Here is a 114,181-nt window from a genome sequence, read left to right as displayed (position 1 = left end):
CTGGCGTGACCTGGTGTTCCTGCACTGGCCGGCGGACCCCTTCCAGGTGGCCGGATTGCTGCCGCCCGGCACCGTCCCCGACCTGCGCAACGGCCGCACGTACGTCGGCCTGGTCTTCTTCAGGCTGCGCGACCTCACCTTCGGCGGCACCCCTCCCGTCCCGTACTTCGGCTCCTTCGACGAGGTCAACGTCCGGCTCTACAGCCGGGACGCCCAGGGCCGACGGGGTGTGGTGTTCCGCTCGCTGGAGTGCGACCGGCTGCTGCCCGTACTGGCGGCCGACGCGTCCTTCCGCCTCCCGTACCGGTGGTCGCGCATCCGCAGTCAGTGGTTCGACACCCGGCTGCTCTACCGCACCAGTCGTCGCGGGACCCCGGAGGCGCAGGCGCGGGTATGGCTCGACGTCGGCACCGACCCCGTCCTGCCGGACCCCGTCGAGCAGTTCCTCACCAACCGCTGGGGACTGCACGGACGGGCCCACGGGCGGTCGTACTACCTGCCGAACACCCACCCGGCGTGGACCTTCCGCCGCTGCTCCCTGCTCGACTGGGACGACTCCCTCATCGCGGCCGCGGGTCTCCCCGAGCCCCGGGACGAGCCGTTCAGCGTGCTCTACGCCCCCGGTGTGCCGGTGCGGTTCGGTACTCCGGTGACGCTGCCCGGGACGTGAGGGCGGCGCCGGGGCGGCCTGGTGACGCCGCCGCCTGGCGGGTGCGGGCGGCTCGGCAGGCCGGTGACCTTGCCGGGGGTGCGAGCGTGACCTTGCCGGGGGTGCGAGCGCGACCCGGCCCAATGCGATGCAAAGTCGATGCAAGTTGCCGCCGTGCATCGGTGTTGCGGATGGTGGCAGAGCCGGAACGCGGATGCGTACCGCGCCCGGCATGCCCGACGCCTTCGGGACGGTACGGCCCCACGAGTGGCCGCCCGCCCCGGGGCAGGACGCAACCGCACGGTCCGAGGAGCAGTCGCCATGACCGCACAGCAGACCACCCAGGAGCCGCCGCACGCCGCTCCGTGGACGGCTCCGGTACGGGAGCCGCTCGACGACGGGGAACTCGCCACCGCCTTCGTCCGGGGCGACGAACAGGCCCTCGCCGCCGCCTACCACCGCTGGGGACGTCTGGTGTACACGCTGGCCCGGCGCTCCCTCGGGGACGCGGCCGAGGCGGAGGACGTCACCCAGGTCGTTTTCCTCGCCGCCTGGCGCGGGAGGACCGGATACGCCCCCGAGCGCGGGGCCCTCGCGGCCTGGTTCGTCGGAATCACCCGGCGCAAGATCGCCGACGCCCTGTCCGCCCGGACCCGCCGGGCCGATCTCGTGGCGGCGGCCGGAGCCGTGATGGCGCTCCGCACGCAGGACCGGGCCGGGGAGCCGGACGCGGTCCTGGACCGGGTACTCGTCGGGCACGAACTGTCGAAACTCCCGCCCGCCCAGCGGCGCGTGCTCAGCCTCGCCTTTTACGACGACCTCACCCAGACCCAGATCGCCCAGGTCACCGGCCTGCCCCTGGGAACGGTCAAGAGCCACGCCCGCCGCGGGCTGCACGGACTGAGCCGCTGCCTCCAGGACGCCCGCGGGGACGGGCTGCGCGCGTGAGGTGAACGGGGGAGGGCGCGGCCACGGGCGCGTCCGCGAGGTTCGTGCATCCGTCGGGTCGGCCGACGCTGAAGCACGGGCGAGGGGCGGATGCCCGGGAGGTGTCCACGTGGCGGCTCGGTAGCTGAAGAGGTGGGCCATGACCGATGCTCGGTCGACCGAGACCGAAGCCTGGTCGACGGGCAGCGGCGCCCGGTTGGCCGCAACCGCGGCCCGGTTGCCGGGGACCGGCGCCCGCCCGGCGGGGACCGACAGCCGGCTGGAGGCGGCAAACGCCCGGCTGGCGGCGACAAACGCCAGGCTGGCGGCGAGGGACGCCCGGCTGGAGGCGACGAACGCCCGGCTGGCGGCGACCGATGCCGGGCCGGCGGCGATGGACGACCGGCTGACGTGGACCGATGCCGGAGCGACGGGTCATCTCTCGGCCGACGACCTCGCCCGGCACGTCCTCGACGGGCCGCGTTCCCCCTGGCAGCCGCCGGCCCGGTCGCACCCGGCGACCCTGTCGCACCTGCCGACCCCGTCACGCCCGCCGACCCCGTCGAACCCGCCGACCCCGTCGCACCCCTCGAATCGCTCGTACCCCGAGGGACTGGCTCACCTCCGGCACTGCGTCCCCTGCCGCGAACGGCTCCAGGCTTTCGATCGCGTCGGCGCGGCGATCCGCGCCGGATACCCCGGTGAACCTCTCGTGAGTCCGCCCGCCCGGGTGTGGGAGGCGATTCTCGCCGAGGTCCGCGCCGAGCGGCCCGCCGGATCCGACGCCCCTGTGTGAAGGCCTACAGCGAGAGGCGGGTGCCCCAGCCCTCCGCGACGGCCACGGCGTGGGCGACCTGGGCGGCGGCGACATCGAGCGCCGCGTGACCGGTCGACTTGAACAGGGTGAGTTCGTCCTCGTCGCGGCGGCCGGGCAGCTCGCCGGAGAGGACCGCGCCCAGCGGGGTCACCGACCGCTCGGGCGGCAGGCCCTGCAACTCGTGGGCGCCGGACGGCGGCGGGGTCGTGGCGGCGCCCGGCCATTCGGCGAAGAGAGTGGCGTCACGGACGGTCGCCGCGTCCAGTTCGGGTCCGTGGGAACCGCCCACCGAGCTGATGTGCGCGCCGGGGGCGAGCCAGTCACGGTCGATGACAGGGCGTACGGCTCCAGTGCAGCAGAACACCGTCCCGGCCGCGCGTACGGCGTCCTCGATGCCGAGCGCGGCCCGGCCCGACGGGTGCGCTGCCGCCACGCTCGCCGCGCGCCCAGGGTCGCGGCCCGCCACCCGGACCGGGGTCTTCGGGGCAAGCGCCGCGAGCAGGGACACCTGGGCGCGTGCCTGGGCGCCGGTCCCGACCACGGCGACAGGTCCGCCGTCCGTACGGGCCAGGGCTCGGGCACTGAGAGTGGCGCTCGCGGCGGTGCGGACCTCGGTGAGCGGTCCGGCGTCCATCAGGGCCAGCGGGTGCCCGTCCGCCTCGTCGAAGAGCGCGACGATGCCCAGGTGACTGCTGCGGCCGGGTCGTTCGGGGTCGGCGAACACGGAGACGAGTTTGGCGGCGAGCCCGAGGCCGGGCACGTGACCGGGCATCGCGCCGAGCAGGCCGCCCGGAGCGTGCGCCGCGATGCGCGGAGGCGCGGAGACCTGGTCCCGGGCGACCGCGACCAGCGCCGTGGCCACGGCGTCCATCACCCGGGCCGGGTCGAGCGCGGCCCGGGTCTGCCCGCCGTCGAGAAAACGGATCTCGCTCATGCCGGGCCCTCCGATCGCGGAGAAGCGGCCGATGCCGGTGGGGGTGGGGATGTCGATGGGGATGGGGATCGCGAAGTCGACGCAGCTGCGGCGGCTGCTGTGGACGGTGGTGCCGAGGGTGGTTGTTCCGACGCGGATGCCGGTTCCGAAGCCGCGGCGGTTGACGGAGGGCCGGCGAGGAGCCCGGTCAGCTCGTCCGTCGCCTCACGCACCGCCTCCTGGAGCGCGGCGAGGCGGTGGTCGTCGAACTCCGCGCTCAGACCGACCACGGTCACCGCACACACCGGCGCGCCCGGACGCGGGACGACTGCCCGGCCCAGCGATGCGACGGGCTGTTCGTTGCGTCCGTACTCGACGGCGAAACCGGTGCGGCGAGTGCGCTCGATGTCGGCGAGGAGTCCCTCGGGGCCGTCCAGCGGGTGGCCCTCCGCCTCGGCGACGCGCAGATAGGCGGCCCGCTCGGCCGGTTCGAGGGCGGCTACCAGCGCGAGCGGGCCGGCGAACCGGTGGACGGGCAGGGCCTCGCCCAGAAGCCGGCTGATCATCGCGAGGCGGTCGGGCCGTACGACCTCGATCACCCGGGAGCGGTCGGCCTCCGGCACCTGGAGATTGACCATCATGCCGGTGCGCTCGGACAGCGCGTCGAGCACCGGCCGGGCGAGCGCGCCGAGCGAGTTCCTGGCGGCCGAGGACGACAGGCGCAGCACGGCCGTGCCGGGCAGATAACGGTCGCCGGCGCGCAGCACCCAGCCGCGCCGCACCAGGTCGACGAGGACCCGGTAGGCGGTCGCCCGGTGCAGGCCGACCTCCTCGGCCAGGTCGGTCAGACGCGGCGGCCGGTCCGCGCCCGCCACCGCTTCGACCAGGTCGAGGGCCTTGTCCACCGCACTCCGTGATTCCGCGGGCAACTCCGGCCCCTCCTTGTGATGTCGTCGGACGCGAGCGTACGGTAGCGCATGTTTCAAGAGTCGATACGTCTGTTACATACAGCGTAACAAGTGCGCAAGTGTAGTAGCCGGTAGCGACCGGTAGCGGCGGAGCGGGACGAGCCGAGGCAATGTCGAGGCGAGGCGCGGTCAGGATGAGGTGGAGATGACGGACGAGGTTTCGGGCGCACCGGCGCCGCACGCGCCCGCGGCGGCGGGGACCGTCGCGGTGTACCGCGGCGCGACACTGTTCGACGGGACCGGTCGGCCCGTACGGCCCGGTACGTCGATCGTGGTGGACGGCCCGGTCGTCCGAGCGGTCGGCGACGACGCGACGATCACCGCCCAACTGCCCGCCGACACGCAGGTCTTCGACCTCGACGGCCGTTTCGTCGTGCCCGGACTGATCGACGCGCACCAGCACATCGCGACACCGCCCGACCGGCCCGCGGCCGAGGCCGTGCTGCGCCGGCTCGTGTACAGCGGCGTCACCGCCATCCGCGACATGGCGGACGACCTGCGTCAGGTGGGAGACCTGGCACGCGCCACGCTCGTCGGCGAGATCCCCGGCCCCGACATCCGGTACGCCGCGCTCATGGCCGGTCCCGGCTTCTTCGACGACCCGCGCACCCACCTGGTGTCGCAGGGCGAGACGCCCGGCGCCGTGCCGTGGATGCAGGCGATCACGAAGGACACCGACCTGCCGCTGGCGGTCGCGCTGGCCCGCGGAACCCACGCCAGTGCCATCAAGGTGTACGCGGACCTCGACCACACCACCGTCGCCGCGATCACCGCCGAGGCGCATCGGCAGGGCGTGCCCGTCTGGGCTCACGCGACCGTTTTCCCCGCCGCCCCCGGCCAGATCGTCGCGGCCGGCGCCGACACCATCTCGCACGTCACCCTGCTCGCCTTCGAGGGCACGGACGAACCCCTGACGAGCTACAAGCGCAAACCCCGTGTCGCCTACGAGAGGTTCACCGCCGGAGACGATCCGCACGTCGAGGAGCTGTTCGCGCTGATGCGCCGGCGCGGGACCGTCCTCGACGCCACCGCCGGAATGTGGGCGAGCGAAGCCCTGGCCGGCGACGGGCCCGACGACGCGGCGCGGGCGGCGGCCAACACCGAACTCGCCGCCGTCCTCACCGCGCAGGCCCACCGGGCCGGCGTGGACATCGCGACCGGCACGGACTACGAGACCGACCCCGGGGAGCCCTTCCCCGCGCTCTTCGAGGAGTTGGCCTTCCTCGTGCGGCGCTGCGGAATGTCGCCCGCGCAAGTCCTGCGCTCCGCCACGCTGATCGGGGCCCGCGGCGCGGGGGCCGAGGACACCATGGGCAGCGTCGAAGCGGGCAAGCTCGCCAACTTCGTCGTCCTGGACGACGATCCGCTGCGGGACATCGAGAACCTGCGGAGCGTCACGCTGACCGTGAAGCGGGGACGCTGCTTCGAGCGCCGGGCATTCGACACCCCCGCCCGCGCGGAAGGGGCCGCCACTGCCCGCGCGGAGGGGCCGATCCCCGCCCACGCGGAGGGGCCGACCACCGTCCGCGTGGAGGGGCCCACCCCCGACCTGTCCGCCGAGGCCGACGCGCCCGGAGCGACCCACCGTGCCGAGGAGACCCGATGACCGCCCTCCCCCTGATCGTCAACGCCCTCGGGCAGCTCGACAACCCGAACGCCGCCCAGTCGGCCGAGGCCGCCGCCGAGTTGAACCCCACCAGCGAACAACTCACCATCGACGCGCGCACGTTGGCCGACGCCCACGCCTCCGGCCTCACCGCCGTCAACATCACGCTCGGCTACACCATGGGGGAGCTGCCCCCGTACGAGCACACGCTGCACGAGATCGACGTGTGGGACGGCATCATCCGCGACAACGCGGCCGACCTCCTCAAGGTGCGTACGGTCGCCGACGTCCACCGCGCCAGGCGGGAGGGGCGGATCGGCGTCATCTACGGCTTCCAGAACGCGGTCGCCGTCGGGGACGACACCAGCCGGGTCGCCACCTTCGCCGCGCGCGGAGTGCGGGTCGTCCAGCTCACCTACAACCAGGCCAACCACATCGGCGACGGCTCGATGGCGCCCGAGAACCGGGGGCTGACCGACGTCGGCCGGAGCGTTGTCGAGGCCCTGGACGAGCACCATCTCATGGTCGACCTCTCCCACAGCGGCGAACGCACCTGCCTGGACGCCGCCCGGACGGCCAAGCTCCCCGTCTCCATCAACCACACCGGCTGCCGTGCCCTCGCCGACCTCCCTCGCAACAAGACGGACGAGGAACTGCGCCTGGTGGCCTCGCGCGGCGGATTCGTCGGCATCTACTTCATGCCGTTCCTCAACCCGTCCGGGCACGCGAGCGCCGCCGACGTGGTCGAGCACATCGTCCACGCGGTCAACGTGTGCGGCGAGGACCACGTCGGCATCGGCACCGACGGGACGATCACCTCCATCGACGACCTCGACGCCTACCGGGCCCGGCTCGCCGAACACGTGGCGCTGCGGCGCGACGCCGGTGTCGGCGCGGCGGGGGAGCGGGACGACACCCTTCCCTTCGTCCTCGACCTGCGCGGCGTCGACCAGTTCCGGGACCTGATCCGCCTTCTGGAACAGCGGGGTTACCGCTCCGGCCGTATCGAGAAGATCCTCGGCACGAACTTCCTCGACTACGCGGACCGGGTATGGGCGCCGGAGACCTCCCTCTAGGCCGGCCCGCTTCCTCCGCGCAAGTCCGTTCCAGAGGTGCCCTGTTGCCGCTGCCTCGGGCGTGATGGGGGTGGCGGGCGTGAAGATCCCGTTCGTGCCCGCCGCCGCCGTCGGCAGGTCACGGAGCGTGTCTGTCCGTAAGCCGGCTCGGCGCCCGCGATGATTACCGGTTCGCCGATCCGGAACGTCGGCTGACGCCCCCTGCTCCTCCGGAACGTCGGCTGACGCCCCCTACCCCTCCGGAACGTCGGCTGGCGCCCCCTGCTCCCCTACTCCTCCGGAAGGTCGGCTGAACGCGCGCCGCCCGTCACGGCTACGGAGCGACACTCCGCGGCGACGTCTTCTCGGGTGTCGCGACCCGGACGCCGAGCGGACGCGCCAGACCGATCACCCCTTCGTCCAGCCGCTGGAGATGGCGCAGGACCCGGCCCGTCACACGGTCGTGGCGCGGCGAACCCGGCGCGTCCGGCTCCAGCATCGAGGCGAGACTCGCACCCGTCTCCGCGACCCCGCCGGCGTCGTCGTCCTCCACCCGCGCCACGAGGACGTCGATGTTGTGGCTGATGCGCCGGCCCGCCAGCTTGAGACGGGGATCGGCGGCCACCGACCGGCTGTAGGGCAGGAGTTCGGCCGTCGCCGCCAGCGACCGCGCGTGATAGGCGCAGGTCTCCAGCAGCGCCACGAGATAGCGGGCGGTCTGACGTCGCGCCCGGAGAGGGGTGATCGGATGGGTCAACGGCTGGGTGGAGGACCGCAGATCCTCCAGTGCCGTGTCGAGATCACGCGCCTTGTCCAGCAGGTCGAGCGCCACGCCTCCGCTCAACTGGTCGACCGCCGCGCTGCTGACCTCGCCGAGCCGGGTCAGCACGGTGGCGAGGAGTTCGTCGGTCCGCCGGTCGGTGGGCACCGGCAGGACCAGGGCCGCCGCGACCACCCCGCAGACCGCGCCGAGCGCCGTCTCCTCGATCCGCAGGACGAGCACGGCGGGACTGTAGGTGTTGAGCAGTGTGTAGAGCAGGCCCAGCATGGCCGTCACGAAGAACGACATCAGGGCGTACGACAGCGGGGCGGTGAAGAACATCGCGAAGATGAACAGCAGCACCAGCACGAACGCGAGCCATGTGTGGTTGCCGACCACGCCGGCCAGCGCGACACCCGCGACCACGCCGAGCACGGTCCCGAGCAGCCGCCGGTAGCCCTTGACGAGGATCTCCCCGGTCGAGGACGTGTTGAGGAAGACGACCCAGCAGGTCAGCACCGCCCAGTACCAGCGCTGGCTGGACAGGAACTCCCCGCCGACGATGGCCAGCGCCGAGCCGACCGAGACCTGCACCGCCGCCCGGGTGGTCGGCCGCTGGAGCCCCTTGCGCGCCGACTCGTCCGGCTCGGCCTCCTCCGCGCCCGCGATGGCGACGTCCTCGGCGTCCAGCTCCTCGCGGGAACGGGTCGTCTCCGGGGAGTCGTCCGACTCGTCCTGGGGCCCGTCGAGCGCCAGCCGCAGACCGAGGACCGAGCGGGCCGCCTCGCCGATGCCACGGAACACGTCCTGCACGGCGGCCGAGGCACGCGGCAGGTTCTCCTCGTCCCGGTAGCCGAGCAGCCGGTTGCGCACCCGGGCCACCCCGGTACCGCTCTCGCCCGAGACGGGGCGCGCCACGAGCAGCCGCAGCGCTTCGAGATCCCGCCGCAGCACCACGGTCGTGTCGGCCTGCGCCCGCAGCCGGTCCCCGGGGGCGGGCAGCGGCGCGTCCGGCAGATGCAGGGTGAGGGTGTCGGCTCGCTCGGCGCTGCGCGCGGTGAGGATGAGGACCCCGAGCCGCTCCGCGGAGATCTCGGCGTCGGCCACCCGGCGCTGGACCAGCGAGGCCACCGTGCTGTCGCTGGTGCCCTCCTCCAGCCGGCCCTGGATCATCATCGCGCTCTCGTGCAGCCGCGCGGTGTGCAGCCGCACGTCCTCCAGAGCCTTCTCGGCCCGGTCCGGCGGGGCGTCGAGCAGGTCGATCTGCGCGGACACGAGCTGGGCCAGCCGCGCCCGGAACGCCTCGCGCAGCCGCAGCAGGACCCGTTCGGGAGTCTCGACGACCAGCCCGAACCGGACCACCGCGCTGCACACGAAGGCCACGGCGAGCGTCCCGCACAGTCCGGGCAGGGTGGAGAACGTCGCCCCGACGAACAGCGAGACGAAGTAGACCTGGAACCCGATGAGCCCGAGCGCCCAGCCGCGGTCCCCGAACCGGCGGCTGTAGACCGCCGTGAAGATGAGCGCGATGAAGAAGAGGTCGCCCGCGACCACATGGCGGTTCAGCCACGCGCCCAGCGTCATCGCGACGATCGCCACGGGCAGCCCGAGCAGGAGCGTGCGCGCTTGATCGCCGCGCTGCTTCTCCTTGATCGCGAACGTGCCGACCATGGCGGCCATCGCACCGGCCACCATGTGCGTGACATCCGCGCCGATCAGGCTCAGGACGGCGAGCGTCAGCGCGATGGCACCGACGGTACGGAGCCCGGCCATCAGCCGCAGCAGTCCGGGATCGGAGGCCGCGTACCGGTCCCAGATCCCCGCCCGGCTCGGCTTGGTCACTGTCCTCACGCTGCGCTTTTTTCCCCTCCCGCGTCATGATCCGGAACACCAGCATGGCACGAGCGGCTGACACTCCCCGCGCTGCCCCACCGGCCGACAGCCGTGCCGCCCCACCGGCCGACAGCCGTGCCGCCCCACCGGCCGACAGCCGCGGAGCCGCCCCCTCCGCCGGCGACCGAGGAGCGGCCCCACCGGCCGGCGACCGTGAAGCCGCCGCATACGCCGGCGACCGAACAACTGGGCCAGGCGCAGGCGGCCGAAGAGCTGTCCCGCCCGCCGGCGACCGACGAGCCGGCCCACGCGCCGGTGAGGACGGAGCGGCCCCGCCGGCCGGCGTCCGAGGGTTCGGCGGCCACGGACCGGAGGTGACCGGGTTCCGGCCGGGGGCGAGTGCTCGTACGCCGACGGGAACCGGGAGCCGGTCCGGGCGGGAGCGGCCGGGGGCTCAGCACGGCTCGGGCCGGAGGAAGACCTCGTCCTCGTAACACCACGCCCAGCTCTCGCCGGGCTCGACGGACCGGGCCAGTGGATGCCCCGTCCGCTCGTGGTGGGCGGTGGCGTGCTGCCCCCGTGAGCTGTCGCAACAGCCGACATGGCCGCAGGTCAGACAGGCACGCAGACGCACCCAGACCGCGCCCCGGGCACGGCACTCCGCGCAGCCGTTCCCGCCGGTCAGGCCGGTCCCGGGGACCGCCTGATCCAGGTGGGAGCAGTCCCGCCCCTCGGGACGTCCGCCGTCGGACGCTACCACCCAGCCGTGTGCCGTTGCCTTCTCGCCTGCCATACGTCGAGTCTCCCCGCCCGGCACCGGCCCCGCAGTCCGTCCCGGTCCACGAAACGCGGGATAACGCGGGATGAGGCCGGTCAGAAGATCACGGTGCACCAGCGGTTGACGCAGGCCGGACGGTCCGGAACGGGCAGGTTGCCGGAGCCGCCAACCTGCCGGGCGGGCGGCGCGGTGGAGCGCTCGGGGCGGTGCGCGGGCCGGCTCGCGGGCGCCACCGTGTGCCGGGGACCGACGGCTTCCGGCTCGTTGATCGGATGAGCTGCTGACATGGCCGGTGAACGAGCGAGCGCGCGGCGAGGACACGGCACCGGGACCCGGACGGGCCCGGAGACCGAGTGATGAAGATCATCGTCGCCGTGAATCAGTTTGCGAATGCCACGAGCGAGTAAGCGCACCCCTGGACGTCCCGTGGACCCGAGAGCACGGGACGGGACACGCCGAAGGCAGAGAGGACGACGCTCCATGGCAGTCACCGAGACGGACCCGGTCGATCCGGCGGCGGTCAGGCGTCACCGCACGCTGTTCAGGGCCGCACGGCGGCGCAGGAACCCCCCGCTGCGCCGGACCGACATCACCGTCACCGACGAGGCGGCGGTCAGGCGCGCCGTGAAGGCGGCCTCGCTCGGCAACGCCATGGAGTGGTTCGACTTCGGCATCTACAGCTACCTCGCCGTCACCATCGGGCACGTCTTCTTCCCCTCCGGGAACGGCACGGTCCAGCTCCTGTCCTCCTTCGCGACCTTCGCCGTCTCCTTCCTGGTCCGTCCGCTCGGCGGCATGGTCTTCGGGCCCATGGGCGACCGGATCGGCCGCAAGAAGGTCCTCGCCGTCACGATGATCATGATGGCGGCCGGCACTTTCGCCATCGGACTGATCCCCTCCTACGCCGCCATCGGCTTCTGGGCCCCGGCCCTGCTGATCCTGTTCCGGCTCGTGCAGGGCTTCTCCACGGGCGGCGAGTACGGCGGGGCCTCCACCTTCATCGCCGAGTACGCCCCCGACCGGCGCCGCGGCTTCTTCGGCAGCTTCCTGGAAGTGGGCACCCTCGCCGGATACGTGGGCGCGGCGAGCCTCGTCACGGTGCTGACCTCCGTGCTGGGCGGCGACGGCATGGAGTCCTGGGGCTGGCGCGTACCGTTCCTGGTCGCGGGCCCGATCGGACTCGTCGGCCTCTACCTGCGGATGAGGCTGGACGAGACACCGGCCTTCCGGAAACTGGAGGACGAGTCCGCGTACAAGGCCTCCGACGCCGCCTCCGCCGTGGAGACGACCACCAAGGGCGACCTCGCGAAGATCTTCCGCGACCACTGGCCGACCCTCATCCTGTGCGTCTGCCTGGTCGGCGCCTACAACATCACCGACTACATGCTGCTGTCGTACATGCCGACCTACCTGTCGGACGAGATGGGCTACAGCGACACGCACGGGCTGCTGATCCTGATCGCCACGATGGTGATCCTGATGCTGGTCATCAGCCAGGTCGGCAGGCTCTCCGACCGCTTCGGCCGCAAGCCGTTGCTCATGACCGGCATGCTCGGCTTCCTGTTCCTGTCCGTTCCGGCCTTCCTGCTGGTCCGGCAGGGCAGCCTGGCGGCCGTGGCGGCGGGCATGCTGATGCTGGGCCTCTCCCTGGTCTGCATGCTGGGCACGATGTCGGCGGCGCTGCCCGCCCTGTTCCCGACCGGGGTCCGCTACGGCTCCCTCTCGGTCGGCTACAACCTCTCCACCTCCCTCTTCGGTGGTACGACGCCCCTGGTGATCACCGCCTTGATCTCGGTGACCGGCAGCGCGCTGATGCCCGCCTACTACGCCATGGCCGCCGCCCTCGTCGGCGTGCTCGCCGTGGCCTGCATGAAGGAGACAGCCCGGCAGCCGCTGGCCGGATCGCCGCCCGCCGTCGGCACGCCGGAGGAGGCCGCCGCCCTGGTCGAGAGCCAGGCACCGGTCCCCCGCTTTTGAGAGCGGGGGACCGGACGGGCGGCGCTCACCTGTCGGAGTCCGGCCCGGTCATCTCGGGTCCGGCCCGGTCGTCCCGGGTCCGGCCCGGTCGTCCCGGGGCCGGCCCGGTCCCTCAGGCTCCGCCCGGTCCCTCAGGTTCCACCCGGCCCCCGGGCCATTGTGGGAGCGCTCCCAAGGCGCCAGAATGCCGCCTGTGAACGCATCGCCGAACCCGCCGAACCCGCCGACCATCCGCCCCTACCGGCCCGCCGACCGTGCGGCCGTAGCCGATGTCTGTGTGAGCACCGCGGACGAGGGAGGTGACTCGCGTGCCCGGTTTCCCGACGAGGAGCTGATGCCGGCGATCTTCGCGGAGCCCTACTGTCACCTCGAGCCCGAACTGGCCTTCGTGCTCGACGACGGCACCGGGCGCGCCGTCGGCTATGTCGTCGGCACCGGCGACACCGCCTCCTTCGCGGCGCGGTTCCGCGAGTCCTGGATCCCCCGGGTGGCGCACCGCTACCCGGCGCTCACGGATGCGCCGCGCACGCCCACGGAGGAGATGATCGGGCTGCTGCACACCCCCGAGCGCATGATCCTTCCCGAACTCGCCGCCTACCCTGCCCACTTGCACATCGATCTGCTGCCGGGGTATCAACGGCGCGGTCACGGGCGGGCGTTGATGTACACCTTCCTGACCGCCCTGCACGAGCGCGGGACACCCGCCGTGCATCTCGGCATGGTCACCGCGAACAAGGCGGCCCGGGCGTTCTACGACCGGCTCGGCTTCCACGAGATCCCGGTCGCCGGCCCCGGGCCGCTCACGTATCTCGGCAGGTCGACCAAGGTCGCCTAGAGGTGTGCGCGGAGGGGGAGTTGGCGGCGTAAGGCCGAGAGGGTGCGAAGGGAACTGGGGGAAGGCGAGATGGGCCGCACCGGGTCCGGCGCTTGTCCGTGGACCGCCGGACCCGGTGTGAACGCCTTGTTCGCCGTCGGTCTCAGCGCGCGGCGGCGGCCGTCTCGGGCGCGGCCGTCGGGCCCGCCTTGTCGCCGCCGGCCACGGCACGGACCGCCGGGATGACCGCCGCGATCGCGGCGGCGACCAGGGCGACGCAGCCGCCGACGACGAGCCCGGTGCGGAACCCGCTCTCCGAGGTGAACGTGAATCCGGCCGCGCTGGTCGTCATCTGCGCGAGGATCACACCGACCACCGCCGAGCCGACCGAGGTGCCGAGCGAGCGCATCAGGGTGTTGAAGCCGTTGGCCGCCGCGGTCTCCGAGAGCGGCACGGAACTCATGATGAGCGCGGGCATCGAGCCGTAGGCGAGTCCGACACCGCTGTTGATGACCATGCCGACGAGCATGAGACCCCATGCCGAGCCCATCAGGGCCAGCGACAGGCCGTAGCCCAGGGCGATGACCAGGACTCCGCAGATCAGCGTGAACTTGGGGCCGCGGGCGTCGGTCAGCTTTCCGCCGAGCGGGGAGACGATCATCATCATGATGCCGCCGGGCGCCATCCACAGGCCGGACGCGAGCATCGACTGCCCCAGCCCGTAGCCGGTGGCGTCGGGGAACTGGAGGAGTTGCGGGATGATCAGCATGCTGGCGTACATGCCGAACCCGACGAAGACCGAGGCCAGGTTGGTCAGCAGGACGCGGGGGCGGGCCGTCGTGCGCAGGTCGATCAGCGGGTCCTGGGTGCGCAGTTCCCAGGCGCCCCACGCGAGCAGGACCACGACGGCGGCGACGAACAGGCCGAGCGTCGTGACGGAGCCCCAGCCCCAGTCGGCGCCCTTGGAGACGCCGAGGAGCAGGCAGACCAGGCCGATGCCGAGCCCGAGCGCGCCGGGGGCGTCGAACCGCTGACCCTTGGCGCCGGCCGGCACGTCGGGGATGAGGAACCAGATCAGCGCGCCGATCACCACGGCGAGGACCGCCGAACCCCAGAACAGCACCCGCCAGTTCGCGTACTGCGCGACCGCCGCGGAGATGGGGAGGCCGAGGCCGCCGCCGATCCCCATGGAGGCGCTGACCAGCGCGATGGACGAACTCAGCTTCTCGGCGGGCACCACGTCGCGCAGCAGGGCGATGCCCAGCGGCACCATGCCCATGCCCATGCCCTGGAGTCCGCGCCCCACGATCATCGGCGTGACCGACGAGGACAGCGCGCACACGACGGAGCCGGCCACCAGCGGGACCGAGCAGGCGAGCAGCATCCGCCGCTTGCCCACCAGGTCGCCCAGCCGCCCGGAGACCGGGACGCAGACGGCCGCGACGAGCAGCGTCACGGTGATCACCCAGGCGGAGTTCGCGGGGGTGGTGTGCAGGATCTGCGGCAGCTCGGCGATGAGCGGAGTGACCAGCGTCTGCATGATCGCCGCCACGGTGCCGGCGAAGGCGAGTGTGGCGACCACACCGCCCGCGCGGGCGGTGGGCTGGGGGGCGTCCATCAGGGACTCCTCGGGTGTCTCGGGATGTCTCGGTGTGTCTCCGGGCGATCCCTTGCGAGGCAAGGGATGTGCATCGTACACGTCATGTGCATAGCGCATGTGATGTGGCTCATGCACGTGCGTGTGGGAGCATGGCCACGGACCGCGCCGATATCGGCGCGACGCGCGGTCCGGGTGACAGCGGGAGGCGGCAGGCGCGATGGTCAGGCCCACGGACGAGGTCGAGTACGAGCAGATGCTGCTGAGCCGTCACGGCCTCATGCGGCAGAAGGGGGCCCGCACCAAGGACAGCGTCCTGGAGCGCAGCGCCTACGTTCTGCTCAGCCGCATCCGGGTCCAGGGGCCGATGTCGATCGGTGAGCTGAGCGACGCGTTCGGGCTCGACGCCTCCACCCTCAACCGGCAGACCGCCGCCGCGATGCGCGCCGGACTCGTCGACCGCATCCCCGACCCCGACGGGGGCATGGCCCGCAAGTTCCGTATCACTGACGAGGGTGCACGCCTCCTGGACCAGGAACGGCAGGGGCTCATCAGCGCCCTGGACCAGGTGATGGCCGACTGGTCGGAGTCGGACATCGCCGCCTTCGCCTCCTACCTGAGGCGCTTCAACACCGACATCGAGCGCATCGGCGGACGCCCCTGGCCGCGCCCCTGACGCGCCCCGTCCTCCGGTTCACCCCCACGGGTTGTTTCCCCGGCAGGTCCCCGCGAACGGAGTGCGGGGCAGGGGGCTGGGGCGAGAACCTGGGCGGCACGTGAGCAGGAACGTGAACGCCGTCGCCGAGGAGCCCCGCGTGTCCGATGTCGTCTTCACCGCGGATTTCGCCTCAACTCGCCAGTGGATCGCGGGCCGTTCGTGGGCCTATCCCGACGGCGGCCCGGTCAACCCGGGCGACGACAAGCTCGACCACCTGGTGGCCGACCCCGCCTACAGCCGTACGGGCGTCTTCCGCGCCACCCGCCGGTCCGACGGCGCCTGGGACGCGGGGCTGCTCACCACCGAGGGCAGCGAGGACGCGTTCATGGTCCGCACGGGGGACGTACTGGAGGCGCGGGTCAGACTGCCCACCGCCCTCGGCGCCTGGCCGGCCATCTGGACCTGGCGGGACGGCGGCCAGGAGATCGACGTCTTCGAGTACCACCCCGACAACCCCGACCTGCTCGAACTCTCCAACCACGTCCGCGGCGCGCACCACTACTACCGGGACGGGACGGTCCGGCCCGGCGCCTGGGTGGACCTCGTCGTCGAGTTCGGCGCCCACCGCGTCGTGTGGTGGGTCAACGGCGTCCGCGCCTTCGCCGACCGGCGCGGGGTCGGCCGGCACTGGGAGGCGTATCTCATCGTCAACCTGTCGGTGTGCGCCGGGCGTTACCACCCGCCGCCCGCCCCCGACGTCTCCGAGATGGACTTCGCGGTGGAAGGCCTGCTCGTCCGCAGACCCGGCAGCCACGACGACCCGGACAGCCTCGCGGAGGACGCCGGCGTGCTCGACTGAACCGGCCCGGCGGAGCGCGCGGCCTCGCCGACCGCGCCGCGAAAACCCCGCCCCGGCCGCATCCGCCGCGTGCCCCGGCACGGAAGTACGGCATCAGAAGCGACGTCGCGTACGGGCGCGTCGCACCGACCGGTGCCGAGGGCCATGACGAATCCACAACCGGGTCGAGAGACCCCCGAGGCCGCCTACATCGGCCACGTGGGCGACTGCCGCACGTGCCGGCGCGAGTCGGGCCGCTGCCCGCGCGCCGAGCGGCTGTGGCGGCTCTACCAGGAGTGGCGCGGCGGCCACGGTACGCGTCCCGGGGGCGCCGAGTGATACACCGCGCACCGGTCATGGCGTCCCCACAGCCGACAGGTCAACTGGCCGCCTGGGCACCACACTTGGCGACCGGGATCCTAGGCTCGGAGGTGTCACCAAGCCGCTGCCGTGTCGGCTACGGATACCGAGGGGGGCGGCGGCAAGGATTGCTGGCGGCCCAGGGTGGTGGGCGTCGACGGCGCTTTGATGGTTTTCGACGGTGAAGAGGTGTCATGCGAGGCTCGGCGCGGATGTCCGACCGCGAGGGGCAGCGGCCCGGAGCGGCCAGGCCGCTCACAGCGCTGGTGCCGCACCGGCCAGCCGGCGGGGCCAAGGGCCCGACGCGGGCCGCGGTGCTCGTCCTGCACGGCGGACGCGCGGACAGCCTGGCCCCGTCGCGTCCCTGGCACGTCTCCCGCCTGCGCATGCGGCCCTTCGTGCGCGCCGTGCTGCGCGCCGTGCCCGACCGGGACGTCTTCGTGGGCGAGGTCCGCTACCGCGTACGGGGCTGGAACGGCGCCGCGACCGATCCGGTCGCCGACGTGCGCCGGGCCCTCGCCGAACTCACCAACCTGGTCGGGGAGGTGCCGGTGGTGCTCGTCGGCCACTCGATGGGCGGCCGTGCCGCGCTGCGCGCCGCCGCGGCGCCGCAGGTCCGGGCCGTGGTGGCCCTCGCGCCCTGGTGCCCGGCCGGCGAGCCGGTGGCCCAGCTGCGGGACAAGCGGGTGATCGTACTGCACGGCGACCAGGACCGGATCACCGAGCCGGCGGCCTCCTTCGCGCTGGTGCGCCGGGCCGCGCGGGAAGGCTCCTCGGCGACTGCGGTGCGGGTCGCGGGCGGTGACCATGCGATGCTGCGGCGCGCGCGGACCTGGCACGAGGTGACCGGTTCGGCGGTCGCCGCTCTGCTGTCCGGCGCCGACGGCCCGGTCGAGGCGCTGCCCGCCGAGGGACCGAACGGCGAACCCGGCGTCCTCTGAGGCGGGCCCGCACGCGCCGGGCCACGGCTGCCCGGCCATCGACGCTGTTCGACCACCGTTCCGAGGCGTCTGCTCGACCTCCGACCCCATGCGTCTGTTCGACCACCGTTCCTACGCGGAGTCGAGCCGGTCCGCGGGGTCGGGGGAGAAGGGACGGCGTGAGCCGGTCGTCCCGCGTGCACGGGTGCCGGGGCGTGCGGCGCTTCCGGGGAGCGGGCCGCCCGTGGACGGATCCCAGCTGAGGATCCACTCGAAGTCGCGCTGCAGCCGCCGGGCTTCGCTCCGCACGAGGGTCGGTATGTCACCGCGTTCGGAGATCAGTTGGGCATAGATCGGTGCATCGTGCACGGGGGAATCCTCGACTCGCTCTCAGGGCCGTCCGCGGGCCTTCCGTGTCTCGACGTTAGGGCCGTGAGGCGCCCACGGTGGTCATCCGGCCGGTTCGGCCAGAACCGGTCACGGCGCGAGCATCGACGGTTCGCCGATGTCGAACGAGCCGTCAGGGGCCGTCAGTTCCGTTCGCCGCCGCCGAACGTCCGCGCGCGAGCGGCCGCAAGCCCCGAGCGAGGTGCGGACCCGGCTGTACGGAGACCTCCTCGCGGAGGACTTCCGCGCCGAACGGGACTGCCCCGTAAGCCGATTCGCGTACGGCGTGTGCTTCCGTCGTCGCACAACGGCGCCGATGCGATGAAGGTCACGAAAATGTATCGGACATCTGGGACGTGGATCTTCACATGGGGCTCACAACTTGGCTAAGTTGACGACCAGGCCGCCCGACTCCCTCCGGCGAACTCGCCGGGCGGTGCGGCCTCCGCCGAGTCCGGCCCTGCCCTCGTGCAGCCGGAGCCGGGGACCCACCGAACCTGGGGTGAATCGGCCAACTGCCTTACGGGGCACAGGTCGTAGGGCATACCTTCCGGAACCGTCCGCCCGAACCCGACAGCTAACCCGGTAGGCGGACGACGGAAGGAGTGCCACCTTCATGGCGCCGGAACGCACCCAGCCCAGTGGCGAAGAAGTCCGCCGACGGCTCGCCTCCCTCTACGACCGGGCCGAGGACGACACCGGCAACTTCAACGCGACCCGCGCTCTCGCGAGCCTCTCCCGCCAGGGCGACCGGCGTGCCGTGGCCCGACGGCTCACCGGCAGGCCGCCGGCCGTGGAGGAGCGCCGAGCCGTCGATCCGGCCCAGGACGATCTGATGCGGCAGTGGTTCGACGGGGCGCGTTCCCGGCTCGGGCCCACCGTCGCGGCGGTCCTCCCGGCCGACCGGCGCCCGGACCGCGGACGAGAGGCCACGCGCCGGGCGGGGGAGCGCTCCGCGGAACTTCCCGCCGCCCAGCAGCTTTCCCAAGGCGCCCTCCCCGCCGCCGAGTCGACCGCCGCGGCCGGACGGGAGCTGACGGCGGGCCCGGCCGCGGCTCCCGTCGCGGAGCTGACGGCACGCCCCGTTCTCGAACTGACCGCGGGCCCGGTGTCCGAGCCGACGACCTGGCCCACCCCCGCGATCCCCGACCAGCGCTCCGCGGCCACGGGCTCCGCGGCCATCGGCTCCGCGGCCACGGGTTCCGCGGCCACCGGCTCCCTCCCGGCGGTGCCAGGACCGGCGCTCCCTCCCGAGACCTCCTCCCCGCGCTTCCGCAAGGACCGCGCCCGCCGCAAACTGGCCGCCGCGCAGGAGATGCTGGCCCGGCACACCGCGCGGCGGACCGAGCTGGACGCGTCGACACCGGCCGCATACCCGCCCGTGGAGCAGCCGTTCGGCGAAACCGCCCTCCCGTCGCTCACGTACCCGGCGGCGGAGTACCTGTCGGCGCCGGCCGGGCCGGGCACGTACCCGACGACGGAGCACCTGTCCCTGCCGGTCGCGGCAGCCGCGTATCAGCCGATGGAAAGTGCCCCGTGGCAGCCCACGGGAGCCGGGAACCAGCCCGCGACACGCGTGCCGGACCCGGTCGGGGCCGTCGCCTATCAGCCGCTGCCGGACGCCTGGTCGGCCTCGCCCGCCCCGGTGGCCCAGGCCGCCGACGACACCGGGCGCACGGTGTGGCCGGCGCCCGTCGAGCAGCCCGCCCCCGGCGCCCCCTGGTCCGCCGATCCGAACGCCGGGTTCGACACCGGAAGCATCGCCGCCGTCATGGCCCCGCCGGTCACCGGGTACGACACACGGGCCGCCGAGGCCGTCGCCTTCGCCCGCGCCCAGGTCGGCAGGCCGTGCGTGTGGGGTGCCTCCGGACCCGGCTCGTTCGACCCCTCCGGGCTCACCCAGGCCGCCTGGCGGAGCGCCGGTGTGCTGCTGCCCCGGACGGCGGGCGACCAGGCACGGATCGGACCGGCCGTACCGCTGGACGCGGTCCAGCCCGGCGACCTGCTCTTCTTCCACGAGGACCACAGCCACGTGGGCCTCTACGTCGGCGACGGCCTGATGGTCCACGCGCCCAGGCCGGGAGGGCGGATCACGGAGGAGCCCGTCCACCCCGCCGGGCAGGCGACGATCCACACCGCCGTACGCCCGGTCTGAGAACCGGCCTGTCACCGCTGCGAGGTCCGGCCCCCGGGGACCGGCCCTCGCAGCGGCCCCGAGACCCGGCTCTGAGGCGCCGCCCCGAGACCCGGCTCTGAGGCGCCGCCCCGAGGCCCGGCTCTGAGCACCCGAGCGGTCGGCCACGGATACGCCGTGACCGACCGCTCCGGTGCTCTCCCGGGCTCCCGGCGGCTCAGAACTCGCTGTCGATCCCCGTGACCGCGGCCGGCCCCAGCGGGGCGTCGTCCTCGGAGATGCCGCTGTCGCGCAGCGCGCCGGAGACGAGCCGTACGGCCTCCTCCTCGGCGGCGCGCCGGTCCGCGGCCTCGACCTCCAGCCGCACCGAGAAGGTGTGGTTCTCGTCGACGGTCAGCAGGCTCAGCTCCTCGGTCTCGCCCAGCTCCGTGTTCTGCGGATCCTGTGGGCGCAGCCTGCGTTCGACATCTGCGCGGGAGGCGTCCGAGACGCCGTGGACGAACGTCCCGGGAACGGTGATGACGTAGGTGGTCACAGGAACTCCTAGCGTGCGTGCCCCGCGGGCCTGAAGTGCGGTCGGCTGTGTGATCGCCCGTATACCCCGCATTGTGACGGTCACCCGCCGCTTCTTCGCGTCGGGAGCCCGGAACGGCCTGACGACGGGCGTGCCACGCGGTGATCCGGTGGCGATACGGTCGGTCCCATGGCAGACGCACGGTTGACCACCGCCTCCTTCCTCGTGCTCGGCGTCATCGACAAGCTCGGCGAGGCCAGCGCGTACGACGTCAAGGGGGAGGCGGCGCGCACGGTGGCGCCCTTCTGGTCCGTCCCGCACGCCCAGGTGTACGCCCAGTGCGACCGCCTGCTGGAGGCCGGGCTGCTGGCGCAGGTGCGTCAGGAAAGCGGCCGCAACCGCCGGGTGCTCACGCTGACCGACGAGGGCAGGGCCGCGCTGCGGGACTGGCTGGACGACACGGCGTTCGTGCCGGTCGAGGCGCGCGAGCGCGGAATCCTTAAACTGTGGTTCGGCGGCCGGCCCGAACTGCTCGGCCCGGTACAGCTCGACGAGCACCGGCGCACCCTCGGCGACTACGAGCAACTGGCCGAGAGCGTGGGGGAGTTTCTGACCCGCGGGCAGCGTGACGCGCTGGAGTTCGGTATCCGGTACGAGCGGATGATGGTCGATTTCTGGCAGTGGGTGCAGCGCCGGGACGAGGACGCGTCAGACCGTTGACCCCGGTGGCCGCCCGGCCCTACCGTCTCGATAGTCCAAACCAGACTATCGATGGTCGGATCGCGGCCAGGAGCGGGGAGTCGCCGTGCGTCGTCTGACGGGCACCACCTGGCGCCGTGTGGCCGTCATCGCGGTCTCGGCCGTGTGCGTGGGCTACGCGCCCATCGCGATGACCGAGCTGTGGCCGTACGCGCGTCCCGGCGCGCCGGCGTTCGGCGAGTGGATCCTCGGGCACATGGTCTCGCCCCGCTATGTGGCGGACGCGCTGGCCACCCGGATCGAGCCGTACCGCCACAGCCTCGTCCCGCTGATCGCGCACTCCGTCCTGGGCGGCCTGCTCATGCTGCTCGGTCCCGCGCAGGTGCTCACCGCCGTACGCCGCCGGGCCCGGCTGCACCGGGCCCTCGGCGTCGTCTTCGCGGTCACGGTCTACGCCTCGATGGCCGGGGCGGCGGTGTACCTGGCGCGGACCGCGCCCGAGGACGCGTTCAGCGGGGCCGCCTTCTGGATCGTGCTCGCCACCATCCTGGTGGGCACCGTGCTCAGCGTGACCTTCGGCGTGCTCTCCGCCGTCGGCGGCCATCCCGACCTCCACCAGCGCTGGATGCTGCTCTGCTACGCCTTCCTGCTGACGGCGCCGCTGCTCCGGTTCGAGTGGGGCGGCCTGCCCCTGATCCTGCCCGGCCTCCCCATGACGGAGATCAACCGGGTGGCCACCATGCACCTGGGGTCGGTGGTCGCCTTCGGCGCGCTGATCGCCTCGCGCTCCCTGGACCGGCGCCGGACGATCGCGGGCGTCACCCGTTCGTGGGCCCCGCCGCCCGTCCTGGCCGTCGCCCATCTCGCCGGAGCGGCGGCCCTGTTCTGGATCGTCCGCTCCTGCCTGGACTTCGGCGCCCCCGGACGCCGGCTCCTGCTCGCCTATCTCCTGCCGTACGCCGCCACCTACGCGGTGATGGCCTTCAGCGCCCTGCGCACCGGCCGCGAGGGGCGTCTGTGGGCCCGCGAGGAGTGGCGGCTGCACTGGGCGGCCCTGTGCCTGGCGCCCGTGCTGTCGGCCGGCGCCGCCCCGCTCTTCGAACGGACCCTGCGCCTCGACCGGCTCACGGCCGTGTCGGCGGGCGCGGCGATCGGCTGCGGCGCCCTGGCGACGGCCGCGACCCTCGTCGTCAGCCTGCGCGTCATGTACGCCCGGGAGGTCCGCAAGCGGGCCGCACTCACCGGCGTCACGACCGCCGCCCGCCTCTCGACGCCGGTCTCCTGACACCCCGTCGTACGCGCCCGGAGCCGGCCTCGCTCACCGGTGGCGGCTCGGTCCGGCCCGACCGCGAGGCGCGCACCGGCCCTTCCGAAGCCGGCCCGAACGCGCCCCCTTGACCGTCCCAGACCCTGACCCCGCCCCAGACCCAGACCCTGTCCGTCCCAGCCCCTCGACCCGTCCGGAAACGGAAACCCATGGCCAACGCATCCGACCCGCCTCGCCCCGACGCCACCGAGCGGCAGTCCCGCACCGCGCACCCCGTGCCGGAGCCGTCCGCCCTGCCGGACGCGACGGCTGAGCCCGAGCCGGCCCCCGCGACCGGAACGCCGACCCCGCCCGAGCGCGGCGGGCCGCCCGCGTCCCCGGCCGCCGAAGGCGGGCGGCCGCTCACCGCCGGGGTGGTGATGCTGGCCACCACGGTGGCCGTGGTGAGCGTTCTCGTCGGCGGGCTCCTCATGGCCGTCGGCCTCACGGGCCACGTCTTCGGCGCCTGGCGCTCGCCCGAGTCGCTGACACCCGGACTGATCGGCGCGAGCATGCTCGGCACCGCGCCCGGTCTGTTCGCCGTGAGCCGGGCCCGCGCGTGGCACGAGGTCCGCACGCTCGTCCTCCCGCTGGCGATCGTCCTCGTCGGCCTGTTCGCGGTGAGCCTGCTCAACGCCGGGCGCCTCTACATCGCTCGCGGCGGTTCGGTCGTCCCCGTCCTGTTCAGCCTCGGCTGGCTGTTCGTGCTCGGCGTGCTCTGCGTGTTCGCCCTCGTGGCGCTGGCCTGGCAGTACGTCGTCCCCGCCCGGCCGCTCGGCCCGCGCGGCGCGCCGCTGCCCGCCTGGTCCAAACCGGCGCTGGCGGTGCTCGGTTCGGCGTGGCTCGGCATCGGTGCGGGTCTGCTGACCCGGCCGGGCTTCTGGTCCGGCTTCGTGCCCTGGGGCACCGGCCGGGTGGACGCCCAGGCACTCGGGGTGTGGGCCCTCGCCCTCGGCGTCGGGGTCCTCGGGGCCCTCGCCGAGGACGACCTCACCCGCACCGGCCCGGCGCTGATCGCCCTGCCGTGCACCGCCCTCACCGTGACCGTCGTCCTCGCCTGCCGGGCCTCGGCCGTCCACTGGCACTCCGGTCCGGCGCTCTCGCTCGTCTGCATGGTCGCGGGGCTGCTGTTCGCCGGCGCGAGCGGGCGGGTCCTGCTCACCAGAACCGCGCCGGCGGGGCCGTGGCCGCGGAGCTGAAGGGAGCGGGCCGCGGGCACTTCCGGCGGTGCGCGGGGACGCCTCGGACCTTTGCTTCCAAGGAGGTTGCTGTGAATTCGGGGGACGGCTGAACACACCGCGGCCCCCGTCCGTATAGGGCGGGGGGATTTTCAGGCGGGGCCGACCACGACGCGGTAGGAGCATTTCCTTGGGACGCAACAGGCGCAGACGCCCCACGGGCGCACGACGCGCGACCTCTGCGGCAGTCGCGCTGATTCTGGGCGGAGGCGGCCTCGTCGCCGTCAACGTCTACGCATCGGCGTCCGAGAGCGGTGCCGGCACGGACGCGGGCAACCATGTCCTGTCCGCCGGGGCGGCCACCATCGACTGCCCGGACGTCGGCGACAAGTTGACGACCGTGCCGGACGAGGCGAAGGGCGACGTCGACAAGGAACTCGCCTCCCTGGACCAGCAGATCGCCGAGGCCTATCAGCAACTCCGTTCCCACGGAGTGCAGATGGAGCAGAACGGCGACAACGGCGCCGACGCCGTGATGAAGCCGTTGAAGGAGAGGCGGACCGAGTCGATCGGCCGTATCGTCACCGCCGTCGACCAGGCGGGCGACCCGCCCCAGGGGCTCGACGACCTCGCGGACTGCACCCTCCGCTCCAACGGCGACCAGAGCGGCGCCGACGAGAGCGGTGAACAGGGCGGCGACCAGCAGCAGAACGAGCAAGGCCAGAACGGCCAGGGAGAGAACGGCCAGGGCCAGGGCGACCAGGGTCCGAACGGCCAGGGCCAGGACGGGCAGCAGGGCGCCGGAGACGCGCCGGCCGGGAACGGACCCGAGGCCGCCGACTACGCGGACATCAACTCCGTCCAGCCCGCCGCGCAGACCCCGCGCCCCCAAGACGGCGCCTCCACCGGCGAGTTCGTCACAAGCTGCGGAGTCAACGCGAACGGCCTGTTCAACTCTGACAACGTCATCGTGGCTCCCGGCGTCACCAACGGCGCCCACCACTTCCACGACTACGTCGGCAACCAGTCCAACAACGCCTTCGCCAGCGACGACGACCTCGCGAACGCCGACACCACCTGCCAGAACAAGGGCGACAAGTCCACGTACTACTGGCCCGTGCTGCGCCTCCAGGACGGCACCCGGGAACGGGACGCCGACGCCGCGGGCGGCGGCACCGAGGGCAACGCGGGCAAGATCGTCACACCCAAGCAGGTCACGCTGACCTTCGTGGGCAACGCGCGCGGCAAGGTCACCGCCATGCCGCGCCTCCTGCGCGTCATCACCGGCGACGCCAAGGCGTTCGTCAACGGCACCGCCAACGCCAACGCGTCCTGGAGCTGCACCGGCTTCGAGGACCGGCAGTTGAAGGACAAGTACCCGCTCTGCCCGCAGGGCAGCGACGTCGTCCGCACGTTCCGGTTCCAGAGCTGCTGGGACGGCGCGAACATCGACAGCGCCAACCACCGCACCCACGTGGCGTTCCAGGACGCCGAGGGCAACTGCCCCGGCGGCTTCAAGCCCATCCCGCAGCTCGTGCAGCGCATCGTCTACGACGTCGACGCGCCGAGCCTGAAGGACGGCGGCCGTACGTCGCCGCTGTTCGCGGTGGACTCCTTCCCGGAGCAGCTGCACAAGCCGGTCACCGACCACGGCGACTTCATCAACGTCTTCGACGAGGGCCTGATGACGGACATGGTCGGCTGCATCAACGAGGGCCGGAAGTGCGGTGCGGGCGCCGGCGACGACGAACCTTCGGAGCCCACCAAGAGCGCCGAGCCGCCGAAACCCACCAAGAGCGCCGAGCCCCCGAACCCGTCCGAGAGCGCGGAGCCCCCGAACCCCTCCGAGGAGCCCACCGAGAAGCCGGCGCCCACCGCCGACGATCCCTCCGACGACAAGGGCGGACAGGCGCCCGGCGGCCACGGCCGGCCCGACAAGCCGACGGCCGACACGCCGGGCAACGAGCAGGGTGGGGACAAGGACGCGCCGCCCGCCGACGTGGAGCCCAAGGCCGACGTCTCGTCCTCGGCCCACCACACCGCCGGTTCGCACGCCTCGCACGAGGCGTCCGGGAGCGATGACGGCGCGGCCGTCGGAACTCCCGCCTCCACCGCCCCGGCCGCCGCCGCCTACCAGCCCCAGACCCAGCCGCAGGCCGTCGGAGGCGGCGGGCTCGCCGACACCGGTGCCGACCTGTGGCCGGCCGCCATCGGCGGGATCCTCGTGATCGCCGGCTTCGTCCTGCTCCGCCGGATCAGGCGAGGCGCCCGGTGACCGCGTAACCCGGAACGAGGAGGGGACGACATCGGACGGCCGAGTCGTCCGGACGAGTCCTGAGGGGGCTTGTGCCCAGTCCACACGGGGCACAAGCCCCCTCGGCGGTCGCCGGGGCGGCGATCTCGACCAGCGGTGTGCGCCGATTCACAGCATCCTGGGGTGAGACGCGATCATGTCGTCCACATTGGGGAAGGCGAAGCTCCATGGACGCATCAGAGCAGGCACCGGATGACCGGCCCCTCGACCTGTACCTCGAAATGCTCCGCCTGCGCATGGCTCCGGCGGACTACGCGCTCTTGCTGCGCATGGTCGAGCCCGTACTCGAAGCGATCAGGGAGGAGAGGGTCGGAGCGATCGAACTGAATCTGGACGGCGAGGAACCCGACGACGTCCCGCAGGAGGTACGTGACGAGGCCTCCCTCGTGGTCGCGGTGGCCGTGACGGGCCGCCTGGACAACCGGATCGTCGAGCTGGAGACCGAGGAGATCGGTGTCGTCCGGGTCGTGACGGACTCGGGGACGGCGGACGATCCCGAGCGGTGCAAGGAGATCGCCGACTTCATCGGCGAGCGCCACCGCCAGGACGAGGAACTGCGCGGCATCGCCGAGGTGAGCGGTCTGCCCACCGATGTGTGAGACACACCGGGGCGCACGGCCCGCACCGGCCCGCCGAGGACACGGGCGGGTGAAGCGGGCCGAGGCGCCGCCGCCGTGAATCCCGCCTCCGGCCTTCCGGGGGCTTGCCGGGCGCAGAACCGGCCCGTCCGGACCCTCCCCGGGGGCTTGCCCGGCGCCGATCCGGCCGGTCAAGATCGGGTATGCGAAGAATCCTGGTCGCGGGAAGCACCGGCGCCGGAAAGACGACCTTGGCGCGGGCTCTCTCCGGGCGGCTGGGGATTCCCTTCCACGAGATGGACGCGCTCGCCATCACCGGGCCCGGCTGGCAGGAGAACCCGAGCCTCGTCGACGACGTGGCGCGCCTGACCGACGGCCCCGGCTGGGTGATCGACTCCTTCGGCCACGCGAGCGTGCGCGACCTGCTGTGGGCACGCGCCGACACGGTCGTCTGGCTCGACTACTCCCGAACCGTTGTCATGCGCCGGGTGCTGCGCAGGTCCGCCGCTCGCACCCTGCTGCGGCGCCGGATCTTCGGCGGGAACGTCGAGACGTTCGGCTCCTGGTTCACCGCCGACCACCCCGCGTGGTGGGCCTGGTCGCAGTACGAGACCCGCAGGGCCGACATCGCGGCCCGCTGCGACGCCCCGCGCCCGGCCCCGCTGACGGTCGTCCACCTCCGTACCCCGGGCGCCACGAAGTCCTTCTTCGACCGCCTGCCCGCACCGCCGGCCGCGATGCCTCCCGGCCGGTCCCGCCCGGCCACCCCGCACCCCCGAGACTGATCATGGTCTTCGGCCCCCGAAACATGGCGTAGGGTTGGGTTCACCGACGCGGGGTGGAGCAGCTCGGTAGCTCGCTGGGCTCATAACCCAGAGGTCGCAGGTTCAAATCCTGTCCCCGCTACGAGAAGACAAGGGTCCGGCACATGGTGCCGGGCCCTTCGTCGTGCCCCGGGCCCGTCGTGTGCCCTTGCCCTGCGCGCTGTCCGGCCGCCCGTGGCACAGTGCCGGTGTGGCTACCTTGCTGATCGTCCATCACACGCCCTCGCCCAACTGCCAGGCCCTGTTCGAGGCCGTCGTCTCCGGGGCGACCGCTCCCGAGATCGAGGGCGTACGGGTGGTGCGGCGCGCCGCGCTGAGTGCGACCGCTTCCGACGTGCTCGACGCCGACGGCTTCCTGCTCGGCACACCGGCGAACCTCGGCTACATGTCGGGCGCGCTGAAGCATTTCTTCGACCAGGTCTACTACCCGTGCCTGGACGCGACGGCCGGGCGGCCCTTCGGCTCCTACGTGCACGGCGGCAACGACGTCACGGGGGCGGTGCGCGGCATCGAGTCGATCACCACGGGCCTCGGCTGGCGGCGCGCCGCCGACCCCGTGACGGTGACCGGGGAGCCGGGCAAGGCCGACATCGAGGCCTGCTGGGAACTCGGAGCCACCCTCGCCGCCCAGTTGATGTCCTGACCGAACGGCTTGGCCAACTCGCCTTCACCGGCTGGCCGTTAAGCGTATGGCCGCTGGGTGGAGGGGTGAGGCCGGGCTGCCGTCAGGTCTTCGTGCCGGGCCGCGGCGGGGGGCCCTCGGTGGGCCGGCCGTCAGGGTCGTCGGCGGTGTGGGCGGTGGCCAGGTGGGGGAGCCGGAGGTGGTGGGCGGGGGTGCGTTCGATGACGAGGAGCGCGGCGTCGTCGGCGGGCTCCGCGCCGATGTGCCGGACCAGGTCGTCGTGGATGTGCCGCAGGAGGGCGTCGGGACCGGCGGCCGGAAAGGTCGCGATCCGCTCGGCCAGCGGATAGAAGGCGCCGTCCGGCGAGCGGGCCTCGATCACGCCGTCCGTGTACAGCAGCAGGAAGTCGCCGGGTTCGAAGGTGAACGGATCGGTGGGATGGCTCGCGGCCGGCAGTTCGCACATGCCGAGCGGCGGGTTCTGGTGGCGGGCGTGCAGGGTGGTGACCCGCTGGTCGCGCAGGAGCAGCGGCGGGGGATGACCGCAGTTGATCATCGAGGCCTCGGCACCGTCGTCGGGAATGTCGAGGACGAGCGCGGTGACGAAGTGCTCGCCGGGGTCCTTCGCGGTGTCGGCGACCTCGTCCAGGTCACGGCAGACGCTCACCTCCAGGGCGGCCGTCAGTTCCGGCAGGGTCGCGTACCGGTGGGCGCCCTCGCGGAAGGCGCCCAGCACCACCGAGGCCTCTCCGATGGCGGCCAGTCCCTTGCCCCGTACGTCGCCGATGAGCACGCGGGTGGACGAGGAGGCGGCGCGGGTGACCGCGAACAGGTCGCCGCCGATCTGTGTGTCGTCCTCGGCGGCGAGGTACAGCCACGCCGTGCGCAGCGGCCCGATCCGGCGCGGCGGCGGACGCAGCAGGACACGCTGGGCGGTCTCGGCCACCGACCGGGCCCGCACCAGCTCGCGGGCCCGCCGCTCCCGCACATGGCACACGAACACCACCAGGGCGGAGAGCACGATCAGGGCGATGATCTGCGCCACGTGGTTGGTGGTGCTCAGACCGCCGTTCAGGACGCCGATGACCACCTGGGCGGCCACCGCGAGCACCCCGACCAGCGCCGTGCGCAGGGGACCGGCGAACGAGGCCGTCAGGGTGGGCGCGATGACCAGCAACGGGCCGAGATGCACGCTGGTGGGGGTGCGGATGTCCACGACGGTGATCACGACGATCAACGCCAGTGGGATCGCCACCAGGCCACGGCCCGACGGTTGCTCCACGAGGCTGCCCACTGACCTGTGCCGGTTGCCCACGTGAACCAGTTTGCCCTGGTTTGCGCGACCGTGTGCTCCGCGGGGAGGCCGAGGGGCGCGTCTGGGGTCAGTTCCAGAGCGGATAGCCGACCGTGCGCTGGTACCCCTCGGGCCGGTCGTGGGGGTAGGCCAGCGTCATCCGCGTGTAGTGCTGCTGGGCCGGCTTCTTCTTCCAGGACTGCGGGTGGTCCAGCTTCACGATGACCGGGTACGAGTGGAACGTGCCCGCCGCGCAGTACGGCTTGCAGTCGTTGACCGCGTTGACGCCCTCGGCCACCGCCCCCTTCTGGTCCCAGCGCGACCAGTGCAGCGAGACGAGCCTGCTGTTCCCGTCGCCGCAGGCCAGGATGAAGTCGGCGGGGCGGACGTCCGGATGCCAGAGGCAGTCCACGAGGACGGGTACCGGCTGCTTCGGCCGCGGAGCCTGTGCCGTCGCGGCGGTCCGCGGGGCCGCGGAGGCGGTGCCCATCACGGCGGCGAGCGACGCGGCCGCGCAGAGGGTGAGGGCTGTTCTGGCTGTGCTGCTGCGCATAGGGGTGCTCCGTGCGGGACGACGGCCGTTCGGAAGCCGACGGGTGATCACCGGCCTCCGTCTCTACCACGACGCTACGGCCCCGATGTGTGATGCACCACTCATATGGATGAACGACATCATTTCGTGAGAATCGTTCCGCAGGACTTCACACCGGACAATCACCTGTTTGGCCGCCTTAACCGGGCAGATCGGCGGTGAGGCCGGCCGGTCCTAGAATTCGTCCGTGACGATTGAACCCGGTGAACCCGGTGCCTCCGGTGCCTCCGGTGCCTCCGATGGGCGGCGTGGGCGCAGGCCGGGCGGTCCGGACACCCGGGCCGCGATCCTGGACGTCGCGCGGCGCCGCTTCCTGGAGCACGGCTACCACGCGGTGACCCTGCGCTCCGTCGCCGGTGAGGCCGGTGTCGATCTCGCCCTGATCAGTTACTACTTCGGCTCCAAGAAGGGCCTTTTCGGCGCGGCCCTGGCGCTCGGCGCGAACCCCGCCGAACTCCTCGCCCAGGTCGCGGAGGACGGCGACCTGAGGACGTTTCCCGAACGGGTCCTCCGCCAGGTCCTCTCCGTCTGGGACGACCCGGTGTCGGGCCCGCCCCTGGTCGCCATGCTGAAGAGCGCCATCGCCGACGACGACGTCGGCGAACTGGTCAAGGAAGCGGTCGAACGGGAGATCGTCGCGCGGATCGCTGGCCTCGTCCCCGGGCGCGGCGCCCGGCAGCGCGCCGCCGCGTTCACCACCGTGATCGGCGGGCTCATCACCACCCGCTATCTGCTGCGCCTGGAGCCGATCGTGTCCATGCACGCCGACGACGTGGTCCGGGTCGTCAGCCCCCAACTGCGACAGGCCCTGCGCGGCCCGGCCCCCCGTACCCGGGCCGTCCGGCCACCGGCGGCGCGTCCTTGACCGGCCGGGCCGGGGCTCCGGCATACGCCCCGGCCCGCCGGGCTCAGCGGTAGGCGGGCCGCCCCCGCTCCTCCTCGGCGACCGGACCCCCCACCTCGGCCGAGGTCTCGTCCCCGGAGTGCTTCGGCGGCGGGGCGGAGTGCAGCAGCAGGGCGACGGCCACGGCGGCCAGTGCCGCGGCGGACGCGGCGCCCAGGAGAGCCACGTGCATGCCGTGCACGAAGGCGGCCGTGGCGCGGCCCGAGACCGGGCCGCCGATGGCGTGGGCCGCCGCGAGGGAGGACCGGGCCGCCTCCGCCACCCGCTCCGGCAGCCCCGGCAGGCTCAGACGGTCGCGGTAGGCGGCGCTGAGCAGGCTGCCGAGGACGGCGATCCCGAGCGCGCCGCCCAGCTCACGTGCCAGGTCGTTCATCGCGGAACCGACGTTCTGGAGAGAGCGCGGCAGGGCGTCCGTGATGGACGTCGTGGCCGGCGTCATGGACAGGCCCATTCCGGCGCCCAGCGGGACGAGACCGGCCGCGATGAGCCAGTACGGGCTGGACGCGTCGAGCCGGGACAGCACGCCCATCCCCGCGGCGACCCCCACCAGTCCCGCCACCCACGGCGCGCGGAACCCGAACCGGGCCACCAGGACCGGCGTCGCCCGCGAGAGCGGAACCATCGTCAGGGCCATCGGCAGCATCGAGGTCGCCGCCATCAACGCGCTGTCCCCGCGCACCAGTTGGAGATACTGCATCATCACGAAGATGAACCCGAAGAAGACGAAGAACTGAAGCGTGACCGACAGCGAACCGGCGGCGAAGTGACGGTCGCGGAACAGCCGGGGGTCCAGCAGCGGGTGGGTGCGGCGCAGCTCGAAGACCACGAACCCGGCCAGCACCGCGAGGCCCAGGCCGATGCCGCCGAGCGTGACCGGGTCGGCCCAGCCACGGGTCGGCGCCTCGATGACGGAGTAGACGAGCGCGACCAGGCCGAGCACGGCGAGGAGCGCGCCGCCGACGTCGAGCCGGGGCCGCGCCGGTTCCGCCGACTCGGGCACGAACAGCAGGGTCCCGACCAGCGCGACCAGGGCCAGGGTCACGTTCAGCAGGAACACCGAGCGCCACGACCAGCCCTCCAGCAGGGCGCCGGTGGCGAACAGGCCGACGAGTGCGCTCGCGCCCGCGACCGCAGCCCAGACGCTGACCGCCCGTGCCCGCTGGGCCCGCGGGAACGTGCTGGTGATGGTGGACAGCGTGGCCGGCATGACCAGCGCCGCCCCCACGCCCAGCACTCCGCGCAGGGCGATCAGCGTCGAGGGGTCGGTCGTCAGGGACGCGGCGGCCGACCCGGCGCCGAAGAGCGTCAGCCCCACGAGCAGCGCCCTCCGGCGGCCGAAACGGTCGCCGAGCGCACCGGCCGGGAGCAGCAGCGAGGCGAAGACGAGGCTGTAGGAGTCGATGATCCAGGAGAGCTGTGTCTGGGTCGCGTGCGTCTCGCGGGCGAGGTCGGGCAGCGCCACGTTCAGCGAGGCCATGGCGGCGACCACCGTGCCCAGGGCCAGACAGGTGACCACCAGGATCAGATTGTGACGTACGGCCGGCGGGGAACCGGCGGCCGGGGCGCGCAGGGAGGGCATGGGCTCTGTCCTTCGTCCGAGCGGTCCGGGTGGATCCCGGTGCCTGGAACCAGACTCGGCAGCCCGCCCGCCATCTTCCACGCCGATGAATTCTGACCTGGTGATTCGTGCGAGTATCCGGTCTTTGTTGAATTTCCCCGTCGACCGTGCGGCCGGTGTCTCAGGACCCGTCGGGGAAGGCGACCGCGCGCGGCAGGAACGCCAGCCGGGCCCGCTTCTCGGGGAGGCGCACCTCCGGCAGGTCGACCTCGGGGAGGACGACCTCGGGTCCGGCGGTGAAGCCCTGTCTGAGCAGTCTGCCGATCGCCTTGTGGTTGCGGATGTCGGGATCGGTCACGACGCGCTGCCGGTCGAGTCCGCGCAGCACGTACGAGGCGATGACCCCGGACAGGGACGCCGTCCAGCCCGGCCGGCTCCCGTCGGGACCGGCCGGCGCGAGGAGCAGGTGGATGCCGATGTCGCCGGGGCGGACCTCGTAGCACTCGCCGACCCGGTCGGCCTCCGGGTCGTAGGTCTGGAGCAGGGCGACCGGCTCGCCGTCCTTCTCCACCAGGAAGGCGTGGTGAGTGGTGAGCTTGTCCAACTCGCTGTAGATCTCGGTGATCTGATCCGGGGTCAGTTCGTTCATGCCCCAGAAGGCGGCGCGTTCCTCGCTCGCCCAGGCGTGGACGGTAGCGCAGTCCGCGGCGGGGTCGAGGGGCCGGATGCGGACGGTGCCGGTGCCGGGGATGTGCTCTTCGTGCACGAACGGCCGGGTGGGGGCGCACATTTCAGACATGGATCTCCTTGGGGCGGACGGTCCGGCGTGACCGGGGGTGAATCATATTAGGTTAGGCTTGCCTAATATCACCAAGAGATCATTTCGGAGGGGAGCGGGTAGATGGGGCAGCGACGTGGTTGGGAGGGTGCGGTCCTCAAACTGCTGAGGGCCAGGGACTTCGTCCTCACCGTGACGGAGGTCGAGGACGTGGCGCCGCTGTACCGGCGGCTGCGGGTCACCGACGGTGGTCTGCTCGCCGCGACCGGCGTCCACCCGACCATGTGGGTCCGCCTGTGGTTCGCCAACGCGGGCCGGCCCCACCAGCGGGCGTACACACTGGTCGACCCGGACCCGGAGACGGGCACCTTCGCCCTGGAGTTCGCGCTGCACGACGGGTGCGCCAGCGACTGGGCGCGCGCGGCGGCGCCCGGTGACACGATCGAGGCCACGGTGCAGGGCACCGACTTCGAGGAGCCCGCGCCCGCCCCGTCCCACCTCTACGCGGTGGTGGACCCGGCGGCCCTGCCCGCCCTCAACTCGCTGATCGGGGCGCTGGGTTCGGCGCCCGCGACGATCTGGTTCGAGGGCGACCTCGACGGGCTGCCGTGCGCCGTCGACCCGGCACGGCACGAACTGCGTCCGGTGCCCCGCCGCGACAACGGCGGGCACCTCGTCGAGCGGGTACGGGCCGAGCTTCCCGATCTGCTGAAGGGTGAAGCCGACCCCTACGTCTGGATCACCTGCGACACGGCGACCACGCGGACGCTCTCCGCGTACGTCCGCAAGGAGCTGGACGTGCCGCGCCAGCGGGTACACGCCCTCGGCTACTGGCGTGCGACTCCGGCACCCGTCACGGCCGGCGCCCCGGCGGGGGAGTAGCCCGGCAGGCGAGGGGACCGGCCGGGACGGCGTCCTCGGACGCGACTCCGGCCGGGCCCTCCGTGTGAGGCGGGTCCTCAGCGTGAGCCGGGTCCTCCGTGTGAGGCGGGTCCTCAGCGTGAGCCGGGTCCTCCGTGTGAGGCGGGTCCTCAGCGTGAGCCGGGCCCTCCGTGTCGGGATGGCCCTTGCTGTCGGCCCGTCCGTGGTGGTGGGCCGGTCACTCCCCGGGGCGGGCCAGGAGTTCGGTGACCTGCCGGCTCGTGATCTCCCAGGCCTCGGGCGGCAGTTGGCCGAGGTCCCCGTTGCGCAGCGCGCCGAGGAGCGAGTCCGGTTCCGTGTCGCACACGATGCTGTCGGCGAGCACCTCGTAACCGTCGCGGACCGCTACCCGCAGCAGGCGCCGGCCGTCGGCGGCGGGACGCAGGGCGGCGGCCACGACCAGGGGCGGCGCTCCGCCCGCCTCGCCCTCCGACTTGTGGTAGCTGCTGGCCGTCGGCGCGCTCCAGCGCAGGCCGAGCAGCAGATGCCGCTTGGCCAGGACCTCCGCCAGATCGGTCTCGCGGACCCCCTCCGGCTCCAGGATGACCGCGCGCGCGTCGAGCACGATCGCCCCGGGCAGCAGACAGCGCAGGGTGCTGCCGACGAGATTGCCGCCGACGGTGGCCGTCCGCCGGACCGCCCCGGTCCCCACGGTGGCCGCGGCGCGGCGCAGTACCTCCGGTACGCGGTCGTCGATCCGGTGCAGGAGCACGGCCGCGCCCAGCGTCCCGTCCCCGATGGTGTTGGCCTCCGGGAGGTCGCGCAGGGACATCGCCAGCTCCGGGAAGCCGTCCCGTTGCCAGCCGGCCCACACCAGCGTCGCGCCGCCTATCGGCACCGCCCCCTCGGCCAGGCACTCCTGTGCTTCGGACACGGACGTGGGCAGACGCAACAGCACGGCAGCCGACCTGCTTTCCTGGTGACATGGCGGCGGGGTGACGGTGTCCTGGCCAAAAGGCCCTCGACAGGCGCATTTTCACCGCACGACAGGGGGCGCGTACAGGGCTCACTCCGTCACCCGATGCGCCCCCGTTCGCACAGACGCGCACGCGAGTGTCCCTGGGAGCATGCCCGAACGTGCCCCCGGCACACACCGGAGGCAAGAGCGGTCGCCGCCGCCCCTTCGCCCGCGAGGTCCTGATGAGCCGTCAGCGGCCGTTCGAGCGGCCGGAGTAGGCCGCCCACCGTCCCTCGTGCCGGGCCACGGAGATGGGACGGCCGAAGCAACGGGTCAGCCAGGTGCCGGTGAGCGTCTCGTCCGCCGTGCCGCACGCCAGGACCCGGCCCTCCCGCAGCAGCAGGGCGTGACTGACCGCCGGGGACAGCTCCTCCAGATGGTGGGTCACCGTCACCGTCGCGAGCCCCGGACGGCTCTCGGCCAGCCGTTGCATCGCGTCCACGAGATCCTCACGGGAGGGCAGGTCCAGTGCGTTGAACGGCTCGTCGAGAAGCAGCAGGGACGGGTCGGCCATCAGGGCCCGGGCGATCAGCACCCGGGCCCGCTGCCCGCCCGAGCAGACGCCGTACGGCCGGTCCGTCAGCTCCTTGATGTCCAGCTCGGCCAGCAGCTCGTCGGCCCGCCGGCGCACCGCGTCGTCGTACTTCCGCCACAGCGGCTGCACGGTTCCGGTGTGACCGGTCAGGACCACCGTGTGCGCGGTGACGTCCTGCGGCACCCGCTGCGCGGTGCTCACATGACCGATACGGGCCCGCAGTTCCCGCACGTCGACGCGGCCGAGCCGGAAACCGAGCACCTCGACGGTGCCGCTCGTCGGGTGCATCAGCGCGCCCAGGAGCCGCAGCAACGTCGTCTTGCCCGCGCCGTTGGCCCCGAGGAGTGCCCAGTGCTCACCGGACCGGACCGTCCAGTCGATGTCCGAGAGGATCACCTGACCCGTCGTGTGACGGTGCACGTTCACCTCGCGGAGCGCGACCACCGCCCCTCGGAGTCCGCCTGCTTCCTCGGTCGGCACGTCACCCATCCCGGGCTCCCCTCTGCGGTCGGCGTACGCCGCACACTAGATGCCCCCGGCACGTTGTTGCTCCGCTGTCCACGAGGCGGACGGCGGAGCGGGTACGTGCCGGGGGAGAGGGCGGGGCCGGGGCCCGGGCAGCCGGAGGGAGACGTCCGGCGCGCGGACGGAGACTGTCCGGCGGCGGAAGGGACTGTCCGGCAGGCGGAGGGAGACTGTCCGGAGGGCCCGTTCCGTCACATGTTGATCATGTGTCCGGCGAGCCCGTGCACGGCCTCCTTGACCGCCTCGCCGAGCGTCGGATGCCCGTGCACATTGCGGGCCACCTCGTGGACCGTCAGGTCCCACTGCTGGGCGAGCGTCAACTCCGGCAGCAGCTCGGTGACTTCGGGGCCGATCAGATGGGCGCCGAGGAGTTCCCCGTACCGCGCGTCGGAGAGGATCTTGACGAAGCCCGCGGTCTCGCCGAGGCCGTGCGCCTTGCCGTTCGCGGTGAAGGGGAACTTCGCCACCTGGACGTCGAAGCCCTTCTCGCGGGCCTGCGCCTCGGTCCAGCCGAAGCTGGCGATCTGCGGCTGGCAGTAGGTCGCCCGCGGGATCATCACGTAGTCGAGTTCCATCGTCTCCGCGTCGGCGATCGTCTCGGCCGCCACGATGCCCATCGACTCGGCCGCGTGCGCGAGCATCAGCTTGGCCGTCACGTCCCCGATGGCGAAGATGTGCGGCACGTTCGTCCGGCCCCGGCCGTCGATGTCGATCGCCCCGCGCTCGGTGAGCTTCACCCCGGTGTTCTCCAGGCCGTAGCCCTCGACGCGCGGCTGGAACCCGATCGCCTGGAGCACCTTGCCCGCCTCCAGCGTCTGCCGCTGGCCGCCCGTGGTCACCATGACCTTGACCGCGTCCCCGGAGTCGTCGATCGCCTCGACCCGGGTGGACGTCAGCACGTTGATCCCGAGCCGCTTGTAGCGCCGGGCCAGTTCGGCGGAGACCTCCTCGTCCTCCAGCGGGACGATCCGGTCGAGGAACTCGACCAGGGTGACCTGGACCCCGTAGTTGTGCAGCACATAGGCGAACTCGACACCGATGGCGCCCGCCCCCGCGATGACGATGCTGTCGGGGAGCGTGTCCGACAGGATCTGCTCCTCGTACGTCACCACGCGCTCGCTCAGTGAGGTGCCCGGGAGCAGCCGGGTGGTGGCGCCGGCCGCGATGACGCAGTGGCCGAAGGTGACCGTCTCCGAGCCGCCGTCGGTGAGGGCGACCTGAAGGGTGTGGTCGTCGGAGAAGGTGCCGCGTCCGTCGAACTGGGTGATCTTGTTCTTCTTCATCAGGTAGTGGACGCCCTTGACGCGTCCGTCGGCCACCTTGCGGCTGCGTGTGAAGGCCTGCCCGTAGTCGAAGGTCACCTCGCCGTCCACGCGGATGCCGAAGGTCTTGGCCTCCTGCGTGAAGATGTGGGCCAGCTCCGCGTTGCGCAGCAGCGCCTTCGACGGGATGCACCCCACGTTCAGGCACACACCGCCCCAGTACTTCTCCTCGACGACCGCCGTGCTGAGTCCGAGCTGGGCCGCCCGGATCGCCGCGACATATCCACCCGGGCCGGCGCCCAGGACCACCACGTCAAAGTGTGCGCTCATACCGGCCAGCGTAGGCGCTGTCCCGCCGGGCACGCCTGGGCGGCGGGACTCGGCCCCCTCGCGTTCCGGTGTCGGGACACGCGTCAGGGCCGGACCTCGTGGGAGGGCCGGCCCTGACGTCGGTGTCAACTCAGACGAGGTCGAACCGGTCGAGGTTCATGACCTTGTCCCACGCGGAGACGAAGTCCTTGACGAACTTCTCCTTCGCGTCGTCGCTCGCGTAGACCTCGGCGAGCGCGCGCAGCTCGGAGTTCGAGCCGAAGACCAGGTCGGCCCGCGTGCCGGTCCACTTGACCTGGCCCGAGGCGTCGCGGGCCTCGAAGGTGTTCGCGTCCTCGGACGTGGCCGTCCAGGTCGTGCCCAGGTCGAGCAGGTTGACGAAGAAGTCGTTCGTCAGCTTGCCGGGGGTCTCGGTGAGGACACCGTGCGTCGACTGCCCCTGCGTGGCGCCCAGGACGCGCAGGCCGCCGACGAGGACCGTCAGCTCCGGGGCGCTCAGGGTCAGCAGGTTGGCGCGGTCCAGCAGCAGGTATTCGGCCGGGAGGCGGTTGCCCTTGCCGAGGTAGTTGCGGAAACCGTCGGCGGTCGGCTCCAGCGCGGCGAACGACTCCGCGTCGGTGTGCTCGTCCGTCGCGTCGACCCGGCCCGGCGTGAAGGGCACCTCGACGTCGTGACCGGCGTCCTTGGCGGCCTTCTCGACGGCCGCGACGCCGCCGAGCACGATCAGGTCGGCCAGCGAGACGTGCTTGCCGCCGGCGTTGAACTCCCGCTGGACGCTCTCCAGGGTGCGCAGCACCGAGGCGAGCTGGTCGGGGTCGTTGGCCTCCCAGCCGCGCTGCGGCTCCAGACGGATCCGGGCGCCGTTGGCACCGCCGCGCTTGTCGCTGCCGCGGAACGTCGAGGCCGACGCCCAGGCGGTGGAGACCAGCTCCGAAACGGTGAGGCCGGAGTCGAGGATCTTCGCCTTGAGGGCGGTGACGTCCTCGGCGCCGATGGCCGGGCCCTGCGCCTCGGGCAGCGGGTCCTGCCACAGCAGCGTCTCCTGCGGCACCTCGGGGCCGAGGTAGAGGGACTTGGGGCCCATGTCGCGGTGGGTCAGCTTGTACCAGGCGCGGGCGAAGGCGTCCGCGAACTCCGCCGGGTTCTCGTGGAAGCGGCGGGCGATCGGTTCGTAGATCGGGTCGAAGCGCAGCGACAGGTCCGTCGTGAGCATCGAGGGGGCGATCTTCTTCGACGGGTCGTGGGCGTCCGGGACGGTGCCCTCGCCCGCGCCGTCCTTCGGCTTCCACTGGTGGGCGCCGGCGGGGCTCTTGGTCAGCTCCCACTCGTAGCCGAAGAGGTTGTCGAAGAAGCCGTTGCTCCACCGGGTCGGCGTGGTGGTCCAGGTGACCTCCAGGCCGGAGGTGATCGCGTCCGCGCCCTTGCCGGTGCGGTACGTGCTCTTCCAGCCGAGGCCCTGCGCCTCGATCGGGGCGGCCTCGGGGTCGTCTCCGACGTGGTCGGCGGGGCCCGCGCCGTGGGTCTTGCCGAAGGTGTGACCGCCCGCGATCAGGGCGACCGTCTCCTCGTCGTTCATCGCCATGCGGCGGAACGTCTCACGGATGTCGCGGGCCGCGGCGATCGGGTCCGGGTTGCCGTTGGGGCCCTCGGGGTTGACGTAGATGAGGCCCATCTGCACGGCGCCCAGCGGGTTCTCCAGCTCGCGGTCGCCGGTGTAGCGCTCGTCGCCGAGCCAGGTGGTCTCCGGGCCCCAGTACACGTCCTCCTCGGACTCCCAGACGTCCTCACGGCCGCCGGCGAAGCCGAAGGTTTCGAAGCCCATCTGCTCCAGGGCGACGTTGCCGGTGAGGATCATGAGGTCGGCCCAGGAGAGGCTCTGGCCGTACTTCTTCTTCACGGGCCACAGCAGGCGGCGGGCCTTGTCGAGGTTGGCGTTGTCCGGCCAGCTGTTCAGCGGGGCGAAACGCTGCTGGCCGGCGCCGGCGCCGCCGCGGCCGTCGCTGATGCGGTAGGTGCCCGCGCTGTGCCAGGCCATCCGGATCATGAAGGGGCCGTAGTTGCCGAAGTCGGCGGGCCACCAGTCCTGGGAGGTGGTGAGCACCTCGGCGATGTCCTGCTTCACGGCCGCCAGGTCGAGGGACTGGAACGCGGCGGCGTAGTCGAACTCCTCACCGAGCGGGTTGGCCACGGCGGGGTTCTTGGCGAGGATCTTCAGATTGAGCCGCTCCGGCCACCACTGGCGGTTGCCGCCCCCCTGGGTCGGGTGCGGGGCGCGGCCGTGCGCGACCGGGCAGCCCCCTCCGGCCTCATCCGTTTTCGGGTCGGTGACGATCGCATCGTGGTTCTCAGACATGGGAATCCTTCCGGACGGGGCGGATCTCGGTGCTCAGAAAGAAAGTGAGGGGGGTGCGGCTCGGGGGCGTACCGGGGGCGGCCGTCACGTGCCGGCCGGCGCCGCGCGGTCCCTGCGGCGGTGGTCCCGGCATGTCTGTGTCTCCTGCCCGTACTGGAGTCTTCCTGTCCCTTGGCCGGCGCCGAAACCGATCCTACAATGGACAGAGTCCAAGTCAAGAAGGACGCCAAAGCCGTATCCGATCGGACCCCGGATGTGCACCGATAAACTGCGGGCATCCCGCCGGACCTGAAAAGGTGAACAGATATGAGTGACCTGCTGGAGCGACTGCGTGAGCGTGGCTGGCGGATGACCTCCCAGCGGCGTGTCGTCGCGGAGGTCCTCGACGGCGACCACGTCCATCTCACGGCCGACGAGGTGCACGCCCGCGCGGCGGAGCGCCTGCCCGAGATCTCCCGGGCGACCGTCTACAACGCCCTGGGGGAGCTGGTCTCCCTGGGTGAGGTCGCCGAGGTCGCGACCGACGGCCGCGCCAAGCGCTACGACCCCAACGCCCACCATCCGCACCACCACCTGGTGTGCTCCGGCTGCGGAACCGTCCGCGACGTCCACCCGGCCGGGGACCCGCTGGCCGACCTCCCGGCGGCCGAGCGCTTCGGCTTCACCGTGGCCGCCGTCGAGGTCACCTACCGCGGGCTGTGCCCGGCGTGCGCCTGACGGCCGCCGCGCACGACAGCGCGCACGGCCTGCGGATCCGGCCCGGTGGCCCGGGTGACGCGCCGGCCGTCCTCGGCCTGCTCGACACCGCGGTGGCCTGGATGAACAGCCGCGGGAACACCGAGCAGTGGGGCACGGTCCCGTACTCGCGCACGGAGGGCGGCGTCGAGAGGGTTCGGCGGTACGTCACCGAGTGCGCCCCCCACATCGCGGAGCCGGCCGGCACGCCGGTCGGCGCCCTGGTGCTGGACTCCGGGCCCAGCCCCCGGATGCCGATGATCAAGCCCGCCGACGAGCCCGAGCGGTACGTACGGCTGCTGGTCTCCGACCGCCGCCACGCCGGCCGGGGCATCGGCTCCGCGCTCCTGGCCCACGCCGCCGAGGAGACCCGCCGGGCCGGCCTCACGCTGCTCCGCGTCGACTGCTGGGCGGGCGGCGGCGGTGACCTCGTCGCCTACTACGCGCGCAACGGGTTCACCCCCACCGACGCCTTCGTCTCCGGGACCTGGCCGGGGCAGGTGCTGGCCAGACGGGTCGGCTGACAGACGGGCCGGACGGCCGGCGCGGCACCTTCGCCGAGGCTCCCGCGCCCCGCCCCTCGCCCTTCAGGCACCTACTAGGTACCATCGGCTCATGCCGTCACTGAATGTGTCCTTCACCGAGGCCGAACTCGAAGGCGTGCGGGCGGCCGCCGCGGCCGAGGGCAAGAGCCTCAAGCAGTACCTGCACGACCTCGGGGTGCGCGAGATGCAGCGCCGCCAGTTCGTCTCCGGCGCCGTCGCGTGGGCCGACCGGCTGCGCGAGGAGTTCGACGAGGCGTTCCCCGACGAGGTGCCGCCGGCCCGGCGCGACGGCGTCGCGGCCGCCTGATGCATCTCTACGTCGACGTCTCCTGGCTGCTCGACGTCCAGGAGGCCGCCCTCGACGACGAGGACATGTCCGTGTCGGACTACTCGGCCCTCGTCGCCGCCGTTGCGCGCCACCGGACCAAGCTGCCCACCCTCGCCGCGGCCGACCCGGACGCCGCGTGGCGCGCGGCCGCGCTGATGCACACCATCGTCCGGCTGGAACCGCTGCCGCACCGCAACAGCCTGTTCGCCGCGTTCGTCGCCGCCCAGTACATGGACCAGTCGGGCGAGGGCATCGACCCGCCGTACGGCGCGCTGTCGGATCTGGTGCGCAAGATCCGTGACACACGGCTGTCCATCGGCACGGTCGCCGATCAGCTGCGGTCCTGGAAGGTCTGAGCCTCCCGGGAGCCCGCCGATGTCTCCGGCCGCCCGAGCCGGCCGCCCGAGCCGCGGCCTTCGCCGCGCCGCCGTCCGGGTCCCGTCAGTGGCCCCGGCCGGCGGGGGCGGACCGGGGTGACGGGGTGGTCACCAGCGCCGACGGGTGCGGCCCCGCCGACAGCGCGGGGTCGAGATCGGCCTGACGCAGCTCGGCCAGCAACTCGGTCTGGCCGGAGAGCAGTTCGGTGAGGATGCGCCGGGCGGCGCGCAGCAGCTCGGCGACGTCGCCACCCGCCAGCGCGTAACTGACCGTCGAGCCCTCGCGGATGGACACCACGATCCCCGAGCGGCGCAGCACGGCCAGTTGCTGCGAGAGGTTGGACGGTTCGATCTCTATCTCGCTCAGCAGGTCCCGCACCGAGACGGGGCCACTCTGCAGCAGTTCCAGGACCCGGATACGCACGGGGTGTCCGAGCATCCGGAAGAACTCGGCCTTTGCCTGGTAGAGGGGAACCTGCCTGGTCACTCGTTCGCTCCCTGCCGCCTGGGACGGGTTGCTTCTCCCGCCGGCACGGCGGCTGTTGACGCGCCGTCACAAGCGGTGACGTACGGACCGATCCTCGCGGCTCCGCCTCCGCACACCCAGGGGAATGACCTGATCTGGATGTACCCAATTGAAGAAGTCTTCAAGTCATGGGCGTGCGGAGGCACGGAGCACACCGCCGACTAGACCTCCAGTTCCGCTTCGATCCGCGCGAGCTTGTGGCGCGCCATCGCCAGGTTGGAGGTGGCCTTGTTGAGCACCAGGTACAGGAACAGCCCGTTGCCGTCACGGCCCTTGAGCGGGCGGATCACGTGGTACTGGGTCTCCAGCGTGATCAGTACGTCCTCGATCGAGCTCTTGAGTCCGAGGTGTTCCATCGTCCGCATCTTGGCCCGGATCACGTCGGTGTTCCCGGCCGCCGCGATGTTCAGGTCGAGGTCGTTGCCGCCCCCCATGGTGCCCAGCGCCATGCCGCTCGTGTAGTCGACGAGAGCGGCACCCAGCGCGCCTTCGATCGATGTCATCGTCTCCTTGAGGGAGACCTCCACATTCGCCATCCCGATGTCCCCTCCTGGTCGCCGCGAGGCCGGCGGATCTCCGGCCCGTCGGTGCTCCGGACCCTACGGACCGCCCCCGGCGCCCAGCCGGGTTCTTTCGGGACTGGCGGAAGGAGTACTGAAACGCCCTTTCACGTATGCCTGGTTGATCGTTGTTGGTCGGCCGGTGACCGTGAATGGTCACGAGCTGGGCCGGGGCGCCGTGGTCCCGGGCGCGGCCGTTCCCACTCTCCCCTCACCCGCGGTTCGCCTTCGTGGGCGTCGCCTTGCGGCGCGGTCCCGCGAGGATCAGGCTCTCCACCCCCTCGTACACCTGGCGCTCCCGGTCAGCGGCGCGGCGGCCGGAGAGCACACTGCCGAGCCAGCCGAAGGCGAAGCCCAGCGGAATGGACACCAGACCGGTCGTGGTGAACGGGAACCAGTTGAAGTCCTCCGTGGGAAACGCCGAGGTGGGGGAGCCGGACACCAGACGCGTTCCCGGCATCAGGACCAGCACGGAGAGCGTCCCGCCGATCAGCGTGCTCAGCAGGCCGGCGCGGGTGAAGCGGCGCCAGAAGAGGCTGTAGACGAGAGCGGGGGCGATCGCCGAGGCGCCCACACAGAACGACATCGTGGCGAGCGGCTGGAGACTGCGGTGCTGCACGAGCACCGCGAGCGCGATCACGGGGGCGCCGACGACCAGCGCGGAGGCACGGGCGAAGGCCGTCTCGCGCTGCGGGGACAGGGGCGCCTCGCGGTCCGCGAAGATGTCGTGGGCCAGCGAGTTGGCACAGGCGAGGGTCATCCCGGCGACCGACGCGAGCAGGGTCAGGAAGATCGCCGTCGTGACCGAGGTGAACACCAGGGTCTCGGCCCGGGACACCACCGGGCCGAACGCGGCACGCGAGCCCAGCAGGTACGCCGTGTGCCCGCGCGGGTCGGCCGCCGCGATGTGGGAGCGGCCGATCAGGGCCGCCGCGCCGATGCCGATGACACTCGCGACCATCACGAACAGGGCGACCGACGACACCGCCCAGGACATCGAACGCCGCACCTGCCGGGCGCTGTTCGCGGTGAACATCCGCATGGTCACGTGCGGCAGACAGGCCCCGCCCATGACGATCGCGAACTGGGTGCTGATCATGTCGATCCGTGGATGCGGGCCACCGGCGAACTGGAGCCCGCCGTGCAGGAACTCGTGCGGCGCGCCGCTGCGTCTGGCCGCCGCGTCGAACAGCTCCCCGGGATTCCAGTGGAACCGGCCGAGGACCAGGACGGCGACGGCGATCCCGGAACCGAGCAGCACCACCATCTTCAGGAGTTGTATCAACGCCGTGCCGCGCATCCCGCCGATCGCCGCGTAGGTGATCATCAGGGTGCCGACGCCCACGATGCAGCCGGTCTTCATCGAACTGTCCGAGAAACCGAGGATGAAGGCCAGCAACTGCCCGGTGCTGGCGAGCTGGACGAGCATCATCGGGACGAGCGCGGCGATGGTGACCCCGCACGCCGTGACGCGCACCGCCCGGCCGGGCATGCGCCGCGCCAGGACGTCGCCCATCGTGAACTTGCCGGTGTTCCGCAGGGGTTCGGCCAGCAGGAACATCAGCACCAGCAGGGACAGCAGGGTACTGAGGGCGAGCACGACACCGTCGTAACCGCACAGGGCGATCACGCCGCCGATGGTCAGCACGGTCGCCGCCGAGATGTAGTCCCCCGCGATGGCGAGTCCGTTGCGCAGCGGGGACAGCGAGCGGTAGCCGGTGTAGAACTCGGCGAGGTCGTCGCTGTCCGGGCCGGTGAGCACACAGAGCAGCAGGGTCACCGTGACGGCGATGCTGAAGGCGACCAGGGACCAGGACTGGGTGGCTCCGGTGAACGGGCTCACCGCTCCCGCTCCTGCTCGCCGCCGGCCCAGGGGACACTGCGGTTCACCCGGCGGGCGAGCGGGTCGACATAGCGGCGCGCGGTGTGCTCGTAGAGCAGCACGGCGAGCCAGGTGGCGGGGATCTGGGAGAGGGCGAGCAGCAGGCCCACGGAGAGACCGCCGACGGCCGGCCGGTCCATGAAGTCGGGGGCGCCCGCGGAGAGACCGAGGAAGAGGCTGAAGTAGCCGAGCACCGCGAACGTGGTCACGCGCCGCTGCCGGCGGTAGGCGCGGCGCAGGATGCGCAGATCACGGTGGTGGCCCGTCCAGGCGCGCGGTAACGCCGCGTCGCGCAGGGGCCGTTCACCGTTGTCCGGGACGAGCCGGACCGGGAGGGTGGAGTCGTCGTCGTGCTGTCCGGGGAGCTGTCGCGCGGGACGGGCGGCGGAACTGTCGTACGACATGCCGGTCTCCTGGTGGGATGCGGGCCCGGCGGACATGGACCGCGGGACGGGGTGGGGCGCGGCGCGGGTCCTCGCACGCTATGCGGCCCTTCGGCCGGTGCGAAGGGCTTTCCCCCAAGTACCTGGTCGGACCGCGTATACGCCGCTGACCTCGGATGTTGTCGATGAAACCGCTGTGGTCCCAGCGCTGCGAGTGAGGGATGTGGCCTCTTGGCGAAGGCCTGCCGCGGTCGCGGGAGAACGCTGTGCGGGGAGGGCCGCGCGGGGGTCCGGAGCGGCTTCGGGACGCCCTCACGGGGGCTCGCCCAGTTCGTTCAGCGGAGTGCCGCGCGCCCACCGCGTGAGACAGGAACCGTCGATGAGACGGACATCGCCCTGCCGCCGCGCCCACTGGACGTCGCGGCGGCTGAAGGCGCCCCGGTGCACGACGAGGCGCAGCGGAGGGTCCCCGGCGTCCGCACGCCCCGGACGCGAGGGCGCGGGCGGGTCCTCGTCCGGCAGCGGCTCGGCCACCGGGCGGAACGCCACCTCGACGCGCCGGCCCCGGCCGTCCCGCGCGCGCACCCGCGGCCGGTCCAGGCCCCGCGCCGGCGGGAGCACCCGCCAGCCGTCCCGCCGCAGCATCCGCGACACGGCGAGGGCCAGCCCCTGGGTGTCCAGTTCCGCGAGTTCCCCGGCGGTGTAGAAGCCGAGCCGGCGCCGGGTCACCGGCCGCTGCCTGCGCAGCAGGGCCGGGCCCCCGACGAGGAGGAGGGCCAGCGCGCCGAGGGGTACGGCGATGCCGGCCACGCGGTATCCCACGGCCAGTGCGGCGACGAGCCCGCAGAGGACGAGGACGACTCCGGCGAGCGCCGGCAGCACCTCGCGCAGCGCGGGACCGTAGCGCCCCTCCGCCCGCAGCCGGCGGACCGCCGACCGGCGCTCCGCCCGCCCCGACAGGCCGTTCCCGGATATGCGCCCCCTCGATGTCACTCGGGCCAGCTCCCCCCAACCCTCGCGCGCCTCGGCGTCTGGCTAGGGCTACCCATCGCGAGGGGCCCGACCCTGCGGAGGGCGGGATCCGGCCACGAATCAGGCCGAACTCTTTCCTCCCGGGCGCTCGGGAGGGGGAGGGGAGAGCGGGGAGGCGGAGAAGGGGAGGTGAGGTCAGGGGCGGGGCCGGGGCGGGGAGCTACGGAGGCGGTGGTCGTGCGGCGGGGGCGGCGGACGTACGGCGGAGGTGGCGGACGTGCGGCGGAGGTGGCGGACGTGCGGCGGAGGTGGCGGACGTGCGGCGGAGGTGGCGGACGTGCGAAGGAGCCGGCGGACATACGGCGGGTGCGACGGACGTGCGACGGGGGCGGCGGTCGCACCGCCGCCCCCGTCCGCACCCGTCGTCCGGAGGCCGGGCCCGGGGCACCGGGCCGCTCAGACGCTGCCGGCCCCGGGTCGCCGGACCGCTCAGACGGTGCCGGAGTCCGAGATGACGATCTTCTTCTTGGTGTCTCCGGAACGGCTGCCGAGCGCCTCGATCGCCTTCACCACGTCCATGCCCTCGACGACCTCGCCGAAGACGACGTGCTTGTTGTCCAGCCAGTCGGTGACGATGGTCGTGATGAAGAACTGCGAGCCGTTGGTGTTCGGGCCCGCGTTGGCCATCGAGAGCAGCCCCGGCTTGGTGTGCTTCAGCGTGAAGTTCTCGTCGGCGAACTTCTCGCCGTAGATGCTCTTGCCGCCCGTGCCGTTCTGCCGGGTGAAGTCACCGCCCTGGAGCATGAAGTCCGGGATGACCCGGTGGAACGGCGAGCCCTTGTAGCCGTAGCCGTGGGCGCCGGTGGCCAGCTCACGGAAGTTCCGGGCCGTCTTCGGGACGACGTCGTCGAAGAGTTTGAACTCGATACGGCCCAGCGGCTCGCCGTCGGCCGTGACCTCGAAAAAGACGTTCTCGCTCATAGCTCTGCTCCTTTGGATACAAATGGTCGCCCCCGAGCATAGAGAGCCCGCGGCGGCGGGGGCGTGACCGGGGGTGATCGTTCGGTACGTGGCCGGCCCCGCGACCCCCGGCGGCAGCGTTCAGCCCCTGACGCGGAACGCCGTCAGGGGCTGAACCTCGCGACCCTCGGTCATGGTCCGGGACCGGCGGGCGGGTCTATTCGACCGTCGCCCAGTCGAGTGTGCGTTCCACCGCCTTCTTCCAGTTGGCGTAGCCCTGCTCGCGCTGGTCCTCCGACCACTGGGGCTCCCAGCGCTTGGACTCCTGCCAGTGGGTGCGCAGTTCGTCCGTGTCGGCCCAGAAGCCGGTGGCCAGCCCCGCCGCGTAGGCGGCGCCGAGCGCGGTGGTCTCGGCGACGACCGGCCGGCTGACCGGGACGCCGAGCACATCGGCCTGGATCTGCATGCACAGGTCGTTGGCCGTCACACCGCCGTCGACCTTCAGCACGTCGAGGTGGACTCCGGAGTCCTGCTCCATGGCCTCCACGACGTCACGGCTCTGGTAGCAGATGGACTCCAGGGTCGCCCGGGCCAGATGGCCGCTGTCGTTGTACCGGGCGAGGCCCACGATCGCTCCCCGGGCGTCGGAGCGCCAGTACGGGGCGAACAGGCCCGAGAACGCCGGGACGAAGTACACCCCGCCGTTGTCCTCGACGGTGCGGGCCAGCGTCTCGCTCTCCGCCGCGTCACTGATGATCTTCATCTGGTCGCGCAGCCACTGCACCGCCGAGCCGGTGACCGCGATCGACCCCTCCAGGGCGTAGATCGCGGGACTGTCGCCGAACTGGTAGGCGACCGTGGTCAGCAGGCCGTGTTCCGAACGGACCAGCTCCGTACCAGTGTTGAGGACCAGGAAGTTGCCCGTCCCGTAGGTGTTCTTGGCCTCGCCGGGGGCGTAGCAGACCTGCCCCACGGTCGCCGCCTGCTGGTCGCCGAGCACCCCGGTGATGGGGATCGAGGCCCGCAGCGGCCGGGAGGTGCGGGTCGTGCCGTACGCCTCGGGGGAGGAGGACGGGTTGATGGTGGGCAGCATGGCCCGGGGGATCCCGAAGAACCCCAGCAACTCGTCGTCCCAGTCCAGCGTTTCCAGGTCCATGAGCATGGTGCGGCTGGCGTTGGTCACGTCGGTGGCGTGGATGCCGCCGTCGGGGCCGCCCGTGAGGTTCCACAGGACCCAGGCGTCGGTGTTGCCGAAGATGGCGTTGCCCTGCTCCGCCGCCTCGCGGACGCCGTCGACGTTCTCCAGGATCCACTGGATCTTGCCCCCGGAGAAGTACGTCGCCGGTGGCAGGCCCGCCTTGCGCCGGATGACGTCGCCCTTGCCGGACCGGTCGAGGGCGGCGGCTATGGAGTCGGTGCGGGTGTCCTGCCAGACGATGGCGTTGTAGTAGGGACGGCCGTTGCGCGGGTCCCACACGACGGCGGTCTCCCGCTGGTTGGTGATGCCGATCGCCGCCAGGTCCTCCGCGGACAGGCCGCCGTGCCGCAGCGCGTTCTGGATCACCGAGTTGGTGCGCTCCCAGATCTCCACCGGGTCGTGTTCGACCCAGCCGGAACGCGGGAGGATCTGCGCGTGTTCGAGCTGATGCTTCGCCACCTCGTTGCCGGCGTGGTCGAAGATCATGAATCGGGTACTGGTGGTGCCTTGGTCCACCGCGCCCACGAAGTCAGCCATGGATTGCCGCCTCTGTTGTGTGTGTCAGGGCTGCTTGGAGGCCGGGATGCGTCCCGGGGGCTCGGGCTCCGCCGACGGCAGGAACCTGCCGACGAAGAGCTTGTACAGGCCCGCGCCGACCAGTCCACCGATCAGGGGGCCGAGGATCGGCACCCAGAAGTAGATGTTCCCGTACTGATCTCGCCAGGCTCCTCCGTATCCCGTGATGAAGCTCGCGAGGCGGGGGCCGAAGTCACGTGCCGGGTTGATCGCGTAACCCGCGAGGGTTCCCCAGGCCATGCCGATGCCGACGACGAGCAGGCCGGTGATGAACGGGCCCATGTTCGCGCCGGGCGGGGTGTTGAGCAGGTCCGTGATGGCCAGGATCACCAGCAGCAGGATGGCCGTGCCGATGATCTGGTCGCGGAACGCCCCCCACTCGTGGACCGGCAGGTTCGGGTTGCCGTTGGCCGGCAGGGTGGAGAACACGCCCTGGGTCTTGATGGTGTGTCCCGGGTCGGCCTTCGCCAGCGCCTCCGTGTAGTTCCAGCGCACGATCAGGGCCGCCACGAACGCGCCGACCGTCTGCGCCAGCATGTAAGGAGCCACCTTCTTCCAGGGGAATCCCTTGAAGGTGGCCAGCGCGAGAGTCACCGCGGGGTTGAGGTGCGCGCCGCTGATGCGTGCCGCGACGTAGACACCCATGGTGACGCCGATGCCCCAGGCCCAGGCGATGCTGTCGTGGTCGCCCAGACCGCCCGGTGGCGTGGTGAGCGCGCCGCCGGCGACCACCTGGGCCACCACGCCGCAACCGAAGAGGATGAGAATCATCGTGCCGAGGAACTCGGCGGACATTTCGCCGATTATCCCCAGCCTTTTAAACCGCTCAGCCATGGAAGCCCGCTTCCCGCCGGTTCAGGACCGGCCGACTACTGCCACCTGAGCCCTCCCTCACATCAGCATAGGATGATCAAGTGCTAAGCGCATCAAAAGGGAATCGGCGCGTTCTGATAGTCCGTGCGGTGGGCCTGACAGTCCGTGGAGCGGACGAAGCACGCCCAGGTCGGTAGGGTCCGGGCGGCTCGTCGCGGACGGCCGGTCCCGGAGCGGCAGCGCGGGGGAGCGGGTCAGGCGGGCACCGTGACGATGCCGAGCGGGTCGCTGGTCGGCTGCTTGGAGCCCCCCGCCGGCTCGGCGGTGATGCCGACGGCCGCGACGTCCTCCAGCGAGCCGCTGAGCACCCGCGCGTGGCCGCCGCCCGAGCCGGGGAGCAGGCCCGCCGGCCGCAGGTCGCCGGTCTTCGCCGCGAACCAGAGTTCGTAGACCTTGCCGTCGCCGAGGTGCGGAAGGCCCGCCGCGACGACCGCCGCCCGGCCCTGCGCGCGCGAGGCCACCACGCTGATGTCGCCGCCGCCGGCCAGTTTGCGCGTACTGATCGTGGCGTCCCGCGCGGTGATGATGCCGGTGACGGCCGATGCCCGCTCCCGCGCCCGCGCGGCCTGCGTCCGGGCCTCGTCGGCCCGCTGGTGCTGCCACGCGGCGACACCGCCGAGCGCCACCGCGAGCGCCAGGCACGCCGCGAGCGCCACCCGCAGGACCCGGTGGCGGCGCACCGGAACCGGGGCGGGGGCGGGGGCCGGGGCGTGTTCCTGCTCGGTGCCGGTGATCCGGTCGAGGACGCGTCCGCGCAGCTCGGGGGAGGGTGCCGCCTCGTGGCCGGAGGCGAGTTCGAGGGTGACGGCGGACAGCTCCGCCACTTCCTCCCGGCAGGCCGCGCAGCCAGCGAGGTGGTTCTCGAACGCCGCCTCCTCGGACGGCGGCAGGGCGTGCAGGAGGTACGCGCCCACGAGCTGGTGGAGGTCCTCGGCGGTCATGGCCCGCCCTCCAGACACTTCTTGAGCTGCCGCAGCCCCGAACGCATCCGGGACTTCACGGTGCCGGCCGGGGTGGCCAGACAGTCGGCCACCTCCAGATAGGTCATGCCCTGGTAGTAGGCGAGGACCAGCGGTACGCGCTGGTGCCGCTCCAGGGCGGCGAGGCAGCGCCGGACGTGCCGGCGGTCCTCGTGCCGCTCGACGGTCTCGGCGACCTCGTCGAAGGGCCGGTCCTCGGCGAGCAGGGCGCTGCGCTGCTCGCGTGCCGTGCTGGCCTGGGCGTGCCGGACCCGGTCCACGGCGCGCCGGTGGGCCAGGGCGAGCACCCACGCGCGGGCGGCGCCGAGTTCGGGGCGGTAGCGGTCCGCCGTACGCCAGATCTCCACCATCACGTCCTGCGTCACCTCCTCCGCCTGTGCCTCGTCCCGCAGGACCCGGCAGATCAGGCCCTTGACCGGCCGGGCCAGGGTGTCGTACACGTCGGCGAAGGCGTCGTGGTCGCCGGTCGCGGCCCGCTTGAGCCGCCCGTCGAGCCACGCCTCGGCCGAGGATCGCCGTGGCGAACCGTGTCCGTCCTGGCCGGTCTTGGACATCGCTTCCAGAATCCGTCCGTCGCTGCCGTCTCGTCCGGTTCGACTCTGCTGCCCCGGGGGCGTTTCCGCAGCCCGGGGAGGCAGTGTCCGCCGGTGGCCATCGGTGGCCCCGTCGCGGGGGCGGGACGGCCGATGTCCGCCGGCCGTGCGGAGCCGGGGTGCCGAGCGCGACGGCGTCACTGGGTATTCGTAGCCGCCAGGCCCCCGTATGACCACCGCGCCCGGCGGGGTCGGGCGAGTGCGGGGGGAGGGATCCGTATCGGGTGAGTGCGGAAGAGGAAGCCGTGACGGGCGAGTGCGGGGGCCGCTTCGGCCGAGTGCGGGCCACGGGGCTGTGGCCGAGTGCGGGGGAGGGGGTCGTGAAGTTCCGGAGGTCTGTCCTCATACGTACCTCCGACGGCTCCGAATACCTTCTGTCCCGCACCTCGTGAGCCTCGGGGCGTCCCGTGACAGGGGCGCGAACTCCCCCGGCACCGGCTCCCGTTGTGCACGCCGATGACACATGCGAGGGAGGTGAGTCCGATGACCGCACGCATCAGCCCCCGGCGCCTGCTGGCCGGTGCCGCCGTGACAGGCCTGCTGGCCGGTGGCGCCGCGCTCGGCACGTCCGGTGTCGCCGCCGCTGCGCCGACACCGACGTCCGCCGCCACGGCGGTGACCGGTGACCACCACGGCCACCACGACCGCTGCGAGTGGAAGAAGGGCCACTGGGAGAAGAACTGGGTTCCTGGGCACTGGGTCAAGAAGTGGGTCGACCACGACACCTGGCACCAGGGCTACCGTGACCATCACGGCGGCTGGCACCAGGGCCATCACAGCCACGACTGGAAGAACCAGTGGGTCTACGTCCCCGGCCACTGGGACCAGCACTGGGTCAAGGGTCACTGGGACTGCGACCACCGCTGACCGCTCGTGACCGCGGGTGAGGGCCGGGACGCGTCCCGGCCCTCGTTCCTGCCCGCACGCGCTCGTTACGCCGCGTGGATGACCGTACGCGTCGGGCGCTCGCCGAGCCGCCACCGGCGCCGCGCCTTGCCGCCCCGGGGACCTCGGCGCACCCTTGTCCCATGGGAGCGCGTGACGGGCCGACGCTCATCACCTCCGTGCAGCGGGCCTTCCGCCTGATGGAGGCGGTCGGCGCGCACGAGAACGGGGCGCCCGCGAAGCAGCTCGCGCGCGAGACGGAGCTACCGCTGGCCACCGCCTACCACCTGCTGCGGACCCTCGTCCACGACGGCTACGTCCGCAAGCTCGACGACGGCGGCTTCATCCTCGGCGACAAGGTGCGCACGCTGCACACCCGGGGCCGTGGTCAGGAACTGCTCGGCCGGATCCGCCCCGCCCTCGCCGCGCTCCGCGACGAACTGGCGAGCGCCGCCTACCTCACCTTCTACGAGGACGGGGAGATCCGGGTCGCCGAGATCGTGGACGGCCCCCGGGCGCCCCGGGTCGACCTCTGGGTCGGCTTCGAGGACGCGGGACACGCCACCGCCCTGGGCAAGTCCGTCCTGCGCGAGATGGACGAGGAGTCCCGCGACGACTACCTCGCCCGGCACGCCCTCGCCGACCTCACCCCGCGGACCATCACCAGCCGGACCGAGCTGCTGCGCCGGCTCGCCTCCTCACCGCTGGCCCCGGCGGTCACGGACCTGGAGGAGTACGCCCTCGGCACCGTCTGCGTCGCCGTGCCCGTGTACAGCGGGGACACCCTCGGTTCGCTCGGCGTCTCGCTGCCCGCCGACCGGCTGCCCCGGATCGAACAGGTGCTGACAAGGCTCGTCCCGACCGCGAACCGGGTGACGCGCGGACTGTCGCTCACTATCTGAAAACCCGCTCCTTGCGGCGCTTACGTCGAACGTATTTCCTAGATGAAACGGACATTTCTGAGGAATCTAGGTGAGGACTGCGCCCGAGTATGAATCAGGACCGAGAGTACGGCGGCGGACACGGACGGACAGGCAAGGACGGGAACCGGACTCTTTGTGACGCCGTGCGCGCGCTCGGCACCGCGGCGGCGTGCGCCCGGCGCACCACCCTCACCGACCTCGCCTTCGGCACCTCGACGCTTCCCCTGCTCGTCGTCGTCACCGTCGTGCTCGTCGACCTGACCGGCGGGACGGGCGTGATCTGGCTGTCGGTGCTGGCCGCCGGGCCCGCGCTGGCCGCCGCCACGAGCCGGCCCTGCGGTGTCCTGTGCGTCGGCCTGCTCGCCGGAGTTTCCAGCGCGCTGCTCGGCGTCCGGGACGGCGTCCCCGCCGAGGAGCTGGCCGCCGTGCTCTCCGCCCTGGCCGCCGTGACCCTCGCGAGCGTCCTGGCCAGCGCCCTCCGGTGGCGGCGGGAGCGGGTGCTCGCGGCGGTCCGGTCGGTGGCGGAGGCCGCGCAGCATGCCCTCCTCGCCCCGATCCCGTCGAGCGTCGGCCCGTTCCAGGTGGCCGTCCGCTACAGCGCCGCGGCGGCCGAGGCCCGGATCGGCGGAGACCTCTACGCCCTCGTGCCCACGCCCTACGGCGTCCGGATGATCGTCGGCGACGTCCGCGGCAAGGGGCTTCCCGCCGTCGGCACCGCGGCGCTCGTCCTCGGCGTCTTCCGCGAGGCCGCCTACGACGAGCCCGACCTGCTCGCCGTGGTCGGCCGCATCGAGCGGAGCCTGGCGCGCAACCTCGGGCACGACGACTTCGTCACCGCCGTGGTCGCCGGCTACCCCGAGCCGGGCCGCCTGGAGGTCGTCAACTGCGGACACGCGCCGCCGCTGCACGTCGGCACGTCCGGGCAGGTGTCGTCCGTCGACCCCACCCACCCCGCGCCGCCGCTCGGGTTGCGCGCGCTGACCGCCGAGACCCCCACCCTCCAGGTCCTCCCCTTCGCCGACGGAGAGCAGTTGCTCCTCTACACGGACGGTGTGACCGAGGCGCGCGACCACGGGCGGGCGTTCTACCCCCTCGCGGAGGGACTGGGCCGCCATGTCTGCGACGAGCCGGCGTCCACGCTCGCCGCCCTCGACGCCGAACTCCAGGCCCATGTCGGAGGGCGGCTGCACGACGACGCGGCGCTGCTCCTGCTCCGCAAGCCCGCAGTCCGGGAGCCCGCCCGCCCGGGTGATCCGGTGGACCGCACGCCCGCCGCCCTCACGGGCGGCGGCTGAGCGGGACCGCGGCCCCGCTCAGCCGCCGCACGCGGCGTCTCCCGCTCTCCGCCTCCGCACGCGGCGCTTCCAGCTCCGTGAGCGGTGCCTCGGTCCCGGCGCCCGCGCATGAGGCGCTTGCGCCTCCGTCCGCGGCTCGGCCTCCGGCTCCGCCCGCCCCGCTGTCGCCCTCCGGCGCGGATCAGGCGCTCACGCCGCCGCGCGCGTCCCCGCGTCCGCGCCCCGGAACGCGGGATGCTCGCCGAGCCGGTGGACGTACTCGCGCAGCCGGGGGCGGGCGCACAGGGCCTCGGCCGGGACGAGCCGGGTGAGGGCCACCCACGCGTCCACGTCCGCCGCCGTGAGCCGGTCGCCCAACAGGTAGGGGCCGCAGGCCAGTTGGCGGTCGAGGAGTTCCAGCGCGGCCGACCGGTCGGCGGCCGGCGCGGACGCCGTGAGGTGCCGGTCGACAAGGTCGCGCAGCGCGTCGATGTCCTGGGCGAGGGCGGCCGGGCGCAGTGTGGGCAGGCAGGCGGCCGAAGCGCCGGCGAGCAGGCCCGTGAGGTCGCGGAGAATGTCGGGGGTGTGGTTGCTGACGATGCGTCCGCTCCAGCGGTCGCACAGCGCCGGGGCCGTCACCGGTCCGTCGTAGTGGTGCACCGTCGCCTCGTAGGCGCGGCGGAGGGAGGCGAAGGCGTCGGAGGTCTCGGCGGGGTGCGTCAGGATCGTGGTGGCGACCGAGTCCCTGAGGCCGAGGAGGTCGAGCGTGATGGAGATGCGCAGCGAGCGCGGACAGCCCGCCGACAGATACAACTCGTAGCGGTGCGGCGCCGGGTAGAAGCCGCCGGCCAGGCCGACGCCGATGCGACTGTGGACGCGGTGCGGAAGGGCGGCCGGCCGGACCGTCCGGGGGTGCGGTCCCGTGCCGGGGGCCGGCGGCTCACCGGCGACGGCGAACGCGGCGGACTCGGCCGGGCGTGCCGGTGAACTCTCGTTACAGGGAAGGGGGTTGGACGTGCTGGAACCGCGCGAAGCTGTCTCGGGCATGACTCTCCCTAGGGGGAACGAGGAAGCCATCGCCGCCTTGTGGGCATGGGCGATGAGCGGCTGGATGCGGAGCGAACGCGCTGGACGCGCCGGCCCGGATCGAACGGGCCGGCAGCGGATCAGTAAGCGCTGGAGACGCGCAGAAGGTCGATGTGCAAGCGCCTCGTCAAGTCGTTCCGCGGCATTCCCACCGGTCCCAACCTCGGGGCTCGCGAAACGCGAGACCACGCTTGCCCCGCCGCACCGGCGGAACCCGGTCGTCACCCGGGGCACCCCGTCGCGGTGGAAGGGTTGCCTGTCAGCGGGCCGGGGCCGATGACCACTGGAGCGGGCGAACCCGCGCCGTGGGCGCTGACAATCGTGACCGTCCACGCCAGTTTCGGCGTGCTCCCGTGCGCCGTCAAGAAGGCGGACGACACGGTCTCATCAGGTGGTCACTCGCATTGACATTCTTTTCGGACCAGGCCTAACGTGCGGCCACAACGAGACGCCCCAGGGCCGGAGAAGTGATGGTGACAGCGATGTACGCAGTCGACGGGACGGCCGCATGGCGGCGCCTCGGCCGCGACGTGCTGTGCGCGGACCGCTCCGTCGACCTGCTGCGCGTCAACAGCGCCCTGTGTACGGGCACGTGTCGCACCCTCTGTCACGGCTGACGGTTCTCCTTCCGCATCTCTGACGACCACCGCTGTCGCGGTGTGCCCCCTCTCCGTCCAGCCCCCGTGATCCCGTGCGTCCGTGCCGCGTTCCGCGCCGAGCCGTTCCGGCCGCGCCCGCGCGTCACCGATCGCCGTGGTCCGGGGTGTCCGAATCCGCTGGAGCTCTCCATGAGTGAATCTCCGGGCATAGCTGTGTCCTCCGGATCAGCGCCGCCCGCCGAGACGACCCCCCGTCCCGACGTCCCCGCCGCGCCGAAGCCCCTGTCGGCCCAGCGCGTCGTTCCGCTCCGGCGCCCCGGTCGCTGGATCATCACGGCCGTCGTGCTCGTGCTGGTCGCCCAGATCACCCATGGCCTGGTGACCAACCCCTTCTACCAGTGGGACCGCTTCCAGTACTGGTTCCTGCGCCCGACGATCCTCGACGGCCTGCTCATCACCCTCGAAGTCGCCTTCTACAGCGCGGTCTTGGGCCTGCTGGGCGGTGTGCTGCTGGCACTGGCCCGGCTCTCCCCGAGCCCGGTGCTCCGGGCGGTGAGCTGGGTCTACACCTGGCTCTTCCGCTCCGTACCCCTCATCGTCGTCCTGCTGTTCCTCTACAACTTCAGCGCCCTGTACAAGACGCTGAGCGTCGGCGTGCCCTTCGGTCCGGCCTTCTTCTCCTTCGACGAGTCGCGCCTCGCCACCGACATGGTCGTGGCCGTCATCGGACTCAGCCTCAACGAGGCGGCGTACGCCTCCGAAGTGGTGCGCGGCGGCATCCTCTCCGTCGACCAGGGCCAGCACGAGGCGGCCTCCGCCCTCGGCCTGCCCAAGCGGTACCAGTTCGCGAAGATCGTCTTCCCGCAGGCGCTGCGCTCCATCACCCCGAACTACGTGAACCAGCTGATCGGCCTGATCAAGGGCACCTCGCTGGTCTTCTACGTCTCCCTGCTCGACCTGTTCGGCTCCGTGCAGAGCATGGGCAGCACCTACCCCGGCGACATCGTGCCGCTGCTGCTGGTCGCCACCGCCTGGTACCTGATCCTGACCAGCGTCGTGTCCGTCGTCCAGTTCTACGTCGAGCGGCACTACTCGCGGGGCGCGCTGCGCACCCTGCCGCCGACCCCGTTGCAGAAGGTACGGCACGGTCTGCGCGACGCGCGGGCCCGGCTCCGGAGGGAGACGGCGATATGAGCGGCGACGCGCGTCAGACGACGGTCGAGACGGGGACGGCCCCGCAGGACCGGACACCCGGCACGGCCTCGGCGGCCGAGGTCGTCGCGGCGCTGGAGATCCAGCCCGCCGCGGTCGAGGTGCACGACGTACACAAGTGGTACGGCGCCCACCACGTCCTGGACGGAGTGGAGTTGACCGTCCGTCCCGGAGAGGTCACCGTCATCCTCGGACCGTCGGGCTCCGGAAAGTCCACCCTGCTGCGGGTCATCAACCATCTGGAGAAGCCCGAGATCGGCCATGTCAGCCTGAACGGCGAGCTGATCGGGGTGCGCCGGCACGGTGAGCGGCTGAAGGAACTCAGCGAGCGCGTCATCCTGGGGCAGCGCAGCCGCATCGGGTTCGTCTTCCAGAACTTCAACCTCTTTCCGCACCTGACCGTGCTCGACAACGTGGCCGCGGCCCCGGTGGCGACCGGGAAGCTGTCCAAGCCCGAGGGCCGGCAACTGGCCCGCGACCTGCTCGCCCGGGTGGGACTCGCGGACAAGGCAGGCGCCTACCCACGGCAGCTGTCGGGCGGGCAGCAGCAGCGGGTGGCGATCGCCCGTGCCCTCGCCCTGCGCCCCGGCGTCATCCTCTTCGACGAGCCGACGTCCGCGCTCGACCCCGAACTGGTCGGCGAGGTACTCGCCGTCATCAAGGACCTGGCCCGAAGCGGCACCACGCTCGTCATCGTCACCCACGAGATCGGCTTCGCCCGCGAGATCGCCGACCGGGTGGTCTTCATGGACGGCGGCCGGATCGTCGAACAGGGCCCGCCCTCCCAGGTGTTGGACCACCCGCGGCAGGAACGCACCCGCGACTTCCTGAGCAAGGTCCTCTGATCCACACCCGCTGACCCCATCCCTCCGGAGCGGGCCTGGGCACCCAGGCCCTCCGACCGGGCCCCGACGCCGGGCGACCAGGCGCCGGCAGGCACGGACCCGCGTCCCACAGATGTCGCGGCCCGCCGGGACCGCGCCCCCACACCCTCACCTCATCCGACAAGGACAGTCATGCGCACCCTCCCCCTGAACAGCAGAATTCTTCGCGGCGTCACCGCGACCGCGGCCGTCGCCTCCCTCGCCGCCGGGCTCGCCGCGTGCGGGGGCGACAGCGACGCCGCGACCCGGACCGAGGGCGCCTCGGCCGGCACGGTCACCGTGGGCGCGCTCTCCAACGGCGCGGCCAGGGAAACCAAGTTGAAGGTGTCCGAGGTGAAGTCCATCAGCGCCGAACTGCCCAAGTCCGTCGCCAAGAGCGGCACCCTGCGGATCGGCGTCGGCGCCCTGCCCGCCGGCTTCGCGCCCCTGGCCTACGTGGGCGGCGACCAGAAGACGCTGACCGGCGCCGAGCCCGACCTCGGCCGGCTGGTCGCCGCCGTCCTCGGACTGAAGCCGGAGGTGAAGAACTCGACCTGGGAGAACCTGTTCGTCGGCATCGACAGCGGCAAGGTCGACGCCGCCTTCTCCAACGTCACCGACACCGAGGAGCGCAAGAAGAAGTACGAGTTCGCCTCCTACCGGCAGGACAACCTCGGCTTCGAGGTGCAGAAGAAGAGCACCTGGAGCTTCGACGACGACTACCGGAACCTGGCCGGCAAGACCGTCGCGGTGAGCGCCGGCACCAACCAGGAGAAGATCCTCCTGGAGTGGAAGGCCAAGCTCGCCAAGGAGGGCAAGAAGCTCAACGTCAAGTACTACCAGGACAACAACGCCACCGCCCTGGCCCTGGCCAGCGGAAAGATCGACATCTCCTTCGGCCCCAACCCCGGTATCGCCTACCACATCACCCAGACCGCCAAGACGCCCAACCCGACCCGGAACGCGGGCACCTTCTCCGGCGCCGGTGAGACGCTCCAGGGCCTGATCGCGGCCACCGCGAAGAAGGACAGCGGGCTCGCCAAGCCCCTGGCCGACGCGATCAACTACCTGATCAAGAACGGCCAGTACGCCAAGTGGCTGGCCGCCTGGAACCTCTCCAACGAGGCCGTCGAGACCTCCCAGGTCAACCCGCCCGGCCTGCCGCTCGACAACTCCTGAACCAGCGCCCGCCCCAAGGGACTCCGCCGTGCCCCGGCGGAGTCCCGGGGCGCGTCCGGCCGTGTTTCCAGATACGGAGAACCCGCACCACCATGTCCACCACCGTCCGTCCCGCCGCCCCCGCCCCGGTCCCGACCGGGCCGCACGTCCTGGACAACGCGGCCTGGGCCGCACTGACCGGGCCGCACGCCCACCTCGCCGAGCGCGTCGGCCGGGCCGCCCGCTATCCCACCGACGTCTCCCCGTTCACCGCCCTCGCCGACCCGGCCGACCCCCGCGCCTGGGACGACCTCGCCGCCCTGGTCGGCCCGGGCGCCGTCGCGCCGGTCACCGCCGTACAGTCGGTGCCCGACGGCTGGACCATCGAACAGGGCGGCGACGGCGTCCAGTTGACCGCGACCACGCTGCGCTCCGAACCCGCCCCCGAGGCCGTACGGCTCGGACCCGCCGACGTGCCCGAGATCCTGGAACTGATCGCCCTCACCCGGCCCGGCCCCTTCCTGCCCCGGACCGTCGAACTCGGCACCTACCTGGGCATCCGCGAACACGGACGCCTGATCGCCCTGGCCGGCGAACGCCTGCGCCCACCGGGATGGACCGAGATCAGCGCGGTGTGCACCCACCCCGAGCACCGCGGCCGCGGACTCGCCACCCGCCTGGTCCGCGCGGTCGCGGCCGGCATCAGGGAACGCGGCGACACCCCGTTCCTGCACGCCGCCGCCGGCAACACCAACGCGATCCGGCTCTACGAGTCGATCGGCTTCACCCTGCGCCGCCGCACCCGCTTCCTGCTCGTCCGCACGCCCGGCGGACAGCCGGCACCGGCGGAGCGGCACGACGAAACCCGGCCGGGTGAGGAGACCCGGCCGGGTGAGGAGACCCGGCCGGGCGAGGAGTCCCGGCGGCCGGAAGAAAACGCGTAGCCGTGCGGTTGTGCTTGTTCGAGGCCGTGCGGCGCCCGGTCGGGGAACCGCGCGCGCCTGGCGGACGAAGGCCCCGGGAAGCCCGGGCCGGGAGGGCGGAGGTGAGGCACATGCGTCACGCCTCCCGCCGCCGCGCGCCCCGGCCCCTTGCGCCCCGCCGCCTCGACCTGTACGGCCGGCCGCACATCGATCTGCTGCGGGTCGCCGGCGCCCTCTGTCGCCCCTGACCCGTTCCCTCACAGCCGCGCCCCGCTCTCACCGGGGCGGCTTTCTCGTACGGTCGACCAGGAAGGCACTCACGTGTCCTCATCACCCACACCCCTGCACCTCGCCGTCGCCCTGGACGGCGCGGGCTGGCACCCGGCCGCCTGGCGCGAGCCCGTCGCCCGCCCCCGCGAACTGCTCACCGCCGCCTACTGGACCGACCTGGTCACCGAGGCCGAACGCGGTCTCCTCGACTTCGTGACCATCGAGGACGGACTCGGCCCGCAGTCCTCCTCGCACACCGAGCCGGACGGCCGCACCGACCAGGTGCGCGGCCGCCTCGACGCCGTGCTCATCGCGTCGCGGATCGCGCCCCTGACCCGGCACATCGGCGTGGTGCCGACCGTGGTCGCCACCCACACCGAGCCGTTCCACATATCCAAGGCGATCGCCACCCTCGACTACGTCAGCTCCGGCCGCGCGGGCCTGCGCGTCCAGGTCAGCGCACGGCAGAACGAGGCCGCGCACTTCGGACGCCGTACGCTCCCCGCGTTCCGCTTCGAGGACTACGACACCCCCGCCGTGCAGGAAGCGGTGGCCGACCTCTTCGACGAGGCCGCCGACCACGTCGAGGTCGTGCGCAGGCTCTGGGACAGCTGGGAGGACGACGCGGAGATCCGCGATGTCGCCACCGGCCGCTTCATCGACCGCGACAAGCTGCACTACATCGACTTCGAGGGCAGGCACTTCAGCGTCAAGGGCCCCTCGATCACCCCCCGGCCGCCGCAGGGCCAGCCGATCGTCACCGCCCTCGCCCACGCCACGATCCCGTACCGGCTGGTGGCCCGGTCCGCCGACATCGGCTACGTGACCCCGCACGACACCGGCCAGGCCCGCGCCATCGTCCAGGAGATCCGCGCCGAACAGGAGACGGCGGGCCGGGCCGGCGACACCGTGCACGTCTTCGGCGACCTCGTCGTCTTCCTCGACGACGAACCCGGGGCCGCCGACGCCCGCCGCGAACGGCTGGACGCCCTGGCCGGCGAGCCGTACACCAGCGACGCGCGGATCTTCGCCGGAACGCCCTCCCAACTCGCCGACCTGCTCCGGGAACTGGCGGAGGGCGGCCTGTCGGGCTTCCGTCTGCGCCCCGCCGTCATCGGACACGACCTGCCCGCCATCACCGGCGGCCTCGTACCCGAACTACAGCGCCGCGGCCTCTTCCGGACGGCCTACGAGGCCGACACCCTGCGCGGACTGCTCGGGCTCGCCCGCCCCGCGAACCGCTACTCCGCCACGAACGCCTGAGCCGGAAGGACCCCCGAACCATGAGCAAGCCGCTCAAGCAGATCCATCTCGCGGCGCACTTCCCCGGCGTCAACAACACCACCGTGTGGAGTGCCCCCGAGGCCGGCAGCCACATCGAGTTCAGCTCCTTCGCGCACTTCGCGCGGACCGCCGAACGCGCCAAGTTCGACTTCCTGTTCCTCGCCGAGGGACTGCGCCTGCGCGAACAGGGCGGGAAGATCTACGACCTCGACGTCGTGGGACGCCCCGACACCTTCGCCATTCTCACCGCCCTCGCCGCCGTCACCGACCGCCTCGGACTGACCGGCACCATCAACTCCACCTTCAACGAGCCCTACGAGGTGGCCCGCCAGTTCGCCAGCCTCGACCACCTCTCCGACGGCCGGGCTGCCTGGAACGTCGTCACCTCCTGGGACGCCTTCACCGGCGAGAACTTCCGCCGCGGCGGCTTCCTGCCCCAGGAGGAGCGGTACTCCCGCGCGAAGGAGTTCCTCTCGACGGCGAACGAACTCTTCGACTCCTGGCGCGGCGACGAGATCGTCGCCGACCAGGAGAGCGGCACCTTCCTGACCGACGCCAAGGCCGGCGCCTTCGTCCACCACGGACAGCACTTCGACATCGAGGGCCAGTTCAACGTCCCGCGCTCCCCGCAGGGCCGCCCGGTGATCTTCCAGGCCGGCGACTCCGAGGAGGGCCGGGAGTTCGCCGCGTCCAGCGCCGACGCCATCTTCAGCCGGTACGCGACCCTCGCCGAGGGCCAGGCCTTCTACACAGACGTCAAGGGCCGCCTCGCCCGGTACGGCCGCCGCCCCGACCAGCTCCTGATCCTGCCCGCCGCCACCTTCGTGCTCGGCGACACCGACGCCGAGGCCGAGGAGCACGCCCGGGAGGTCCGGCGCGCCCAGGTCAGCGGCGCCACCGCCCTCAAGCACCTGGAGTTCGTCTGGAACCGTGACCTGTCCGCGTACGACCCGGACGGTCCGCTACCCGACATCGACCCCGACCTCGGCGAGCACACCATCGCCCGGGGCCGCGCCCAGGTCCGTATGTACCGCGACCCGCTGGCCACCGCACGCGAGTGGCGGGAGCGGGCGGCCGCCAACAACTGGTCCATCCGCGACCTGGTCATCGAGACCGGGAACCGGCAGTCCTTCGTCGGCAGCCCGGCCACCGTCGCCGCGGCCATCAACGACCTCGTCCAGGCCGACGCCTCCGACGGCTTCATCCTCGTCCCGCACATCACCCCGGGCGGCCTCGACTCCTTCGCGGACAGCGTCGTCCCGCTCCTCCAGGAACGCGGCGTCTACCGCACCGACTACGAGGGACACACCCTGCGCGACCACCTCGGCCTGGCCCACCCCGACGCCGTCTCGCCCGCCGATCGGGCCGCGTCATGAAGTTCCTCGCGATCACCCTGATCGTGCACGCGCCCCACCCCGTGACCGGCGTCCAGAAACCGACGAACGACCGCTTCCGCGAGGTGATCGACAACGCAATCCTCGCCGAGGAACTCGGCTTCGACGGCTTCGGGGTGGGAGAGCGGCACGAGCGCCCGTTCATCTCCTCCTCACCGCCCGTCGTCCTGAGCCACATCGCCGCGCTCACCTCACGGATCCGGCTGTTCACGGCGGTCACCACACTCAGCCTCCTCGACCCGGTGCGCGCCTACGAGGACTACGCGACCCTCGACCATCTCTCCAACGGCCGGCTGGAGTTGATCGTCGGGAAGGGCAACGGCGCCGCGCAGCGCGACCTGTTCCACGTCACCACCGAGGACCAGTGGGACCGCAACGCCGAGAGCTACGAGGTGTTCCGCAGGATCTGGCGGCAGGACAAGGTCACCGCGGCGACCCGCTTCCGCCCCGAACTGAAGGACGCCGAGGTCTGGCCCCGCCCGCTCCAGCGGCCCGTCCGGGTCTGGCACGGCAGCGCCACCAGCAAGGAGTCGGTCGACCTCGCCGCCCGCTACGGCGACCCGCTCTTCTCCGCCAACGTCACCAACCCCATCGAGCCCTACGCCGAACTGATCCGCTACTACCGGGAACGCTGGGTCCACTACGGCCACGACCCGGCCGCCATCGCGGTCGGCGCCGGCACGGCGGGCTTCTACGCGGCGCGCACCTCGCAGGAAGCCCTCGCCGTCTACCGGCCCGTGTTCGAGGGCAACCTCGCGTTCCAGAAGCGCCTGGGCCTGGAGCCGGTGTTCCCGACCCTGGAGGACTACGTGGAGCGCAGCTCGGCGCTGATCGGCAGCCCCCAGCAGATCATCGAGAAGGTGCACCGCTATCACGAGCAGTTCGGCCACAGCGTGCTGCATCTGCACGCTGACGCGGGCGGCCTGACCGACCGTCAGCACCGGGACACGCTGGAACTGTTCCAGTCGGACATCGCACCGGTGCTGCGCCGCGAGATCCCCGACCCGCCCTTCCCGTGGGGGCCCGTGCTCGCCCAGCCCGAACCCGTGCCCGCCGACCACTGAGGAGCCCGAACCCCATGTCCGACATCCCTCTCGGCGTCCTCGACCTGGTCCCGGTCTCGTCCGGATCCACCGCCCCCGAGGCGCTGCGCAACTCCATCGACCTGGCCCGCCGCGCCGAGGAATTCGGCTACGCCCGCTACTGGTTCGCCGAACACCACCTCAACCCGGGGGTCGCCGGCACCTCGCCCGCGGTCGTCCTCGCCCTCACCGCGTCCGCGACCTCGACCATCCGGCTCGGCTCGGGCGCCGTCCAGCTCGGCCACCGCACCGCCCTGTCCACGGTCGAGGAGTTCGGCCTGCTCGACGCGCTGCACCCAGGCCGGCTCGACCTCGGTCTCGGCCGGTCCGGCGGCGCCCCGCCCGCCGGCCCCTCCGCGCGGCCGACCACCACGCCCGTGGTCGACGGCCGCACGCCCAACGGGCTGCGCATACCGCCCCGCTTCTCCTTCGCGCACCTGCTCGGCTCACCTCGGATCGCCCTCCAGCGCACCCTGCTCCAGCAACCGAACGCCACCTCGCAGGAGTACGGCGAGCAGATCGACGACATCCTCGCCCTGCTCGCCGGCACCTACCGGTCGGCCGACGGCGTGGAGGCGCACGTCGTGCCCGGCGAGGGCGCCGATCTCCAGGTCTGGATCCTGGGCAGCAGCGGCGGTGTCAGCGCCGAGGTCGCCGGCCGCAACGGACTGCGGTTCGCGGCGAACTACCACGTCAGCCCCGCCACGGTCCTGGAGGCCGCGGAGGGCTACCGGGCCGCGTTCCAGCCGTCCGACGTCCTCGACAAGCCGTACGTCAGCGTGTCCGCGGACGTGGTGGTCGCCGAGGACGACGAGACCGCCCGCGAACTCGCCACCGGGTACGGCCTGTGGGTCCGCAGCATCCGCACCGCGGAGGGGGCCATCCCGTTCCCCACCCCGGACGAGGCACGGGCCCATGTCTGGTCCGACGCCGACCGCACGCTCGTCCAGGACCGCGTCGACACCCAGTTCGTCGGTTCCCCGCAGCGGGTGGCCGACCAGCTGGCACAGCTCCAGGAGGCCACCGGCGCGGACGAGCTGCTGATCACCACGATCACCCACGGCCACACCGACCGGGTGCGCTCCTACGAGCTGCTCGCCGAGGAGTGGCGCAAGCGGTGAGCGGCCCGGACCGCCTCCCGGGGCACCGGCTCAGCGTCGCGGAGGGACGCTGAGCCGCCCGGGCGGCCCGGTCCCGTCCCGGCGGCCGGTCAGTTCGCCGACCAGCGCGGCGACCTGCGCCACCTCGATGAGGAAACCGTCGTGCCCGTACGGCGACTCGATCACCCGCGGGCGGTCCGCCGTGGGGATGCCCGCGGCCAACTCGGCCTGCTGGGACGGCGGATAGAGGCGGTCGGAGTCGACCCCGGCCACCAGGGTCCGCGCGGTGACCCGGCCCAGGGCCGCCCGTGTGCCGCCACGGCCGCGCCCGACGTCGTGGCTGTTCATGGCCTCCGTCAGCGTCACATAGCTGCCGGCGTCGAAGCGGCGCACCAGCTTGGCCGCGTGGTGGTCCAGATAGGACTGCACCTGGTAGCGGCCGCCGTTCCACGGGTCCTCCGCGGACTGCGGCGCCCGGCCGAAGCGGACGGCCAGTTCGGGTTCGCTGCGGTACGTGACATGGGCGAGGCGCCTGGCCTGCCCCAGCCCGGTGTGCGGACCGGCCCCCGGCGGGGCGCCGTGGTAGTCGCCGCCGCGCCAGTTCGGGTCGCTCCGGATCGCCCGGACCTGGATGCCGGCCCAGGCGATCTGCTCCGCGCTCGCCGCCGCCGTGGTGGCCAGCAGCAGCAACGCGTCCGTGCGCTGCGGATACGACACCGCCCACTCCAGAGCCCGCATGCCGCCCATGGAACCGCCGACCACCAGCGCCCACCGGCCGACCCCCAGCGCGTCGGCCAGATCCGCCTCCGCCGCCACCTGGTCGCGCTGGGTCAGGAACGGGAAGGCACCGCCCCAGGGCAGGCCGTCCGGGCGGGGCGAGGACGGGCCGGTGCTTCCCTGGCAGCCGCCGAGCACGTTCGGCGCTACGACGAACCAGCGGTCCGTGTCCAGGGCGAGCCCCGGCCCGACCAGCCCGTCCCACCAGCCGGCCGTCGGATGACCGGGCCCGGCCGGACCGGCGACATGACTGTCACCGGTGAGCGCGTGCAGCACCAGCACGGCGTTGGAACCGTCCGGCGCGAGCCGCCCCCAGGTCTCGAACGCCAGCCTGACACCGGGGAGTTCACCGCCCGCCTCCAAAGGGAGCGCCTTGTCCAGGAGGTGCCACCGGCGGCGGCCGGACGGGTCCCCCTCCCGCCAGCCCCCGGAGGCCGGCGGGAGGGGAGCCCCGGACGCGGGGACCTCGGTGTTCAGGACGCGCCCTTGGCCGCGCGGAAACCTGCCTCCAGATCCGCCTTGAGGTCGGCGAGGTTCTCGATGCCGACCGAGAGCCGCACCAGACCGGGCGAGGTGCCGGTCGCCGCCAGCTGCGCCTCGTCGAGCTGGCTGTGGGTGGTGGAGGCGGGGTGGATGATCAGGCTGCGCACATCGCCGATGTTGGCCAGGTGGCTGAACAGCTCGACGGCGTCCACGAACCGCTTCCCGGCCTCGACCCCGTCGCGCAGCTCGAAGGCGAGGACCGCTCCGGCGCCGCGCGGAAGATACCGCTGCCCCGCCTCGTACCACCGGTTGGACGGCAGTCCGGGGTAGTGGACGGCGGCCACCTCGTCGCGCCGCTCCAGCCACTCGGCCAGCGCCCGCGCGTTCGAGGAGTGCCGCTCGATCCGCAGGCTGAGCGTCTCCACGCCCTGGAGGAGCAGGAACGCGGAGTGCGGGGAGAGCGCGGGTCCGATGTCGCGCAGCAACTGCACCCGCAGCTTGACCGCGAAGGCGCCCGGGCCGAGCGCCGGCCAGTACTGGAGGCCGTGGTAGCTGGGGTCGGGCTCGGTGAAGCCGGGGAAGCGGTCGGGGTGGGCGCCGAAGTCGAAGGTGCCGCCGTCGACCACGACACCGGCGATCGTCGTGCCGTGACCGCCGAGGAACTTGGTCGCGGAGTGGACGACGATGTCGGCGCCGTGCTCGATGGGGCGCAGCAGGTAGGGCGTGGGCACGGTGTTGTCGACGATCAGCGGGACGCCCGCCTCGTGCGCCACGTCGGCCACGGCCCGCACGTCGAGCACGTTTCCGCGCGGATTGCCGAGCGTCTCCGCGAACAGCGCCTTGGTGTTCGGCCGGATCGCGGCACGCCAGGCCTCGGCGTCGTCCGGGTCGTCCACGAACGACACCTCGATGCCGAACCGGGGGAGCGTGTGGCGGAACAGGTTGTACGTGCCGCCGTACAGGGAGGTGCTGGAGACGATGTGGTCGCCGGCGGACGCCAGCGTCAGGATCGCGAGGGTCTCCGCCGCCTGGCCGGACGCGAGCGCCACGGCCGCGACGCCGCCCTCCAGCGCCGCGATCCGCTGTTCGAAGACGTCCTGGGTGGGGTTGTGGATGCGGGTGTAGATGTTGCCGGGCTCGGCGAGGGAGAAGAGGTCCGCCGCGTGCCGGGTGTCGCGGAAGACGAACGAGCTGGTCTGGTAGATCGGCACCGCCCGGGCCCCCGTCGTCGGGTCGGGCACGGCGCCTGCGTGGATCTGCTTGGTCTCGAACGACCAGGCGGAGGTGTCGGGGCCGGTGGGCTCCTCGTCGGGGGTGTGCCCCGCGGTGACGGAGTCGATGGGCTGGCTCATGGTTCTCCCTGGTGCGGTGTGCGGGTGCGGGTACGGAGGCGCACGGGTGCGTCGGTGCGCGCGAGCGGGGGTGTGGGCGAGCGAAGGTGTGGGCGTACGCGCCACCGCCCCGCGTGCCCCGGCCCGAAGAGCCCGCGGGCAGCGCGGAGTGCGGTGGTGGAGAAGGGGAGGAGAGAGTGCGCGGCGCCGGGTGAAGGGTCAGCTCACGGCGCGACAACCCGTGGTGGTGACACGCACGTAATCGACGTGGCGGCGGGTCACGAGCACGGTCATGCAGCCAGGTAACCACAGTTGGTCACGGCACACCAGCGGAACGGCGGGAGTCGGGACGGCTCCGCGGAACACGGACCACGCGCGGCCTCCCGGCCCCCGAGGCCGTCCACGAACCGTCCTGACGATCCGTCACATACGGTCTTCACTAGCCGTGTTGCCCGTCGGCGGGGGTCCGCCCGGGTGGTCGCTCACGCGGTCGACGCCAGCACCGTCGTCCGGCCGCCCAGCGCGGCGGAGAAGTGGTCCGTGACCTGCTCCAGGGCCTGGGCCGCGGCGAGCGCGACCGCCGGCGTGCCGTCCTCGCCGACGACGATGTCCTTGTCCAGGGTGAACCAGCCGGGCACGATGTGCGACGCGCCCATGGACGTCAGCACCGGACGCAACGCGTAGTCGATGGCGAGGACATGGGCGGTGCTGCCGCCGGTGGCCAGCGGCAGCACCGTCTTGCCGGCCAGCGCGTACTGCGGAAGCAGGTCCAGGAACGACTTCAGCAGGCCCGAGTAGGCGGCCTTGTAGACGGGGGTGCCGATGACCACACCGTCCGCCTGCTCGAACCGCGCCGTCGCCTCGATGATCGCCGGGTGCCGGAAGTCGGCGCCGAGCAGCGCCTCGGCGGGCAGCGCGCGCACCTCCAGCGGGGTCACCTCGTGCCCCTGGAGCCGGAGCCGTTCGTCCAGGTGGCGCAGCAGACGTGTGGTGCGGGAGGTGGGGGAGGGGCTGCCGGAGACGGACAGGATCACGGCCATGAGGGACCTTCCGGGTCGGGGGTCGGGCGGGCGGACGGGACGGGCGCGGTCACCAGGCGCTGGACCGCACGGTGACCTGCGGCCGCAGGTCGTTGCGCAGCGCTTCGAGGAACGTCACGACCTCGGCGGCCACCGAGCGGTGCTGGAGGTCGTTGAGGACGTCGTGGTGGGCGCCGTGGACGACCGAGAGGCGGGCCCGCGGCAGCGACTTCGCGGCACGGGCGAGCGCCTCGTGGTCGGCGAGCGGGTCCGCGTCGCCGGCGAGCAGCAGAGTGGGCACGCCGCTCTCGCTCTCGTACGCCGCGGCGAGCACCGCCTCCGGGACCGCGTCGCCGAGGGAGCCGCGCCTGACCTCGGCGTCCTCGGTGAGCGTCCCCCGGTGGGTCGGGCAGGACGTACGGACGTCGAGTTCGTCGTCCCAGGAGTCGACGCCGGCCGTCGATGCGGCCGACGGACCGGGAAGTCCGGCGAGGACCAGCGCGTCCGGCTCCAGCGCCGCCGGCCGGCCGGTCCCGGCGAGGAGCGCGGCGAGCGCGGCGGCCCCGCTGTCCGCGCCGGCCAGCACCACCGGCCGGGCCACGCCCTCCGGGGAGGCCGTACCCTCGACGGCCTCGGCGAGCCGCTCGGCCAGGGCGGTCAGCGAGCCGTCCGGGTCGCCGGAGTCGAGGACCGGGGCGTCCACCACCCGGACGCGGTAGGCGTCGACGGCGAGCCGCCGCGCGAAGCGGGTGTAGGTGTCGCGGGTCTCGCCGCGGCCGGGCACCACGATGACCGTGCCCCGGATCAGAAGGCCCTCGGGTCCGTGGTGGTCGGTGTACTGGGTCATCTCACACTCCTGCGGATGCGGGTTCGGCGGTGCGCGCGGGCTGCCAGCCGAGGGCGGGTGCCACCTCGGTCGCGATGAGTTCGAGGGCGTGCACGGCGGCGTCGTGGTCGGGGACGGCGGGGTTGAACTGGGTGATCAGGTCGGTCGCCACGGGCAGCACCTTCTCCTGCCGCAGGTTCGCGACGATCTCCTCCGGATGGCCGTGGAAGGAGTGGAAGCGGCGCAGCGCCTCGTCCTGGCCGAGGCCCTTGGGGAAGGCGCCATTCTCGGCCATCCGCAGCGCCGCCCGGTGGACGTCGTCGCCGATCGCGCGGAGCGCCGTGCGCCGGTCCTTGGCCGGGAAGACGAAGCGGGACAGGCCGACGCGCGGGCGGTACGGCCGGTCCCAGGCGGCGAGATAGGCGTCCGCCCACGGCCGCTGCACCTCGTCGGTGGGGGCGTCGTAGCCGTAGGCGGCCCGGTTGAGCAGGAGCTGCGAGCCGCCGCGCGCCGCGTACTGGGCTCCCTGGGCGCTGAACACGCCCTGCCACACCCGGTCGTCGAAGCCGCCGGGGCGCGGCTGGATACGGAAGCCGGGCGCCCGCACCTCGTCGCCGGCCAGCGCCCGGCGCAGGACGTCGAGGTGCTCGCTGGTCAACTCCCTTTTGCGGGCCGGGTCCTGGCCGAACGCGGCGTACTCCAGGCCGCTCGTCCCGCTGCCGACGCCGATCTCGACCCGGCCGCCGCTGAGCGCGTCGACGGTGGCGACGTCCTCGGCGAGGCGGACCGGGTCCTCCAGCGGGAGCACGGTGATGGCGGTGCCGAGGCGGATCCGGGTGGTGCGCGCGGCGGCGTGCGCGAGGAACGTCCAGGGCGAGGACAGTCCGCCGCCGCCGAGCGCGACATGGTGCTGCGCGACCCAGCCGACGTCGAAACCGAGTTCGTCCGCCACGACGAACAGTTCCTGCGCGTTGCGGTAGGTGCGGGCGATGTCCTGGTCGCGCCCCTGGACATGGGTGAGGAAGCCGAGCCGGAAGCGTGGTCGCTCGCTCGTCATGAGGTGCTGCCTTTCGTGTCGGGCACCGCCCGGCCGGCGACGGGAAGCCGGCCGGGCGGTGCCGTGAGGGAGGAAGGCGGTGGGATGCGTATGGCGGGGAGCACGGGCACCGCCCGGAACCTCCGGCGCCGCTGCCCAGTTGCGTGGCTGGTGGCTGGTGGCTGGTGGCTGGTGGCTAGTCGCTCACGAGCTGCGGCTCACGCGTGTTGCGGTTGGCCGGGACGGGCAGGCCGAGGTTGCCGCGCAGGGTGTCGGCCGCGTACTCGGTGCGGAACAGGCCGCGCTTCTGGAGGATCGGGACGACACCGTCGACGAAGAGGTTCAGCTCCTCCTCGGTGCGGAACGCCAGGTTGATGCCGTCGAAGGTGCCGGCGTCGAACCACTCCTCGATGGTGTCGGCGACGGTCTGCGGCGCCCCGACGAACGGCGAGTTGCGGAACTGGTTCACCGACTCGGCCACTTGACGCAGCGTCAGGTTCTGCTCGCGGGCCCGCTCGATGAGCTTCGCCGCCCCCGTGCGCCCGCCCTTCTCGGCGAGGTGCGCGACATCGGGGAACGGCCCGTCCAGGTCGTGCGCGCTGAAGTCGTAGGCGCCGAAGGAGCGGCCGAGCAGGGCGAGGTTGCGCTCGAAGTCGTTGTCCTCCTCGAAGATCTCCCGCTCCCGGCGCCGGGCCGCCTCGTCCGTGGCCGCGACGACCGGGCCCCCGTGGATGAAGATCTTGATGTGCTCGGGGTCGCGGCCGTAGGAGGCGGTGCGCTTCTTGATGTCGGCGTAGTACTCCCGCGCCTGCTGGAGGGTGCCGCCCGGCGCGTAGATGCCCTCGGCGACCTGCGCGGCGAGGTCGCGGCCCTCCTCGGAGACACCGGCCTGGAAGATCACGGGCTGGCCCTGCGGCGAGCGGGAGAGGTTCAGCGGCCCGGCCACCTTGAAGTGCTCGCCCACGTGGTCGAGCGCGTGCAGCTTGGCCGGGTCGAGGAAGACGCCGCGCTCGACGTCCGCCGGGAAGGCGTCGTCCTCGTAGGAGTCCCACAGCCCCCGGGCCACCTGCACGAACTCCAGGGCGCGGCCGTAGCGCGTGCTGTAGTCGAGGTGTTCGTCCAGCCCGAAGTTGCGGGAGGTGCCGGTGTCGAAGCTCGTGACGACGTTCCAGCCGGCCCGGCCGCCGCTGATGTGGTCCAGGGAGGCGAACCGGCGGGCCAGGTTGAACGGCGAGTTGTACGTCGAACTCGCCGTGCCCACCAGGCCGATGTGCCGGGTGTGGGTGGCCACCGCGGACAACAGGGTCAGCGGTTCCAGGCGGTTGAGGTAGTGCGCCGGGTAGGTGGCGTTGATGAACTGGCTGTCGACGATGAACAGGGCGTCGAACAGGGCGTGTTCGGCCGCCTTCGCCAGCCGGATGTAGTAGTCGATGTCGATGCTGGAGTTCTTCGCGACGCGCGGGTCCTTCCACAGGCCGTGCTGGCCGGGACCGCCGACGCCGTAGGGGTGCAGGGCGAGATGGATGGTGCGGGGCATGGGTCGGGTTCCTGTCTGTCGGGTCCGGGGGTGGGCTCAGGAGTGCAGGAGAGCGGCGCGCAGGGCCTCGCGCTCGGCGCGGTCGGCGGGCGCAGAGCGCAGCGTGGGCGCGGAGCGGACGAGAAGGCGCGTGTAGGCGTGCCGGGGCCGGGTGATGACCTCGCGCACGGGGCCGACCTCGACCAGTTCGCCCTGGTACAGCACGGCGACTCGGTCGGCGATCCCGGCGACCGAGCCGAGGTCGTGGGAGATGAAGACGAGGGCGACCCCGTCGTCGCGCAGCTCCTTGAGGATCTGCAGAATCTGCACGCGGTTCGCCGAGTCGAGGGCGCTGACCGGCTCGTCCAGGATGACCACGCGCGGTTCGGTCACCAACGCCCGCGCCACCGCGACGCGCTGACGCTGACCGCCGGACAGCTCGCCGGGCAGCCGGTCGAGCAGGTCCTCGGTGAGCCGCACCCGGGAGAGGAAGGCGCGCACCCGGCGGCCGGCCTCCTCGCGGGACACGCCCGCGACGAGCAGCGGTTCGGCGAGAGAGGTCTCGACGGTGAGGTCCGGGTCGAGGCTGCGCAGGGGGTCCTGGAAGACGTACTGCACGACTCCGCGGCGGCGCAGCGCGCGCCACTGGCGGGCGCCGTAGGAGCTGACGTCCTCACCGGCGACGACGACCGACCCCGAGGAGGCGCGCACCAGGCCGAGCACGGCGCGGGCCAGGGTGGACTTGCCGGAGCCCGTCTCGCCGATGACGCCGACGGTTTCCCCCGGGGTGACGTCGAGGGTGACGCCGTGCAGGGCGCGCCGCCGTCGTCTGCGCAGCCCGTAGTGGACCTCCAGGTCCCGGACCGACAGGACGGGTCCGGCCGGCGCCTCGGCGGCGGTGGCGGCCGGGGACGCGGGGCCGGTCAGGGCGTCGGTGGTGCTCATGCGTCCTCCCCGGGCGCGAGGAAGGTGTCGAGGCCGTACTGCTCGTGCTCGGCGATCAGCAGCCGGGTGTACTCGTGCCGCGGGGCGTGGAGCACCTCGCGCGTCGGGCCCTGCTCGACGACCTCGCCCTGGCGCATGACCAGGACCTCGTCGCACAACTGGGCGACGACGGCCAGGTCGTGGGAGACCACGACGAGGGCCAGTCCGGTCGATTCCCGCAGGTCGGCCAGGAGATCGAGGATCTCGGCCTGGACGGTCACGTCGAGCGCGGTGGTCGCCTCGTCGGCGATGAGGATCCTCGGCCCGGCGGCGATCGCCGCCGCGATGAGGACCCGTTGCAGCATCCCGCCGGACAGCTCGTGCGGATACTGGTCGTGGACCAGCTCCGGGTCCCGCAGGTGCACCGCGCGCAGCAGTTCCACCGCCCGGCGGCGCGCGGCCCGCCGCTTCAGCCCGTTCTTGACCCGGACGACCTCGGCGATCTGCGTGCCCACCCGGATCGACGGGTTGAGATACGACGCCGGGTCCTGGAAGACCGCGCTGATGGTGGCACCGCGCAGCTCCGTCCACCGGGCCGGCGACAGCCCGGCGATGTCGGTGCCGTCGATCTCCACCGAGCCGCCGGTGATCTCGAAGTGCGCGGGCAGGATGCCCAGCGCGGCACGGCAGGTGAGGGTCTTTCCGCTGCCGGACTCGCCGACGATGCCGACCGCCCTGCCCGGGGTGAGCGTGAAGCTCACGCCGTGCACGATCTCCCTGTCGCCCGCCAGATCGCCGATCCGGACGTCGCGCACGGCCAGCACGGGCGCCGCGGACTCGGCGGGGCGACCCGGCCCGGGACGGGCGCTCTCCTCGGCCGCGGTGGTCTTCTCGGCCTCAGGGGTCTTCGTGGCCTCAGCGGTCTCCTTGGCTTCGGCGGCTTCGGCGGCTTCGGTGGCCTCGGTGGTCTCCGTGGCTTCGGTGGACTCGGTGGTGAGGACCTTCTCGGACAGGGCTGTCATCGCGCACCTCCTGCGGGGGCGGGGTCGGCCGCGCGCCGCCGGTTCGCGCGGGCCTTGCGGTTGTTGACCAGCGCGCGGCCCGCCTCGCCGGAGACGTCGCGGATCGCGTCGGCGAGGAGGTTGCAGGCCCAGACGGTGACCATGATCAGCAGGGCCGGGACGACCGGCGCCCACGGCTGATGGCTGAGATAGCCGAGGTCGGAGGCGAGCAGACCGCCCCAGGTCGGGGCCGGCGGCTGGACGCCGATGCCGAGGAAGGTCAGGCTCGACACGATGACGAAGCCGACCCCGATCGTCTGCGCGAGGGCCACCGCGATGGGCGGCAGCACCTTGGCCCACACGTGCCGGCGCACCACCCAGCCGATGGAGGCACCGGAGATGAGCGCCGCCTCCACGTACGGCGAGCGGGCGACGGACAGGGTCGCGGCACGGGCCACCCGGTAGAACAGCGGGGAGACCAGCGCGCCCGTGACCAGCATCGCCTGGGTGAGGCCGTTGCCGAGCAGCGCGATCACGGCGACGGCGAACAGCAGGAACGGCAGGGCGACCAGCGTGTCGGTGAGCCGGAGGGTGATCCATTCGAAAACCCGGCCGAGGTAGACCGACAGGATGCCCGGGACGGCGCCTATGGCGAGCGCCGTGAGGGCGACCTCCAGAGCGCCGAGGACGCTCACGCGGGAGCCGTCGAGGAGCCGGCTGAACACGTCACGGCCGAGGTAGTCGGTCCCCAGCCAGTGGGCGCCCGAGGCGGCGGCGAGCGTGTGGTCGCTGGTGGCGAGGGGATTCTGCGGTGCCAGCAGCGGCCCGAGCAGGGCCAGCAGGGCGATCGCGACGAGCACGGCCACGGCGATCCGGCCGGAGGTGAGGGCGAGAACACGGCGCACCATGGTCACACCCCCCGCTGCGAGGCCGGCGTGACCCGTGCCAGCACCAGGTTGACGATCAGGTTGAAGACCACGACCAGGACGATGGACACCACCAGGACCCCCTGCACGGCCGGTACGTCTCCGGCCTGCGCCGAGTCGTTGGCGAACCGTCCGAAACCCTGGAGCCCGAAGATCCACTCCGTCACCACCGACGCGCCGACCAGCGCGGGGAACTTCAGGCCGAGCGTGGCGAGCGCGGGCCCCAGGCCGTTGCGCAGCACATGGCGGAAGAAGATCCGGCGCGGACTCAGCCCCCGGACCACCGCCCCCGTCACGTAGTTCTCCCGGTAGGCGGCGATGAGACTGGTGCGCAACTGGCGGGCGACGTCGGCGACGACGTCGAAGCTGAGCGCGATCGCGGGCAGGGTGATGTGGGCGAGCCACGGCCCGAACCCCTGCTCCGCCGGCACGTAACCGGCGGACGGGAGCAGATGCAAACCCACCGCGAAGACCGCGACCAGCACGATGCCGACGACGAAGGCGGGCATCACCGAGATCAGCGTGACGAACCCGGTGATCGCGCGGTCGACCCAGGTGGTGCGCCGCAGCGCCGCGACCGTGCCGAGGGCGAACCCGGCGACCACGCCGATGAGCAGGGCGAAGGTCGCCACCGACAGGCTCACCCCGAGGCCGAGGCCGATGAGGGTGGAGATGTCGGCGCCGTTGGTCCAGCTCGCGCCGAGCTGCCCGTGCAGGACACCGCCGAACCAGTCCGCGTACTGCGTCAGGAACGGGCGGTCGAGCCCCCACTGGGCCTCGACCCTGGCGATCGCCTCGGGGGTGGCTTCCTCGCCGAGCTGGATGCGCGCCGGGCTGAGTCCGCTCAGGGACCGCAGCGCGAACGTCACGAACGTCGCGACGAGAAAGACGGGCACGAAGATCGCGACCGACCGGGCGAGGGTGGCCAGCACACGGACCAGGGTGTGCCGGGTCCGGGCTGCCGCGGCCGGACGGCGCACGCCGTGCGGGGCCGGTGCCTTCGTCGTCGTCATGGAGTGCCTCCTCTCTGGGATGGGCGGCGGGTCAGTTGCCGCCGGAGATGGTCACGCCGGTCCAGTCGATGTGGGCGGGGTTCTTCGGCAGGTCGGAGATGGACTTGCTCTTGGCGATGAGGTTGGGCGAGGAGTACGTGAAGACGAGCGCCTTGCTCTTGAGCCCGGCCCGGGTCGCCGCCTGGAGGACCTTCGTGTAGTCGGGCGAGTCGAGCGGTGTCTGCCGGACCTTGGCGATGGCCGCCTCGAAGCCGGCCGGCTCGTAGGGGGTGCTGAGGTTGAGCGGGCCGTTCGGGCCGAAGTGCGCGGTCAGCGTCTGCGCCGCCGAGTCGCGTCCGGTCGTCCCGTAGAGCGAGAAGGTCAGGTTCTTCGCGAAGAACGGCGTGGCCCAGTTCTTGTCGACCTTGATGGTGACCTTGATGCCGACCTTCGCCAACTGGGCCTGGACGATCTCGGCCTGCGGGTCCTCCGCCGGGATGACCAGGCTGAGCTTGATGTCCCCGGCCTTGTAGCCGGCCTCGCCGAGCAGCTTCCTGGACTTCGCCGGGTCGTAGGCGTAGGCGTTCGCGGACTGCGGGTCGAAGGCCACGTATCCCTTGGGGAAGGGCTGGTTGGTCACCGAGCCGTAGCCGAACGTCAGCTTGTCGACGAACTCCTGACGGTTGATCGCGTACCGCACCGCGTCGACGACCTTGTCGTTGTCGAAGGGCGCCTTGTTCACGTTGAGGCTGATGTTGGACGCGTTGAAGCCGGGCTGTACGAACACGTCGAGGCCGGCCTTCTTGGCGGCGTCGGCCTGACTGGGCTCGATGTCCGCGAAGTTGTAGACGCCGGTCTGGAGGCCGGAGACGACGGTGGAGGCGTCGGGGGCGGAGGTCAGCTCGACGTTGTCGATGTGGATGTTCTTGGCGTCCCAGTAGTCGGGGTTCTTCTTCAGGACCGCCTTGGTGCCCGGCACGAGCTGGGTGACGATGAACGGGCCCGCGCCGACCGGCTTCTGGTCCAGCTTCTCGGGCGAGGCGGCCGCCTTGGGGCTGGCGATCTGCAGGACGCGCTCACCGAGCAACTGCGGTATCTGGTAGTCGACCTGGGTGAGCCGGACCACCGCGTCGAGGCCGTTGGCCTCCACGGACTTGATGGAGGTCAGGTCGCCGAAGAGAGCCGAGTTCTTCTGCTTCTGGGCGCGTTCGATCGCGGCCTTCACCGCGGCGGCGTCGACCGGCGTGCCGTCGCTGAACTTCAGCCCGGGGCGCAGATGGAAGGTGATGACATCGCCCTTGGCGTTGTACTCCCAGCTCTTGGCGAGATCCGGAACCGCCTTGCCGGTCTCGTCGGTGCGGGTCAACGAGGCGTAGACCAGGGAGAGTTCGCGGAACTGGGCGCCGCTGCCGCCGACGACCGGGTCCCAGTGGGTGGGGAAGTAGGACGAGGTCCACTTCAGAGCGGCGGTGCCGCCGCCGGCCGAGGCCGCCTCGCCGCCGCAGGCGCTGAGGGCGGGGACGAGCACGGAGGCGAGGGCGGTCCCGAGGGCCGCCGCGCGCAGCCGGCCGGATCGCCGGAGACCGCGGAGGGCGGTCGCGGAGCCGACGGCGCGCAGGGCCGTGGCGGGGCTTGGGGGCGTGAGTCGTCCAGACATCTGTGTTTTCTTTCTGCGAGGGCTCCCGGCCGCGCCGGGGCACCGGAGCGGGAGCGAGGACGGCACGCCCTCTCGCCGGTGCCGCGTGGCCCGTGCGGGCACGCCGGCGCGGCTTCGCTGCGCGCACAGGCGTGCCGGGCTCAGGGCGTGAGACGTCGGCGGATCGCGAGGAGGGCGGCCGGAAGGCCGGGGGAGAGAGGGCAACGACGGGGCGGTGCGGAGTCGGCGCGCGGTGACGGCCGTCGGGCGGCGGGCCGGCGAGGGGCCGGTGCCGGGGCCGGGGAACGCGGCGTCAGGCGCCTTGGGGCCGCGGTGGGCGGGCGGTCAGCGACAGAGAGCGCTGCAGGTGCGCCGCAGGTCCACGTAGCGGCACTCCACGCCGGGATGCGTCGTGAGCATGGGCACATCCTGGGGGCGGCGCTCGGCGGCTGTCAATGGACACCAATTGGTGTCTCATTGGGCGGGACGGGCTCTGACCCCTGCTCAGGAGCCTGTCAGGCCTCTGTGGCAGGCCTTCCGCCGTGGGCCGGGTGCACCGCGGCTTCCCGCGGATGCAGCCACACGGGGCCGCCGCCGGTGTCCCCCCGGACCGCCGTCGCGGGCGGCCAGGGACCGTCCGTCAGCACGCGGCGCTCCGGCTCGGTCAGGCTGCGGTACCGGGCGAGCGCCTCCGCCGGAGCGAGCCGTACGGGGTCCGTCAGCGAACCCGGGCTCAACTCCGCGCAGGCGGACACGTATTCGGCGTAGGGCCGCCAGCCCGGTACGACCCGGAACGCGTCCGGGGTGCGGAACAGGAGCGTCGGCAGCGCGTACCGGTGGCCCCCGTCCGGGGTCTCCTTGGCGGCGCCGGGGTGCGGCGACCCGCCGGCCGGCCCCTCGGACACGGAAAGCACCTCGGGCACCGGGCGGCGCGCCTCGGCGTGATCGGCGCGTACCGCGTCCAGCACCCCGGCCGAGGCCGCGTCGGCGGCCAACCGGGCATGGTCCAGGCCCGGTACGCCCCGTACCGCCGCGAGGGCGAGCGGCGTGGTGTCCGCCGGTTCGCCGAGCACGAAGACGCTCTCCCGCAGCCGCCGCAGCACCCGGTCGGCCACCTCGGCGCCCTGCCGTTCGGCGGCCTTGGCGACCAGCGAGGCCGGCCAGGAACTCGCCGCCACCCGGCTCAGCCGGGCCGGCCTCGGCGCGCCGGTGTGGGCGCTGATCTCCTCGACGTACCGCGCGTACCAGGCGGTCTCGGCGGCCGGATCGGGCGGCGGGTCGTCGTCGTGGTCGAACAGCAGGCAGTACACGCGACGCCAGCGGGCGCGGCCCGCGAGTCCGGCGCGCAGCCGGCGGAACACCGGCTCCGAACCCCAGGCCCACGGACACAGCGGGTCCGTGTACTCGACGACCTCGAAACCGGGGTGCCCGCCGAAACCGGGGTGCCCGCCCGCCGCCGGCCCGGTGCCGGGCGGCGCGGCCCTCACGCGGCTCCCTTCTGGCTGAGCAGCCCGCCCGCCTCCGCGGGCAGCAGCGCGGCCAGGGTCGTCCCGCCGAGCACCGCGGCGGCGTCCGCCTCGATCTGCCGCCACACGCCGGGCAGTCCGGCGGCGGGACCGGGGTAGTCCAGGCCGGCCAGCGGCTCACCGCGCAGGGTGATCAGCTCGCCGTCCACGGCGCGTACGACGTCCAGCAGCGTGACCTCGCCGGCGGGCCGGCCGAGCCAGTACCCGCCCTCGCAGCCGCGCTGACTGCGCACCAGGCCGGCCCGGCGCAACTCGCCGACAACGGACTTCAGGAACCGGAAGGGGATCTGCTGGGAGGAGGCGATGGCCTCGCAGGTGAGGGGCCTGGCGGGCTCGCGGGCGAGTTCGAGCAGCGCCCGCGTGGCGTAGTCCGCCTTCGCGGAGATATGCATGCCGCCATGATGCCCGACGCGGCGCCCCGCGCGGGGGCCTCCACCGCTTCCGCACCTACATTGCGGGAACATTGCCGCAGGTGACGGGTAATGGACACCTCTTGACATCCTTTTCGGGGCGGCTCTAGCGTCGCCCCACATGAGCCAGCCGCTGACGACCCCCGGTGAAGGTTTCCACCCCCATCTCCCGGACACCGCGGGCGAGTCCCTGCCGCCCCTGCGGACCCGTCTGCACCACATCCGCGCCGACGCGCTCGACGGTGACACCGCGCAGACCGGCGGCATGCGCCGGTTCGCCGCCGTCAGCGGCCACACGGTGGGCTCCGAGAAGCTGTGGATGGGCCAGACCCACGTCGCCCCCGCCACCTCGTCCTCGGACCACCACCACGGCGCGTCCGAGACCGCCATCTACGTGGTGAGCGGGCACCCCGAGTTCGTCTTCCTCGACGGAACCGGCGCCGAGCCCGAGGAGATCCGGCTGCGCACCTCGCCCGGCGACTACATCTTCGTACCGCCGTTCGTCCCGCACCGCGAGGAGAACCCCGACCCGGCGGAGGAGGCCGTCGTCGTCATCGCCCGCAGCACCCAGGAGGCGATCGTGGTCAACCTGCCCCAGCTTTACGTGCTGACGGCGGACGACGAAGGCTGAACCTCCGCACCTCGGGGGTGGCGCGACACGGAGTGCTCTTCCCGCCGCCGGGCGGGACCCGCTTTCCCGGCCGTCGGGCGATCCGCGTCCGCGTCACCGCCCGCACCCTCGGGCTGCGGCACGCGTTCGACGCCGATCACATCGCGGCGATCGGCAACAGGACCCGCAAGCTCCTGGGGGAGGGGTGGTGCCACCGGGGGAGGGGTGGTGCCACCGAACTCGCCGCCGCCCGCGCCCTGGTGCGCCAGGCCGCGCGGCCCCTGGACGCCGGTGACCCCGGGCGCCGTACCTGTGCGCCATGGCGAAGCGCTTCGCCATCGACACGGGCCACGCGGTCGCGGAACGGGCCCCGCGACTGCGTGGAGGATAGGGGCACCTGAGCGAGTACGGCATCGAGAAGATCGTCCGTGACCCGCGTGCCCACCAGACCCTGGAAGGAACCAACGAGATCATGCGCGTCATCGTGGCCCGCGGCCTGACGGAGGCCCTCGGATGAGCGGAACCGACACCCCGGCCGCCGCCGACCCCGTCCTGCTGCACACCGACGGCCGGGCCGCCCACATCACCCTCAACCGGCCCCGCGCCCTCAACGCCCTGAACCACGCCATGGTCCGCCGGATCGACCAGGCCCTCACCGCCTGGGAGCACGACCCGGCCGTACGGACCGTCGTCATCACCGGCGCCGGGGAACGCGGCCTGTGCGCGGGCGGCGACATCCGGGTCGTGCACGACGACGCGCGCGACGGGGACGGCACCGCGTCCGCCGCGTTCTGGCGCGACGAGTACCGCCTCAACGCCCGGATCGCCCGCTACCCCAAGCCCTACGTCGCCCTCATGGACGGCATCGTGATGGGCGGCGGCGTCGGCGTCTCCGCGCACGGCAGCGTCCGCGTCGTCACCGAGCGGTCCCGGATCGCCATGCCCGAGACCGGCATCGGCTTCGTGCCCGACGTCGGCGGCACCTACCTGCTTGCCCTCGCCCCCGGCGAGCTGGGCACCCATCTCGCCCTCACCGGCACATCGGTCACCGCGGGCGACGCCCTGCTGTGCGGCCTCGCCGACCACTTCGTGCCGTCCGCCGCGCTCCCCGCGCTGGTCGCCGACCTCGCCGGCCTGCCGGTACGGGAAGCCCTGGCCCGGCACGTACAGCCGCCGCCACCCGCGGAGCTGACGGAGCGCCGTGAGTGGATCGACGCCTGCTACCGCGCCGACACCGTGGAGGAGATCGTGCGCCGGCTGCTCGCCGTAGGCGACCCGGCTGCCAAGGAGGCGGCCGGGACCCTGCTCGCCCACTCGCCCACCGCCGTGAAGACCACCCTGGCCTCGGTGCGCCGGGCCCGGCGGCTCGGGCCGCTTGAGCGCGTCCTCGACCAGGAGTACCGCGTCTCCTGCGCCCTGCTGTCCGCCCATGACCTGGTCGAGGGCATCCGGGCCCGGATCATCGACAAGGACCGCGACCCGCACTGGTCCCCGGCCACCCTCGCCGAGGTCACCGACGCCGACGTCGAGCGCTTCTTCGCTCCCCTCGGGGACCGCGAACTCGGGCTCGCCGGACCCAGCACCGCCGCGGAGCGGGCCTGGTGACCCGCACCGTCGCGTTCATCGGACTCGGACACATGGACGGGCCCAAGGCCGAGAACCCCGTCAAGGCCGAGAACCCCGTCAAGGCCGAGAACCTCGTCAAGGCCGCGAACCTCGTCAAGGCCGGACACCGCCTCCGCGGACACGACCTCGCGGCCGGCGCGGCGCGCGCCGGCGGAGTGCGCGCCGAACTCCGCCTCCGTGCCACCGAGTTGTACGCGCGGTACGCCGAACGCGTCGGAGCGGCCGAGGACTTCTCCGGCGTCGTCCGGGCCATCAGGGAGCGTGGCGCCGCGCGCGCGTGACCACGCCGCCGGCCGACCGCGGCTGCCCCGGGACCGTGCCCGCGGCCCCGGCGGACCGTGTCACCTGGTGCGAGAGGAAGATCACGCCAGGTGGCACGGTCTTGGCCAGGTACCCGTCACGCGGTACCGTCGGTGCGATATCGATGACGTCAGAACGGAAGCCGGTGGGAATCCGGCACGGTCGCGCCACTGTGAACGAGACGCCCCAGTCCGCTGGACGCCTCGCAAGTCAGACCCGTAGACGTCATCCAGTGCACCACCGAGATGGGACGCGAACTCCCGAGGAGGTCCTGCCATGGCGCAGACCGTCGCTCCGCCGACAGCCACCACCCCCGTCGTTCCCGCCAAGCTGCCGCTCAAGGCGATAGCACCCTGGGCGGTCTTCTTCGGCATCCTGATGCTGGTCCTGCTGTACTTCGTCGGCGCCGAACAGGGCGCCACCTCCGTCGTCTCGGGCGAGGACGTCCACGAGTGGGTGCACGACGCCCGCCACCTGCTCGGATTCCCCTGCCACTGACGCGAGAGACAAGCACCTGCCCATGAACTCCGCAACGGTAAGAAACCTCCTGGTCCGCGGCATGCTCGCGGGCCTCGGAGCAGGCGTCCTCGCCCTGGTCGTGGCCTACTTCCTCGGCGAGCCGAACGTCGACAGCGCGATCGGCTTCGAGGAGGCGCACGCCCCGGCGCACGAGCACGAGGTCGAACTCGTCTCCCGCAGCCTCCAGTCCACCGCGGGCCTCGCCACCGGCGTCCTGCTCTACGGCATCGCCTTCGGCGGCATCGCGGCCCTGGCGTACTGCTTCGCCCTCGGCCGCGTCGGCCGGTTCGGCGCCCGCGCGACCGCGCTCCTGCTCTCGGGCTGCGCGCTGCTCGCCGTGTACGTCGTGCCGTTCCTGAAGTACCCGGCCAACCCGCCGTCAGTCGGCGACCCCGACACCATCGGCAAGCGGACCACCCTGTACTTCCTGATGATGGTCCTCAGCGTGCTGCTGGCCGTCGCCGCCACCATCCTCGGCAAGCGGCTCGCCCCGAGGCTCGGCAACTGGAACGCGACGGTCGTCGCCGTGCTCGCCTTCGCCGTCGTGATCGGCCTGGCGTACGAGTTCCTGCCCGTGATCAACGAGGTCCCCAAGGACTTCCCCGCCACGCTGCTCTGGCGCTTCCGGCTCTCCGCGCTCGCCATGCAGGCCGCCCTGTGGGGCGGATTCGGGCTCGTCTTCGGTGAGTTGGCCCAACGCCTGCTGGAACCCAAGCCCGCGGCGGTCCCCTCCGGCCGGACGGTTCCGGCCGCGAACTGATCACTTCAGGACCAGGACACAAGCGCAACGCGAGAAGGCCTCTCGGGCCCGCCCGGGGGCCTTCTCGCGTTCCCGTACCCTCCGAACCCCCGGGAGGAGGGACGCGCCGCCAGGTCGCTCAGTCCTGCCCGTACACGTGGAACCCCCGGCCGGACTTGCGGCCCAGCAGGCCCGCCTCGACCATCCGCTGGAGCAGCGGGGGAGGGGCGTAGAGGGGCTCCCTGAACTCGTCGTAGAGGGACTCGGCGATCGAGGCGACCGTGTCGAGCCCGATCATGTCCGCCAGTTTGAGCGGGCCCATCGGATGGGCGCAGCCCAGCTCCATGCCGGCGTCGATGTCGGCCGCGGTGGCGAAGCCGGACTCCGCCATCCGGACGGCGGCCAGCAGATACGGGACGAGGAGGGCGTTGACGACGAAGCCGGCCCGGTCGCGGGAGCGTACGACCGTCTTGCCGAGGGTGCCGGTGGCGAAGGCCTCCACGGCGGCCACCGTGTCCGCGGACGTGTGCAGCGAGGCCACCACCTCCACCAGCGGCAGCACCGGGACCGGGTTGAAGAAGTGCAGGCCCACCACCCGGTCGGCGCGGCCGGTGGCCATGCCCAGGCGCATCACCGGCAGCGAGGACGTGTTCGTCGCGAGGACCGCCGCCGGGTCCTGGACGATCTTGTCGAGCGCGGCGAACACCTCGGTCTTGGCGGCGGCGTTCTCGACGACGGCCTCGACCACGAGTTGGCGGTCGGCCAGGTCGTCCAGACTCCCGGTGAAGACCATCCGGTCGAGCGCCTCCCGCGCCGCCTCCCGTTCCAGCCTGCCCCGGCGCACCGCACGGTCGAGCGAGGCCGCGACCCGCTCCCGCGCCCCGCGCGCGGCCGTCGCGTCCGCCTCGCACACCACCGTGTCCAGGCCGGCCCGCGCGCAGACCTCGGCGATCCCCGCGCCCATCTGCCCGGCGCCGACGACACCGACGCGCTCGACGGCGGCGGTCACGACCGGGGCTCCGCGTGCCGCACGAGGTGGCCGGCGTAGGCGTCCGGCGTGAAGAAGAGCGGCAACTCGCCGGACAGGGCGGTGCGTTCGAACAGACCGCGCACCGCGTCCAGGCCGGCCCACGGGAACTCGGCGCCCAGCGCCGCCAGTTCCTCGTCCAGCACGTCGAGCACGGTCATCCGGTCGATCACCCGGTGCCGCAGCCACTGCCAGATCTGCACCCGGGCGATCTCCGCGGTGGCCGCGTCCTCCATGAGGCCGTACAGGGCGACGGCACCCCGTCCGTTCATCCAGGCCGCGTAATAGCGCAGCGCCACCGCGATGTTGACGCGCACCCCCTCCGGTGTCGGCGGGCCGCCGATCCGGCGCACCGAGAGCAGGTCAGCGGCGGTGACCTTGACGTCGTCCCGGGTGCGGTCGATCTGGTCGGGCCGGTCCCGCAGCACCCCGTCGAACACCTCACGGCACACCGGCACGAGCCCCGGATGCGCCACCCAGGAACCGTCGAAGCCGTCCTCCGCCTCGCGTTCCTTGTCGAGCCGCACCATGGCGAGCGCCGCCTCGCGGGCTGCCGGGTCCCCGCTCGGCACCTGGGCCGCCATACCGCCGATCGCGTGCGCGCCCCGCTTGTGGCAGGTGCGTACCAGGAGTTCGGTGTACGCCCGCATGAAGGGCGCGGTCATCGTCACCCGCGCCCGGTCGGGCAGCAGGAAGTCGGTCCGGTGACCGAGGGTCTTGATCAGGCTGAACAGGTAGTCCCAGCGGCCCGCGTTGAGACCCGAGCTGTGCTCGCGCAGCTCGTAGAGGATCTCCTCCATCTCGAACGCCGCGGTGATCGTCTCGATGAGGACGGTCGCCCGGACCGTGCCGCGCGGGATGTCCAGCAACTCCTGCGCGAGCAGGAACACGTCGTTCCACAGCCGGGCCTCGTAGCGGTTCTCCAGCTTCGGCAGATAGAAGTACGGTCCCCGGCCGGCGTCGATCTGGCGCCGCGCGCAGTGGAAGAAGTACAGGCCGAAGTCGACCAGGGCGGCCGGCACCGGGCCGCCGCCGAACTCCAGGTGGTCCTCGGTGAGATGCCAGCCGCGCGGCCGGACCACGATGGTGGGGAGCCGGGCGGGGTCGGCGAGCCGGTACTCCTCGCCGTCCGCCGTGGTGAAGTCGAGGCGCCGCTCGATCGCGTCGAGCAGCGTGAGCTGGCCGCCGACGACGTTGTCCCAGGTGGGCGCGGTGGCGTCCTCGAAGTCCGCCATCCACACCCGGGCACCGGAGTTGAGGGCGTCGACCGCCGTCCGGCGTTCCGGCGGCCCGGTGATCTCGACGCGCCGGTCGGTCAGGCCGGGCGCGGCCGGGGCGACGCGCCAGGCCGGGTCGGCGCGCACGGCGGAGGTGACGATCGGGAAGTCGAGCGGGGTGCCGGCCGCGACGCGCAGGGCCTGCCGCCTGCGTTCCTTGAGCAGTTCGCGCCGGCGCGCGCCGAAGGCGGCGACGAGGCTGCCGACGAAGTCGAGGGCGGCCGGGGTGAGGATCTCGTCGTGCCGGTCGCCGGGCGCCGCGAGGACGCGAAGACGCCGGGTCGGTGCGGTGATGGACATCGGGATCTCCAGAGGGGAGGAGGGGGGCGGGGGCGCACGGGACGTCCGTACGGCCCCCGCCCGGCCGGGGGCGGAGCGGGTCGTCGCCCGGAGGACCGGGGCCGGACTAGTGGAACTGCTCTTCCTCCGTGGACCCGGAGAGGGCGGTGGTGGAGGAGGCGGGGTTGACGGCCGTGGAGACGAGGTCGAAGTAGCCGGTGCCGACCTCGCGCTGGTGCCTGACGGCGGTGAAGCCCTGCGCCTGCGCCGCGAACTCCTTCTCCTGGAGGTCGACGTAGGCCGTCATGCCGTGCTCGGCGTAACCGCGGGCCAGGTCGAACATGCCGTGGTTGAGCGAGTGGAAGCCGGCCAGGGTGATGAACTGGAACCGGTAGCCCATCGCGCCCAGCTCCCGCTGGAACTTGGCGATCTGGTCGTCGTCCAGCGCGGCCTTCCAGTTGAAGGAGGGCGAGCAGTTGTACGCCAGCATCTGGTCCGGGTACCGGGCGTGGACGGCCTCGGCGAACTCGCGGGCCTGCTCCAGGTCCGGCGTGCCCGTCTCCACCCAGATCAGGTCGGCGTAGGGGGCGTAGGCGAGACCGCGGGCGATGACCGGGGCCATGCCGCTCCGGACCCGGTAGAAGCCCTCCGCGGTCCGCTCGCCGGTGACGAACTCGGCGTCGCGCTCGTCCACGTCACTGGTGAGCAGGCTGGCCGCCAGCGCGTCCGTGCGGGCCACGATGAGCGTGGGCACATCCGCGATGTCGGCCGCGAGACGGGCCGCGTTGAGGGTGCGGATGTGCTGCGAGGTCGGCACCAGCACCTTGCCGCCGAGGTGGCCGCACTTCTTCTCCGAGGCGAGCTGGTCCTCGTAGTGGATGCCCGCCGCGCCCGCCGCGATCATCGCCTTGGTCAGTTCGAAGGCGTTCAGCGGACCGCCGAACCCGGCCTCCGCGTCGGCCACGATCGGCGCGAGCCAGTCGGTGGTGTCGCCGGCGTCCTCGGCGGTGGCGATCTGGTCGGCGCGCAGCAGGGCGTTGTTGATCCGGCGGACCACCTGCGGCACCGAGTTGACCGGGTAGAGGCTCTGGTCGGGGTAGGTGTGCCCGGCCTGGTTGGCGTCGGCGGCGACCTGCCAGCCGGACAGGTAGATGGCCTGGAGGCCCGCCCTGACCTGCTGGACGGCCTGGCCGCCGGTGAGCGCGCCGAGGGCGTGGACGTAGTCCCGCTCGCGCAGTTGGCGCCACAGACGCTCGGCACCGCGCCGGGCCAGGGTGTGCTCCTCGCGGACGCTCCCGGCGAGCCGGACCACGTCCTGCGCGCTGTAGGTGCGCTCGATGCCCTTCCACCGGGGGTCGGTGGCCCAGCGCCGCGCGAGTTCCTCGGCCGCCTGTGTCCTCGCCTCTGCCATGACCGTCACGTCTCCTCGTTGTGTACGGATTGCCAACCCTCCCGTTCCAGTCGAACGGAGGTGGCACTGTGTGTCGTCCTGCCGGGATGCGGCCCGCCGTGGCGCCGTCTGGCGCGGGTGAGCAACGCTGCCGGTGCGGGTCGCCGCCCGTGCCGGGATAGCCGACGTCAGGGCATGAATCGCACCCCGGTTCCGGGTGTTGACCGCCGGGGTCCGGCGGGCCGCACTCAGACTGTGGCACTGGCACTGAGTGCCATCAAGCGTGGACGGATGTCAACCTCTGTGAATCTTTCCGCCCCTCTTTGCCAAGTTTGCGAAGGGTGCGGGACGGGCCGGTGCCGGTAAGCTGACCGCGCCCTGAGCACGGAGGACACGCGGTGAGCAAGATCTACGCGGGAGCGCGCCTGCGCCGGCTGCGCGAGGAACGCCGGATGAACCAGGCCGAGCTGGCCCGCCTCCTGGACATCTCACCCAGCTATCTGAACCAGATGGAGCACGACTCCCGGCCGCTCACCGTGCCCGTGCTGCTCCGGCTCACCGAGGCCTTCGGCGTCGACCCCGGCTTCTTCTCCGAGCGGGACACCAGCCGGCTGGTCGCCGACCTGCGCGAGACCCTCGCGGGCGAGATCACCGAGGCCCGGGTGTCCGCCACCGATCTCGCCGAACTCGCCTCCCGGATGCCTGCGGTGGCCAAGGTCCTGCTCGACCTCGGCCGGCGCAACCAGCAGCTCGCGGAACGGCTCACCGGAGCGTCGGAGAGCCGCGACGGCCGGGGCGAACCGCCCCGCTCGCCCCACGAGGAGATCCGCGACTTCTTCTACCGCCGCCAGAACTACCTGCACGACACCGACCTCGCCGCGGAGGACCTCGCCGAGGAGATCGGCATCCGCCCGGGCGACGTCGTCCGCGCCCTCACCGCGCGCCTCGCGGAACACCACGGCGTCCGCACCGGCGGCGAGGCGGGCGAGTGCCTGCACCACTTCGACGGACCGACCCGCACCCTGCACCTGTCCGGCCGGCTGCGCCCCGGACAGCGCGCCTTCCGCATGGCGACCCAACTGGCCATGCTCGAATACGGCGGTGAACTCGACCGGCAGGCCGCCGAGGACTTCGACCCGGGCACGCCCGCCCACGGCCTGGCCCGCATCGGCATCGCCAACTACTTCGCCGCCGCGCTGATCCTCCCGTACCGGAGCTTCCACACGGCGGCCGAGGAGGCGCGCTACGACATCGAGCGGCTCACCGACCGCTACGGCCTCGGCTACGAGACCGTCTGCCACCGGCTGAGCACCCTCCAGCGGCCCCGGCTGCGCGGGGTGCCGTTCTCCTTCGTCCGCGTCGACCGGGCCGGGAACATGTCCAAGCGCCAGTCCGCCACCGGCTTCCACTTCTCCCGGGCCGGCGGCACCTGCCCGCTGTGGAACGTCTACGAGGCGTTCGCCGCGCCGGGCCGCATCCACGTCCAGATCGCCGAAATGCCCGACGGACAGCGCTACTTGTGGACCGCGCGCGCCATCACCCGGCACCGCGGCGGCTGGGGCGAACCCGGCAAGACCTTCGCAATCGGACTGGGCTGCGAGCTCCGGCACGCCCACCGGCTCGTCTACTCCGACGGCCTCGACCTCGCCAACGCGGCGGCGGCCACCCGCATCGGCATGGGTTGCCGCGTCTGCGAGCGCCTCGACTGCCCCCAGCGGGCCGCCCCACCGCTCGGCAGCCCGCTGCGCATCGACCAGAACACCAGCACCTTCGTGCCGTACCCGGTGGCCGAGTGAACCGGCCGCGACACCGGCGGATCAGGCCCTAGGGCGTGTCGTTTGGATCATGTGGCGGGTCGCGGGGCAGGGCACGCACTCCCCCAAGCTCTTCGAGCAGGGGGTACCCCCAGCGGCGTTGTCGTCGGTTGCCGACGCTCCGCGTCGTCGCCCTCCTCCGCCTTGCAGCTGCACGCACCCTGCCCCGCTCGGCCCAGCCGACAAGGCGCCGCACTCCGGCGCCACCTGATCCAAACGACACGCCCTAGCCGTCCTCGCCGCGGAAGGTCCTCAGGATCCGTTCGGCCGCCAGGGTCGCCGTCAACGAGCCCTCACGAACCTGCCGTTCGAGTTCCGGGGCGAGGGCGCGGACGCCCGGGTCGGCGTGCAGCCGGCCGAGGAGTTCGTCACGGACCATCGCCCAGGTCCAGTCGACCTGCTGGTCCCGCCGCTTGGCGGCGAGCCGGCCCGAGGAGTCGAGCAGCGTGCGGTGCTGCTCCAGCCGGTCCCAGACCGTGTCCAGACCGGCGCCCTCACGGGCGCTGCAACTGAGCACCGGCGGCGTCCAGGCCGCGTCCTTGCCGTGCATCAGCCGCAGCGCGCCGGCCAGTTCACGGGCCGCCGCCTGCGCGTCACGGGTGTGCGGCCCGTCCGCCTTGTTGACGGCGATCACGTCCGCCAGCTCCAGGACGCCCTTCTTGATGCCCTGCAACTGGTCCCCGGTGCGCGCCAGCGTCAGCAGCAGGAACGAGTCGACCATGTTCGCGACGGCCGTCTCCGACTGCCCGACCCCCACCGTCTCCACCAGCACCACGTCGTAACCGGCCGCCTCCATCACCACGATGGACTCCCGGGTCGCCTTGGCGACCCCGCCGAGCGTGCCGGCCGTGGGGGAGGGGCGGATGAACGCGGCCGGGTCCACCGCCAGCCGCTCCATCCGCGTCTTGTCGCCGAGGATCGAACCGCCGGTCCGGCTGGACGACGGGTCGACGGCGAGCACCGCCACCCGGTGTCCGAGAGCGGTCAGCATCGTGCCGAACGCGTCGATGAACGTCGACTTGCCGACACCCGGAACACCGCTGATCCCGATCCGCCGCGCCTTGCCGCTGTGCGGGAGCAGCTCGGTCAGCAACTCCTGGGCCAGCGCCCGGTGCTGGGGACGTGTGGACTCCACGAGGGTGATGGCGCGGGCGACCAGCGCGCGCCTCCCCTCCAGCACGCCCTTGACGTACGTGTCGAGCTGGATCACAGGTCGTGCCCGAGGTCGGCTCCGAGCCGCCGGACCAGGTCGTGGGCCGCGTCCGGGATCACCGTCCCGGGCGGGAACACGGCCGCCGCGCCCATCTCCAGCAGGGTCGGAACGTCCTGCGGCGGGATCACCCCGCCGACCACGATCATGATGTCCTCGCGGCCCTCCGCCGCCAGCTCCTCGCGCAGCGCCGGTACGAGCGTGAGGTGCCCGGCGGCCAGCGAGGAGACGCCCACGATGTGCACGTCAGCCTCCACGGCCTGGCGCGCCACCTCGGCGGGCGTCTGGAACAGCGGGCCCACGTCGACGTCGAAGCCGAGGTCGGCGAACGCGGTGGCGATCACCTTCTGGCCGCGGTCGTGACCGTCCTGGCCCATCTTGGCCACCAGGATGCGCGGACGACGGCCCTCGGCCTCCTCGAACGCCTCCACCAGCGCCCGGGTGCGGTCCACGGACGGGGACTCCCCTGCTTCGTTGCGGTACACCCCGGAGATCGTACGGATCTGGCCCGCGTGCCGCCCGTACACCTTCTCCAGCGCGTCGGAGATCTCGCCGACCGTCGCCTTGGCGCGGGCGGCGCGCACCGCCAGCTCCAGCAGGTTGCCCTCGCCGGCCGCGGCCCGGGTCAGCGCGTCGAGCGCGTCCCGGCAGGCGCCCTCGTCGCGCTCGGCCCGCAGCCGGCGCAGCTTCTCGATCTGCTGGGCGCGCACCGAGGAGTTGTCGACCTTCAGGACGTCGATCTTCTCGTCGGTCTCCACCCGGTACTTGTTGACGCCGATCACCGGCTGACGGCCGGAGTCGATCCGCGCCTGGGTGCGCGCCGCCGCCTCCTCGACCCGCAGCTTGGGAATGCCGGCGTCGATGGCCTGCGCCATACCGCCCGCCGCCTCGACCTCCTCGATGTGCTGCCACGCCCGGCGCGCCAGGTCGTACGTCAGCTTCTCCAGGTAGGCGCTGCCGCCCCACGGGTCGATGACCCGGGTGGTGCCGGACTCCTGCTGGAGCAGCAACTGCGTGTTGCGGGCGATCCGCGCCGAGAAGTCGGTCGGCAGGGCCAGCGCCTCGTCCAGGGCGTTGGTGTGCAGCGACTGCGTGTGCCCCTGTGTGGCGGCCATCGCCTCCACACAGGTGCGGGTCACGTTGTTGAACACGTCCTGCGCCGTCAGCGACCAGCCGGAGGTCTGCGAATGGGTGCGCAGCGAAAGGGACTTGGAGTTCTTCGGGTCGAACTGTTTGACCAGCTTCGCCCACAGCAGGCGCGCCGCCCGCAGCTTGGCGACCTCCATGAAGAAGTTCATGCCGATCGCCCAGAAGAACGACAGCCGGGGCGCGAACGCGTCGACGTCCAGGCCGGCTTCACGCCCGGCCCGGATGTACTCAACCCCGTCCGCGAGCGTGTACGCCAGCTCCAGGTCGGCCGTCGCCCCCGCCTCCTGGATGTGGTACCCGGAGATCGAGATGGAGTTGTAGCGGGGCATCCGCTGCGAGGTGAACGCGAAGATGTCGGAGATGATCCGCATCGACGGCTTCGGCGGATAGATGTAGGTGTTGCGGACCATGAACTCCTTGAGGATGTCGTTCTGGATGGTCCCGGCCAGCTTCTCCGGCGGCACGCCCTGTTCCTCCGCCGCCACGATGTAGAGGGCGAGGACCGGCAGCACGGCGCCGTTCATCGTCATCGACACCGTCATCCTGTCCAGCGGGATGCCGTCGAAGAGCTGACGCATGTCGTAGATCGAGTCGATGGCCACGCCCGCCATGCCGACGTCACCGGTCACCCGCGGGTGGTCGCTGTCGTAACCGCGGTGGGTGGGCAGGTCGAAGGCGACCGACAGGCCCTTCTGGCCGGCCGCCAGGTTGCGGCGGTAGAAGGCGTTCGACTCCTCGGCCGTGGAGAACCCCGCGTACTGGCGGATCGTCCAGGGCTGGTTGACGTACATCGTCGGGTACGGGCCCCGCAGGTACGGCGCGATGCCCGGGTAGGTGTCGAGGAAGTCCAGGCCCTCGGTGTCCCGCCCGGTGTACAGCGGCTTGACCGCGATGCCCTCCGGGGTCTCCCAGAGCGCCTCGCCGCCGGTGGCCTTCGCCGCGGCGGCGCTCCACTCCTCGGCGCTGCCGTCGGCGGCGGGTGTCCCCAGTTCGATCCCGGAGAAGTCGGGGATTCCCATCAGGACACTCCCATGCGGTCGAGGGTGGCGGAGAGGACGGCGACGGCGTCGCAGCCCGCGAAGACGTAGGAGTCGACACCCGGGTACCGCCCGGGCCGGCCGGCGAGGAACACATGCCGGGCGCCCGCCGCCGCGAGCTCCCGCGCGGTGCTCGCGGCCCGCTCCTCGTAGAGCGCGTCACTGGAGCAGAGGCAGGCCTCGGTCGCCCCGCTCTCCTCGAACGTGCCGTCGGTGACCGGTTCGACGCCGCCGGCCTGGAAGAGGTTCGAGACGAACGTGGACCGCGCGGAGTGCGCGGCGGCCGGGCCGATCGTGGCCAGGTAGATCCGCGGCCGGGACCCGGTGGCGGCGAGGTGGGCGTCGGAGCGGGCCCGCAGCGCCTCGTAGGCCTCGTCGCGGCGGACCCGGGGCAGGCCGCCGGACGGCGGTGCGGGGGCCGGCTCGCGCTCCACCGGACGCTCCGCGAGATGCGGGAACTCGCTGACGCCGGTGATGGGTTCGCGCCGCTTGGCGAGCCTCACCGAGCGCTCCGCCCAGGTCTTCGCCAGGTCGTCGGCGAGCCGGCCCGAGCGCAGCACCGCCGCCTGGCCGCCGTCCCGCTCGATCGACCGGAAGAACTCCCAGGCGGCGCCCGCGAGTTCGTCGGTCAGCCGCTCCACGTACCAGGAGCCGCCCGCCGGGTCGATGACCCGGGACAGGTGCGACTCCTCGATGAGGATCGTGGAGGTGTTGCGCGCGATGCGGCGCGCGAAGGCGTCCGGCAGGCCGAGCGCGTGGTCGAAGGGCAGCACGGTCACGGAGTCCGCGCCGCCGACCCCGGCCGCCAGCGTGGCGATCGTGGTCCGCAGCATGTTCACCCACGGGTCGCGGCGCGACATCATCACCGGCGAGGTCACGGCGTGCTGCACCTGCGCGCCCGCGGCCGGCGCCCCGCTGGCCTCGGCGACCCGCGCCCACAGCCGGCGCGCCGCCCGCAGCTTGGCGATGGTCAGGAACTGGTCGGCGGTCGCCGCATAGCGGAACTCAAGCTGCGCGCAGGCCTGTTCGAGGGTCAGACTGGACGAGGTCAGCTCCCGCAGATAGGCGACGCCGGTGGCCAGCGAGGCGCCCAGCTCCTGCGCGGCCGAGCCGCCGGCCTCGTGGTACGGCAGCGCGTCCACGGTCAGCGCCCGCAGACCGGGATGGTCCTCGGCGCACCGGCGGGCGAGCGAGGCCACCGGGGCGAAGTCCGTCGCGGTGCCGGTGCGGGCCTCGTGGCCGAGCGGGTCGCCGCCGAGGTTGCCCCGGGCGGCACCCGGCGCGACACCGCGCTCCTCGTACAGCCGCAGCAGTTCCGTCGCCGCGGCCTCGGTGTCACCGCCCGCGTCGAGGACGACCGGCGCCAGGTCGAGGTAGACGCCGTCCAGGACGCGGCCGAGCGAGCCGAGCGGGATGCCGCCCTCGCCGACGGCCAGCCACAGGGAGGTGACGCCGTTCTCCAGGTCGCCGAGAACGAGGGCGTTGTCGTCGGCCGTGTGCCGCTGCCGTACGTCCCAGCCGCCGGCGGTGCCGCCCTCGGGGCGGGCCGCCCGTACGAAGGGGGCGAAGCCGGGGAGACCGGGATCGGGGGCCGTGTCGCGCGCGGTGTAGAGGGGCCTGGTGCGCAGCCCGTCCTCCAGGGAGGTCGACAGCGCGTCCTCGGCGTCCGCGCCCGAGACCTCCTTGCCCGACTTGCGCAGCACGCCCTCCACCAGGAGCTGCCACTGGTCATGGGTCGCGGAAGGGAACTCGGCGGCCAGCGCGAGCCCGTCATTGGGCAGGACTGTCATGCTCGGATGCTAGGCCAGACTTCGAGAGCCGCAGCAGAGGCGGCGCCTGTGACCTTGGCCTCTCGGTCTCGGTGATCCAGATCTCAGCGGCCCGGCAGAGCGGCGAACGGGGTGCGCGCCGGGGCGGGAGAGTGCCGTACGGGGTCCCCCTCTCGGGGGGCCGGGGAGAGTGTCGCACGGGGGTGCGCGCCGGGGCCGGAAGCACGGTGAACCCGGGCTTCCGGCCCCGGTGGCACGGGCCGGCCCTGACACGTCAGGCGGCGGGGGCGGCCACCTTCGTCGCGGGGTCGCCGTCGACCGCGGCGGCGAGCTGCGGCACCAGCCGGTCGAGCATGTACGGCAGGCTCAGCACCGACACGAAGGAGACGGAGTTGCCGTAGTCGCTGCTCTCCTTGATGTAGACCTCACGCCGCTGCCGCGCCACCTTCAGGTCCCCGTACAGGGCGTCCTTGTGCAGCTTGGCCTCGTCCTTGGCCGGGTCCCCGGCGATCCACACGATCGCGTCGGTGTCCAGCAGGTCGGTGCGCTCCTTGCTGATGTTGGCGCCGAACTCGTCCCCGATGACCTTGTCCAGGTCGGTCGGCAGACGGAAGCCGAGGTCGGTCAGCACGCGCGAGCGCGGGTCCTGGCTGCCGAACACGAAGGTGCCCTCGTACGGCGTGGCCACCACGCCGGTCGCCTTGGCGAACGCCGGGTTCTTCGCGGCGGCCGTCTTGAAGTCGGCCTCGACCCCCTTCACCACCGACGCGGCCTTGGCCTCCTGGCCCAGCGCCTTGCCGATGATCTCCGTCTGCTTCTGCCACGGCACACCGAAGTCGTTGTACTCCTTCGGCTGGGCCACCACCGGGGCGAACTTCGACAGGGTGGTGTACTGCGCCTTGGTGAGGCCGCCGTAGACCGCGAGGATCAGGTCGGGACGCAGCGCCGCGATCTTCTCGGTCTGCGGTCCCGTGCCGGTGTCCTTCAGGACGGTGGGGAGCGCGGCGTCGCCGAGCTTGCCGGTGGCCCAGGGGCCGATGGCGCCCTTGTAGCCGCCGAGCCACTCGGTGGTGCCGACGGGCACCTTGCCGAGGGCGAGCACGGAGTCCTGGTCGGTCAGCCCGACCGTGACGATCCGCCGGGGTTCGGCCTTGATGGTGGTGCTGCCGTACTTGTGGGCGATGGTGACGGGAAACGCCTTGTCCGAGGCGGCGGGCTTGTCGGAGCCGGCCGCGGAGTCGTCCGAGGAGCCGCAGGCCGCGACGGCGGCGAGCAGCAGGAGGGCGGAGGCGAGCGCCGCGGCGAGCCGGGTGCCTCGCGGAGAGCCGAGCATCAGTGGTCCTTCAGAGTCGGAGCGGTGGTGGTGTGCGGGGGGTGTTCGGGCGTCGTGCGCGTGCCGGACCAGGCCTGCCAGAGCGAGGCGTAGGTACCGTCGGCCGCGCACAGCTCGTCGTGGCGGCCGCTCTCCACGATCCGGCCGTCCTCCATGACGACGATCCGGTCCGCGGTGGCGGCCTGGGTGAGACGGTGGGCGACGACGAGTGCCGTACGGCCCTCGACGGCCCGGGCGGCGGCCTTCTCCAGCAGCCGGGCGCCGGTGCTGCCCGCCTCGGCCGTCGCCTCGTCCAGTACGGCGACCGGCGGATCGGCCAGGACCAGCCGGGCCAGGGCGAGTTGCTGCACCTGGGCGGGGGTGAGGCGGTGTCCGCCCTCGCCGACGACCGTGCCGAGCCCCTCGGGCAGCGCCTCCACCCAGTCGAGCGCGTCGACCGCGGCCAGCGCGGCGCGCAGGTCGGCGTCGGTGGCGGCGGCGCGGGCGAGCCGCAGGTCCTCGGCGAGCGGTCCGGCGAAGACGTGCGTCTCCTGGGTCACCAGGGCGACGGGCAGGGTGCCGTCGGAAGGGGCGGCGCCGGACAGCCGGACCGAGCCGGAGGTCGGCCGGTGCACCCCCGCGATGAGCTTGGCGAGCGTCGTCTTGCCCGCGCCGCTCGGGCCGACCAGCGCGACTCGTTCCCCGGGCCGCAGCGTCAGGTGCACGTCCCGCAGGACCGGCCGGCCGGGCTCGTAGGCGTGACGCAGTCCGGTGACGGTGACGGTGCCGGGCGCTCCGTCCGCCGGCCCGGCCTGCCCGGGTACCGAGGGGGCCGGGCCGGCGTCGGCGGGGTCCGGGTCCGCCACCCCGACGAGCCGGTTGAGCGCGGCGGTCGCGGTCTGCGCGTCGTCGAGCAGCACCAGGGCGGAGTTGACCGGCGTGAACAGACTGTGGAAGTAGAGCGCGGCGGCGGTCGCCGTACCGATGGACACCGACCCGGCGCGCACCAGCAGGAACCCGGTGACCAGGACCGCGGCGAGCCCCGCGTACTCCGCGATGTGCAGCCGGTTGTAGAACCGCAGTACCAGCTTGACCCCGCGCATGGTGAGCGCGACGGCGGCGGAGGACCGTTCGGTGACGTGCGCGGTGTGCTCCTCCTCCAGGCGGTACGCGCGGACGGTGCCGGCACCGGCGATGGTGTCGAGCAACTGCTGCTGCTGGGCGCCGGTCGCGACGCGTTCGCGGGCGTACAGCGGCACGGCGTTGCGCACGTACCAGCGCGCGGTGTGCGCCTGGACGGGCACGGCGACGAGGGCGGCGAGCAGGAAGCGCCAGTCGAGCGCGGTCATCGCGGCCAGGGTGAGCACGATGGCGAGGACGGAGCGGGCCAGTTCGGGCAGTGCCGAGCGGACCGCCTCGCCGACCCGGGCCACGTCCCGGGTGACGCGGGCGGTGAGGTCTCCGGTGCCGGCCTTCTCGACCTGCTCCAGGGGCAGCCGCAGGGCCCGGTCCACGAACAGTTCACGCAGCCGGGCGAGCACGCTCTCACCGAGCTGGGACACCAGGGACAGGCCGAGCGCGGTGGTGCCGCCCTGGACGAGCGCCACCACGACCAGCAGGACGACGGGGAGGGTGAGGTCGCCGGGAGGCCGCCGGCCGGCCACCAGGTCGACCATGTGGCCGAGCAGCGGCTGGACGAGCAGTCCCACCGCGGTGGCCGCGATCATCGTCACGACGGAGCCGAGCGCCAACCGGCGGTGCGGGCGCAGCAGTCGGCGGATGGCGGCGCGGGTCCTGGCCGGGGTGGCGGTGGGCAGCAGCTCGCGGGTGGTCATCGTCTCCTCGTTCCGGTCCGCCGGGGCGCCGCTCATGCCAGCACCGCCGCGCGGTAGATCGCGTGCCGCCGCACCAGTTCGGCGTGCGGGGCGGTGTCCGTGACCCGGCCCTCGTGGACGAGCGCCACCCGGTCGGCGACCGCGAGCAGGGCGGGGCTGGTCGTCACGAGCACGGTGGTGCGGCCCTTGCGGATCTCGCGGATCCCGGAGGCGATGAGGGCCTCGGTCACCGTGTCGACCGCCGTCGTCGGGTCGTGCACCACCAGGACCGGCCGGTCCGCCGCCAACGCCCGGGCGAGGGCTACCCGTTGACGCTGGCCGCCGGAGAGGGAGCGGCCCTGTCCGCTGACCGCGGTGTGCTCGCCGTCGGGCAGGGTCGCGGCGACCTGGGTCACCCCGGCCGCGGTCATCGCCGGTTCGGGCGATCCCGCGCCGGGGGCGGCGGCGAGCACGTTGTCGCGGACGGTCCCTTCGAAAAGGTCGGCGTCGTGCTCGGCCACCAGGACGGCCGTTCGGATCTCGGCCGGGTCCAGATCGCGCAGGGACACCCCGTCCAGTTCCACGGAGCCGGCGTCGGGATCGACCTGTCGGCTCAGACAGCGCAGCAGGTCGGCGGCGTGGGCGGGGTCGGTCGCGACCACGCCGAGGAGTTCGCCGGCCGGGATGTCCAGATCGACCGCGCGCAGCCCGCCGTGCCGGAGCCCGGTCAGCCGCAGCGCGCCGCGCACCGGGCCCGGCAGCGGGCTGCCGCCTGCGGTGACGGCGGGCTCGGTGGCCAGCACCTCCGCGATCCGGGTGGCCGAGGCGCGGCCCTGGGCGAGTTCGGCGTTGACCCAGGCGAGCACCTCCAGCGGGCCGACCAGGAAGAGCGCGAGACCGACGGCCGAGACCAACTGGCCCAGGCTGATGCTGCCTTCGGCGGCCAGCCGGCCGCCGACCAGGGCGACGGCGGCGATCAGGCAGCCGGTGAGCGCGAGGACCATGCCGCTCTGGAAGGCCTGCGCCCGGGCGGCGCGCAGTGTGGCCCGCAGGGAGTCACGGCTCGTGGCCCGGTAGCGTTCGATGGCCGTCGACTCGCCGCCGATGCCCTTCAGGATGCGCAGTCCGGTCACCAGGTCGGCCGCGATGGCCGAGGCGTGCGCCGCCCGTTCCTGCTCGGCCTCGCTGCGGGTCTCCAGGGGCTTGCTCAGCAGATGCCCCAGCCACAGCAGCACCGGGGTGCCCACCAGGACCACGAGGCCGAGGGTGAGCGAGGTGCGCAGCAGTACGACCGCGCAGGTCGCGATGCCCACCAGGGCGGCGATCCCGAGCGGCAGCGCGAGGTTGACCGCGCCGACCCGCTTGGCGTCCTCGGTCGCGGTATTGGCGAGCGCGCCGGGCAGCCGGCCCTCCTCGGCGCCCCCGCCCGGGTGGAGAACCCGGCGAACGAGGCCGACGCGCAGGGAGTGTTCGGCCCGGACGGCGGCGAGTTCACCGGACCAGGCGCCGATCCGGAAGCTCAGGGCGAGCCCGGCGTACACCGCGGCCAGGACACCGAGCCACAGCACGAGGGCGCCGGTGTCGGACCTGGTGACGGCGCGGTCGATGACGACGCCGATGAGGGCGGGGACGAGGGCCTCGCCGATCTGGTGCCCGGAGCTGAGGACCGCGCTCAGCGCCACCCGCCCGCGCTGTCCCGCCACCGAGTCCCTCAGGACGCCGCGCCCCGTCGGATGTGCAGCACTCATCCATACCCCTCCGGGAAAGGACGTCGAAAACTTAGGTGAGGCTACCTTAAGTCTGAGGCCAGGGTCCGGCCCCAGGATGAACGGAATCGCGCCCCTGCCGGGCGGGGCGGCACACCCAGCGCTGCCACCCCGCCCGATCCCAACCCGCCCCGCTGGTAGGGCGGTTCAGGCGGGGCAGTCGGTCCGCGCGGCCGGGTCCGCCGTCCCTGCCGCGTCCGCGGTCCCTGCCGTGCCGGCTGCCGTGGCCGCGGGGACGGCCGTGTTGTCGGCCGCGCGGTGGGCGAGCAGCGAGTCGAGGATCTCCCCGGAGCGCACGGCCGTCGTGGACAGCAGGGTCGAGGTGAGCCCGTGCGTGTGCTCCGTCGCGCCCTGGACGTAGATGCCGGCCGTCACCTCGGAGACCCGGTGGTCCCGGCCGACCAGGACGGCGTCCTTGTCGTCGCGCAGACAGAGCTTCGAGGCCCGGCCCAGCAGCGCGTCCAGGTCCCGGGGGCGGTAGCCGGTGGCGTGGACGAGCAGGTCGGAGGAGATGATCTCCCGTTCCCCGGTGGGCAGATACTCGACCGTGACGTCCAGCCGGTCCTCGTGGGCCTGTACGTCACGGATGCGGGAGACGTTGCGCAGGCGCAGGCGTTCCCGGCCGAGGACCTTCTCGCGGTACATGGTGGCGTACAGCGACTCGATGAGATCCATGTCGACCACCGAGTAGTTGGTGCTGCGGTGGTAGTCGACCAGGGACTGTTTCACCTCCGGGGCGGAGCGGAAGTAGACGTCCACCGCCTCCGGGTCGAAGATCCGGTTGGCGAACGGGCTGTCGTCGGCCGGGGTGTAGCCGTACTTGGCGAACACCGCGCAGATCTCCGCGTCCGGGAACGAGCGGTGCAGATAGTCCACCGCCTCGGCGCCGCTCTGTCCGGCGCCGAGCACCAGGATCCGCCCCACCGGCGTTCCCGTCCCGGCCAACTCCGCTACACGCGGCACCAGTTCGCTGTTGTGCCAGACGCGGTCCGACAAGGCGGTGCCGGGCGGCAGGTGGGGTTCCAGGCCGACGGCCACCGAGATGTTGCGGGCCCGCCTGGTCACCGTACGGTCCGGCGATCCGGGCACCCGGCTGGTCACGTCGAACCAGCGGACCTCGCCGTCGTCGGAGGTGACCGGCTCCACGGAGAGCACCTCGCGGTCGTAGCCCACGAGATGGGCGAGCCGGGCCGCCGCCCACTCGAAGTACTCGTGGAACTCGATCCGCAACGGGAAGAGCGTCTTCGCGTTGAGGAAGTCCACCAGCCTGCCGCGCTCCCGCAGGAAGCACAGGAACGTGAAGTCGCTGGTCGGGTTCCGCATCGTGACCAGGTCCTTGAGGAAGGACACCTGCATCGTCGCGTCGTCGATCAGCATGCCGCGGTGCCAGCCGAAGGAGGGCTGACGCTCCAGAAACTCCGCGCGGATCCGGTCCTCGGGTGATGCCCCGGCGTTGTGCTCCTCAATGGCGATGGCCAGTGCCAGATTTGACGGTCCGAAACCGATCCCGATCACGTCATGTATGGCGTCAGGTTCGTCGTGCAGTGCGTTCACCGCAACTTCCCTTCCCTTGGGCGCCCCTGATGTTAAATAAGGTTAGCCTTACCTTGCAATGGTGGTCTCCAAGAGAGGATCGACTATGCGGGTCGTCATGTTCGGCTACCAGACCTGGGGGCATCGCACGCTCCAGGCTCTGCTGGAGTCCGACCACGAGGTGGTTCTGGCGGTCACCCACCCCAAGAGCGAACACGCCTACGAGAAGATCTGGGACGACTCCGTGGCCGACCTCGCCGAGAAGCACGGCATCCCGGTGCTGCTGCGCAACCGGCCCGACGACCCCGAACTCCTCGCCGCCCTGCGGGACGCGGAGCCCGACATCATCGTCGCCAACAACTGGCGCACCGTGCTCCCGCCGGAGGTCTTCGACCTGCCCCCGCACGGCACCCTCAACATCCACGACTCCCTGCTGCCGGCCTACGCGGGCTTCTCGCCCCTCATCTGGGCGCTGATCAACGGCGAGCGCGAGGTCGGCGTCACCGCCCACCGGATGAACGCCGAACTCGACGCCGGCGACGTCCTGTTGCAGCGCGCGGTGCCGGTCGGACCGGCCGACACCGTCACCGACCTGTTCCACCGCACCGTCGACCTGATCACCCCCGTGGTCACCGAGTCCCTCGACCTGATCGCCTCCGGCCGGGCCCGCTGGATACCCCAGGACCGCAGCCGCGCGAGCTTCTTCCACAAGCGGTCCCTGGAGGACAGCCGCATCGACTGGACCTGGCCCGCCGAGGACCTCGAACGCCTGGTGCGCGCCCAGTGCGACCCGTACCCCAACGCCTTCACCCACCACCGAGGCGAACGGCTGCGCATCGTCGAGGCCTCGGTGTCCGAGGGCTGCTACGGCGGCACCCCGGGGCGGATCTTCATCCGCGAGGGGGACGGGATCGTGGTCGTGGCCGGCGCGCAGGCCCGCACTGGACGGCTGCGCGGGCTGCTGGTCCGGCGGGTGCGCACCGAGGACGGCGCCGAACACGCGGCCACCGACTACTTCCGGACCATGGGCGGCTACCTCACCGCCCGTCCGTGAGCGCCCTGCCCGGGCTCGCCGACCGGCCCCTGCCGGTGGAACGCCCCGAGGGCCGGACCGTCGTCGTGAAGTACGGCGGCCACGCCATGGCCGACGAACCGCTCCGGCGCGCCTTCGCGCAGGACGTCCTCGCCCTGCGCCGGGGCGGTGTCCGGACCGTCGTGGTGCACGGCGGCGGCCCGCAGATCGGCGCCCACCTCGACCGGCTGGGCCTCAAGTCCGCCTTCCTGAACGGGCTGCGGGTCACCACGCCCGAGACCATGGACGTGGTGCGGATGGTGCTCTCCGGCAAGGTCCAGAAGGAACTGGTCGGACTCCTCAACGAGGACGGGGCGTACGCCGTCGGGCTCAGCGGCGAGGACGCGCGGACCCTCACCGCCGTCAAACGCTTCGCCGAGGTGGGCGGCGAACGCGTGGACATCGGCCTCGTCGGAGACGTCACCCAGGTCAACACCGCCGTCCTCGGGCTGCTGCTGGAGCACCGGCACATCCCGGTGGTCTCGTCGGTGGGCCGGGGCGAGGACGGCCAGGTCTACAACGTCAACGCGGACACGGCGGCCGGAGCGGTGGCCGCCGCCCTCGGCGCGGACGCGCTGGTCGTCCTCACCGACGTGCCCGGCCTGTACGCCGACTGGCCGGACAGCGAACGGGTCGTCGGCCGGATCACCGCGGGCGAGCTGGAGGGGCTGCTGCCCCGGCTCGGCGGCGGGATGGCGCCGAAGATGGAGGCGTGCCTGCGAGCCGTACGCTCCGGGGTCGGGGCCGCCCGGGTGCTCGACGGACGGGTGCCGCACGCCCTGCTCGACGGCCTGTCCGGCGACCGGGGAACCGGCACGACGATCGTGCCCGACGCCCCGGCGTGACGGCCCCGGACCGGGACCGGTCGCGCGCGGCAGCTCGCCGCCCGCGACCGGCCCGCGCGTCCGTCCCCCCGCCCTGGGCGGAGCGAACCGCCGTCAGCCGGCGCCCCGCGCGGCGGTCTCCAGCGCGGGCGCCCCGTGGTGCCGGCCCATCGGGATGACCAGCGGGGTGTGGCTCACCGGGTCCGTGGTGATACGGCAGTTGAGGTCGAAGACGTCCTCGACCGTCTTCTCCGTGATGACCTCGGCGGGCGAGCCCTCGGCCACGATCCGCCCCGCCTTCATGGCGACGACGTGATCGGCGTACCGGCACGCCTGGTTGAGGTCGTGCAGCACCATGACGATCGTCCGGTGCTCCCGCCGGTTCAGGTCGGTGACCAGGTCCAGGACGTCGATCTGGTGGGCCAGGTCCAGATAGGTGGTCGGCTCGTCGAGGAGCAGGACCTCGGTGCCCTGCGCGACCGCCATGGCGATCCAGGCGCGCTGGCGCTGCCCGCCGGACAGCTCGTCGACCGGCCGGTCCGCCAGCTCTGTCATGCCGGTGGCGGCCAGCGCGTCCCGTACGGCCTGCTCGTCCGCCCGCGACCACTGCCGCCACCAGGTCTGGTGCGGTGAACGGCCCCGGTTCACCAGGTCGATGACGGTCAGGCCCTCCGGCGCGACCGGGCTCTGCGGGAGGATGCCGAGCCGCTGGGCGAGTTCCCGGGACGGCATGGAGTGCAGGGCCCGCCCGTCGAGCTGGACACTGCCCGCGCGGGGGGCCATCAGCCGGGCCAGCGCGCGCAGCAGGGTGGACTTGCCGCAGGCGTTGGCGCCGACGATCGCGGTGATCCGGCCGGGCGGCACGACGAGGTCCAGGCCGTCGACGACCGTACGGCTGTCGTAGGCCAGCCGCAGCCCGTCGGCCCGCAGGTCGGGGCCCGGGGCCGCGCCCGGCGCCCGGCCGGCCGGTGCGCGGTCGCCCGGCTTCGGCGGCGAGTCGGCCGGTGCGGCGGCGGTCGTCAGGGGACCGGCCGGCAGGGCGTCGGCCGGCACGGGGCCGGCCGGCAGCGGATCAGCCGGGATGGGATCGACCGACATGGGATCAACCTCCTGAACCCGCGCGGTTGGCGCGGACGAGCAGCCAGAGCAGGATCGGCGCGCCGAGGACGCCGGTGACGATGCCGACCGGAAGTTCCGTGCCGGAGATGACGGTGCGGGCGATGAGGTCGCTGCCGAGGACCACCAGCGCGCCGGTGAGCCCGGAGGCGACGGTAGGCGGCCAGGCGGTGCGGGCCAGCCGCTGCGCGATCTGCGGGGCGGCGAGCGCGACGAAGGCGACGGGACCGGCCGCCGCGGTGGCGAACGCGATCAGTCCGACGCCGGTGAGCAGGATGGACAGACGGACGAACTGGACCCGGGTGCCGAGGCCGGTGGCCACGTCGTCGCCGAGTTGCAGCGTGCGCAGCAGCCGGCCGAGCAGCAGCGAGGCGGGCAGCAGGACCGCGAGCGCGACGGCGAGCGGGCGGGTCTCGTCCCAGGTGCGGCCGTTGAGGTTGCCCACCAGCCAGCCGAGGGCGGCCTGCGCCTCGAAGCGTCCGCCCTTGGCCATCAGATAGTCCGTGGCGCTGGAGCACATCCAGGAGACGCCGATGCCGACCAGGATGATCCGGTAGCCGGTGGTGCCGCGCCGCCAGGCCAGCACGTACACGAGCAGCGCGGTGGCCAGGGCACCGGCCAGGCCGAGGCTCTGGGTGCCGAGCCCCGCATCCCAGCCGAGCACGAGCCCCGCGACCACGGCGGTGCCGGCCCCCTGGGTGAGGCCGATCATGTCGGGGCTGGCCAGTGGATTGCGGGTCATGGTCTGGAACAGCGCGCCCGAGACGCCGAACGCGACGCCGGCCAGCAGGCCGACGAGGGCGCGGGGCAGCCGGAGGTCCTGGACGACGAGCACGGTCCCGGGGTCTCCGGCGCCGCCGAGGGCGCGGACGACGTCCGCGAAGGCGATCGGGTAGTCGCCGATCGTCAGCCCCCAGCAGAACAGCAGGAAGGTGCCGACGGCCAGGACCCCGCACAGGGCGACCAGACGGGGCCGCACGATCCCCGACAGGGGCGGGACGGCCAGACGGTAGGCGCGGAACGCGGAGGGGAGGGAAGGCGGGGGAGAACCGGCCTTTCCGGCAGGGGAGTTGACGCTCTCCACGACGGGGGAGCCGACGGCCCGTACGGCGGGTTCGGTCATGTCACACCTCCGCCAGTCGCTGGCGCCGGACCAGCGCGATGAAGAACGGGCCGCCGATGAAGGCGACGATGACGCCCGCCTGGACCTCGGTGGGCCGGGCGATGACCCGCCCCACGATGTCCGCGGTCAGCAGCAGACAGGGGGCCAGCACCGCGGACAGCGGCAGCAGCCAGCGGTGGTCGGGGCCGAGCCCCGCCGCGCGGGCGAGCACCCGGGCGATGTGCGGGACGACCAGCCCGATGAACACGACGGGGCCGATCACCGCGACGGCCGCGCCGGTGAGCAGAGTGACCGCGGCGACGCCCTGGAGCCGCACCAGGCCCAGCCGGCGCCCGAGCGAGGCCGCCACGTCGTCGCCCAGCGCGAGGCTGTTGAGGGCCGGCGCGCAGGCCAGCGCCAGCAGTGTGCCCACCGCGAGGAAGGGCACGATCCGCCAGACGGTGTCCGCGTCCTGGTCGGCCATCGAGCCCGCGGACCAGAAGCGGTAACGGTCCAGCGCGTCCGGGTTGGTGAGCGCGATGGCGCTGGTCAGCGAGGACAGCATGAACGTCACGGCGATCCCGGCGAGGGCCAGTTTCACCGGGGTCAGACCGGAGCGGCCCATCCGGCCGAGGACGTAGACCAGCACGCTGGCCGCGAGGGCGCCGGCGAAGGCGAACCAGACGTATCCGTAGAACGAGCCGAAGCCGAACACGCCGACGGCCACGACGATGGCGAAGGACGCGCCCGCGCTCACACCGAGCACGCCCGGATCGGCGAGCGGATTGCGGGTCAGCGCCTGCATCAGGCCGCCGGCCAGGCCCAGCGCGGCACCGGCGGTGAGGCCGAGGGCGGTGCGGGGGACGCGGGCCGTCCAGACGATGTTGTCGACCAGCCGGCTCGGCGGATGCCCGAACAGCGCCCGGACCACCTCGTCCAGCGGGATCGCGGCGGCGCCGACGGCGATCGACAGCAGACAGAGCGCGATGAGGACGGCGCTCAGCGACGCCACGAGAAAGACCGGGCGGACGTGCTTGCCCCCGGTCACCGTGCGGTCTCCAACGGCCAACTCCCTTAGGTTAGGCAGGCCTTAATCGTAGTGGGCTGATCGGGGATCTCCGAGACCAGGGCCTTTTGGTTAGGTAATCCTTACCTTAGTATGGCCGCGGTCCTCCGGCTTGAGCCGGTTCCGCGCATTCGGAAGGCACGGTCACCTGTGTCCGGTATCGAAGATCGTGTGTCTGGAGTCGACGACGGTGTGGCGGCGGCGTACTGGCGCCGGCGGCTCGACCCGCTGCCCCAAGAGGCCGCTCTGCCCGTCGACTTCCCCTACCCGGCAGGCCCGGGCGGCGAGCGCCGCGTCCTGAGCCGGAGCCTGCCGGGGGCGGCCGAGGGCGTGACTGCGCCGGACACGGCCGACGGGGGGACCGCGCGGAGCGCGGCCGGTGGGGCGGTTGTGCCGGGCGTGGCCACTGGGGCGGTTGTGCCGGACATGGCCGATGGGTCGGCCGCGCCGGGCACGGTGGGTGGGTCGGCTGTGCCGGGCGCGGCCGGCGAGGCGACTTTGCTCGCCGCGTTCGTGGCGCTGCTGCACCGCTACTCCGGAGCCCACGACATCACCGTCGGACACGACGGGCTGCCGCTCCGCGTGGCGCTCGACGGGGACACCCCCTTCTCCGAGCTGGTGGAGCGGACGGCCGCCGCGATCGCCGAGGCCCGCGCCCACCACGTCGAACTCGACCGGCTCGTGGCGCAGTTGCGTCCGGAACCCACCCGTGGCGGCGGCCTCCTGTTCAACACCGCCTTCCGTACGGCGTCCGCCGCGCGGCCCGCCGCGCCGTCCCGAGGGGACTCAGGCGCGACAGGGGACCGGGAGACCGGGGCGGCCCGGCCCGTCGCCGCCCCGCTGGACTCGGCGGCCGAATCCACCGCCGCCCCGCTGGACCTGACCCTCGAAATCACCGACGGCGAACTGCGGCTGACCTACCGTCACGACCTGTTCGAGGACGCCACCGCGCACCGCGTCGCCGGCCACTTCACGACCCTCCTGTCAGACGCCCTCGCCCGCCCGCACACCCCCGTCGGAGAACTCGAACTCCTCGGCGCCGCCGAGCGCGACCGCGTCCTGGAGGAGTGGAACGACACCGGCCACGACATCCCGTCCCGCACCTGGCCGGAGATGTTCGCCGACCAGGTACGCCTGCGCCCGGACGCCGTCGCGCTCGTCTTCGAGGACACCCGGCTCACATACGCCGAACTCGACGAGCGCGCCAACCGGTTGGCCCACGCCCTGATCGCCCGCGGCGCAGGCCCCGAGCGGGTCGTCGCGCTCGCCGTCCCCCGCTCCGCCGAACTGATCGTCGCCGAGGTCGCGGTGCTCAAGGCGGGCGCCGCCTATCTCCCGGTCGACACCGACTACCCGGCCGACCGCGTCTCGTACATGCTGGCCGACGCCCGCCCCGCCTGCCTGGTCACCACCGAGGACGCCGCCGCCGACATCCCGCCGTGTGCGGGCATGGACCTCCTCGTCCTCGACGCGCCCGCCACCGTACGGGAGCTGGCCGCGAGCCCGGTCCACGACCCGGGGCCCGCCGACCGCGGACCGCTGGAGGTCACCGGCGCCGCCTACGTCATCTACACCTCCGGCTCCACCGGCCGCCCCAAGGGCGTGGTCCTCTCCCACGCGGGCGTCGCCAAGCTGGTGGCCACCCAGTCCGAGCGGTTCGGCATCGGACCGCACAGCCGGGTCCTCCAGTTCGCCTCCCCGAGCTTCGACGTCGCCTTCTGGGACCTGTGCCTCGGACTGCTCTCCGGCGGCCGGCTCGTCGTCGTCCCCACCGAACTCCGGGTCCCCGGCAGGCCGCTGGCCGACTACGCGCACGCCCACGGCATCACCTTCATGATCCTCCCGCCGGCCCTGCTCGCCGCCATGCCGGAGGACGTCGAACTCCCGCCCGCCACGCTGCTCGCCGGCACCGAGCGGGTCTCGCCCGAACTCGTCGGCCGCTACGCGCGCGGCCGGATGATGTTCAACGCGTACGGCCCCACCGAGGCCACCACCAACTCCACCCTCGGCCTGTGCGACCCGGACACCCCGGCCGGCACCATCGTGCCCATCGGCGTCCCCGACCCCGGCACCCGCGCCTACGTCCTCGACGCCCGGCTCAAGCCCGTCCCGGCCGGGGTCGCGGGCGAGCTGTACCTCGGCGGCGCCGGACTCGCGCGCGGCTACCTCGGCCGCCCCGACCTGACCGCCGAGCGGTTCGTCGCCGACCCCTTCGGAGAGCCCGGCGAACGGCTCTATCGCACCGGCGACCTGGTGCGCTGGAAGTCCGACGGCCGCCTGGAGTTCCTCGGACGCGCCGACTCCCAGGTCAAGATCCGCGGCTTCCGCATCGAACCCGGCGAGATCGAGTCCGTGCTGCGCGCCCACCCGGCCGTCGACCAGGCCGCGGTCGTCATCCGCGAGGACCGCCCCGGCGACCGCAGGCTGGCCGCCTACGTCGTGCCCTCCCTGGAGAACGGGGCGGGAGGAGACGGCACCGAACAGGTCCAGGAGTGGAAGGACCTCCACGAACTGCTCTACTCCGCCGCCGGGGCGGAGGGCGACCGGGACGGCACGGCGGCCGACACCGGCACGTCCGTCGACACCGGCACGTCCGCCGACGCCGGCCCGTCCGCCGCCTTCCGCGAGAACTTCGCGGGCTGGAACAGCATGTACGACGGACTGCCCATCCCCGTACCGGAGATGCGGGAGTGGCGCGAGGCGACCCTTACCCGCATCGCCGAACTCGCCCCGCGCCGGGTCCTGGAGATCGGCGTCGGCAGCGGACTGATCCTCTCCCGGGTGGCGCCCGGCTGCGCCGAGTACTGGGGCACCGACCTCTCCGAGGAGGCGGTACGCGCCCTGCGGGCCCAGGTGGCGGCGGTGGACGGACTCGCCGACCGTGTCCGGCTCGACGCCCGGCCCGCCCACGACACCACCGGCCTGCCCCGCGGCCACTTCGACACGATCGTCCTCAACTCCGTGGCGCAGTACTTCCCCAGCGCCGACTACCTCGCGGACGTGCTCCGCGCCGCGGGCGAACTCCTCGCGCCCGGCGGCAGTCTGTTCGTCGGCGACGTCCGCAACGCCCGCCTGCTGGGCTGCCTGCGCGCCGCCGTGGAGACCCGCCGCGCCACCGACCCGCAGGACCGCAAGGCGCTGCGGACCGCCGTGGAGCGGTCGATGGCCTGGGAGGGCGAACTCCTCCTGGACCCCGACTTCTTCGCCACGCTCGACGGCTTCGACGCCGACATCCGCGTCAAGCGCGGCAGCCACCACAACGAGCTGACCCGGTACCGCTACGACGTCGTCCTGCGCAAGCGCGCCGACGTGTCCGCCGCGACCCACGCACCGGAAACGGACTCCGGCACACCCCGATCTCAGGGCGCGGACTCCGCCGCACCCCACACCCCGGACGCGGACTCCGGCACACCCCAGCCGCGGGACGAGGGCTCCGCCGCGCCCCACACCCTGGACAGGCACGTGGCCCTCGCGGAACCGCGTGTCGTCGCCTGGTCCGCGCTGGGCGGACTCGACGCCCTCGCCGCGCTGCTCGCCGGCAACCAGGCCACGCTGCGCGTCACCGGTGTGCCCAACGCCCGCCTCGCCGAGGACCTGGCCGCGTGGACGGCCCTGGACGACAGCAGCCGCACGCCCGCGCCCGCCGACGCCCCCGATCCCGAGGCCTTCCACACGCTCGGCGCCCGGCACGGCCACCGCGTCGCCATCACCTGGAACGGCGCCGGCGACGACGGCAGCCTCGACGTCCTCCTCGCCCCCGGCGAAACACCCCTCACCGGAGACTACGAGCCGAACGGCACCGTCCCGGCCGCCAACCGGCCCGCCCCCTTCCGCGACGTGAACTCCCTGATGAAGGGCCTGCGTTCGTACGTCGCCGGGCAGCTTCCCGAGTACATGGTCCCCGCGGCCCTCGTCCCCCTCGACCGCCTCCCGGTCACCCCCAGCGGCAAGCTCGACGCCGCCGCGCTGCCCGCCCCCGACTACGCCGCCCTCAGCTCCGGCCGGCCGCCGCGCGACGCCCGCGAGGAGACGCTGTGCGCCGCCTACGCCGAGGTGCTGGGCCTGGACGCGGTCACCATCGACGACGACTTCTTCGCCCTCGGCGGCGACAGCATCACCGCCATCCAGCTCCTCGTCCGGGCCCGCAAAACAGGACTGCGGCTCTCCTCGCGTGACGTGTTCCGGCACCGGACCGTCGCCGCGCTCGCCGAGGCCGCCGTCGAACGCGACGACGACACCGCCGCCGTGACCGACTCCCCGCTGCTCGACCTCACCGACGAGGATCACGCCGCGCTCCAGGCCGAACGGCCCTTCACCGTCGAGGACACTCTGCCGCTGAGCCCGCTCCAGGAGGGCTTCTACTTCCACTCCGTCGTGGACGGCAACGGCCCCGACACCTACGTCGTGCAGCAGGCCCTCGACCTGGCCGGCCCGGTCGACACCGGCCTGCTGCGCCGGGCCGCCCAGCGCGTCCTGGACCGCCACGCCACCCTCCGGTCGTGCTTCCGCCCGCTCCCCGACGGCCGGCCCGTGCAGATCGTCGCCACCGGCGTCGACCTCCCCTGGCGCGAGGTGGACCTCTCCGCCCAGGACCCGGAGGTCGCGGGCCCGCTCGCCGACGCCGTGGCCGCCGACGAACGCGCCCGCCGCTTCGACCTCGCCCGGCCGCCGCTGATGCGCTGCACCCTCCTCCGCCTCGCCGGCGGACACAGCCGGCTGCTGCTCACCTTTCATCACATCGTTGCTGACGGCTGGTCCCTGCCCGTGCTGCACCGGGAACTGATGGCCTCCTACGGCGACGCCCCCGCCGCCCTGCCCGAGGTCGCGCCCTACCGCTCGTACCTGCGCGCGCTCGCCGGAGCCGACCGGGACGCGGCCCGCGAGGCCTGGCGTTCCGCCCTCGCCGGGATCGAGGAGCCCACCCCCCTGGTCACCGCGCCCGCCGACGGCGGCCCGGTCGAGCCCGCACAGGTGCGCGTGGAACTGTCCGAGCAGGTCACCGCCAGGCTGACGGCCCGCGCCCGGGAACTGGGCGTCACGCTCGGGACCGTCGTGCAGAGCGCCTGGGGTCTGCTCCTCGGCCGGCTCACCGGCCGCCAGGACGTCGTGTTCGGCACCACGGTCTCCGGCCGTGACGCCGAGGTCGAGGGCATCGAGTCCATGGTCGGCCTGTTCATCAACACGCTGCCCACCCGCTTCCGCTGGGAGCCCGCCGACACCCTCGCCACCCTGCTGGGCCGGCTCCAGGACGAGCAGTCCCGGCTCCTCGACCACCAGCACCTCGGCCTCGCCGAGATCCAGCGGCTCGCCGGACACGCCGGCAGCGGCGAACTCTTCGACACGCTGGTCGTCTTCGAGAACTACCCGGCGGCCACCGGCCTCACCGATCCGTCCGGCACGGTCCGCCTCACCGGCCACGCCTTCCAGGACACCGTCCACTATCCGCTCGCCCTCATCGTCAAGCCCGGCCGCCGCCTCGACCTGCGGCTCAAGCACCACGGCCGGCGCCTCGACACCGAGGCCGTACGGCACATCGCGGACCGGCTCACCCGCGTCCTGCGGGCCCTCGCCACCGACCCGGCACAGCCCGCCGCCGCCCTCGACCTGCTGTCCGAGCACGAGCACGCCGAGGCGCACCCCTCCGGTGAACGCGTCCAGGTGCCCGACGCCACGCTCGCCGCCGCCTTCGAGGCGCAGGCCGCCCGCACCCCGGACGCCCCCGCCGTGGTCTTCGAGGGCGAGACCCTTGGCTACCGCGAACTCGACAGCAGAGCAGCCGAGTTGGCCAACCGGCTGCGGGCTCGCGGCGCCGCGCCCGGCGAGGTCGTCGCGGTCGCCGTGCCGCGCTCCGCCGACCTCATGGTCGCCCTGCTCGGCGTCCTCAAGTCCGGAGCCGCCTATCTGCCCGTCGACGTGGACTACCCCTCCGACCGCGTCACCCACATGCTCGCCGACTCCGGCGCCACCACGGTCGTCACCACCACCGCCACGGCCCCGCGCCTCCCGTCGGTGCCCGGCCTGACCGCGCTGTTCACCGACGCTCCGGCCGACGCACACCCGGCCGAGGAGGCCCCCGCCGCCTCGGCGGTCCCGGCCGACGCGAGCCCCGCCGACCCGCCGGCCCCGGCCCGCCCCGACGACCCGGCCTACCTCATCTACACCTCAGGCTCCACCGGCCTGCCCAAGGGCGTCGTCGTCACCCACCGGGCCATCGTCAACCGCCTCGCCTGGATGCAGGGCCAGTACGGACTCGGCGCCGACGACCGGGTCCTCCAGAAGACCCCGGCCAGCTTCGACGTCAGCGTCTGGGAGTTCTTCTGGGCCCTGTGCGAGGGCGCCACCGTCGTCCTCGCCCGCCCCGACGGCCACCGCGACCCCGCCTACCTCGCGGGACTCATCCGCGAACAGCGCGTCACCACCCTGCACTTCGTGCCCTCGATGCTGGAGGCATTCCTCCAGTCCGAGGAGATCACCGCCGACCCCGCCTGGGCCGCCTCCCTGCGCCGGGTGTTCAGCAGCGGCGAGGCCCTGCCCGGCGCCGCCGCCGAGCGCTGGCACGCCCTGACCGGCGTCCCGCTGCACAACCTGTACGGGCCCACCGAGGCCGCCGTCGACGTCACCCACCACCCCTACGACGGCACCCCGGGCACCACCGTGCCCATCGGTCGCCCCGTCTGGAACACCGGGCTGCGCGTCCTCGACTCCTGCCTGCGCCCGGTCCCCGCGGGCGTCCCCGGCGAGCTGTGCCTGACCGGCGTCCAGCTCGCCCGGGGCTACCACGCCAGGCCCGCCCTGACCGCCGAGCGCTTCGTCGCCGACCCCTACGGCGACCCCGGCACCCGCATGTACCGCACCGGCGACCTGGTGCGCCGCCGCGCCGACGGCGTCATCGAGTACCTGGGACGCACCGACCGCCAGGTCAAGATCCGCGGCAACCGCGTCGAACTCGGCGAGATCGAGGCCGCGTTGACCCGCGAGCCCGCCGTCGCGCAGGCCGCCGTCACCGTCGCGGGCACCGCCCTCGTCGCCTACGTCGTCCCCGCCCGCGGCGCCGCCCCCGACCCCTCCGGCCTGCTGGCCGCGCTCGCCGCCTCGCTGCCCGCGCCCATGGTGCCCGGCGCCTGCGTCGTCCTGGACGCCCTGCCGCTGACGCCCAGCGGCAAGCTCGACCGGGCCGCGCTGCCCGCCCCCCGGACCGTCCGGGCCGAGGTCCGCGCCCCGCGCGACGCGCGCGAGCGGGCCCTCACCGAGATCTTCGCCGCGGTCCTCAAGCTCGACGAGGTCGGCATCGACGACGACTTCTTCATGCTCGGCGGCGACAGCATCTCCTCCATCGGCGTCTCCAGCCGGGCCCGCCGGGCCGGCCTCGACGTGAACCCCCGCGACGTCTTCGAACACCGCACCCCCGCCGCCCTCGCCGCCGCGGCCGTCACCGCCGAGCCCGTCAGCGCCCCGCGCTCCGCCTTCGCCCTCACCCCCGAGGAGACCGAGCGCGTCCACCGGCTCAGCCCCGGCCCGGTCGAGGACATCTGGCCGCTCGCCCCGCTCCAGGAAGGCCTGTTCTTCCACTCCACGTACGACGACGGCGCCCTGGACGTCTACACCGTCCACGAGTCCTTCGACTTCGCCACCCCGCTCGACGCGGACCGGCTGCGCACCGCGGCCCGCGTCCTGCTGGACCGCAACCCGAGCCTGCGCGCCGGATTCACCAGCGACGGCCTGCGCCAGCCCGTGCAGTTCATCGTCCGCGACCCGGAGATCCCTCTCGAAGAGGTCGACCTCTCCGGCCTGCCCGCCGCCGAACAGGACGACCGGCTCGCCGCGCTGATGGACGCCGAACGGGCCCGCCG

The 114,181-nt window shown here is 72.8% G+C and carries 100 protein-coding genes, 1 tRNA gene, 2 pseudogenes and 3 riboswitches (2 of these 106 only partly in view); of the genes and pseudogenes, 49 read left to right on the top strand and 54 right to left on the bottom strand.

Annotated elements, in window-relative coordinates:
* From AB0912_RS07190 to AB0912_RS07180, 3 genes are all read left to right on the top strand, one after another.
* Positions 1-670, top strand: the 3' portion of a protein-coding gene (locus AB0912_RS07190; protein WP_366696955.1) for a DUF2071 domain-containing protein. Its footprint begins 92 nt before the window's first position; the window shows 670 of its 762 coding nt (coding positions 93-762); its start codon lies off the left edge, out of view; its stop codon occupies positions 668-670.
* A 300-nt stretch (positions 671-970) separates the two neighbouring features.
* Positions 971-1,597 (top strand): sigma-70 family RNA polymerase sigma factor, encoded by a 627-nt coding sequence (locus AB0912_RS07185; protein ID WP_366696954.1) that lies wholly within the window; start codon positions 971-973, stop codon positions 1,595-1,597.
* Positions 1,598-1,736: 139 nt separating this feature from the next.
* Positions 1,737-2,372, top strand: coding sequence for a hypothetical protein (locus AB0912_RS07180; protein WP_366696953.1), 636 nt, complete (start codon positions 1,737-1,739; stop codon positions 2,370-2,372).
* A gap of 4 nt (positions 2,373-2,376) precedes the next feature.
* On the opposite strand, the gene AB0912_RS07175 is transcribed toward AB0912_RS07180, so the two are convergent.
* Entirely contained in the window at positions 2,377-3,327 is a 951-nt protein-coding gene (locus AB0912_RS07175) for an ornithine cyclodeaminase family protein (protein WP_366696952.1), read from the bottom strand.
* Complete coding sequence (locus AB0912_RS07170) at positions 3,324-4,235, bottom strand: IclR family transcriptional regulator (protein WP_366696951.1); 912 nt, start codon at positions 4,233-4,235, stop codon at positions 3,324-3,326. The genes AB0912_RS07175 and AB0912_RS07170 overlap by 4 nt, the downstream gene beginning before the upstream one ends.
* Positions 4,236-4,419: 184 nt before the next feature.
* On the opposite strand from AB0912_RS07170, the gene AB0912_RS07165 reads away from it, so the two are divergent.
* On the top strand, positions 4,420-5,880 hold the full coding sequence (locus tag AB0912_RS07165) for an amidohydrolase family protein (protein WP_366696950.1): 1,461 nt from the start codon (positions 4,420-4,422) through the stop codon (positions 5,878-5,880).
* A complete protein-coding gene (locus AB0912_RS07160) occupies positions 5,877-6,956 on the top strand; it encodes a membrane dipeptidase (protein WP_366696949.1) in 1,080 nt (359 codons plus the stop codon). The genes AB0912_RS07165 and AB0912_RS07160 overlap by 4 nt, the downstream gene beginning before the upstream one ends.
* A gap of 313 nt (positions 6,957-7,269) precedes the next feature.
* Here AB0912_RS07160 and AB0912_RS07155 read toward each other — a convergent pair whose 3' ends face one another.
* The 3 genes from AB0912_RS07155 to AB0912_RS07145 all read right to left on the bottom strand — a co-directional run bounded on the left by AB0912_RS07155 (position 7,270) and on the right by AB0912_RS07145 (position 10,593).
* A complete protein-coding gene (locus tag AB0912_RS07155) occupies positions 7,270-9,468 on the bottom strand; it encodes an FUSC family protein (protein ID WP_366697038.1) in 2,199 nt (732 codons plus the stop codon).
* A 514-nt stretch (positions 9,469-9,982) separates the two neighbouring features.
* On the bottom strand, positions 9,983-10,321 hold the full coding sequence (locus tag AB0912_RS07150) for a UBP-type zinc finger domain-containing protein (protein WP_366696948.1): 339 nt from the start codon (positions 10,319-10,321) through the stop codon (positions 9,983-9,985).
* An 80-nt stretch (positions 10,322-10,401) separates the two neighbouring features.
* The gene (locus AB0912_RS07145) at positions 10,402-10,593 is read right to left on the bottom strand and encodes a hypothetical protein (protein ID WP_366696947.1); all 192 of its coding nucleotides are present in this window, start codon (positions 10,591-10,593) and stop codon (positions 10,402-10,404) included.
* Between the two features lie 193 nt (positions 10,594-10,786).
* Here AB0912_RS07145 and proP point away from each other — a divergent pair, with 193 nt between their 5' ends.
* Both proP and AB0912_RS07135 read left to right on the top strand, forming a co-directional pair.
* Positions 10,787-12,283, top strand: coding sequence for a glycine betaine/L-proline transporter ProP (proP, locus tag AB0912_RS07140; protein WP_366696946.1), 1,497 nt, complete (start codon positions 10,787-10,789; stop codon positions 12,281-12,283).
* A gap of 184 nt (positions 12,284-12,467) precedes the next feature.
* Positions 12,468-13,118: a GNAT family N-acetyltransferase gene (locus tag AB0912_RS07135; protein ID WP_366696945.1), complete on the top strand. Its 651-nt coding sequence runs from the start codon at positions 12,468-12,470 to the stop codon at positions 13,116-13,118.
* A 142-nt stretch (positions 13,119-13,260) separates the two neighbouring features.
* Here the strand turns inward: AB0912_RS07135 and AB0912_RS07130 are convergent, their stop codons facing one another.
* Positions 13,261-14,715, bottom strand: coding sequence for an MFS transporter (locus tag AB0912_RS07130; RefSeq protein WP_366696944.1), 1,455 nt, complete (start codon positions 14,713-14,715; stop codon positions 13,261-13,263).
* A gap of 199 nt (positions 14,716-14,914) precedes the next feature.
* On the opposite strand from AB0912_RS07130, the gene AB0912_RS07125 reads away from it, so the two are divergent.
* The 4 genes from AB0912_RS07125 (at position 14,915) to AB0912_RS07110 (ending at position 17,491) form a co-directional block, all read left to right on the top strand.
* Positions 14,915-15,370 carry a MarR family transcriptional regulator gene (locus AB0912_RS07125; RefSeq protein ID WP_366696943.1) on the top strand — a complete coding sequence of 152 codons (456 nt, stop codon included), beginning with the start codon at positions 14,915-14,917 and terminating at the stop codon, positions 15,368-15,370.
* A gap of 100 nt (positions 15,371-15,470) precedes the next feature.
* The gene (locus tag AB0912_RS07120) at positions 15,471-16,211 is read left to right on the top strand and encodes a beta-glucanase (RefSeq protein ID WP_366696942.1); all 741 of its coding nucleotides are present in this window, start codon (positions 15,471-15,473) and stop codon (positions 16,209-16,211) included.
* A 144-nt stretch (positions 16,212-16,355) separates the two neighbouring features.
* Positions 16,356-16,529 (top strand): hypothetical protein, encoded by a 174-nt coding sequence (locus tag AB0912_RS07115; protein ID WP_366696941.1) that lies wholly within the window; start codon positions 16,356-16,358, stop codon positions 16,527-16,529.
* A gap of 215 nt (positions 16,530-16,744) precedes the next feature.
* Positions 16,745-17,491 (top strand): alpha/beta fold hydrolase, encoded by a 747-nt coding sequence (locus AB0912_RS07110; RefSeq protein ID WP_366696940.1) that lies wholly within the window; start codon positions 16,745-16,747, stop codon positions 17,489-17,491.
* 111 nt (positions 17,492-17,602) lie between these two features.
* On the opposite strand, the gene AB0912_RS07105 is transcribed toward AB0912_RS07110, so the two are convergent.
* Complete coding sequence (locus tag AB0912_RS07105; protein WP_366696939.1) at positions 17,603-17,839, bottom strand: hypothetical protein; 237 nt, start codon at positions 17,837-17,839, stop codon at positions 17,603-17,605.
* Between the two features lie 454 nt (positions 17,840-18,293).
* A riboswitch (cyclic di-AMP (ydaO/yuaA leader) is annotated at positions 18,294-18,465 on the top strand.
* A gap of 8 nt (positions 18,466-18,473) precedes the next feature.
* Here AB0912_RS07105 and AB0912_RS07100 point away from each other — a divergent pair.
* A complete protein-coding gene (locus AB0912_RS07100; protein ID WP_366696938.1) occupies positions 18,474-20,012 on the top strand; it encodes an NlpC/P60 family protein in 1,539 nt (512 codons plus the stop codon).
* A gap of 196 nt (positions 20,013-20,208) precedes the next feature.
* On the opposite strand, the gene AB0912_RS07095 is transcribed toward AB0912_RS07100, so the two are convergent.
* The gene (locus tag AB0912_RS07095) at positions 20,209-20,526 is read right to left on the bottom strand and encodes a hypothetical protein (protein ID WP_366696937.1); all 318 of its coding nucleotides are present in this window, start codon (positions 20,524-20,526) and stop codon (positions 20,209-20,211) included.
* 168 nt (positions 20,527-20,694) lie between these two features.
* Between AB0912_RS07095 and AB0912_RS07090 the strand changes: the two genes are divergently transcribed.
* From AB0912_RS07090 to AB0912_RS07055, 8 genes are all read left to right on the top strand, one after another.
* Entirely contained in the window at positions 20,695-21,225 is a 531-nt protein-coding gene (locus AB0912_RS07090; protein WP_366696936.1) for a PadR family transcriptional regulator, read from the top strand.
* 85 nt (positions 21,226-21,310) lie between these two features.
* Positions 21,311-22,489, top strand: a complete 1,179-nt coding sequence (locus AB0912_RS07085) for a DUF2306 domain-containing protein (RefSeq protein ID WP_366696935.1) — start codon at positions 21,311-21,313, stop codon at positions 22,487-22,489.
* Between the two features lie 191 nt (positions 22,490-22,680).
* Positions 22,681-23,709 (top strand): hypothetical protein, encoded by a 1,029-nt coding sequence (locus AB0912_RS07080; RefSeq protein ID WP_366696934.1) that lies wholly within the window; start codon positions 22,681-22,683, stop codon positions 23,707-23,709.
* 169 nt (positions 23,710-23,878) lie between these two features.
* Positions 23,879-25,963 carry a DUF1996 domain-containing protein gene (locus AB0912_RS07075; protein WP_366696933.1) on the top strand — a complete coding sequence of 695 codons (2,085 nt, stop codon included), beginning with the start codon at positions 23,879-23,881 and terminating at the stop codon, positions 25,961-25,963.
* A 206-nt stretch (positions 25,964-26,169) separates the two neighbouring features.
* Entirely contained in the window at positions 26,170-26,601 is a 432-nt protein-coding gene (locus tag AB0912_RS07070; protein WP_366696932.1) for a hypothetical protein, read from the top strand.
* A 182-nt stretch (positions 26,602-26,783) separates the two neighbouring features.
* Entirely contained in the window at positions 26,784-27,365 is a 582-nt protein-coding gene (locus AB0912_RS07065; RefSeq protein ID WP_366696931.1) for an AAA family ATPase, read from the top strand.
* Positions 27,366-27,412: 47 nt separating this feature from the next.
* A tRNA-Met gene (locus AB0912_RS07060) sits at positions 27,413-27,486 on the top strand.
* A 108-nt stretch (positions 27,487-27,594) separates the two neighbouring features.
* Positions 27,595-28,047: a flavodoxin family protein gene (locus AB0912_RS07055; RefSeq protein ID WP_366696930.1), complete on the top strand. Its 453-nt coding sequence runs from the start codon at positions 27,595-27,597 to the stop codon at positions 28,045-28,047.
* Positions 28,048-28,129: 82 nt separating this feature from the next.
* Here the strand turns inward: AB0912_RS07055 and AB0912_RS07050 are convergent, their stop codons facing one another.
* Positions 28,130-29,281: a PP2C family protein-serine/threonine phosphatase gene (locus tag AB0912_RS07050; RefSeq protein ID WP_366696929.1), complete on the bottom strand. Its 1,152-nt coding sequence runs from the start codon at positions 29,279-29,281 to the stop codon at positions 28,130-28,132.
* 127 nt (positions 29,282-29,408) lie between these two features.
* Positions 29,409-29,873, bottom strand: a complete 465-nt coding sequence (locus AB0912_RS07045; RefSeq protein ID WP_366696928.1) for a hypothetical protein — start codon at positions 29,871-29,873, stop codon at positions 29,409-29,411.
* A 226-nt stretch (positions 29,874-30,099) separates the two neighbouring features.
* On the opposite strand from AB0912_RS07045, the gene AB0912_RS07040 reads away from it, so the two are divergent.
* Positions 30,100-30,777: a TetR family transcriptional regulator gene (locus AB0912_RS07040; RefSeq protein ID WP_366696927.1), complete on the top strand. Its 678-nt coding sequence runs from the start codon at positions 30,100-30,102 to the stop codon at positions 30,775-30,777.
* Positions 30,778-30,820: 43 nt separating this feature from the next.
* Here the strand turns inward: AB0912_RS07040 and AB0912_RS07035 are convergent, their stop codons facing one another.
* Both AB0912_RS07035 and AB0912_RS07030 read right to left on the bottom strand, forming a co-directional pair.
* The gene (locus tag AB0912_RS07035) at positions 30,821-32,395 is read right to left on the bottom strand and encodes an MFS transporter (protein WP_366696926.1); all 1,575 of its coding nucleotides are present in this window, start codon (positions 32,393-32,395) and stop codon (positions 30,821-30,823) included.
* 160 nt (positions 32,396-32,555) lie between these two features.
* Positions 32,556-33,173 (bottom strand): GNAT family N-acetyltransferase, encoded by a 618-nt coding sequence (locus AB0912_RS07030; protein WP_366696925.1) that lies wholly within the window; start codon positions 33,171-33,173, stop codon positions 32,556-32,558.
* Between the two features lie 102 nt (positions 33,174-33,275).
* Between AB0912_RS07030 and AB0912_RS07025 the strand changes: the two genes are divergently transcribed.
* Positions 33,276-34,034, top strand: a complete 759-nt coding sequence (locus AB0912_RS07025) for a siderophore-interacting protein (RefSeq protein ID WP_366696924.1) — start codon at positions 33,276-33,278, stop codon at positions 34,032-34,034.
* A 217-nt stretch (positions 34,035-34,251) separates the two neighbouring features.
* On the opposite strand, the gene AB0912_RS07020 is transcribed toward AB0912_RS07025, so the two are convergent.
* From AB0912_RS07020 to katG, 4 genes are all read right to left on the bottom strand, one after another.
* Complete coding sequence (locus AB0912_RS07020; protein WP_366696923.1) at positions 34,252-34,971, bottom strand: FAD binding domain-containing protein; 720 nt, start codon at positions 34,969-34,971, stop codon at positions 34,252-34,254.
* Positions 34,972-35,221: 250 nt separating this feature from the next.
* Complete coding sequence (locus AB0912_RS07015; RefSeq protein ID WP_366696922.1) at positions 35,222-36,055, bottom strand: ATP-binding cassette domain-containing protein; 834 nt, start codon at positions 36,053-36,055, stop codon at positions 35,222-35,224.
* Between the two features lie 227 nt (positions 36,056-36,282).
* Positions 36,283-37,683, bottom strand: a complete 1,401-nt coding sequence (lpdA, locus tag AB0912_RS07010; protein ID WP_366696921.1) for a dihydrolipoyl dehydrogenase — start codon at positions 37,681-37,683, stop codon at positions 36,283-36,285.
* A gap of 130 nt (positions 37,684-37,813) precedes the next feature.
* Positions 37,814-40,036 (bottom strand): catalase/peroxidase HPI, encoded by a 2,223-nt coding sequence (gene katG, locus AB0912_RS07005; RefSeq protein WP_366696920.1) that lies wholly within the window; start codon positions 40,034-40,036, stop codon positions 37,814-37,816.
* 306 nt (positions 40,037-40,342) lie between these two features.
* Here katG and AB0912_RS07000 point away from each other — a divergent pair, with 306 nt between their 5' ends.
* The 4 genes from AB0912_RS07000 (at position 40,343) to AB0912_RS06985 (ending at position 42,000) form a co-directional block, all read left to right on the top strand.
* Complete coding sequence (locus AB0912_RS07000; protein WP_366696919.1) at positions 40,343-40,753, top strand: Fur family transcriptional regulator; 411 nt, start codon at positions 40,343-40,345, stop codon at positions 40,751-40,753.
* The gene (locus tag AB0912_RS06995; protein WP_366696918.1) at positions 40,744-41,295 is read left to right on the top strand and encodes a GNAT family N-acetyltransferase; all 552 of its coding nucleotides are present in this window, start codon (positions 40,744-40,746) and stop codon (positions 41,293-41,295) included. The genes AB0912_RS07000 and AB0912_RS06995 overlap by 10 nt, the downstream gene beginning before the upstream one ends.
* 91 nt (positions 41,296-41,386) lie before the next feature.
* The gene (locus tag AB0912_RS06990) at positions 41,387-41,623 is read left to right on the top strand and encodes a hypothetical protein (RefSeq protein WP_366696917.1); all 237 of its coding nucleotides are present in this window, start codon (positions 41,387-41,389) and stop codon (positions 41,621-41,623) included.
* Positions 41,623-42,000 carry a toxin Doc gene (locus tag AB0912_RS06985; RefSeq protein WP_366696916.1) on the top strand — a complete coding sequence of 126 codons (378 nt, stop codon included), beginning with the start codon at positions 41,623-41,625 and terminating at the stop codon, positions 41,998-42,000. The genes AB0912_RS06990 and AB0912_RS06985 overlap by 1 nt, the downstream gene beginning before the upstream one ends.
* A gap of 85 nt (positions 42,001-42,085) precedes the next feature.
* On the opposite strand, the gene AB0912_RS06980 is transcribed toward AB0912_RS06985, so the two are convergent.
* The 10 genes from AB0912_RS06980 to sigK form a co-directional block, all read right to left on the bottom strand.
* Positions 42,086-42,508, bottom strand: coding sequence for a metalloregulator ArsR/SmtB family transcription factor (locus AB0912_RS06980; protein ID WP_366696915.1), 423 nt, complete (start codon positions 42,506-42,508; stop codon positions 42,086-42,088).
* 200 nt (positions 42,509-42,708) lie between these two features.
* Positions 42,709-43,083, bottom strand: coding sequence for a hypothetical protein (locus AB0912_RS06975; RefSeq protein ID WP_366696914.1), 375 nt, complete (start codon positions 43,081-43,083; stop codon positions 42,709-42,711).
* A gap of 235 nt (positions 43,084-43,318) precedes the next feature.
* On the bottom strand, positions 43,319-44,950 hold the full coding sequence (locus AB0912_RS06970; protein WP_366696913.1) for a cation acetate symporter: 1,632 nt from the start codon (positions 44,948-44,950) through the stop codon (positions 43,319-43,321).
* On the bottom strand, positions 44,947-45,393 hold the full coding sequence (locus tag AB0912_RS06965) for a DUF485 domain-containing protein (protein ID WP_366696912.1): 447 nt from the start codon (positions 45,391-45,393) through the stop codon (positions 44,947-44,949). The genes AB0912_RS06970 and AB0912_RS06965 overlap by 4 nt, the downstream gene beginning before the upstream one ends.
* A gap of 291 nt (positions 45,394-45,684) precedes the next feature.
* Entirely contained in the window at positions 45,685-46,365 is a 681-nt protein-coding gene (locus AB0912_RS06960; RefSeq protein WP_366696911.1) for a hypothetical protein, read from the bottom strand.
* 468 nt (positions 46,366-46,833) lie between these two features.
* On the bottom strand, positions 46,834-47,325 hold the full coding sequence (locus AB0912_RS06955) for a peptidylprolyl isomerase (RefSeq protein WP_366696910.1): 492 nt from the start codon (positions 47,323-47,325) through the stop codon (positions 46,834-46,836).
* A 196-nt stretch (positions 47,326-47,521) separates the two neighbouring features.
* Positions 47,522-49,039, bottom strand: a complete 1,518-nt coding sequence (gene glpK / locus AB0912_RS06950; protein ID WP_366696909.1) for a glycerol kinase GlpK — start codon at positions 49,037-49,039, stop codon at positions 47,522-47,524.
* Between the two features lie 24 nt (positions 49,040-49,063).
* Positions 49,064-49,912 (bottom strand): MIP/aquaporin family protein, encoded by an 849-nt coding sequence (locus AB0912_RS06945; protein ID WP_366696908.1) that lies wholly within the window; start codon positions 49,910-49,912, stop codon positions 49,064-49,066.
* 233 nt (positions 49,913-50,145) lie between these two features.
* Positions 50,146-50,892, bottom strand: a complete 747-nt coding sequence (locus tag AB0912_RS06940) for an anti-sigma factor (protein WP_366696907.1) — start codon at positions 50,890-50,892, stop codon at positions 50,146-50,148.
* On the bottom strand, positions 50,889-51,485 hold the full coding sequence (sigK, locus tag AB0912_RS06935) for an ECF RNA polymerase sigma factor SigK (RefSeq protein ID WP_366696906.1): 597 nt from the start codon (positions 51,483-51,485) through the stop codon (positions 50,889-50,891). The genes AB0912_RS06940 and sigK overlap by 4 nt, the downstream gene beginning before the upstream one ends.
* A gap of 522 nt (positions 51,486-52,007) precedes the next feature.
* On the opposite strand from sigK, the gene AB0912_RS06930 reads away from it, so the two are divergent.
* The 3 genes from AB0912_RS06930 (at position 52,008) to AB0912_RS06920 (ending at position 54,627) form a co-directional block, all read left to right on the top strand.
* Positions 52,008-52,391, top strand: coding sequence for a hypothetical protein (locus AB0912_RS06930; RefSeq protein ID WP_366696905.1), 384 nt, complete (start codon positions 52,008-52,010; stop codon positions 52,389-52,391).
* A 161-nt stretch (positions 52,392-52,552) separates the two neighbouring features.
* Positions 52,553-53,311: an IclR family transcriptional regulator C-terminal domain-containing protein gene (locus tag AB0912_RS06925; RefSeq protein ID WP_366696904.1), complete on the top strand. Its 759-nt coding sequence runs from the start codon at positions 52,553-52,555 to the stop codon at positions 53,309-53,311.
* An 89-nt stretch (positions 53,312-53,400) separates the two neighbouring features.
* The gene (locus AB0912_RS06920; protein WP_366696903.1) at positions 53,401-54,627 is read left to right on the top strand and encodes a PP2C family protein-serine/threonine phosphatase; all 1,227 of its coding nucleotides are present in this window, start codon (positions 53,401-53,403) and stop codon (positions 54,625-54,627) included.
* Between the two features lie 189 nt (positions 54,628-54,816).
* Here AB0912_RS06920 and AB0912_RS06915 read toward each other — a convergent pair whose 3' ends face one another.
* Both AB0912_RS06915 and AB0912_RS06910 read right to left on the bottom strand, forming a co-directional pair.
* Complete coding sequence (locus AB0912_RS06915; protein ID WP_366696902.1) at positions 54,817-55,653, bottom strand: glutathione S-transferase C-terminal domain-containing protein; 837 nt, start codon at positions 55,651-55,653, stop codon at positions 54,817-54,819.
* Positions 55,654-55,772: 119 nt separating this feature from the next.
* Positions 55,773-55,838 carry a putative leader peptide gene (locus AB0912_RS06910; RefSeq protein WP_323178258.1) on the bottom strand — a complete coding sequence of 22 codons (66 nt, stop codon included), beginning with the start codon at positions 55,836-55,838 and terminating at the stop codon, positions 55,773-55,775.
* Between the two features lie 36 nt (positions 55,839-55,874).
* A riboswitch (SAM riboswitch) is annotated at positions 55,875-56,019 on the bottom strand.
* Between the two features lie 155 nt (positions 56,020-56,174).
* Between AB0912_RS06910 and AB0912_RS06905 the strand changes: the two genes are divergently transcribed.
* The 10 genes from AB0912_RS06905 (at position 56,175) to AB0912_RS06860 (ending at position 65,598) form a co-directional block, all read left to right on the top strand.
* Positions 56,175-56,309: a hypothetical protein gene (locus AB0912_RS06905; RefSeq protein ID WP_366696901.1), complete on the top strand. Its 135-nt coding sequence runs from the start codon at positions 56,175-56,177 to the stop codon at positions 56,307-56,309.
* Between the two features lie 171 nt (positions 56,310-56,480).
* Positions 56,481-57,485 (top strand): amino acid ABC transporter permease, encoded by a 1,005-nt coding sequence (locus AB0912_RS06900; RefSeq protein ID WP_366696900.1) that lies wholly within the window; start codon positions 56,481-56,483, stop codon positions 57,483-57,485.
* Between the two features lie 98 nt (positions 57,486-57,583).
* The gene (locus tag AB0912_RS06895) at positions 57,584-58,348 is read left to right on the top strand and encodes an amino acid ABC transporter ATP-binding protein (RefSeq protein ID WP_366697037.1); all 765 of its coding nucleotides are present in this window, start codon (positions 57,584-57,586) and stop codon (positions 58,346-58,348) included.
* 171 nt (positions 58,349-58,519) lie between these two features.
* Positions 58,520-59,545, top strand: a complete 1,026-nt coding sequence (locus AB0912_RS06890; protein ID WP_366696899.1) for an ABC transporter substrate-binding protein — start codon at positions 58,520-58,522, stop codon at positions 59,543-59,545.
* A gap of 92 nt (positions 59,546-59,637) precedes the next feature.
* Positions 59,638-60,468 carry a GNAT family N-acetyltransferase gene (locus tag AB0912_RS06885; RefSeq protein ID WP_366696898.1) on the top strand — a complete coding sequence of 277 codons (831 nt, stop codon included), beginning with the start codon at positions 59,638-59,640 and terminating at the stop codon, positions 60,466-60,468.
* A 110-nt stretch (positions 60,469-60,578) separates the two neighbouring features.
* Positions 60,579-60,695, top strand: coding sequence for a putative leader peptide (locus AB0912_RS06880; RefSeq protein ID WP_366696897.1), 117 nt, complete (start codon positions 60,579-60,581; stop codon positions 60,693-60,695).
* Between the two features lie 73 nt (positions 60,696-60,768).
* A complete protein-coding gene (locus tag AB0912_RS06875) occupies positions 60,769-61,980 on the top strand; it encodes an LLM class flavin-dependent oxidoreductase (protein ID WP_366696896.1) in 1,212 nt (403 codons plus the stop codon).
* 20 nt (positions 61,981-62,000) lie between these two features.
* Complete coding sequence (locus AB0912_RS06870; protein WP_366696895.1) at positions 62,001-63,377, top strand: NtaA/DmoA family FMN-dependent monooxygenase; 1,377 nt, start codon at positions 62,001-62,003, stop codon at positions 63,375-63,377.
* A complete protein-coding gene (locus tag AB0912_RS06865; protein ID WP_366696894.1) occupies positions 63,374-64,459 on the top strand; it encodes an LLM class flavin-dependent oxidoreductase in 1,086 nt (361 codons plus the stop codon). The genes AB0912_RS06870 and AB0912_RS06865 overlap by 4 nt, the downstream gene beginning before the upstream one ends.
* 14 nt (positions 64,460-64,473) lie before the next feature.
* Positions 64,474-65,598, top strand: a complete 1,125-nt coding sequence (locus AB0912_RS06860) for an LLM class flavin-dependent oxidoreductase (protein ID WP_366696893.1) — start codon at positions 64,474-64,476, stop codon at positions 65,596-65,598.
* Positions 65,599-65,628: 30 nt separating this feature from the next.
* On the opposite strand, the gene AB0912_RS06855 is transcribed toward AB0912_RS06860, so the two are convergent.
* The 13 genes from AB0912_RS06855 to AB0912_RS06795 form a co-directional block, all read right to left on the bottom strand.
* Complete coding sequence (locus tag AB0912_RS06855; protein ID WP_366697036.1) at positions 65,629-66,831, bottom strand: homoserine O-acetyltransferase; 1,203 nt, start codon at positions 66,829-66,831, stop codon at positions 65,629-65,631.
* Entirely contained in the window at positions 66,828-68,189 is a 1,362-nt protein-coding gene (locus AB0912_RS06850; RefSeq protein ID WP_366696892.1) for a bifunctional o-acetylhomoserine/o-acetylserine sulfhydrylase, read from the bottom strand. Before AB0912_RS06850 ends, AB0912_RS06855 begins: the two co-directional genes overlap by 4 nt.
* A 461-nt stretch (positions 68,190-68,650) precedes the next feature.
* Entirely contained in the window at positions 68,651-69,208 is a 558-nt protein-coding gene (gene ssuE / locus AB0912_RS06845; RefSeq protein ID WP_366696891.1) for an NADPH-dependent FMN reductase, read from the bottom strand.
* 49 nt (positions 69,209-69,257) lie between these two features.
* On the bottom strand, positions 69,258-70,034 hold the full coding sequence (locus tag AB0912_RS06840) for an alpha/beta hydrolase (RefSeq protein WP_366696890.1): 777 nt from the start codon (positions 70,032-70,034) through the stop codon (positions 69,258-69,260).
* A 1-nt stretch (position 70,035) separates the two neighbouring features.
* Complete coding sequence (locus AB0912_RS06835; RefSeq protein ID WP_366696889.1) at positions 70,036-71,070, bottom strand: LLM class flavin-dependent oxidoreductase; 1,035 nt, start codon at positions 71,068-71,070, stop codon at positions 70,036-70,038.
* A 175-nt stretch (positions 71,071-71,245) separates the two neighbouring features.
* A complete protein-coding gene (locus AB0912_RS06830; protein WP_366696888.1) occupies positions 71,246-72,586 on the bottom strand; it encodes an LLM class flavin-dependent oxidoreductase in 1,341 nt (446 codons plus the stop codon).
* A 36-nt stretch (positions 72,587-72,622) separates the two neighbouring features.
* On the bottom strand, positions 72,623-73,510 hold the full coding sequence (locus AB0912_RS06825; RefSeq protein WP_366696887.1) for an ABC transporter ATP-binding protein: 888 nt from the start codon (positions 73,508-73,510) through the stop codon (positions 72,623-72,625).
* Positions 73,507-74,511: an ABC transporter ATP-binding protein gene (locus AB0912_RS06820; RefSeq protein WP_366696886.1), complete on the bottom strand. Its 1,005-nt coding sequence runs from the start codon at positions 74,509-74,511 to the stop codon at positions 73,507-73,509. The genes AB0912_RS06825 and AB0912_RS06820 overlap by 4 nt, the downstream gene beginning before the upstream one ends.
* The gene (locus AB0912_RS06815; protein WP_366696885.1) at positions 74,508-75,398 is read right to left on the bottom strand and encodes an ABC transporter permease; all 891 of its coding nucleotides are present in this window, start codon (positions 75,396-75,398) and stop codon (positions 74,508-74,510) included. The genes AB0912_RS06820 and AB0912_RS06815 overlap by 4 nt, the downstream gene beginning before the upstream one ends.
* A 2-nt stretch (positions 75,399-75,400) precedes the next feature.
* Positions 75,401-76,429 (bottom strand): ABC transporter permease, encoded by a 1,029-nt coding sequence (locus AB0912_RS06810; RefSeq protein ID WP_366696884.1) that lies wholly within the window; start codon positions 76,427-76,429, stop codon positions 75,401-75,403.
* A 31-nt stretch (positions 76,430-76,460) separates the two neighbouring features.
* Entirely contained in the window at positions 76,461-78,065 is a 1,605-nt protein-coding gene (locus AB0912_RS06805) for an ABC transporter substrate-binding protein (RefSeq protein ID WP_366696883.1), read from the bottom strand.
* Between the two features lie 494 nt (positions 78,066-78,559).
* Complete coding sequence (locus tag AB0912_RS06800; protein WP_366697035.1) at positions 78,560-79,435, bottom strand: DsbA family protein; 876 nt, start codon at positions 79,433-79,435, stop codon at positions 78,560-78,562.
* 92 nt (positions 79,436-79,527) lie between these two features.
* A complete protein-coding gene (locus tag AB0912_RS06795) occupies positions 79,528-79,962 on the bottom strand; it encodes an Rrf2 family transcriptional regulator (protein WP_366696882.1) in 435 nt (144 codons plus the stop codon).
* A gap of 139 nt (positions 79,963-80,101) precedes the next feature.
* Here AB0912_RS06795 and AB0912_RS06790 point away from each other — a divergent pair, with 139 nt between their 5' ends.
* The 6 genes and pseudogenes from AB0912_RS06790 to AB0912_RS06765 all read left to right on the top strand — a co-directional run bounded on the left by AB0912_RS06790 (position 80,102) and on the right by AB0912_RS06765 (position 83,795).
* Positions 80,102-80,611, top strand: a complete 510-nt coding sequence (locus AB0912_RS06790; protein ID WP_366696881.1) for a cupin domain-containing protein — start codon at positions 80,102-80,104, stop codon at positions 80,609-80,611.
* Positions 80,612-80,694: 83 nt separating this feature from the next.
* Positions 80,695-81,107: pseudogene (locus AB0912_RS06785) on the top strand (acyl-CoA dehydrogenase family protein); the annotation flags it as partial.
* On the top strand, positions 81,104-82,195 hold the full coding sequence (locus tag AB0912_RS06780; RefSeq protein WP_366696880.1) for an enoyl-CoA hydratase/isomerase family protein: 1,092 nt from the start codon (positions 81,104-81,106) through the stop codon (positions 82,193-82,195). The pseudogene AB0912_RS06785 and the gene AB0912_RS06780, both read left to right, overlap by 4 nt.
* A 146-nt stretch (positions 82,196-82,341) precedes the next feature.
* Positions 82,342-82,497 (top strand): annotated as a pseudogene (locus AB0912_RS06775) (3-hydroxyisobutyrate dehydrogenase); the annotation flags it as partial.
* Positions 82,498-82,610: 113 nt separating this feature from the next.
* A riboswitch (cobalamin riboswitch) is annotated at positions 82,611-82,755 on the top strand.
* Between the two features lie 37 nt (positions 82,756-82,792).
* Positions 82,793-83,014 carry a CbtB-domain containing protein gene (locus AB0912_RS06770; RefSeq protein WP_366696879.1) on the top strand — a complete coding sequence of 74 codons (222 nt, stop codon included), beginning with the start codon at positions 82,793-82,795 and terminating at the stop codon, positions 83,012-83,014.
* A gap of 22 nt (positions 83,015-83,036) precedes the next feature.
* Positions 83,037-83,795, top strand: coding sequence for a CbtA family protein (locus AB0912_RS06765; protein WP_366696878.1), 759 nt, complete (start codon positions 83,037-83,039; stop codon positions 83,793-83,795).
* Positions 83,796-83,913: 118 nt separating this feature from the next.
* Here the strand turns inward: AB0912_RS06765 and AB0912_RS06760 are convergent, their stop codons facing one another.
* The 3 genes from AB0912_RS06760 to aceA all read right to left on the bottom strand — a co-directional run bounded on the left by AB0912_RS06760 (position 83,914) and on the right by aceA (position 87,768).
* The gene (locus AB0912_RS06760) at positions 83,914-84,783 is read right to left on the bottom strand and encodes a 3-hydroxybutyryl-CoA dehydrogenase (protein WP_366696877.1); all 870 of its coding nucleotides are present in this window, start codon (positions 84,781-84,783) and stop codon (positions 83,914-83,916) included.
* A complete protein-coding gene (aceB, locus tag AB0912_RS06755; protein WP_366696876.1) occupies positions 84,780-86,378 on the bottom strand; it encodes a malate synthase A in 1,599 nt (532 codons plus the stop codon). The genes AB0912_RS06760 and aceB overlap by 4 nt, the downstream gene beginning before the upstream one ends.
* Before the next feature lie 106 nt (positions 86,379-86,484).
* A complete protein-coding gene (gene aceA, locus AB0912_RS06750; RefSeq protein WP_366696875.1) occupies positions 86,485-87,768 on the bottom strand; it encodes an isocitrate lyase in 1,284 nt (427 codons plus the stop codon).
* A 377-nt stretch (positions 87,769-88,145) separates the two neighbouring features.
* Between aceA and AB0912_RS06745 the strand changes: the two genes are divergently transcribed.
* On the top strand, positions 88,146-89,543 hold the full coding sequence (locus AB0912_RS06745; protein ID WP_366696874.1) for a short-chain fatty acyl-CoA regulator family protein: 1,398 nt from the start codon (positions 88,146-88,148) through the stop codon (positions 89,541-89,543).
* Between the two features lie 244 nt (positions 89,544-89,787).
* Here the strand turns inward: AB0912_RS06745 and meaB are convergent, their stop codons facing one another.
* The 7 genes from meaB to AB0912_RS06710 form a co-directional block, all read right to left on the bottom strand.
* Positions 89,788-90,771 carry a methylmalonyl Co-A mutase-associated GTPase MeaB gene (gene meaB, locus AB0912_RS06740; RefSeq protein ID WP_366696873.1) on the bottom strand — a complete coding sequence of 328 codons (984 nt, stop codon included), beginning with the start codon at positions 90,769-90,771 and terminating at the stop codon, positions 89,788-89,790.
* Positions 90,768-92,939, bottom strand: a complete 2,172-nt coding sequence (gene scpA / locus AB0912_RS06735) for a methylmalonyl-CoA mutase (protein WP_366696872.1) — start codon at positions 92,937-92,939, stop codon at positions 90,768-90,770. The genes meaB and scpA overlap by 4 nt, the downstream gene beginning before the upstream one ends.
* Positions 92,939-94,747, bottom strand: a complete 1,809-nt coding sequence (locus AB0912_RS06730; RefSeq protein WP_366696871.1) for a methylmalonyl-CoA mutase family protein — start codon at positions 94,745-94,747, stop codon at positions 92,939-92,941. Before AB0912_RS06730 ends, scpA begins: the two co-directional genes overlap by 1 nt.
* A 253-nt stretch (positions 94,748-95,000) precedes the next feature.
* Positions 95,001-96,059, bottom strand: a complete 1,059-nt coding sequence (locus AB0912_RS06725; RefSeq protein ID WP_366696870.1) for an iron-siderophore ABC transporter substrate-binding protein — start codon at positions 96,057-96,059, stop codon at positions 95,001-95,003.
* A complete protein-coding gene (locus tag AB0912_RS06720) occupies positions 96,059-97,909 on the bottom strand; it encodes an ABC transporter ATP-binding protein (RefSeq protein ID WP_366696869.1) in 1,851 nt (616 codons plus the stop codon). Before AB0912_RS06720 ends, AB0912_RS06725 begins: the two co-directional genes overlap by 1 nt.
* A complete protein-coding gene (locus tag AB0912_RS06715) occupies positions 97,906-99,600 on the bottom strand; it encodes an ABC transporter ATP-binding protein (RefSeq protein ID WP_366696868.1) in 1,695 nt (564 codons plus the stop codon). The genes AB0912_RS06720 and AB0912_RS06715 overlap by 4 nt, the downstream gene beginning before the upstream one ends.
* Before the next feature lie 165 nt (positions 99,601-99,765).
* Complete coding sequence (locus AB0912_RS06710; RefSeq protein ID WP_366696867.1) at positions 99,766-101,172, bottom strand: SidA/IucD/PvdA family monooxygenase; 1,407 nt, start codon at positions 101,170-101,172, stop codon at positions 99,766-99,768.
* Positions 101,173-101,257: 85 nt separating this feature from the next.
* Here AB0912_RS06710 and AB0912_RS06705 point away from each other — a divergent pair, with 85 nt between their 5' ends.
* Together AB0912_RS06705 and argB are read left to right on the top strand one after the other, a co-directional pair.
* Complete coding sequence (locus AB0912_RS06705) at positions 101,258-102,205, top strand: methionyl-tRNA formyltransferase (RefSeq protein ID WP_366696866.1); 948 nt, start codon at positions 101,258-101,260, stop codon at positions 102,203-102,205.
* 86 nt (positions 102,206-102,291) lie between these two features.
* Complete coding sequence (gene argB, locus AB0912_RS06700; RefSeq protein ID WP_366697034.1) at positions 102,292-103,068, top strand: acetylglutamate kinase; 777 nt, start codon at positions 102,292-102,294, stop codon at positions 103,066-103,068.
* 93 nt (positions 103,069-103,161) lie between these two features.
* On the opposite strand, the gene AB0912_RS06695 is transcribed toward argB, so the two are convergent.
* From AB0912_RS06695 to AB0912_RS06685, 3 genes are read right to left on the bottom strand one after another with little or no spacing between them, the layout of a single operon-like run.
* Positions 103,162-104,145, bottom strand: a complete 984-nt coding sequence (locus tag AB0912_RS06695; protein WP_366696865.1) for an ABC transporter ATP-binding protein — start codon at positions 104,143-104,145, stop codon at positions 103,162-103,164.
* Between the two features lie 4 nt (positions 104,146-104,149).
* Complete coding sequence (locus AB0912_RS06690) at positions 104,150-105,286, bottom strand: iron chelate uptake ABC transporter family permease subunit (RefSeq protein WP_366696864.1); 1,137 nt, start codon at positions 105,284-105,286, stop codon at positions 104,150-104,152.
* Position 105,287: 1 nt separating this feature from the next.
* The gene (locus AB0912_RS06685; RefSeq protein ID WP_366696863.1) at positions 105,288-106,334 is read right to left on the bottom strand and encodes an iron chelate uptake ABC transporter family permease subunit; all 1,047 of its coding nucleotides are present in this window, start codon (positions 106,332-106,334) and stop codon (positions 105,288-105,290) included.
* 423 nt (positions 106,335-106,757) lie between these two features.
* Here AB0912_RS06685 and AB0912_RS06680 point away from each other — a divergent pair, with 423 nt between their 5' ends.
* Positions 106,758-114,181, top strand: the beginning of a protein-coding gene (locus AB0912_RS06680) for a non-ribosomal peptide synthase/polyketide synthase (RefSeq protein WP_366697033.1). The gene runs 14,977 nt beyond the window's last position; only the first 7,424 of its 22,401 coding nucleotides appear in the window; it begins with the start codon at positions 106,758-106,760; its stop codon lies off the right edge, out of view.

Source organism: Streptomyces sp. NPDC007084 (assembly GCF_040703595.1).
Taxonomy (GTDB): domain Bacteria; phylum Actinomycetota; class Actinomycetes; order Streptomycetales; family Streptomycetaceae; genus Streptomyces.
Note: the sequence above shows the minus strand (reverse complement) of the source record. Positions and strands in the feature narration are given on the sequence as shown.

Coding starts and splice junctions, on each gene's coding strand:
- AB0912_RS07185 (WP_366696954.1), top strand. CDS start 971: ATGACCGCACAGCAGACCACCCAGGAGCCGCCGCACGCCGCTCCGTGG.
- AB0912_RS07180 (WP_366696953.1), top strand. CDS start 1,737: ATGACCGATGCTCGGTCGACCGAGACCGAAGCCTGGTCGACGGGCAGC.
- AB0912_RS07175 (WP_366696952.1), bottom strand. CDS start 3,327: ATGAGCGAGATCCGTTTTCTCGACGGCGGGCAGACCCGGGCCGCGCTC.
- AB0912_RS07165 (WP_366696950.1), top strand. CDS start 4,420: ATGACGGACGAGGTTTCGGGCGCACCGGCGCCGCACGCGCCCGCGGCG.
- AB0912_RS07160 (WP_366696949.1), top strand. CDS start 5,877: ATGACCGCCCTCCCCCTGATCGTCAACGCCCTCGGGCAGCTCGACAAC.
- AB0912_RS07155 (WP_366697038.1), bottom strand. CDS start 9,468: ATGGCCGGGCTCCGTACCGTCGGTGCCATCGCGCTGACGCTCGCCGTC.
- AB0912_RS07150 (WP_366696948.1), bottom strand. CDS start 10,321: ATGGCAGGCGAGAAGGCAACGGCACACGGCTGGGTGGTAGCGTCCGAC.
- AB0912_RS07145 (WP_366696947.1), bottom strand. CDS start 10,593: ATGTCAGCAGCTCATCCGATCAACGAGCCGGAAGCCGTCGGTCCCCGG.
- proP (WP_366696946.1), top strand. CDS start 10,787: ATGGCAGTCACCGAGACGGACCCGGTCGATCCGGCGGCGGTCAGGCGT.
- AB0912_RS07135 (WP_366696945.1), top strand. CDS start 12,468: ATGCCGCCTGTGAACGCATCGCCGAACCCGCCGAACCCGCCGACCATC.
- AB0912_RS07130 (WP_366696944.1), bottom strand. CDS start 14,715: ATGGACGCCCCCCAGCCCACCGCCCGCGCGGGCGGTGTGGTCGCCACA.
- AB0912_RS07125 (WP_366696943.1), top strand. CDS start 14,915: ATGGTCAGGCCCACGGACGAGGTCGAGTACGAGCAGATGCTGCTGAGC.
- AB0912_RS07115 (WP_366696941.1), top strand. CDS start 16,356: ATGACGAATCCACAACCGGGTCGAGAGACCCCCGAGGCCGCCTACATC.
- AB0912_RS07110 (WP_366696940.1), top strand. CDS start 16,745: ATGCGAGGCTCGGCGCGGATGTCCGACCGCGAGGGGCAGCGGCCCGGA.
- AB0912_RS07100 (WP_366696938.1), top strand. CDS start 18,474: ATGGCGCCGGAACGCACCCAGCCCAGTGGCGAAGAAGTCCGCCGACGG.
- AB0912_RS07090 (WP_366696936.1), top strand. CDS start 20,695: ATGGCAGACGCACGGTTGACCACCGCCTCCTTCCTCGTGCTCGGCGTC.
- AB0912_RS07080 (WP_366696934.1), top strand. CDS start 22,681: ATGGCCAACGCATCCGACCCGCCTCGCCCCGACGCCACCGAGCGGCAG.
- AB0912_RS07070 (WP_366696932.1), top strand. CDS start 26,170: ATGGACGCATCAGAGCAGGCACCGGATGACCGGCCCCTCGACCTGTAC.
- AB0912_RS07065 (WP_366696931.1), top strand. CDS start 26,784: ATGCGAAGAATCCTGGTCGCGGGAAGCACCGGCGCCGGAAAGACGACC.
- AB0912_RS07045 (WP_366696928.1), bottom strand. CDS start 29,873: ATGCGCAGCAGCACAGCCAGAACAGCCCTCACCCTCTGCGCGGCCGCG.
- AB0912_RS07035 (WP_366696926.1), bottom strand. CDS start 32,395: ATGCCCTCCCTGCGCGCCCCGGCCGCCGGTTCCCCGCCGGCCGTACGT.
- AB0912_RS07030 (WP_366696925.1), bottom strand. CDS start 33,173: ATGTCTGAAATGTGCGCCCCCACCCGGCCGTTCGTGCACGAAGAGCAC.
- AB0912_RS07025 (WP_366696924.1), top strand. CDS start 33,276: ATGGGGCAGCGACGTGGTTGGGAGGGTGCGGTCCTCAAACTGCTGAGG.
- AB0912_RS07015 (WP_366696922.1), bottom strand. CDS start 36,055: ATGGGTGACGTGCCGACCGAGGAAGCAGGCGGACTCCGAGGGGCGGTG.
- lpdA (WP_366696921.1), bottom strand. CDS start 37,683: ATGAGCGCACACTTTGACGTGGTGGTCCTGGGCGCCGGCCCGGGTGGA.
- katG (WP_366696920.1), bottom strand. CDS start 40,036: ATGTCTGAGAACCACGATGCGATCGTCACCGACCCGAAAACGGATGAG.
- AB0912_RS07000 (WP_366696919.1), top strand. CDS start 40,343: ATGAGTGACCTGCTGGAGCGACTGCGTGAGCGTGGCTGGCGGATGACC.
- AB0912_RS06990 (WP_366696917.1), top strand. CDS start 41,387: ATGCCGTCACTGAATGTGTCCTTCACCGAGGCCGAACTCGAAGGCGTG.
- AB0912_RS06985 (WP_366696916.1), top strand. CDS start 41,623: ATGCATCTCTACGTCGACGTCTCCTGGCTGCTCGACGTCCAGGAGGCC.
- AB0912_RS06975 (WP_366696914.1), bottom strand. CDS start 43,083: ATGGCGAATGTGGAGGTCTCCCTCAAGGAGACGATGACATCGATCGAA.
- AB0912_RS06965 (WP_366696912.1), bottom strand. CDS start 45,393: ATGTCGTACGACAGTTCCGCCGCCCGTCCCGCGCGACAGCTCCCCGGA.
- AB0912_RS06955 (WP_366696910.1), bottom strand. CDS start 47,325: ATGAGCGAGAACGTCTTTTTCGAGGTCACGGCCGACGGCGAGCCGCTG.
- glpK (WP_366696909.1), bottom strand. CDS start 49,039: ATGGCTGACTTCGTGGGCGCGGTGGACCAAGGCACCACCAGTACCCGA.
- AB0912_RS06945 (WP_366696908.1), bottom strand. CDS start 49,912: ATGGCTGAGCGGTTTAAAAGGCTGGGGATAATCGGCGAAATGTCCGCC.
- AB0912_RS06940 (WP_366696907.1), bottom strand. CDS start 50,892: ATGACCGCCGAGGACCTCCACCAGCTCGTGGGCGCGTACCTCCTGCAC.
- sigK (WP_366696906.1), bottom strand. CDS start 51,485: ATGTCCAAGACCGGCCAGGACGGACACGGTTCGCCACGGCGATCCTCG.
- AB0912_RS06930 (WP_366696905.1), top strand. CDS start 52,008: ATGACCGCACGCATCAGCCCCCGGCGCCTGCTGGCCGGTGCCGCCGTG.
- AB0912_RS06925 (WP_366696904.1), top strand. CDS start 52,553: ATGGGAGCGCGTGACGGGCCGACGCTCATCACCTCCGTGCAGCGGGCC.
- AB0912_RS06920 (WP_366696903.1), top strand. CDS start 53,401: ATGAATCAGGACCGAGAGTACGGCGGCGGACACGGACGGACAGGCAAG.
- AB0912_RS06915 (WP_366696902.1), bottom strand. CDS start 55,653: ATGCCCGAGACAGCTTCGCGCGGTTCCAGCACGTCCAACCCCCTTCCC.
- AB0912_RS06905 (WP_366696901.1), top strand. CDS start 56,175: ATGTACGCAGTCGACGGGACGGCCGCATGGCGGCGCCTCGGCCGCGAC.
- AB0912_RS06900 (WP_366696900.1), top strand. CDS start 56,481: ATGAGTGAATCTCCGGGCATAGCTGTGTCCTCCGGATCAGCGCCGCCC.
- AB0912_RS06890 (WP_366696899.1), top strand. CDS start 58,520: ATGCGCACCCTCCCCCTGAACAGCAGAATTCTTCGCGGCGTCACCGCG.
- AB0912_RS06885 (WP_366696898.1), top strand. CDS start 59,638: ATGTCCACCACCGTCCGTCCCGCCGCCCCCGCCCCGGTCCCGACCGGG.
- AB0912_RS06880 (WP_366696897.1), top strand. CDS start 60,579: ATGCGTCACGCCTCCCGCCGCCGCGCGCCCCGGCCCCTTGCGCCCCGC.
- AB0912_RS06870 (WP_366696895.1), top strand. CDS start 62,001: ATGAGCAAGCCGCTCAAGCAGATCCATCTCGCGGCGCACTTCCCCGGC.
- AB0912_RS06865 (WP_366696894.1), top strand. CDS start 63,374: ATGAAGTTCCTCGCGATCACCCTGATCGTGCACGCGCCCCACCCCGTG.
- AB0912_RS06860 (WP_366696893.1), top strand. CDS start 64,474: ATGTCCGACATCCCTCTCGGCGTCCTCGACCTGGTCCCGGTCTCGTCC.
- AB0912_RS06850 (WP_366696892.1), bottom strand. CDS start 68,189: ATGAGCCAGCCCATCGACTCCGTCACCGCGGGGCACACCCCCGACGAG.
- ssuE (WP_366696891.1), bottom strand. CDS start 69,208: ATGGCCGTGATCCTGTCCGTCTCCGGCAGCCCCTCCCCCACCTCCCGC.
- AB0912_RS06840 (WP_366696890.1), bottom strand. CDS start 70,034: ATGACCCAGTACACCGACCACCACGGACCCGAGGGCCTTCTGATCCGG.
- AB0912_RS06835 (WP_366696889.1), bottom strand. CDS start 71,070: ATGACGAGCGAGCGACCACGCTTCCGGCTCGGCTTCCTCACCCATGTC.
- AB0912_RS06830 (WP_366696888.1), bottom strand. CDS start 72,586: ATGCCCCGCACCATCCATCTCGCCCTGCACCCCTACGGCGTCGGCGGT.
- AB0912_RS06825 (WP_366696887.1), bottom strand. CDS start 73,510: ATGAGCACCACCGACGCCCTGACCGGCCCCGCGTCCCCGGCCGCCACC.
- AB0912_RS06820 (WP_366696886.1), bottom strand. CDS start 74,511: ATGACAGCCCTGTCCGAGAAGGTCCTCACCACCGAGTCCACCGAAGCC.
- AB0912_RS06815 (WP_366696885.1), bottom strand. CDS start 75,398: ATGGTGCGCCGTGTTCTCGCCCTCACCTCCGGCCGGATCGCCGTGGCC.
- AB0912_RS06810 (WP_366696884.1), bottom strand. CDS start 76,429: ATGACGACGACGAAGGCACCGGCCCCGCACGGCGTGCGCCGTCCGGCC.
- AB0912_RS06805 (WP_366696883.1), bottom strand. CDS start 78,065: ATGTCTGGACGACTCACGCCCCCAAGCCCCGCCACGGCCCTGCGCGCC.
- AB0912_RS06795 (WP_366696882.1), bottom strand. CDS start 79,962: ATGCATATCTCCGCGAAGGCGGACTACGCCACGCGGGCGCTGCTCGAA.
- AB0912_RS06790 (WP_366696881.1), top strand. CDS start 80,102: ATGAGCCAGCCGCTGACGACCCCCGGTGAAGGTTTCCACCCCCATCTC.
- AB0912_RS06780 (WP_366696880.1), top strand. CDS start 81,104: ATGAGCGGAACCGACACCCCGGCCGCCGCCGACCCCGTCCTGCTGCAC.
- AB0912_RS06770 (WP_366696879.1), top strand. CDS start 82,793: ATGGCGCAGACCGTCGCTCCGCCGACAGCCACCACCCCCGTCGTTCCC.
- AB0912_RS06765 (WP_366696878.1), top strand. CDS start 83,037: ATGAACTCCGCAACGGTAAGAAACCTCCTGGTCCGCGGCATGCTCGCG.
- aceB (WP_366696876.1), bottom strand. CDS start 86,378: ATGTCCATCACCGCACCGACCCGGCGTCTTCGCGTCCTCGCGGCGCCC.
- aceA (WP_366696875.1), bottom strand. CDS start 87,768: ATGGCAGAGGCGAGGACACAGGCGGCCGAGGAACTCGCGCGGCGCTGG.
- scpA (WP_366696872.1), bottom strand. CDS start 92,939: ATGGGAATCCCCGACTTCTCCGGGATCGAACTGGGGACACCCGCCGCC.
- AB0912_RS06730 (WP_366696871.1), bottom strand. CDS start 94,747: ATGACAGTCCTGCCCAATGACGGGCTCGCGCTGGCCGCCGAGTTCCCT.
- AB0912_RS06725 (WP_366696870.1), bottom strand. CDS start 96,059: ATGCTCGGCTCTCCGCGAGGCACCCGGCTCGCCGCGGCGCTCGCCTCC.
- AB0912_RS06720 (WP_366696869.1), bottom strand. CDS start 97,909: ATGAGCGGCGCCCCGGCGGACCGGAACGAGGAGACGATGACCACCCGC.
- AB0912_RS06715 (WP_366696868.1), bottom strand. CDS start 99,600: ATGAGTGCTGCACATCCGACGGGGCGCGGCGTCCTGAGGGACTCGGTG.
- AB0912_RS06705 (WP_366696866.1), top strand. CDS start 101,258: ATGCGGGTCGTCATGTTCGGCTACCAGACCTGGGGGCATCGCACGCTC.
- argB (WP_366697034.1), top strand. CDS start 102,292: ATGGCCGACGAACCGCTCCGGCGCGCCTTCGCGCAGGACGTCCTCGCC.
- AB0912_RS06695 (WP_366696865.1), bottom strand. CDS start 104,145: ATGTCGGTCGATCCCATCCCGGCTGATCCGCTGCCGGCCGGCCCCGTG.
- AB0912_RS06690 (WP_366696864.1), bottom strand. CDS start 105,286: ATGACCGAACCCGCCGTACGGGCCGTCGGCTCCCCCGTCGTGGAGAGC.